Below are 102,812 nucleotides of genomic sequence, written 5' to 3'. Positions count from 1 at the left end.
ACAACTATATCAAGAAAGTGGGAAAGAAATTGAACCTCAGACCGAGAAAGAAACTAAATTTCTCAACCCCGAAAGAAGAATTCTTCAAACAAATCATTAATTTTGCACTTGCCAGTTGAAACTACCCCGATTTATTATACAGTTTTTTTGTATAAATAAAATGTGTCAAAACATTGATTATTTGAAATAATTTTTGTACCTTTGCATGCATTTTGTCGCATAATTTCGACTATTTGCTTATATATCAGGATTTTAGAACGTTTTTTTAAGGCATCAAGAATGAGACAATTAAAAATTCAAAAGAGTATCACAAACCGCTCAAGTGAGGCACTTGACAAATATCTTGTTGAAATAGGACGCGCTCCGTTGATATCCATTGACGAGGAAATAGAGCTTGCCCAGAAAATCAAGAAAGGCGGTCCGGAGGGTGAACGTGCCAAGGACAAGCTTGTCACTGCCAACCTTCGCTTTGTCGTATCTGTTGCCAAACAATATCAACACCAAGGACTTACACTTACAGACCTTATCGACGAGGGAAACATAGGCTTGATAAAGGCTGCACAGAAGTTTGATGAGACACGTGGATTTAAATTCATTTCTTATGCCGTATGGTGGATACGCCAGAGCATATTGCAGGCCATTGCGGAGCAAAGCCGCATTGTCCGTCTGCCGTTAAACCAGGTCGGGTCGCTCAATAAGATTAATCATGAGATAAACAAGTTCGAGCAGGAGAACCAAAGACATCCGTCTGTGTCGGAACTTTCCGAAGCAACCAACCTTGACGAGGAGAAGATCGGACAGTCTTTGGCTGCCGATGGTCATCACGTAAGCATAGATGCACCGTTCCAGGATGGTGAGGATAACTGCATGCTTGATGTGATGCCGAGCGGCGAAGACAGTCGTACCGACCGTGTTGTAGACCACGAATCAATGGCACAAGAACTGAACAGCGTGTTGAGCAAGGTGCTTAAAGAAAGGGAAATAACCATTATCCGCGAATGCTTTGGTATAGGATGTCACGAGAAAGGGCTTGAAGAAATAGGCGATCAGCTTGGTCTTACACGCGAGCGCGTAAGGCAGATACGCGAAAAAAGCATTGCAAAGCTTCGCGACAGCGGTAATGCGAAAATATTGATAAAGTATCTTGGATAAAGATTATTTATGCTAATAAAATCCTCTTCCTGCACATGGAAGAGGATTTTTTTGTACCTTTGTGTTTGTGAAACACTTGTCAGGACTTCTTATATTGTTGTTTTTCGTAGTACAGCCGTTCACTGTAACGAATACAGAGGCAAAGAATCATGACGGTTCTTTAATCCTCGACCGTGTTTTTTCCTATATTAATACACTTGCAGACAAAGACAGCACATCGGTAAATGTGTATGTAAGATATACAATAACTGTCGACAAGCGCAACCCTACCCTGCTTGTCATTCCTACAATGTATGCGGTGGCAAGAGGAAACAAGGAGTATGTCGGGGAGACATACAGCACCATAAAACTCAAGAACGGCAAGGCAACGGAGCCGCAGTTACATGTAAGCGTGGGAACCATTCCTCATCACCGTAAGGCAATGTCAGTAATAAACTCGTTTCAGGTACCTGCTTTGTATAAGCCCACAATGATAGGCAACAACCTGCTGTCGCCTTTCAACCGTATAAACAAGAAATTCTACAAATACAAGGTAACACATCTCACCGAAAACCGTTCGGAAATATTGTTCTTACCCAAGCTGCACAATACGCAGATGATAAGCGGTACAGCCATTATCGACAATTCGACGGGCAGGATAATCAGCATATACTTCTCGGGAGAGCATGACATGATAAACTTCAGGATAAGGGCTGTAATGGGCAGTGAGGGCTTGAAGTCGCTTGTTCCGCGGACATGCGACATCGAAGCATCATTCAAATTCCTTGGAAACAAGATAACAACCAGTCATCATGCCATAGCAACCGCTCCGGTAATGCAGGCGGATACCGTAACCGACTCGCACGACAGGGCGCTTATGGACAGGCTCCGCCCCGAGCCGTTGCCACGGAAAGAGGTGAGTATATACAACAGATTCGATTCCATAAGAAGCATATCGGATACAACAAGGTCATCTGAAGACAGGAAAAAAGACGTTTTATGGGATGTCATCGGTGACAATCTGGTGAACAGAATAAAAGGAAACTTCGGCACATCCGACAGAGGATCGTTCAGAATATCCCCTATTCTCAACCCTTTATACCTCGGATACAGCAACAGCAAGGGCGTTACATATAAGATGAAAGTGCGCGGAAGCTATGTTTTCTCTTCAAACAGCGACATTTCGTTGTATCTTAAGGCGGGTTATTCATTCAAACAACATCAGCTTTACTTTAAACTTCCGCTTACATATACTTTCAACAAAAGGCGCAACGGATATATGGTTGCGGAAATCGGTAATGGAAACAGAATAACAAACTCGAGCATTGTGGACCGGATAAAGCACGAGTCGTTGAGCGATATAGACTGGGATAAGATGAACCTTGACTATTTCAAGGATTTCTATGTAAAGTTCATAACCAACTACGACCTGTCATCGAAGTTCAGTATACAGCCTGGTATGATGTTTCACAGACGGTCTGCCGTTGACAGAAAAGGCTTTGAACTGGCAGGAAAACCTACAACATATCAGTCGTTTTCGCCGACATTGCAGATGCAGATACGCCCGTGGGGTTGGACCGGAGTGTACTTTACCGCCGATTATGAAAGAGGTATCAAGGGGATAGGTCAGTCGGTAATGAACTATGAACGTTTCGAGTTCGATGCCTCATGGATGAAGAAATATCACAGCATAAGGTCGCTTTCGCTTAGGGCGGGGTTCGGTTTCTACACTGCAAAGGACAAAGATTCGTATTTTCTCGATTACACAAATTTCTGCGACGAGAACATTCCCGGAGGCTGGAACGACGACTGGACAGGCGAATTTCAGATACTTAACAGCAACTGGTACAACGCTTCCGAGTATTATGTCCGTACCAACGCTACCTATGAGGCACCCATGATGCTCATTTCCCACCTGCCCCTGATAGGACGAACAATAGAAACCGAAAGGTTTTACATAAACACGCTGTTCGTAAACCACCTTCATCCGTACATAGAATACGGCTACGGATTTACAAACAGACTGTTTTCCATGGGCGTGTTTGCCGCCACACGCAACAACAAGTTTGACGGTATAGGCTGCCGTTTCGGGTTCGAACTGTTCAAAGACTGGTAATAAAACAGATATTTATGAAACCATTAGTCGTTTACAACGCAAGTGCGGGAAGCGGAAAGACCTTTACACTTGCTACGGAATATATAAAACTGCTGATTGAAAATCCACAAAGCTACCGCAACATTCTCGCCGTGACTTTCACGAACAAAGCCACGGAAGAGATGAAAATGCGCATACTCAGCCAGTTGTATGGTATATGGAAACTGTTGCCGGACTCGGAAGGATACATCAATGTTGTCACAGAACAGCTTGGCATATCAAAGGAATATGCAAGCAGACAGGCAGGAAAGGCACTTGGAAACCTCATGCACAACTACAGTTACTTCCATGTGCAGACAATAGATACATTCTTCCAGGGAGTTTTAAGAAACCTTTCGCGTGAGCTTGAGCTGACAACAAACCTCCGTCTGGCGCTTAACGACAATCAGGCGGAGACGTTTGCCGTAGACAGACTGATAGAATCTCTCGACAGTTCAAGCATTGTACTGAAATGGATTATCAGCCTTATATTGGAAAACATTGACGATGACAAAGGCTGGAACATCATTTCCGACATAAAACACTTTGGAAAGAACATATTTAATAATGTATACAGGCAGGAAAGCCCGGTGCTTAACGAAAAGATATCCGAGCGTAATTTCTTTGAAGACTATATAAAAGAACTGAATGGCATAATCTTTAGCGTGAAAAAGCAAATGGAAGACTATGCCGATATGTTTGAAAAGACACTGAGCAATGCCGGTCTTGTTCCCGAAGACCTTAAAAGCGGGGCAAGAGGCATTGCCGGATATTTCAGGAAATTGCGCGGCAATGACTTCAGTGACGGCGTCTTTCTGACCAAAACGCTCGAAAAATGCCTTGCTTCCCCACAGGAATGGGCTTCAAAGACCAGTCCTTACAGAGATGTTATATTGTCACTGGCAGAAACACAACTCATGGGTATTTTGGAAAATGCAGAGAACGACCGTGCAAGACTGTGGAGACTTTGCTCGTCGGCAATGGTAACTCTGCAATATCTCAGTCAGCTCAGACTGTTGAATAACATAGAGAAGAAGATGAGAGAGATAAATGCCGACACCAACCAGTTCCTGCTCAGCGATACGCAACAGTTGCTGCACGGACTGATAAACGGTTCGGACTCTCCCTTTATATTTGAGAAAATAGGAGCGCGACTGGAACATATAATGATTGACGAGTTCCAGGATACGAGTACGATACAATGGAAAAACTTCAAGATATTGCTTGAAGAGTGTATGAGCAACAGCGACGTGAACGGTGACAGCGGGACAGTTGGCAATCTCATAGTCGGCGATGTAAAACAAAGTATATACAGATGGAGGTCGGGAGACTGGCGGCTTCTCAACGGTATAGAGAAACAATTCAGTTCGCCTGCCGAACAACTGTCAATACGTACCCTTAACACCAATTACCGCTCAGAGCGCAATATCGTAGATTTCAACAACGCTTTCTTCAAGATAGCCGTAGACATAGAATACGAAAAGGAAAGGGAAATAAACGAAAGTGAGGCGCATGAACTGAAAGACGCATATGCAGATGTTTGCCAGACTGTGCCTTCAGGGAAAGAAGAGCGTGGATTGGCGGAGATAACGCTGCTTCCGAAATTTGATTATCAGGAGAATACTCTTCTGAATGTAAAGACACGCATAATGGAACTCATCGCTGCCGGGGCGTGTGTTGACGACATTGCCATACTGGTACGTACCAAAAAGCACATACCGGTCATAGCCGAGTATTTCAGCGATACAGACATAAAGATTGTAAGTGACGAGGCTTTCAAGATAGGTTCGTCGGTTGCCGTGAACATCATCATAGGTGCCCTTCGTTATCTCAGTCATCCGGACGATATATTGACCAAGGCGGAACTTATAAAGAACTACCGTAAGTTTGTCATTGATGATGCGTTGACGGACAACGATCTCTTCATAAGCGGCAATAACGACGACAGTTTCCTTCCGGAAGAGTTTGTAAAGAACTTTGAAACACTGCCTGACATGCCGCTGTTCGACCTCATCGAGCATATCTATCACATCTTCTGCCTGGACGCTCTTGACGGACAAAGCGCATTCATCTGCTCTTTCTACGACTGCGTAAACGCATTCATAAACGACAATCCGGCAGATATCGACGGGCTATTGGAAGAGTGGGAAGAGAATATCATGGACAAAACCATACAGAGTGACGATGTAAACGGAATAAGGATAATAAGCATACACAAGAGCAAAGGGCTGGAGTTTGACAATGTCATCATACCTTTCTGTGATTGGGAAATAGAAAAATACCGCTTTTCCGAGACACTATGGTGCCGCCCCTCTGTGGCTCCGTTCAACAAACTGCCTGTGATACCGGTGAGATATGGAAGCAAACTGCTCGATACCATATATGCCGATGATTACAGACATGAGCACATGCAGAACACTGTCGACAATCTGAACCTTCTTTATGTGGCATTTACGCGTGCCGGTAAAAACCTTTTCATCATAGGAAAGCAGGATGCTAAGAACTCACGTTCCACATTGTTGCAGGAATGTCTGCCTAAACTGCACGAAGAACTTCCGCAATCGACATTCAATGAGACAGAAGACGAGGGCGTAACGTTCTCGTATGGCAGACTGTATATAAGTGAAAAGAAAGAGAGAAGAGCCACCGCCAATGTCTTCATGCAGCCACAGACACCGTTGGATATCAAGATAGAGTCGTTCGGCACACCGGTCAAGTTTGTTCAAAGCAACAAAAGCCGTGCCTTTATCAACGACGACGGTGACGAAAGCGACCGGAATGAGTATATAACCATAGGCAATGTGATGCACAACGTATTCTCGCGCATAAGGACAACAGCCGATGTAGACAGCGTTTTGCGGCAACTCGAGTTTGAAGGAGTGCTCGATACCACCGGCTTGTCGGCAGACAAGGTGCGCACAATGCTTGCCAAAAGATTTGCGGACAAGCGTGTTGCCGACTGGTTCTCTCCGCATTGGCAGCTTTTCAACGAGTGTGAGATACTTTCTTTTGATCACGATACGGGAGACGTAATAAGGCGCAGACCCGACAGGGTGATGACAGACGGAGAAAGAATGATTGTCGTTGACTTTAAATTCGGACGTCCTAAAGATGAATATCCCGCACAGGTAAGAGAATATATGGCGCTGCTTGGTTCTATGGGATATACCAATATAAGCGGATATCTGTGGTTCGTTTATACCAACAAGATTGTGGAAGTGAAAAATTAACCGTAACATTTATATGCTTGAATATGAAGACATTCCTTGATTACGTTGCAGAAGACATCATAAAGAAATACGGCTATGACCTGTCGCACATGGCGGTTGTTTTTCCCAACAAGCGTGCATCGTTGTTCCTTAGCGACAGTCTGACAAGGACAGCACGCCGCCCTTTGTGGTCTCCGGCATATCTCACCATCAGCGAAATGTTCAGGCGGCACTCGTCACTTGAGGTCGGCGACCGTATAAAACTTATATGCGACCTGCATAAAAGCTTCATACGATGCACCGGCATAGACGAGACTCTCGACCATTTCTATGGCTGGGGCGAACTGTTGCTTGCCGATTTTGACGACATAGACAAGAACATGGCAGACGCCGGACATGTGTTTTCCAACCTTAAAAACATGCACCGGCTTGACGACATATCATATCTTACGCCCGAGCAGAAGGCTACGTTGCAAAAGTTTTTCAGCAACTTTTCCGAAGATCAGGACACTATATTGAAGCAAAGGTTCATGCAGTTGTGGAGCAACATCGGCAACATATACGACGATTACAGGGAAAGACTCAGAAAGCAGAACATTGCATACGAGGGCATGCTTTACCGTGATGTGGCGTCCGACGACACCATAGAATACAAATATGACACGTATCTGTTTGTAGGATTCAATGTGGTTCAGAAAGTGGAACGGAAGATTTTCGACCGTCTGCAGGAACAGGACAAGGCACGTTTCTATTGGGATTTCGATAAGTATTACATGCCTTCGGGCGGGAAAGACGCCGTAAATGAAGCCGGGCATTACATTTCCGGATATCTGAAGTATTATCCGAACGAACTTGACAGTACAAGCACGGATATATACGACAATATGTCAAAGCGCAAGAACATTGTATATATCAATTCCGGAACGGACAGCATTCAGGCAAGATATATAAGCAGCTGGCTACGTGAAAACGGCAGAACCGGTGCCGGACAGCGCACCGCAGTAGTGTTGTGCAATGAAAACATGTTGCAGACAGTGGTGCACTGTCTGCCCGAAGAAGCCGGAAATGTCAACGTTACGGCAGGCTTTCCGCTGTCGCAGTCGCCTCTGTCATCTCTTGTCTTACGCCTTTCGTCGCTGTATCTCAACGGATACAATGCCGGCAGACGGCAGTTCAAGAGGCGTTATGTCATGCCTGTGATAACCCACCCCTACTCCCGTTTCATCTCCACAAGGTGCAAAGAGCTTAAAGACATGCTCTATGCCGACCGCGGACACAGTCTTGCGGCAGACGAATTGTCGCTCGACAATGGACTGTCGCTTGTATTCGGAATTGAAAAAAACAGTGGTATCGTGAGTTGGCTGACAGACATCGTGGCTGAGATTGCACGCAATGCCAAAGACGGCGACGCGTTTTTCCAGGAGTCGGTATTTTGCATACACACGCTTCTTGTAAGGATCAACGGACTTATATCATCGGGTGACCTGATAGCGGACAACATAACACTGCAGCGACTGATACTGCAACTCATATCCACAACAAGCATTCCGTTCCACGGAGAGCCGGTTGTGAACACCCAGATAATGGGAGTTCTCGAAACAAGAAACCTCGATTTCGACCATATCCTTGTCCTTTCGTGCAACGAGGGGCACATGCCCAAAAGTCTCGGCGACTCGTCTTTCATCCCCTACTCTATCCGCAAGGCATACGGACTTACCACCATAGACAATAAAGTGGCTATATATTCATATTATTTTCACCGGATGCTGCAGCGTGCAAATGACATAACCCTTGTCTACAACAGTTCGACAGACGACGGACAGACCGGAGAGATGAGCCGTTTCATGATGCAACTCATGGTGGAAAGCGGATATGCGATAGAACGCAGGACGCTACATACGGAGAAAGACCGTAATATCATGACTCCCCGGTGCATAGAAAAAACACCAGAAGTTATGGACCGTCTGATGAACATAGGGTATCTCTCGCCAACCGCAATGAACAATTACAGGCGGTGTCCGCTGCGCTTCTATTATAATAATGTGGCAAAGATAAAAGAGCCGGACAACATCGACGACGACATAGACAACAGGATATTCGGCAATATATTCCACCTTGCATCAGAACTGATATACAGACAGATAATGCAACCCGACGGTTTGGTGAAGTCAACGGATATAGAACGGGTGCTTAAAGACCGTAAACTTATAGAGACAACCGTTGATACAGCATTCAGACAAGAGTTCTTCAAGACTTCGGACAGCACTCTGCGGGCGGTGGAATACAACGGACTGCAACTCATAAACAGGGAAGTGATAATACGATATATAAGGCGTCTGCTCGAGATAGACAAAACTCTCGCCCCCTTTACGATAATATGTCTGGAAGGCGATGTGTTTGAAGATGTTGCTTTCGATACGGGTGAAACCCGGCACACCGTAAAGATAGGCGGACGTATAGACCGTCTCGACATGATAACGGACAGTGAAACGGGACAGCAACGTATACGTGTGATAGACTATAAGACGGGAGGAAGCGGCATAACAAGGAAACCTTGCAGCGTGGAAGAGGTGTTCGACCCGTCGCTGTTGAGGGAAAAGCATACCGACTACTACTTTCAGGCGATGCTCTACTCTGCGCTTGTACGCAACAATGTGCATTACAACCATAACGGTCTCGGCGTAAGTCCGGCGCTGCTTTTCATACAACACACCCGGAAAGACGGCTATGACCCTACCCTTCTGTTTGGAAAAGAGAAGATAACGGACATAAAAGAATATGATGACGAGTTCCGCTTCAATCTTATTGCATTGATAAAAGACATATATAATAATGAACACGACTTTGAACCGACAGCCGACAGGAGCAACTGTGACATCTGTCCCTACCGGCAACTGTGTGGCAGTTAGGATGTTACCTTTTGCATTCTGAAAGGTGGCATTTCGCCTTTTAAAACACGGCATATTGAGTTGCAAAACACGACCTTTCGCAAGTCAATATGTCGTGTTTCGTTTTTATATATGCCGAATACAGTGTTAAAAAAGATAAAAACAGTTCTATATACATGTATATCAATGACTTTTTGAACAAAACTTAACGCCGTTAAAATTAAATATTGTATCTTTGCACCCGATTTCGCATTGCTGTGGCATATTGCCATGTATGTAATACAACGGAATATATGCCGGCAGTGCAAGTGTTTATTAACATAAAGTCTAACTTTATTAATTATTAATTTTTTTATTTTATGTCAGATTTTAAAAACGTACAGCCGTTGGCAGACTTCAACTGGGAAGAATTTGAGAACGGAACCCATGTGGATGTCAGCAAAGAAGAACTTCAGAAGGCTTATGACGAGACTCTTAACAAGGTGAGCGAGCACCAGGTTGTAGAGGGAACCGTTATCTCTGTAGACAAGAAAGAGGTAATCGTAAACATCGGTTACAAGAGCGACGGTATCATTTCTGCAAGCGAATTCCGTTACAATCCTGAACTGAAAGTAGGCGACGTTGTTGAAGTTTATGTTGAGAATCAGGAAGATAAGAAAGGACAGCTTCTTCTTTCTCACAAGAAAGCACGTCTCAGCAAGAGCTGGGAGCGTGTCAATGCAGCCCTTGACAACGAAGAGATTATCCAGGGTTACATCAAGTGCCGTACAAAGGGCGGTATGATTGTAGACGTATTCGGCATCGAGGCATTCTTGCCCGGCAGCCAGATAGACGTACATCCTATCCGTGACTACGATGTATTCGTAGGTAAGACAATGGAATTCAAGGTTGTCAAGATCAATCAGGAGTTCCGTAACGTAGTCGTTTCGCACAAGGCTCTTATCGAAGCTGAGCTTGAAGCACAGAAGAAAGAGATTATCAGCAAGCTCGAGAAAGGTCAGATTCTTGAGGGAACTGTTAAGAATATCACATCTTACGGAGTGTTCGTTGACCTTGGCGGTGTAGACGGACTCATCCATATCACCGACCTTTCATGGGGACGTGTAAGCGATCCGCATGAGGTTGTAAACCTTGACGAGAAGATAAACGTTGTAATTCTCGACTTCGATGACGAGAAGAAGCGCATCGCACTCGGTCTCAAGCAGCTCACACCGCACCCATGGGATGCACTCGATGCAGACCTTAAGGTCGGCGACCATGTAAAGGGTAAGGTTGTTGTTATCACTGACTACGGCGCATTCGTAGAGATAGCAACAGGCGTAGAGGGACTTATCCACGTTTCAGAGATGAGCTGGAGCCAGCATCTGCGCAGTGCACAGGAATTTATGCACGTAGGTGACGAGGTTGAAGCAGTTATCCTTACACTCGACCGCGAAGAGCGCAAGATGTCTCTCGGCATCAAACAGCTTAAGGAAGACCCGTGGGAGACAATCGAGGTTAAGTATCCGGTTGGCAGCAAGCACACTGCAAAGGTACGCAACTTCACTAACTTCGGTATCTTCGTTGAGCTTGAAGAGGGCGTAGACGGTCTTATACACATCAGCGACCTGTCTTGGACAAAGAAGGTAAAGCATCCTTCTGAATTTACACAGGTAGGTGCAGAGATCGACGTTGTCGTACTTGAAATAGACAAAGAGAACCGTCGTCTCAGCCTTGGACACAAGCAGCTTGAGGACAACCCATGGGATACATACGAGACACTGTACACACAGGGTTCTGTACACATGGGTAAAATTACCGAGATAATGGACAAGGGCGCTGTTATATCACTGAATGAAGGCGGCGAAGGCTTCGCTACTCCGAAGCACCTTGTTAAAGAAGACGGTTCGCAGGCACAGCTTGGCGAGGAACTCGAGTTCAAGGTAATAGAGTTTGTAAAGGAGACAAAGCGCATCATTCTGTCACACAGCCGTACATTCGAGGATGTGAAGGAAGAGCCGAAGAAAGCTCCTCGCGCAAAGAAAGCCGGTAAGAAAGAAGATGCACCTGTAATCAACAACGTTGCCGCAAGCACAACACTTGGTGACCTGGGTGCTCTTGCCGAACTGAAAGCCAAGATGGAAAAGGGTGAATAATCACCTGTTTCCCATAGGTATACGAAAGAGATACATATAGTAAATCTCATAAGTACCAATCGGGGACAGCATTTTGCTGCCCCCGATTTTTTGTATATTAATGTGAGTTTAATGTCTCTACTCACAATAAATATAGAATTTTGACTCACTCTCTTTGTTGCATCCACGCGGATAAAATAAACAATACAAACGTTTTTATGATACAACTACGCTATCAATATGTAAACCATTTCATCGAAAACAATATCAAATTGTCATCGGAAAAACATCAGATTATTTTGTCAAACGAGATGTTAAAAAGTTCTTAAAGACTACTTTTGTCATTGAAAATGTTGCAGAAAACGTCTGAAATATGCCTTTTTCCATGCAAAAATGGCATACTTTGGGGGATAAAACACATAGCTTTAGCACCCGTAACCCATAGCTTTACGACCCGAAATGGGCAACTTTACATCCGAAACATGCCGATAACAGGATAAAAACATGCCGTTTTATTGCACATAAAACGCAAATTCGACATAAAACATTGATATAAAGCGACTTGCGACAGCACACGCATACGTGCGGATTTTGCGGCAAACAATTCTAAAAATTCAAGAGGCTGCCTTATTCAGGCGTTATGAAAATTCATAAAGAAAGCGAAATGCCGCAAATCATAGCATTATGACTTACGGCATGAAGACAGGGATATGCCGTGGTGTATCACAATAGGATATATCATATATGCGAGTTCGGGATAACGAACATCCGAACATATCCATCATGTAGGGACACATTTTTCACTTCGTTCAACAACACGTCTTGTATCTGTCCGCACGCCTCACCGAGGCGTTCAGACAAGAAACAATTGTTTTTCAATACAAATATTTTGTTGTCTCTTCTCTTTTATCAGTGTGCATGCAGCAAAGAACGCCTCTATGAGGCGTGCGGACAGATACAAGACGTGTTGTTGAACGAAGTGAAAAATGTGTCCCTACCATGAGGAGAACACGACTGAAACTATTGTTTCTTATCCCGAACTTACGTATCATAGTGGAAAGTCGGGAAAGACAAAGAGCAGCGAAAAATACAGTTGGGCACCCAATATGTATATCAGCCACAACGGCAAAGTGTATGAAATGCCGGAGGTAAGCATGCTGAAAACATCCTCCGCCGTCTTCTGCATTCCGCTTATTGTGCCGAAAGTGACCGCAAACAGCGAAAGACAGAATGCCGTTACGGGTATGATACTGTTGCTGAAACTGCTTGGAAACAGGTTTCCCGTAACACTTAGAAGTATGGCATGAGGTATTCCTGCAAGCAGGAACATCACCGCCACACATGCAACAAACTCAAAAAGGACAAGCGACAGTGCAAGCCGTTTGCTGTATGGCAGCCTGTTCTTGCCGAGACACTCGCGCAGGGCATGCGGCATCTTGCTGTCCCGAAGTGCCCCGTAGGCAACGGAACCCACAAGAAGCCACACAAGAACGGGCGTCTGCATGTTGTCCGTAAAGTTGCCGAGAAACCAGCGTATGCCCTCGGAACTCAGAAGAGAGCGCACCGAAAGCTCCGGAAAAGCTGCCGCAAGTATCCACGACAGCAGCACCAGCAAAATCTGCAGTGTGCACAGAAGCAGTGCGCTTCCTACCTTAATATGCCTTAAAACACCGTTGTTTGTCATCAGTCTTCATCGGGATGTAGGTTGTCGATGTCAAGTATATGCAGTTCGATGGCACGCACTACAAGACGCGTTGCATTGATGCCGGCTCCACCTTTGCCGTGTGGAAAGAGTTTCTGGATAAGTTCGTTCTGCCGCTTTTCAAGGCTTTTCACACCGAAAGGCATCCCGCGCAGGTTTGTAATCTGCTCTTTTGTGTATCCGAGAGCCATGTGGCGCAGAAAGCGTTCGTCATATTCGTCTATCTCATAGTCAACGAGAGCCTCCTGCCTTATCAGTGCACTGTCGATGTTCTTTTTAAAGCGTTGCACTATTTTCTCCAATATAGGCTGGTTGAAAACCATTCTCTTGCCGGACATTACACTGGCAACATCCTCGCGTGTGAGCATCTCTCCACTTTTCAGAATGATGCCGTCGCAACCGGCATCGAGCACATCCACCCACAGTTTCTCGTTGAGTATCTCGCCCGTAAATATCAGTATCTTTATGCCTGGATAAAGCTCTTTTGTCTGTCTGCATATCTCTACGCCTATTGTAGTAGAGCCTCCGAGACCGAGGTCGAGCAACACAAGCTCGGGCAACTGCCGTTTCATCGCCGCCCAATATGCCTTTTCGCTGTCGGCAGTGGCTATTATCTCCGCCTCGGGGATGTCGTTGCGCAGAATGCCCTCCGTGCCTTTAAGCTCGAGGGGTACGTCCTCTACAATTATTACTTTAAATGTTTCCATCACTTGTCTTTTTTATTTAAACTCTCTGTTATCGCGTGCCATTACTATTCTCAATACTATACCGCCGCCGGGAGCAGGCTCTGCCACGATACCGCAGCCGCTCAGATTTGTCGTCTCACTGTTGTTGCGCACAATCTGCCGGCATATCAGAAACGGAATGTTGGCTGTCGAAGGCGTGAAAAGCGCCTTACACTGCTCTTCGGTCATATCGTGCGAAGGCAGAAAGACATCAAGTTCAACATATTTGTCGCCCTTTGCCGACGCTGTGATGTCAATTTTCTTGTTCTCTTCCAGCCTGCTCAGTATCTCGAGCATATACTCAAACAGTATCTTGTCACCCTTTATCTTCAGATCGGTGGCGGCATATTCGTCAAGAGAAATGCTATTGCATACGTTCTGTACGTCTCTTATCTGGAGCATTGTCTGTGTACTAAGTATCACATACAGTTCCTTGTAGTATAGCAGCAGTTCGCGTATAGTGTTGAGATTGGCGTCGCGTTCTTCCGTCAACACCTGTATGCGCGCCGGATAATACATCGTCTCGTGTTTGAGAGTGCTCAGACAATTGTCAAGAATGTTGTTGCTTACATAAATCTTGTCATTCTCAAAACAGATTTTTTTAAGGTCGTCCTTTGCCAGTTCTATGTCCGCTTTCTTCCGTTCGCTTTCGTCTATAAATGCCCGGAGTGTCTGTTTTATCTCCCCGACAATGCTGCGAAGCTCGGGCGGATACTTGTCTTCGTCGAGCTGTGACATAAGCTTTTTCTTTTCATCAAGAACAGTATCGGCAATAAGGATGTCGTTTATTCTCCTCACCTTGTCAACACACGAACGTGAATATATTACATTCCGGTAATACATGAAATAATATGCCGTGATGATAATCAGCAACAGGATGATAAGAATTATTATGGCAATATTCTTGTTCGTCTCAGCCCGTTGCATTATACGGCAGTATTCGGCAAGGTTTCTGTCCGTAGAAACTTCTTTGTACAGTTGCGTATACACCTTGTTATTATAGTAATATAGCTGCCAGTCGTGCAGGGCAAGTGCCGCAACGGCACACTCGTCGCGCAGACTCAGTATTATTCCGTAGTCTACATCCACCTTGTCGTGGAACCATTTCAGTTCGCCGGCGTTTGAAGGCACGCCGTCTATGAGCATCATGCGGTGCTTTCCACCGGGATTTACAGTCTCGTAATATCGGTTAAGGCAATATATGGCCGAGTCGGCAAAGGCTATTGTCTTGTGATATCTGCCATGTAGATTGGAACTGTATGCCGAGTCGGCATAAACTTCCGCATGTTTAAGAATACTTGAGCGGGTATCCCGGGAGGCAAACGTATGGCATGGCATGGAAAACAGAAGGGAAATGAGTGCGATAATGCAACGGACAATGCCTTTGGGCAGCCTGAAATAGAAGCGGCTCCCTTTGCCTTGCGTGCTCTCCACATCTATCTTACATACCCTGAATATGCTGCTTGCCTTGCGATACTGTTCTATTATGCCGCGGCAGTTTACCAGTCCGAAACCGTGTCCGTCGGATATTTTACGTGAAAAGATACTGTCGAGCTGTTCTTTCGAAAGCCCTGTCCCCGTGTCTTTTACCGATATTTCTACATAATCATCGTGTGTCTCTGATGCGATGGTTACCTCTCCTCCCGAGGGAGTGAACTTTCTTGCGTTGTCTGCCAGCGTGTTGAGCATGAAGAGTGTAAGCACCCTGTCTGCTTTCACTACATCATCGGTGTCTTCAACGATAAGTCTGATGCCCTTGATGCGGAAAGACATGCTGCCTTTTTTCAATATATCGAACAGGTCACTGACACGGAAACTTTCGACATGCAGGCTTACCTGTCCACGTCTCAACTGTATCCATTCGGTAAGGACATCGTTGTATTCTCCTATTTTTGAAGAAAGTTCCGATACATACTCATACCTTTCGCTGCGTATTGCAGGGTTTTCCGGTTGCGGAGCACACAGTTTCTCCACCTCGTTCACCATGCGGTCTATCAGAGGCATCACGCTGTTGGCAAGAAATATCTTTGCCTGGTTTTCAATGTTGCGTCTCTTGTTGTTTGAAAGACTTGCCTTGCTTACGCCATATTTCTCGTTTATAAGTTCGTACTCTTCATCAAGCCGCTCTATATACATGTCGCTGTTTGTCTTCCACTCGTGCAGTGGTTTCAGAAGTTCGTCAAGAGAAGCGGTTCTCTTCTTGCGTCTGTTGAGATAATAGAATACGGTAATGAGGATAAGAACGGTGACTATCAATATCACTATGCCGCCAATCATGATGTTCAGCACCGACAAATACTTGTCCAACTGTTCTGCACGCGCGTCCAACTGGCGGTCCTGGCGCGTCTGCTCCTGCAGGTCAAGATATATGTTTCTGTTTATGTCGCTGTTGCGTTTGTCGTCCATTGCCGAGTAGACAAGGCTCAGTTGCTCGCAGATACTCGCGACAAGGTCGGGGGCTTGCCGTATCGCCTTGTTGTAGTTCAGAGCGTTGTCGAGGCATATCAGTGACGACTTATAGTCGTTTACCGCCCAATAACATGACGCAAGTGTACGAAACGAACCGGCAGTCTGGTATACATCGCCAAAGGCAATGAACTGTTCCAACGACTTTTGTGCAAGGTAGCCGGCTATAAGACTGTCCGGCATATTGTCCGAATTTATTATGCCAAATGCAATGGCATTGTCTTTCAGCAACTTTTCTCTGCCATCTTCTATTACAAGTTTCTCGCTTATCGCCTGAAGAGAGTTTGCTTCCCAATATTTATAGCCGTATTGCCGGGCGAGAATATAGCATTTTATAAGCTGATCCAGCTCTTTCTGTCTTATTTCAAGATTGTTTTTCCCACTTAAAATACCGCCGCTTCCGATCTGGTACAGATAATTAAGATATTGTGCGGTGTCACGTTGAAGTTCCCAATCGGCGTCTATTCTGTCTATTGCCTTTGCCGACAGTCTGTCCAAACCGACATAATAATAATATGTAGATGCTACAATGGCTAACTCGGACTTTGCATAGACAAGGCGTCTGAGCTGATGTTCGGACAATTGTTCTTTCTCTTCATCTATACGGCGTATCCTGTTGGAAGCATGTTCTTTATAGTCATAGAATTCCTTGTTGCGCGACTCTCTTTGGCAAAGCCGCATGTATTGTACGTCTGCAACAAGCAGTTCTATCTGATTGTCAGAAAACGAAGCAATGCTGTCCAACAGTTTCTTGGCTTCCGAATAGTTCATCTGCACTATATATATATATGCAAGATTGTTGAAAGCCTCTGCCCTGCCGCAACTGTATCCGCCGGAAAGGGCAAGTGCCTTTTCCGCATAAAGCCGCGTACTGTCTATGTTGCGATAATGAAATGAATAGGAAATATCATTCAGCCTGTCCACCTCTCCCCTGTCGGACTGTGAAGAACAAGCCGAAAAAAAAAGGTTCCACAGGATAAGAAATGCTCCCATGAAACCTTTTATTGCATTATTAACCGCGTGCCTTGGCAATATAACCTAATGCTTCAACACACTTGTCTGTAATAGCCTGCCAGTTTTCGGCTGCTATAACATCTTTCGGGAACAGTTTTGAACCCATGCCGACACAATAAACGCCAGCCTTTACCCATGAGGTGAGATTTGCTTCGTCTGGCGAAACACCGCCTGTAACCATCAGTTTTGACCAAGGCATGGGAGCCATAAGACCTTTTACAAGGTTGGGACCGAGAACATCGCCGGGGAAAATCTTGCAAAGATCGCAGCCCGTTTCCTGTGCCGCACCTACTTCCGATATGCTTCCGCAACCAGGAGTGTAGGGAACAAGACGACGATTGCATATCTTTGAAATCTCAGGATTGAAAAGCGGACCTACAACAAAGCATGCACCGAGCTGAATATACAGAGCTGCCGTAGCGGGATCTACAACCGAACCTATGCCAAGTGCCAGTTCAGGACATTCTTTTGCTGCAAACTTTACAACTTCTTCAAATACTTCGTGTGCGAAATCGCCACGGTTTGTAAATTCAAAAGCGCGTACGCCACCGTCATAACAAGCTTTTACGACTTTCTTTGCCACCTCGGCGTCTTTGTGATAGAACACCGGAACCATTCCAGTCTGACCTATTTTAGCCAGAACTGCAACCTTATCAAATTTTGCCATTGTATATTATTATTGTTATATACTGTCATCAGGTTTGCGGATATTATATACTTTTATATCCGCAAACCTGAGAAAACAGAATTAGAATATTATCTCTGAACGCGACCGTTAGCATTTCCGCCTGCCAAAGACTCTACTTCAGCAACGCTTACAAGGTTGTAGTCGCCGTTGATAGTGTGCTTCAAAGCAGAAGCAGCCACTGCAAACTCGAGGGCTTCACCCTGTGTCGGCTTTGTAAGCAGACCGTGTATCAAACCGCCAGAGAACGAGTCACCGCCGCCTACACGGTCGATAATCGGATTGATCTCATAACGCTTGCTCTGGTAGAACTCTTTTCCGTCATAGATAAGAGCCTTCCAGCCGTTGAATGTAGCCGAGAAGCTTTCACGCAAAGTAGAAACAACATACTTGAAACCAAACTCTTCTTTCATCTGCTTGAATATGCCTTCATATCCGGCTGCGTCGGTCTGACCGCCCTCTACGTCTGCATCGGGCTTGAAGCCGAGGCAAAGTTCAGCATCCTCTTCATTGCCTATACAAACATCTACATACTTCATAAGCGGGCGCATGATAGAGATTGCTTTATCCGAAGTCCACAGTTTCTTGCGGAAGTTGAGGTCTACGGAAACAGTAACACCGTGACGCTTTGCAGCTTCGCAAGCAAGTCTGGTCAGTTCTGCAGCCTTGTCCGATACGGCAGGAGTAATTCCTGACCAATGGAACCAGTCTGCACCTTCCATAATGGCATCGAAATCGAAGTCAGAGGGGTCTGCATCTGATATGGAACTGTGGGCACGGTCGTATATAACCTTTGACGGACGCATCGAAGCACCGGTCTCTGCATAGTAAAGACCTACGCGCTCTCCGCCGCGTGCTATGAACTGTGTGTTGACTCCGTAACGGCGCAGTGAATTAACTGCAATCTGTCCGATCTCATGTTCAGGCAGTTTGCTTACGAAATAAGCGTCATGTCCGTAGTTGGCGCAGCTGATAGCCACGTTTGCCTCACCGCCACCGGGGATGATACGGAATGAATCTGTCTGAATGAAACGGTCGTTTCCGTTAGGAGAAAGGCGAAGCATTATTTCGCCTAATGTTACAACTTTTGCCATTGTCTTAATTGTTTTAATTAGAATTATTGATTGTTGTTTGTTTTTTCATTACGTTCACAAAATTAGTATTTTATTTGTAATCAAGCAAATAAATGAATGAAAAAAGGCGGTTTTATTAAAAAACATCTGCCTGTATTCGGGCAAATCAGTTTTTATTACTAATTTTGCATAACCATATATTATATCTTAAAACGTCCGTAACACATATTTTTAAGCGACAATCAAAAACAAATGAGCGGTAAAGTCAGAATAAAAGATATTGCAGAAAAGTCGGGGGTATCGGTCGGAACTGTAGACCGCATACTCCACAATCGCCCCAATGTTTCAAAGACTGCACGTGAGAAAGTAGAAAAAATACTGAAAGAAATTGATTATCAGCCCAACATGTATGCCAGTGCACTGGCTTATAACAAGTCGTATACATTCTATTGTATAATACCAAAGCACGAATCCGAGACATATTGGGAAGAGATTGAAGAAGGCGTTGCCAAAGCCTGTGAGTTGCGTCGCGATTTCCATATCGATGTAAAGATATTGTATTACAAGCGATACGACTACGATTCGTTCAGGAAAACGTTCACAGAGTGTCTGGAATGCAATCCGAACGGGGTGATAGTGGTGCCGAGCGGAACGGATATAACAAAAGAATTTACAGACAAGCTTCATGAACGGGAGATACCGTTCGTACTGCTCGATTCGTATATGGCAGAACTGAAGCCGCTGTCTTTTGTCGGTCAGGACTCTAAGAACAGCGGATATTTTGCTGCAAAAATACTCATGCTAATAGCTTCGCAGGAAAAGGAAATAATGCTGATGAAGCAGATGAAGGACGGCAAACTTGCCAGCAAGCAGCAGGAAAACAGGGAAATAGGTTTCAAAGAATATATGAGAAGCCATTTCCCTCATATCAAGATACTGGAGCTGGACCTGCCTTTGGATGAGGACAAGAATGAATACGACGGGATATTGGAAGAGTTTTTCAAACTGCATCCTGATGTGCACCATTGCATAACTCTGTGCTCAAAAGCACATATCGTAGGGGATTTCTTTCTAAGAAACAACAGTAAAGGCATGCAGATAATGGGATATGACATGGTGGAAAAGAATGCCAGATGCCTGCGGAAAGGCTCCATCTCGTTCCTTATAGCGCAGCATGCTTTCATGCAGGGCTTCTATTGCGTGGACACTTTATTTAAATATATCGTACTGCAGAAAGAGGTCGAGCCGCTTAACTATATGCCGATAGAACTGTTGACTAAAGAGAACGTGGACTTTTACAGAAGAACACAATTATAAATATTAAATGTAAATATCATGAATCAATCATCATTTATCAAAATCAATCCGGCAGACTCGGTTGTTGTCTGCCTGCGCCAACTGAACAAAGGCGAAACCATAAATGTGGACAATAAAGAGGTCTGCGTTCTACAGGACACACCGGCCGGTCACAAGATACTTATCAACGATACGAATAAGGGTGATAACATCATCAAATACGGTTATCCTATCGGTCATGCCATGGAGGATCTGAAAGCCGGAACATGGGTAAACGAAAACAATCTCAAGACAAATCTGTCAGGAACACTTTCGTATGAGTATAAGCCGGTGGATGAAAAACTGAACATAGAGAAGGTGCAGCGCACTTTCAAAGGCTATGTTCGCAAGAACGGCGAAGTGGGTATACGTAACGAAGTGTGGATTGTTCCGACTGTAGGATGCGTTAACGGTATAGCCGAACGCCTTGCCGAGTTGCTGACAAAAGAGACAAATCTGGAAGGAATAGATGCAGTACATGCCTGGCATCATAACTATGGGTGCTCACAGTTGAGCGAGGACCATGAGAATACACGCAAGGTTTTGCGTGACATGGTGCTTCATCCGAATGCTGGTGCAGTGCTTGTGTTGAGTCTCGGATGTGAGAACAACCAGCCGGACCAGTTCGAAAAACTTCTGGGAGACTATGACAAGGACAGAATAAAGTTCCTTATCACGCAGAATGTCAAGGGTGACGAGGTTGAAGAGGGTATGAAAATATTGCGCTCACTGTATGAGATAGCAAAGAAAGACGAGCGTACGGAGTGCCCGCTCAGCGAACTGCGCGTAGGATTGAAGTGTGGCGGTAGCGACGGTTTCAGCGGTATCACGGCAAATCCGCTTGTAGGTGAACTGTCGGACTTCATAGTTGCACAGGGCGGAACATCCATATTGACGGAAGTTCCTGAGATGTTCGGAGCCGAAACAATATTGATGAACCGTTGTGAAACTCCGGAATTGTTTGAGCAGACGGTAAAGCTTGTAAATGATTTCAAGGAATACTTCTTGAGCCATGGTGAGCCTGTAGGTGAAAATCCTTCACCCGGAAACAAGGCAGGCGGCATATCTACGCTTGAAGACAAGGCTCTTGGATGTACGCAGAAGTGCGGACGTGCTCCGGTAAGCGGCGTGCTTGGCTATGGCGACCGCCTGAAGACAAAGGGGCTTAACCTGTTGTCGGCACCGGGAAACGACCTCGTGGCATCAACGGCTCTTGCTTCTGCCGGCTGTCAGATTGTGCTGTTCACGACCGGACGTGGCACGCCTTTCGGCACATTCATACCTACAATGAAGATTTCTACCAATACAAATCTTTACAACAACAAGCCAAACTGGATTGACTTCAATGCAGGCGAACTTATAGAAGGCACCGACATGCCTGCGTTGTTGCAGAAGTTTGTAGACAAGATTATTGCCGTTGCAAACGGTGAAAAAACTTGTAATGAGAAAAACGGATATAGGGAAATATCCATTTTCAAGAACGGTGTGACGCTTTAAAACAGTCGTCCGTTCACTGTTATATTATCATATGCGGGGAGTTGATGCAAGAGTATTCTTCATCAACTCCCTTGCTAAAAGATGAACCGATATCATAATGAACAATAAAGGCATCATATCCTTATCGCCTCTGCTACTCTTTGTAGTGCTCTATCTGTCTGCATCTATCATTGCGGAAGATTTCTATAAAGTGCCTGTAGCAGTAATGTTCATAGCATCATCAGTATATGCCATTGCCCTGTCACGCGACATTCCGCTTAACAAGCGCATTGAAACGTTTTGCCGCGGTGCAGGCAACAAGGACATAATGATGATGATATGTATATTTATCTTTGCCGGAGCATTTGCCAACTCTGCCAAAGAGATGGGATGCATTGATGCCACGGTAAGTCTTGCACTTGATCTGCTTCCCGGCAACATGTTGTTTGCCGGACTGTTTGTCACGGCATGTTTCATATCATTATCAGTAGGAACAAGTGTGGGAACAATAGTTGCGCTCACACCGATAGCGACGGGAATTGCAACATCTACAGGTACGGACGTTGCATTTGTAGTGGCAATTATAGCCGGTGGTGCCTTCTTTGGGGACAACCTTTCGTTTATCTCCGACACAACTATCGTAGCGACAAGCACACAGGGATGCAAAATGAGTGATAAGTTTATAGTAAATTCTCTCATAACCATGCCTGTTGCAGTGGTTGTGCTCTGCATCTACATTGCCGAAGGCTGGGATCTGCAATCGACAATGACGACCGACAGCATACAGTATATAAAAGTTATACCCTATCTTTTTATCCTTGTCACCGCCGTATGCGGCATGAACGTGTTGGCAACGCTTATCATGGGTACGGTTATGACAGGAATTATAGGTCTTTGTTACGGGACATACGACCTGATATCGTGGTTGTCGGCAATAAATACCGGAATATGTGGTATGAGTGAACTTATAATAATAACCATGACAGCGGGCGGACTGCTGGAACTTATACGCAGAAACGGCGGCATTGAATATATAATAAAGGTGGCGACAAGGCGCATACGTCAGAAACGGGGAGCCGAACTTGTGATTGCGGCTCTTGTGAGTATGGTAAACATATGCACGGCAAACAACACCATTGCCATACTTACAGTGGGCGACATTGCAAAGAACATAGGCAACAGCCATGGCGTTGACAAACGCAAGTGTGCCAGTATACTGGACACGTTCTCGTGTTGCACACAAGGACTGCTGCCATACGGTGCGCAACTGTTGCTTGCAGCGACTTTGTCCGGGCTGTCTCCGTTGGCAATACTCGGATATATGTACTATCCGATGGCTTTGTTCGTAGCATCTACGGCTGCCATTCTCTTCAGATATCCACGAAAATACAGTTGACAAAATGGAGGTTATAAATAGAAATTTCTTCAGTCTTCTTTCTTGCGGGGCTTTCGGGTGCGATTGCAAAATCGAACCTATGTCGCAGTTCAAGTGGCAACAGACCATCGCCACAGCATATTTTCTCAGTGTGACTCCGTATCTTGCAAAGGGTATAATTACGCATGAAGAAGATCGCAATATGAATCTTACCGAGGATATGTTGGAATTGATGAGGCGTGAAGCAGACTCGGCAAACAATCGCATAACAATGATTTCGATGCATGTAAGGGACAAATATGTTATGCCACGTCTTGCCAATGCCATGAACAATCTGAAGTTGAAACATATTGTATATGGGGAATACCACAGTATAGATACATCGGTTGCAACATTGAACATGCTGGAGATAATAATAAAGAATATCAATAGCATGACAGGTGTTGGGATTGATATGTACAGTCTGATACAGCTCGGGCTTTTTTTGAGACAACAAGGGCAGAACGTAGACTTTGTCAAACTGGAGACTTGGTTGGGAAGACTTGGTATAAAAAAAATGGTAAACCTCATTGGAAACATGCTGATACTTTTCTTTGGCTTTGATGATGACGAGATACCCTTTGTACATGGTAAAGACAGCAAAGCGGTAATCTTGATGAATAGTTTCATGGATAAAGTGAAAGACACGGTAGGGGCACATCCGGTGGAGAACATGACAGAAATGGATAATGTACCGCGTCTGACGGTCGGGCGCGTATTTTCCGGTATTCGTTATTTCGGATACATGCCTGCGGAAACTGTATGCAGAACTGTGTCAGACTTTACAAAAAGGCTGTCTGAAATAGAAGAATAGTTGAGAAACAGCCGGATTTATTTTGCTGTCACTCTGTTTTATAGTATCTTTGCATTATATGAAAAAATATCACACCTATATATATATACTCCTATCCTTTATATATTATGTTTCCATGCCATGCCATATAGCCGCGCAGACAAATGGAGAAGATAGTTACATACAGTGCGAAGACACATGCAAGCACATACATGGCATTGACTTAAGTCATTATCAAGGCGAAGTGTTCTGGGAAACCGTAGGAGAAAACAGCAAAATGGCTTATGTATACCTTAAAGCCACAGAAGGGGGAACAAATATAGATCGTACATACAAACAGAATATTGAACTGGCACATCGTTACGGATTGAAAGTAGGATCATACCATTTCTTCCGTCCAAAGGCTGAACTCACACAGCAGCTTGAGAACTTTAAATCGCAGTGTCGTCCGGGGGATCAGGACCTTTTACCGATGATAGATATAGAAACAACAGGACGTCTTGGCACAGAAGAGTTCTGTGATTCTCTATTTAAGTTTCTTAAACTGGTGGAAGAGGCATATAAACAGAAGCCTCTTGTCTATACGTATACAAATTTCTACAACAAGCACCTTGCAGGAAAACTTGACGGATACAAACTCATGATTGCACAGTATTCGGCAACGGAACCCAAACTATCTGACAACCGCGATTATACAATGTGGCAGTATACTGCAAAGGGAAAGATAAACGGCATAAATACTTTTGTTGACAAGAGCAGATTTATGGGCAGGCATAGCATGCGGGAAATACGCTTCAGACACCATTGAAAACAGACAATCGACAATGAACAGCCAAGATACAATATGTGCAATAGCCACGGCAACCGGCGGTGCAATAGGTATAATACGAGTATCAGGTCCCGATGCTATAGCCATAACCGAAAGGATCTTTACACCGGCAGGCAATGGTACCCGTCCTCTCTCTGAGAGAAACCCCAATACAGTATGTTTTGGATATATAAAAAGAGAAAACGGTGAAGTGATAGACGAAGTTCTCGTAACCATATTCCGGGCTCCACATTCATACACAGGTGAAGACTCTGTCGAAATATCATGCCACGGGTCATCATATATTCTACAGCAGGTAATGCAAATGCTTATCGGTGCAGGATGTCGTAATGCTACGCCTGGCGAATATACACAACGTGCCTTTCTTAACGGAAAAATGGATCTGTGCCGGGCAGAGGCTGTTGCCGATCTTATCGCATCCACATCGGAAGCCGCACATCGGTTGGCAATGAACCAGATGCGTGGAGCTTTCAGCCGTGAACTTTCCATCCTGCGTGACAGGCTGTTACACCTCACATCACTATTGGAATTAGAGCTGGACTTCTCAGATCATGAAGAACTTGAGTTTGCCGACCGCACGGAACTTGCCGCAATATCATCACAGATAGAACGGTTTATCGCGCGTCTCATAAACTCTTTCAATCTCGGAAATGTTATAAAAAATGGAATACCTGTTGCCATTATCGGTGAAACAAATGCCGGTAAATCAACTCTTCTAAACGCTCTCGTGGGGGACGAACGTGCCATTGTCAGCGACATACACGGCACAACACGCGATGTAATAGAAGATACGGTAAACATAGACGGCATGACTTTTCGCTTCATTGACACTGCAGGCATACGTGATACATCGGATGTAATAGAAAATCTCGGCATAGAGCGCACATACGATAAAATACGCCGTGCAGAAATAGTACTGCTAATGGTGGACGCTACCGAATATGAATCTTCCCTCCGATCGCTTATAGACAAGGTGCATACCGCTTGTGAAAATAAAAAGCTTATAGTCGTATGCAACAAAATAGACTTGCGTCCTGACTTCAAACCTACTTTGCCGACTGCCCTACCCCCATCTTCCACATCACTGATTTCAATCTCTGCAAAGACTGGCACAAATATTGACACCTTGAAAAACCTTCTCATTTCACTTTCGGGCATCACCACTCTTTCCGATAATGATGTTATTGTAACCAATATCCGGCACCTTGAAGCCCTAACAAACGCTCAAACGGCAATACATCGTGTATGCGAAGGAATATCCACCGGTCTTTCTTCCGACCTCATAAGTCAAGACCTACGTCTCTGTCTATTCCATCTGTCTGAAATAACGGGCGGAGAAATCACAACAGATGAAGTTCTCGGAAATATATTTAAGAATTTCTGCGTGGGAAAGTAAGTGGTGATTACCAACGATTAGCATATATCATCAACGATTATTAAGGCGTTCATTTTGAGCGCCTTTCTTTTTAGCCTTATAAGTGATGGTTATCGTTTATAGGGCTTTTTCAGCTCATTTTTGTACCGCATTTGTTGCTCGCTTGTTAAAGCCTTGTTTCTCACCAGCAAGGTAGTAGAGATTTGAGACACAGTGAGACGTGGTGAGACGCACTGAAACAAAATTGGAGAAATAAACGGAGAAAAGAATGAGCAGCAACATCGAAATCAAGAAGAAATGCAAATGGTGTGGCAAATTTTCATAGCTCGCAAAACGACTACGAACTATTGTTCTCATAGGTGCAACAATGCAGCCTATAAAGAACGGATTAGGCAAGAGCGTATAGCGACTTATCAAAAAGAGTTCTCAATAAAGACGGAAAAACCATCTATTGAGGACAAGGAATTCTATACCCCACCTGAAGCAGCAAAACTCTTAAGGATTAGTCGAGCCAGTATTTATCGCTATATGGCAGATAACATCATAAAAGTAGTTCAATTCAAAGGTAAGACATTAGTCAGAAGAAAAGATATAGAGCTTCTGTTTGAAAATGCAGCGGAATACAAAAAGAGAGTACCCATTGAGAAAGCCCCTATCACCGACTTCTACACCACCGCAGAAGTCAAAGAGAAATATCATGTAAACGAGTCATGGATATTTGTGGTAGCCAAGAAGAACAACATCCCCCGAATTTTCAATCGTGGTAAGACCTACTGGAGCAAGAAACATATTGACGCTTACTTTGCCAAGAAAGCCCCGAATCCAGACATTACCGAATGGTACAGCTCCCAAGAAATGCAGGAGAAGTTCGGCATGACCCTATCTGCCATCTATTGTTTCGTTTCCAAGAATGCCATCCCCAAGAAGAAAGAGGGCATCATGGTGTACTATTCCAAGAAGCATGTGGATATAGCCAAAGGAATTGCCATACCAGAAGAACCGCAATATTATACGGTAGCCGAAGCGATGGAGAAGTTCAATCTCACCCGTGACCAACTCTATCATTATGCGAAGTATCATAATGTCCCAAAGGTCAAGAAGGGCAAATACACGCTTATCTCCAAGCCCGAACTAGATAAATTGCTTGAAGCCCCAAAGATTGAATAAGTTATTTATCGGTGAATATTGCCACCATTGAATCACCATATTCCTTTGCACCAAACAAATGTAAAACTCTAAATATTAAACAGTATGACACACACGTGTACAAAAGTAACAGTTCGTCAGAGAGCGATTCGGAACAATCGCATCTCCTTGTATCTGGATTATTATCCGGCAGTCCGTAACCCAGAGACCATGCAGATGAGCCGTCGGGAATACCTCGGCATCTATATCTATGCCCATCCGAAAAACGAAATGGAAAGGGAGTTCAACAACGATATGTTGAACAAGGCAGAAGCTATCCGTTGCATCAGAGTACAATCGCTCATCAATGAAGAGTTCGGTTTCTTGGACAAGACCAAACAGAAAGCCGACTTCCTTGCCTACTTCAAGAAGATGTGCCGAAGCAAAGACCAGAAATGGACGTTTGTCTACCAACATTTCTATAACTTCGTCAAAGGGCAATGTACTTTTGGTGAGGTAAATGTAGACTTGTGTAAGAAGTTCCGTGAATACCTGTTGAACGCCAAGCAACTCAAACATAGCAACCGCCCTATCTCCCTCAATTCGGCATCTGGCTACTACTCCACTTTCAGAGGATTGTTGAAGATTGCCTATCGGGACAAATGGCTTCGAGAAAACATCAATGACTACCTTGACAAGATTGAACCACAAGATGTGAAGAAAGAGTACCTGACACTGGACGAAGTGAAGCAGCTTGCTGCCACTCCTTGCGATATCCCCGTTCTGAAAGCAGCCTCTTTATTTGCTTGCCTGACAAGTTTACGCATCAGTGATATTCTCAATCTTCAATGGGAGGACTTTGCCATCGCTCCCGACCAAGGCTATTGTTTGCGTATCAGAACACAGAAAACCCAAACGGAAGCAACACTCCCCATCAGCTACGAAGCCTACGAACTGTGCGGTACGCCCGACACAGGTAAGGTATTCAAAGGATTGAAGCGAAGCATGATTAACTATCCGCTGAAGAACTGGCTCAAAAAGGCAGGAATAACGAAGCCGATAACATTTCACGGATTTCGGCATTCCTACGCAGTCATCCAAATCTCTTTAGGTACAGATATTTACACAGTCTCAAAGATGCTAACCCACAAAAACGTTTCCACTACTCAAATCTACGCAGATTTGGTAAATGTGAAGAAACGAGAGACAGCTAATAAGATTTCACTGAAATAAATTACAGCTATGAAACGAGGAATCATAACAAACAACGGACAAGGTATCCATATCTCTGATGGCGAAGTATGGATGACCTCTTGGGAGATTGCCGACTTGTTCTATACAACAGTTAGAGTAATCAACTCTCGCATAAAAGCGATATTGAAAGCCAACGTTTTAAAGGGATATGAAGTCTGCCAATGTATAAAGTTGAAGAATGGAAATAGTGCCGATGTGTATAATCTCAATATGATTATAGTCTTATCCTATCAAATAGACAATCCGCAGACCATTACGGTAAGATTTGGGAATACGCCAATATCTTCTTTGACGTTGACGAGGAGGTTATCCAGGAAGTAAGGCATGAAGGAGAGGAAGAGGTTAAGACCTTAACCGGTTGCTTGGTAGCAATTATCGGAATGCTTATAATTTTGCTTGCATTATTTATATTCTAAGGCAATTTTTGGGTAGTTCTGGCATACTGCTAGTGCATTATCTTTATTGCAATAATAAAATACTTATGAAGGAATATGCTACTAAACTAAGCATATTCCTTTTATTTGTGTGAACTATGGGGTTATTAACTATAATCAAAAAATACTTAAGAATTATGGAAGATAATATTAAAGGTTTTCCGGAGTTGTGATAAGATTCAGCTGGGACAATTCAGAATCTGACAGGTAATTTTTTGCGATGATGGTATCAGACTTTTGTACTCTCCCGTCAGGAGCTTTCTTCCATGTGGTAAGCCCCATATAAGGTTGCTCAGAATCAGCTCGTTGATAGATAATCTCCGCAGCCGTATGATGGGTAACGGCAAGGTGCATCATATTCTGTACCATCTTGAAGAATAACTTTGTATCTTCCGATTTCGGGTCGTAATCCGCACTACATTCTGCATAAATGTCAGTTATCTTTTGGTAATATCTGCGCTCTGAGGTGCGTATCTCACGAATACGCTCAAGCAAATCATCAAAATAGTCTTTTCCAAAATGTTTGCCTTGCTTCAGCCTCTCATCATCAAGGGCATATCCTTTAATGATAAACTCTTTCAGCACTGAAGTCGCCCAAATGCGGAATTGAGTAGCTTGATAGCTATTTACCCTATACCCCACTGCAACAATAGCATCGAGGTTGTAAAATAAAGGCATGCGTTCCACTTCTCGGTCTCCTTCTGTTTGAACTATCCCAATTTTTCGGATAGTTGCCTCTTTAGAAAGTTCTCCTGTTTCATAAATTTGTCCGAGATGATAATTTATGGTTCTGACATCAACCCCAAACAAGTCCGCCATTCTTTTTTGTGACATCCAGAATGTTTCGCTGTTGAAAATGACTTCTACTCGTGCCTCTCCTTGTGCCGTTTTATACAACAATATATTAGAACTTAATGAATTATGCATAAGTTCAGCCATTGAGACCGATTGTGAGAAAAAGTCCCGTGCCTGTTGGACGAGCAACTTTTTGCCATCTGCATTTTCCGCAATAATCATACATGCCATACGAGAAAGACGGAATATATTTATCTTGCGGAATGAGCCGTTTCCTATCTTGACCATATCAACCGCTTGGTTGAAATGCTCGTCCACATTCATTCCCCTTTCTCCGGCTACTTTGATGGCTTTATCTATGACTCTTTGGAATTTCCAATAAGCAGAATAACCCATTGCACCACAAAGGTCACGGGAACTCCAGTATTCATTCCCGTTTTCATCCTTGCGGCATATATTCTCAAATGAAGATGTCATCTGAGGTATGTTGTCATTTTCACCCATTGCTATTACTTTTCTGAACTATTCTACCAGCCCCAATTCTTTCAGATACACCTCAATCTCTTTATCGAGTTCAGCACGTTTGGCTTCCAATTCCTTTATTTCTGCCATTACTGCCTTGATGTCAATCGGTTCTTCCTCTTCAAAGGTATCAACGTAACGGGGAATATTCAGATTGTAATCATTCTCGGCTATTTCTTGAAGAGATGCAAGGTGACTGTACTTTTCTATTTCCTTGCGGTCACGATAAGTTTCGACAATCTTCTGGATATGCTGCTCACGGAGCTTGTTCTGGGTCTTTACCTTTTCAAACTCCTTGCTTGCATCAATAAACAGAATATTGTCATCTTCCTTACGACATTTCTTGAAAACAAGAATACAAGTCGGAATACTTGTACCATAGAAAATATTCGCAGGTAATCCTATAATGGCATCCACATAGTTTTTCTTTTCTATAAGGAAACGACGGATAACTCCCTCCGCATTTACTCGGAACAGTACACCATGCGGAGCAACGCAAGCCATTGTACCACCCTCGTTCAGATGATAAATCATGTGCAGAATAAAAGCATAATCGGCAGTCTTACGTGGTGCAAGCCGTCCTGCTTTGCTGAAACGATCATCAGTATTGAATTTGTCGGCAGCACTCCATTCGGCTGAGAACGGAGGATTTGCAACCACTGCATCAAACTGAGTGTCACCAAACGCATCCCATTCAAGCGTATCACCATTCTCAATCTTGAAATTGCTGAATCTGATGCCATGAAGCAACATATTCATTCGGGCAAGGTTATAAGTTGTTGGATTCTTTTCCTGTCCGTAAATATCAACTGCATTTCCGATATTGGCAGCACGAAGAAGCAACGAACCACTACCGCAAGTAGGGTCATAAACATTACGCAAACGCTGGTGTCCAATGGAAACAATTTCTGCCAAGATACGGCTGACTTCCTGCGGAGTATAGAACTCTCCAGCCTTTTTTCCGGCTCCTGCGGCAAATTGCGAAATCATATATTCGTAAGCATCACCCAAAATATCAATCTCTTGCGATGCCTCTACGCCAAAATCTATATCGTCCAATGCAAGAAGTACATTGCTGACGAGTGTATTCTTGTCATCAGCAGTCTTGCCCAATTTAGGTGAAGCTAAGTCGATGTCCGAAAACAATCCGCCAAAATCCTCTTCACTATCCTGTCCCAACGTACTGTCTTCAATACGCTTCAATGAACGTTCAAGCATAGGCAAGATATTTTCTTTACGCTTGATAGCTTCAATTACTGACGAAAACAAGAATTTCGGTTCTATGAAATAGCCGATATTCTCCAAGCATTGGTTCTTTGCTTCCTCTTGAAGTTCCACCGCATCGGCATCATCCATTTCCCACAATTCCTTAAAGGTTATTTCATCATCCACCAAGGCATTGTTGGCATACTTCTCTATTTTCTCCGATAAGTACTTATAGAAGATGAAACCTAATGTAAAATACATAAAGTCGCTTGCCGACATATTGCCACGCAAACGGTTTGCAACCTCCCAAAGTTGGTCACGGAGTTTCTGCTGTAATTCTTCGCTCATAATCTTAGTCTATTAACTTATTGCAAGTTGAATTCTTTAATTTGCTTAATCAGTAAATCTTTACGTTTTTGTATAAATTCCAGAAAATGATTCAAACTATAGTCATTCATTTCTGGAATGTGATGCCGTTCCTTGAAATTTTCATCCCGATCTTTCAACCAGAAATCAAAAGGCTTAGCGTTTTTAGATTTATTTTCAGAATCATCCAACAATTCTAAATTCAAAATTGAATTATAGCAAGCTTGATACTTTTCTATTGTTGCATCATCGTATCCTTTCGCTCGAAGATTTTTGGTTTTAAACTCATTTTGTGGATAGATATGATCTTCATTGTATTTCTTGTCTTTCCAATCTCGTCCAGGGTATAACAATGATAAAATCAGATAACTATACCTAGTTCCATAATTATAGTTCAACAGGTTCTCTATCTCCATATCATTGAACGTCATTTCAATTTTTAATTCTTTGCTAAGTTCAACATAAGGAAAATAATCCGTTATTGCACTAACGACAGGTCTCATAATATTCAATTTATTATCAGTTGCACTTCCTAATACACCTTTAAGCAACATCATGATAATCCATTTCTGGATATTATTTTGATCTGCTACATCTCTCTGATTAGAGGAAGTCAGATAACCATTATGCTTCCCTCGCAAATATTGAGCAACAGGAAGTAGAACCAATCTTGCCACTAGATTTTTATCCGTAAAACCATATCGACTAATCAATTGAACACTATTAGCAATAGCCTCTTTAGTATCATCCCAATGATCTTCGATGCATTCCAAATTTTTCTTTGTAAATGAACTGAGCTTATATTGTATAGGAAGGTTTTCTGTTAAATACATTGCTCCTTTCATTACGAAGTCTTTACCAAAATTATAACCTGTTCCTATTTTATTTATTTCATCGGTAAACTTATTAATTTCTTCTCTAGCATTCAGTGTTCGCCACTTAGCTGTCGCTGTTGACAAAAGAATATCACTATACTCTAATTTTTGCCCACCTGTATTAGTACGAATGAATATCTCTAACACCTTATCATAATCATCCGATTTTTCTTCATAATAGTTAATATTTTGCGACACGTTGACAACGCTAAATAACTTGCTAATCATCTTTCTAGCTTTCTTTTTGGACTCTTCATCAAAACCGTCAAGCTTATTTTCTATAGAATCTTTAGCATCTTCTGCATCATCATAATTTAATATATCGCCAACACGATACCACAATTGTGGGTAGTCGGTTCTAGAAAGAGGCTGTTCATCTTCTTTAAATAAAAATTGATATGTCATTTCCTCTGGATTATCATCACCTTTATCCCAAAGAAGGTTCAAATAAAGCTTTGTTGTTCTCCACTTCCTATAGAAAAAACGGTATGTACCACGTAAGGCTATATTTATAGATGTTATTCTTTGTTGTCCATCCAAAACCAAATAGATGTCTTGATTTACACCATCCAAATTAGCTTCCTTATTATGAGGAGTTTCCTGATCAAAATCTTTTATAAATTCATATGAAGTCCAATCTTTCTTCTTTTCTTCTCTAATTTTCCAAAATAAAAAAGAACTAATAGGATAGCCACACATAATTGAGTCAAAGAGTTTTTCTACTTGCGCAGGATTCCAAACATACTCTCTCTGAATTGCAGGTAAAAATGTATTCCGACCAATTCTCTCGGAAATCAAATCCTTTATGGTAGTGTTAAAATAAGCCATATGTATTATTCTTTATTCTTATTTATTGTTTGACGCAGCAAATTAAAAACATAATCTATTTCAGTATCGTTTTTCAAAGGGAAACGAACCTCGTAAGCTCCATTCCCCCAATGTCCAACTTCCGACACATCACGAGTAATACCTTCCGGGTCTTTGAGTGTTCCTTTCTTAGCATTGAGAAATAGCCTTATGCCCTTGTTTTGCATGATTATATCACAAAAAACCTTTCCTCCAATTTTGAAACCTATCGTTTTCTTCTTGGGGTATATTGTAATATCTTCCCCAAATGACAGTAAAAACTCTTTGATTTCCGCATAGATATTGAGAAAATCGTCTTCTATATTCTCTAAATGGTCTTGTTCACTATATACTTTAATCTCTTCACTTACGGTAGTTATTGTCTCACTATTAGAGACCGTTTTAATACTTTCCTTGCTTGAACGGTTTACTATCTGTTCAAAGGAAAGCGTATCATTTGTAAAACGTTTGATTTCCCATAGTTCTATAGGCAAATCTTTGAAATTAATAGCTTCTTTTTGATATGTTGTAAAATTGGGAGAAACAAACACCACCTTTGACTGAGACCAATCCACATCATTTCGTTTGAGTGTACCCGATTTAGACTCATTGTATTCTAAAATAAATTCAGCTTTATTATTTAACATCAGGGATAGATAAGCATAACCTTGGTCTATTACACTAAAATTCTTATCTCTTTTATATTCTATTATTACAAAGGACTTTTTCTCTGAATCAAAAGCCAAAGAGTCTATACGGAAAGAACCAATAGAAAATTCCGTCTTGATAAAATCAAGTCCAAGCAATGTTTGGAGATTCTTTTCAACGATGTTTTGAATTTCCTTCTCCAACTTAAATGGCTTCTCTTTTATAAGCGTTAGTTGCTCATTATTTATTTTGTATGTTGACATCCTTATTCCCAACTAAAAGTTTTTATAATGCTACGCAATCTTTCCATAATTCTCGTCAAAGCCTTTCGGGTTTTAATAAGACCAAGATGCTTCTCTTTCAGTGCTTTTTGTATAATCTCCGGCTGTTCTTTTTGCAAATAGTCATACTCTTTTATGTATAGATTCAACACTTCGGCAGAAATTTGTTCATCATCAGCCAAATCACTCACAGCCTTATTGCGTTCCGACACAATATATTGGTTCAGACGTTCCTCTAACTCATTTGTTCCATCTGCTCTATTGCGCCCATTCATGAAGTTTTCCTTGTCTTCATCTACATTCTTTTGGATAAAACCGTCAATGAGTTTTGCTTTGCCTCGCATTCCGGCATCCTTAATCATTGTATCAAGGATATGTTTACGTTTTTCTGAATAATCATCGCTATATGGGTCAAGTTCCGCAATGAGTTCAAGAATATACGCCACATTGATAATGTCACTATGCAGAAGTTCAAGACAGAAATCAATGTCTTCCAACCCTTGACTATTTCCGTATGGAACAGGATCTTCAGCAACAGTTGTCGGTGCAGCAGGTGGATCAATAAACCCAACTGTAATATCAAGGTATTTACTCTTATAATCGTTAAACTGCTGTTCGGTTATGCCGAGGTCGTCAGCATCCTCGCTATAATCTTCATATATCTGGATTTCTGCATGTTTACGGATAATGTCACGGAATGCAAGTACAAAATTCTTCTTGTCATTCTCACTTTGCAGAAAGTCTATACTGCTTGGTGTTGGGTATTTTTGAAGAAAATCTGTTGCCAACGTCTTGTACTCCTGTTTTACTTTTTCAAACGAAGGACGTACTATATCTTCAGGATTGTCGGAATTACTGAACAGTTTTATAGACGTATCAACATTGTTTTTCAAGTCACGGAAGCATACGATTTTACCGAATCGTTTCTTCTCGTTCAACACTCGGTTGGTACGACTGAACGCTTGCAATAACCCGTGATATTCCATGTTCTTATCCACATAAAGCGTGTTCAGCTTTTTACTGTCAAAACCAGTAAGGAACATTCCCACGACAAGACAAAGGTCAAGCGGTTTCATATCCGCTTTCTTCTTTTTCATGCGCAGGTTGATGTCATCATAGTAAGCACGGAAGTTCTCTGTAGTAAAAGATGTACCGAAGTTTTCATTATAATCATCCATAATGGATTGCAGTTCATCCGCTTCGCCCACACCTTCACTGACATATTTCCCCGTGCCCATACCGGTCTGTTCATCATCTTGACTATTATTGGCTGTGTATGTAAATACTGCACCTATACGGATTTTAGGATTCAAAGATTTGAAAATCTTGTAATAGCGGATAAGCATAGGAACAGACTGCACAGCAAACAATGCGTCAAACTCTCCATCAAATGTAGATTTATTAAAGTTGTTAAGGATAAATCTTGCAATCTCCTCCATACGAGCTTGGTTATCGTTATCTACAATCTCGTTACCATGATAATACTCCACGAGGAAGCCAAGCACATTTTCATCGGCAATAGCATCTTTGATAAGATATTTATGAAGACAATTGCCGAAAATTTCTTTTGTCGTATGTCCATCCACTGCATTTTCGGTAAAGATAGGTGTTCCCGTAAAGCCAAAAATCTGGGCATTATCAAAGAACTTCATAATCTTTTTATGGCTATCTCCGAAATGACTACGGTGACACTCATCAAAAATCATTACGATGCGTGAATGACGGATATCATCAATCTTGCTGCTATACCACGTCTTACTAACTGCCGCATTAAGTTTTTGAACGGTGGTTATGATAATTTTTGAATTGCTTTGAAGTCGCTTCACGAGTTCATCCGTATTGTCGGTACTATCCACTGCACCCGGTTCAAAAGCCTCGTATTCCGATTGTGTCTGAGTATCGAGGTCATGACGGTCAACAACAAACATCACCTTATCCACATCATCCAATTCTGATACAAGTTGTGCAGCCTTGAATGAGGTCAATGTTTTTCCGGCACCTGTTGTATGCCAGATATAACCATTATCATTGGAGTTTTGTACACGATCCAAAATCTTCTCTACTGCATAGAACTGATAAGGACGAAGTACCATCAAGCACTTGTCGCCCTCATGCAGCACAATATACTTTCCTATGATTTTGCCAAGCGTACATTTTTCCAAGAAGAATACGGCAAACTTGTCCAATTCATTAAACGGATGATTGGCGGCATCTGTCCAGTTGAATGTAAACTTATACCCACTATTTGGATTATTGGCAAAATAGCGAGTATTAACACCATTAGATATGACAAACAGTTGGATATAATCAAACAATCCGTGAAATGAAGTCTTGTGATAACGCTGTATTTGGTTGTATGCCTGTTTAAGCTCCACGCCACGACGTTTCAATTCAATCTGCACAAGCGGCAAACCATTGATTAGAATCGTCACATCATAGCGGCATTTTTTACGTCCTTCCACTGTAATTTGGTTGGAAACCTGAAATTCATTCTGACACCACTGCTGCCTATTTAGAAATTCCACCCATATACGCTGTCCATCAGCCGTATCAAGCGGATATAAGTCACGGAGTTTCTTTGCCTTTTCAAAACGAGTACCACCTTCAAGGTATATGAGAATCTTCTCAAATTCTTCTGTCGTAAATTCACTACGACCATGTTCTTCCAGTCGTTTACGGTTGTGAACCTCCAACTGTCGTTTAAAATTGGCATACATATTATCCTCTTCCACAATTTGGACATATTCATAGTCCATTTGTTGAAGAGTGGCTATCAGTCCGGCTTCCAATGCCGCTTCACTTTGTGTTGACATATCCTTGCCTTATTATGAGTAGTTACTACTTATTTATCTTGTTATTTAGTATTCTGACATTCAGTGTATTTTCAATCTTATATAGATTAAATACATCTAAGACCACCAAAATCGCTTTAAATTCTATTGTAGTCTTTCCTTTTTATCGGTTATCAAATCTTTTAAATCAACCTGTAGAATCTCGGCAATCCGCTGAAGCGTTTCTAAATTAGGTTGAATCCTATTACAAGCATAAGCATTGACCATGCTAAAACTCTTATCTAACTGTTTAGCTAACCACGTTTGAGAAATGCCTTTTTCTAAAAGGACTGCCTTTATTCTATTCAGTTTCATTCTTTGATACGATTTTGTCATGCAAATATAGTGAATTATATTCAATAATCAGAATTGCCTTGCCAATATCGAAACATCTTTTACTTATAGCATTTCTCTAATAAATTCATATAAGAAAGTAGCACTTGCAAAACAACAAGTTTTATGATGTCCGTCAGCTTTCTTTATATCGGCAAAGTCAGATACAGCTTTAATCCAAAGAGCTTTTTTGCCAAGAGTATGAGCTGTTGCATAAAGAGCAAATCCCTCCATATCAAGTGCTTGTAATTTTCGCTCGTCCTCTTGTAAGTCTTTTACGACAGACGAAGAAGCAACAACAAAAGGACCACAGACTGTTTTGGCTATACAAGCAGACACATTTGATTTTTCATCTTTTAGATTAGCATCATGAATGGAGTCATTTATATCTCTTAAATGTACAGGATCTGATATAAACTCAGCCACCAATGCAATCAAACTATGATTTGCAGGTATCTGATTCATTTCTTTCAAGAATTTAATATCGCCAGACACCTGTTCTTTAAGTTTACCCGAAGCATAATCATGTATTGCATCAGCTATAATAATATCATCTAATGCGATATCACCATTATCTATCCCCGCAGTAATACCTGTCATAAAAATTGTACCTACTCCAAAATGATTATACATGGTAGAGGATAGAATTGAAGTTGCACAAATACCTGGTTTATTTGCACATGCTGCTATAATACTATAATCTTTTAAATGGCTACTTGTAATATTGGTCGTCTTAAATACATATGGAAGTCCTTCAACTTGTATAGTTTCCCATTCACACCCAACAAATGCCTTTTGCATCATTATAAATTCCTCATTCAATGCACAAATAATTCCCAAATCATAAATACTATCATTTTTGATAGATGCTTCTAGATCTTTCTTCATTTGTCCTAACTGGCAGACTTTATCTTTGAGTTGAATCTTCCATTCGTTGTTCTTACGTGAATAAAACAACAAATACCACAATTTATCCTTAAATTCCTTCTGTTGTTCAGAAAATTCTTCCTCATATTCTGTCAAGCCAATTATTTGGATTGGTTTCTTTATACTTTGATTAATGTATATTTCCTCCAACAACTCTACGCCACCACGTCTATTCATCTCAATTTCTAAACCCTCCCGATGTTCAGGAAGCACCATGTCAAGAATGAGCATATCATATGCCTTTGTCTGAAGCAATTCTCTACCATCAACCAAACAACTTGCCTCATCAATCACTATTTCACCCTGAGGAAATAAAGGTTGGATAACAGACTTAAGTGAGTTTCTCTTATCTTGACTATCGTCTAATATTAAAATTTGGATCATGCTATAATTTCTTTTATTTGTTTTTTTAATTGATTCTTCCAATCGTTTTTTTGCGAAGAATAGTACACATAAGACTTGTAATTTTGAGGATAGTCTTTCTTAAGATCAATATCAAAAGCCTCCAACTGTTTACGACCAAATACGTTATACATTGTAACAACAATAACAGGGGTCATAATTTGTCGAAGAAACATTCCTTCAAGAATATATTGACCAGCAGAAGGCTCAGGTAATCCACCACTTGCATCTGTAGACAAATCATAGGTTGACATAGACATATCCAACAATATCAGCGAGTAATCACTCCCGTGTTCAAATATTTCTTCTTGCGCAGAATTATACGATGTACATTGTATAACTTTATAATTAGAAAACTCTTGCTTAAGAAAAGCAAGTATATTACTTGCTTTCTCTTCATAATCTTCAACTAATAATATTTTTTTCATCAACTAGCATGTCTTTTATATTAAACAATACATTAACAACACACTTACCTTCAATAGCTTTAATTGTAAAAGTATTATTCGTGTTACCAAAGTCATATTTTACAATAGTCATAGCCTTCACCAAGCCACTGCCACCTTCCTGCTGTAATTTTGCAATATCATTCATTTTCTTTTCAAAAAGATGATTCAATTCATTTTCTTGAATATTACTTTGAAGATCATTTATCAGTGATATTTTTATTATATCATCATTCAGCATTTGAGAATTGATTTGAAAAATTCTCTGATTTGTTTCCTTGCTGTATTTTAACATATTTGTTAGGAAAATAAAAAATAAATCAAACATAGAAGAACTATATTCAGAACGTATTTGAGCAGGCAGAGACACCATTTTTACATTCATTTCAAATTGAACATCTGAGTAATACCTTGCAGCTTGTTCCATAGTCATGCGAATATGATTCTCAATATCAAAATCTTCAAACTTCGTTTCCTGTCTATGAAACCAGTTTTCTACCTTTGTTAACTTATTGGTCAAAGCTGCTCTTGCATTATTAATTGCCGTTTTTAAATCTGCAGTCAAAGTGTTATGACCAGAAAGAGAATCAATGCAAAGTTCTAATGTTTGCAAATATCTAAATATATCTGGCTTTAATTGATCCGTAATTCTCTCTCTAATAATTTCCAATCGTTTTTCTGTTATTTCCCAAAGATAAGTCATCACACTCTTACAAAATGATTCCCGATCTTGAGTCTTAGATTCAATATCCATCAAGCGATCACATAATTCTTTCGTGTTTACAGCATAATTAAATTCTCCCTGCCTTCCATCGTCTTCATCTACACGAATTTGAATAACAGAATCCTTAAACGTAGATATAAGAAAATCAATATTTTGAGAAAATTTCATTTGTGCTTGATACAAGTTTTTACGCATTTCCGAATCTAAAGAATACTCAACGGACCAATAATCTGAAGGCATATATTGTTGGCCCGACTGATTTAATATAAGATTCAATCGTTCAAAATCGGATCTTAATTCCCCTTCAAATACCCCATGCCGAATTCGTGTACTTAAATATGTTCCTAAACCAAATCTACTTTTCAAGAATGCATATCTAATTACATTAAAAATTTGAAGGGCAACTTCTTCAATCGCATTGTTAGAATAAGTAGCAATATCGTCAATTAAGTCTGCTGCATTGTTATGCGAAAAATCACTACCATTAACTAGTACAAAAATTCTATTACTGCGAGCCAAGGCTGCCTGTTTTTTAAATCTGTCATACAAGTCGTCAATCTTACATAGTTCATATTTCATTATCGCATCTTCATTTACAAAAATCTTACTATCATCTAGTTTTTTCATTCCTCTGTATGCAACTATTTCATGCATTAATTCCGTACACATATTGGAATATAGATCATTTGGGAGAAATTCACTTTTCAGATAGCTGACAATCTTTATTTTTTCATCAAGCACATCTAATGTACTTTTTAGCTTATAGTGATGATACAATAAATCATCTGTGACAAGTAAATATAAAAACAGCTCTACTTTCCTATGATCTCTCTTTTTGAGTTTATCCAATAAATCTGACGGATATGTTGCATTTTCATATTTACAATAACTTTCTAATACAAACTGTTTTTGAGGATAGTTCTCTGCATTTAATAAAATAAATATTAGGAAATCAATATCATTTTTTAAACCCTCATATCTTGAATTCTTAATATCCATCATAAATTGTCTTGTATCTACTTTTGACACAAAAGCTTTATTCTCAATATACTTCTCTACATAAAAACGGATAGCTTTTTGTCGATATGCTACCCCCATATTTATGTACGACATAAATGTATATTCAACTGCAGTTTGTACAGTAGGTATATATTCAGTGTTTTTTTCAATTATGGAGTTCCATAACACTATTGCCTTTTCATATTCTTTGTTTTCAAAAGTAATTTTCGCATTATCTACTTCACGTATATAGGCAACAACTTTTGATTCCTCTGTAGTTAATTTCTCTACTCTTCTTTTTTGATATGGAATAACAACTGATCCTTCACCATGTTTTAGCCCCCAATCCAAATAAATCAGCTTTTCTGCATTATCCTCAAAAGTAGTAGTAAAAAGCGGATCAAAACAACTCATAGTTGATAAATGGAGCCACGGATCCTTATTCCACTTTTTCTCTTCTTTTATGTAATAATCTAATCCACATGCAAAACTTAAACCGTACAAGTTTTTGCAACGTTGATACAATAAATCAAGACTCACGGCATTGTCTTGTTCGGTCATAACAGAATAAATCAAACTTGCAATTTCATTCAAAACAGAATCAGTATTATTGGCTATTTGCTTAAAACCATTATTTTTGAACAACAAAGCTCTACAATATAACTTTAGGACATCAAAATGATATGGTTTGTTAGAAATAAATTCTTTACATTCAGAAATCACATCATCATATTCTCCTGTATAATATTTATCAAGTATGGATATAAAATCTTTATCGTAATATTCTTTAGGCAAATTTTCACACTTACTAAGTAAAATATACGGCATCCAACGGCGATCTGAGGTTATGTCATAGAGCATTGTAGCAAAATCACTTACAATACCATCATTGTTTACATTTTTTATTTTATAAGATCGCAGAATATAATCCATCAATATATACCTATCTATCACAGAATTCAAACTTTCCATCATTAATGCGACAGAAAGATCGTCTATGTTATAATTTTGATAATAGTTCAGACGAAATAAATAGTAATTATAGCGATCGTTTTGGAATTCAGTTCTATTTTTCTTATACCGTGAATACAGCTCTGTATCATACTCGTAAGAAGGAACGGAACGTTGACTCCTTGAAAATATATTTGATAATATTATTGGAACAATTCCACGCTTTAAATCTTTATGGATCGTATTAAAATTGCTAATAATTCCAATGGCTTTTGACAGATCATTCTGAAGCCCAGCTATAGTTAGTCGCATCTCATAATACCAAACAGTATATCCTATACTCCTTAAAGATTCTTCTAATAATGATTCCGCTTTCGAATACTCTCCCAAAAGAATGTATTTTTCAATCTTGTCACGTAAAGAAACGAATTGTTTTAAAATGTTTTTATGTTTCTTCAAACACTGTAATACCCAGTTGATTTCAACCTCTACTGATTGAGGTTTATAGAAATAACGATTCCAACCTGTACCAAGTTCTTCTATCCGTTTGGGCACTGTATTTCCCCATATAACACTATTTAAAATAGGGTGTGATTTAAAGAGACTACCCAATGTCAAATTAATCAAAGTATTGTTTCCTGTATACTTCAATGTAAATGCAATCTCTGACCATTTTTTCTTATCACCTTTCATTGAAAGGAAAGCTTCTGTTAGTTGATAATCTTTCCAAGATGACTTAACCTTTGGAGGTAATACTTGAGGAATAAATTGCTTATTTATCATATTACATGTGTAATAATTTACTGTTTAAGTTTCTGCTGTATTATTAGATGCCTATAAAAGTCGTTTAAGCCGTTCCTTCAACAATTCGCCATACTTTTCTTTTAATTCAGCACTTAGGAAAGAGCTTTGAATGACAGTCTCAAACTTGGGCAATAGTTTGACATACTTATTTATCAATCGCTCTACAATCACATTCTCTATACCCAGCGTGGCTGCTGACCTAATAAAATCCTCTCTTTGAAGTTTTTTCTTCCGACCATTCAAGGTCAATGCCAACTCTTCATCATCCTTGGGATTAATGATAGCCACATTTAATAAATCGTAAGCAGGAGTTAAACGTATCATATCCGCCATCTCATACAAAGAGAAGTTTTTCAAGTGCATGTCGTTATTTCCTGTCAACCAAGAGAAAAGCACCAACTCGAAGAAATTGGTAACATCCATTTTGGGTAAAGACGAGTATTTCAAAACAGCCTTGCCGATACGTTCATAACTGCTCTTGTATTTATGCTCTGTTTGCCTTTCCGTCAGTTGGCACATATCCTCCATCGCAATCTTCTCTCCGGCAGAAGTTCTGTCAATCCGACGGGTAAGATAGCATAGCGTGTCATCAGCCATCCGCATCAGCGTATGAGGAACCACCTCAATACGTGCCACCTCTGCAAGATGCATGGTTAAATCCTCAACCTCAGGCATCATTTCATATTGCGAGGTCTGTGGTTTACAAATATAACCGCCCCATAGACCAACAATAGTCAATCGTTTGCTGCCCTCATGCTCTTTCAAATGCAAGGACAACTTCGGCTGAACACCGGTCAAAGAGGTTTGATCTTGAATGATTTGCAGAGCAAGCTGATCAAGTTGTTCTGTCGTATAATCAAGAACAGGCAATGTTGCTGTTCCGAAGAACTTCTTTAAACAAGCCTGATGCATATCCTTTTCCCCCCTCAGGAGCGGACGATAACAATACAGACAATTACACATGGCTTACCTCCTTTTCTTCCATAGGAACAACACTTACCGCTCCGATACAATCCTTACAGCAGGTCAAGAGCAACGACATCCGGTCAAGAATACTTATGTCAGTATTCCGCAGTGCAACATCCAATAACCATCCTTCAGGAATCAAACCGTCGAAAAATGGGAACAACACAGGACTTGTATATGCATCTGCCTGTAAAGGCAATGTCAGGCTGACAGCCTTTGCCGTTTCAAGAGAGATATATTCTGGTAAATAACGGAATTCATATCCAGCATCGTTTTCAGTCAGAATACCAGCCAATTGGTCTTTATAAAATATATGGGCTTGTCTCATTGATTACTGTTTTTTTGAGTGGCAACCATTTCATAATTAAAAAAGTCAAGAAGTTGATTCACCTTGTCGAGACGTAGCGTCTCTTTGCCTTGTTCAAGGTCTCGCACAAAGCGCAACCCCACCCCCGACTTCAACGAGAGTTCTTCTTGCGTCAGATTATATTGCTTTCGCAACATTTTGACCGTAGTAGAAAGATTATTCATAGCATCATACTTTACACCTCTTCGGGTACAAAGTTAGCACAAATATTCGATATTATATCAGTATGGGTATAATTTATTGGTTTACTATAGCAATTATATCAGACAGGGTATAATCTAATGAAGATTGAGACATTAATATTAAGGCTAAAAACAAATATAACGCATATAGTTTTACACTTTTCTAAGCGAATAAAACAGATTTGTTACACTTTTCCAAACGAATATTACCAATTGTTCTACACTTTTTCAAGCGAATCAAATATGTATTCTACAAAAGTTCCCTAGTTCTATGATCAATTCTATTATCAAGTACCCTCTTGGGAAGAAAAACCACACCGCAAACCACAGAAATCCCAAGAAAACCACTACCTTTGCATTCAACAAGCGTTCTGTAACATACCTGCGGAAATGCCCTATCACTCAACACCTTGTATCTGATAGTGGGACATTCCACAAAGGGCTGAAAAGAGGCGGTACAACACGTATATGCAAAGCAATGAAATACAGTGGTTTGCATTTGTCCCTACATTCTATATATTTGTCAAAACAGAGGTTGTACCGATTAAAATGAATGGTCACTGATAATCAGTGATGTGAATATGTTGAACTGGCAAGTAATGTATAGTTTTGCCCAAATTCGACCGATTTTCTCGATTTGACATGAATTAGCCCAAATATATTGTAAGCATCAAAAAACTTTAATTGGCTTTCCATCCGGTCGGTGAACGCTGTTTCTCTATTTTCTAATTTCCCAATTAGAAAATATCAAATGGCAACTATAAATCGCTTTCCTATGTCATTTTGTCATTTCAAAACTATTGTCTGAAAGTCTTGTCCTACGTGTTAATAGATGTAAAAAGCAATCGTGAATGACGAAAAGCCATGTCTTTTATAACAAACGAACGTGCGTTTTTCCGCAAAAGTACGTCCAAAAGAGTGTAAAACACGTGCCTTTGCGGTCTAATATGCCACCTTTTGCAAGGTAAAAGGGCTGCTTTTGAAACGTAATTAGGCAACTTTCGTGTATAAATCAGGCAACTTTCTTATTCCAAACAATGCACACTTTCTTATATATACGTGTAACATTTTGATATTAAACACATTATGTCTACACGCGATTTTTTGCGTTTTTCAGTCCCGATAGCGTCTTTTTCCAAAACATCGCAGTATTTCGGGCTTATAAAAAATCAAAAAGAAAGGAAAAGAAGCGTTTTAATTGACAGTTGATAATTTACAAATGAGAAAGAAAGAGGGAAAAGAAGACAAGAAGATGAAAGACAAACGTATTTCTTAGCCAACAGTTATCAATCGTTTATACGGATACATTACGGAATATTCTCACCCCGTTTTCCTAACTGAAATAGTATTTACTAAAGACAATTCAAGTGTAAAAGAAATATACAATAATACTCCGTCTGCCATATCAACAACACTCATGGTTTGTTTCGCTTTACAGACAGAGCAAGCATACTCAAATCAAAATGATCCGTTCACTCATTATGAATTGTAAAAAAGGGATTTTTCCTCTCTATTTCTCTTAATATAGCATAATATTTTATATCTTTGTATTCATATTGACTATATAAAAAACGGAACAATGGATAAACCCATGAATCGAATAAAAGAGGTGCTTGAAGAAAGAGGTATCAAGCAAACTTGGTTAGCAGAGAAACTTGATAAAAGTTTTTGCATAGTCAATGCGTATGTTTGCAACAGACGACAACCAAGTTTGGAAGTACTGTTTGAAATAGCTAAGATTCTCAATATTGATCCAAAGGATTTGATTGCTAGTAGAACAAAATAAAGACCTCTTTAATATATAATATCATGAGCAGTAACTTTATTACAAACAAAGAAAAATTCTTATCAGACATAATTAATGGCATTCTACCAAAAACAGATGCAGTATACATGTTGATTGGTTATTTCTATTATTCCGGATATATACAATTATCCGAACAACTAAGAGATAAACAAATACAAATCCTTGTGGGATTAGATATTGAATTGCAAATAGCCAAACACATACGTGAAATAGAAACTTTCAGAAACGGATTGATTTCACGAAATGCAGCCAGGGAAGAATACTATACACAGTTCGTTCAAGCTTTTAACAACTCTGATTTTCTGGATACATCAGAGAAGCAAGAGCAGTTCAAAATGTTTTATGGGAAAATCCTCAACGGGACACTTGAAATACGTAAGACGTTAGACCCGTGTCATTCAAAAATGTATCTGTTTGCCTATAACGATATAATGAATGAGAATGGAGAGCTACCCGGTGTTTTAATCACCGGTTCCAGTAATCTTTCTTATCAAGGAATGAAAGGACGCTTGGAACTAAACGCCCGTTTCAATGACAAACGTGATTATGATGAAGGAAAAAAGATATTCGACGAATTGTGGGAGAGTTCTGTGGTTATTGCAAGTAAGGATTGTATTGACGAATGGAACAATAAAGTAATGGCACATATATGGTATGATAAGATTTATTCGCCATATCTGATGTATATTCGTGTCCTTAAAGAGTATTTCAATATTCCCACATCTGACAATATATTAACTCCGCACGATATAACAGATGGTAAATATTCTAATCTAAAATATCAGACCGATGCCGTACAGATGGCTCTGAATGCACTGCGCAACCACAACGGAGCTATTATTGCCGATGTTGTCGGGTTGGGCAAGAGTGTGATAGCTTCAACCGTAGCACGCAATCTTAGATTGCGCACCATTGTTGTGTGCCCGCCACACTTATATAAACAATGGGAAGGCTATCGTTATGAGTTCGGATATACGGCTTCTGTTTTCAGTGCAGGGAAAATAGAGCAAGCTGTATTACATTACCAAGAGTTGGTAAAGGAAGGCGAACAATTCCTGATAATCATAGACGAAGCACATCGTTTCCGTAACGAATATACTCAGGATTATGCCTTACTGCACAATCTTTGTTTAGGAAATAAGGTTTTACTGCTTACTGCCACTCCTTTCAACAATCAACCGGCAGATATTTATGCACTGATAAAACTATTCCAAATACCATCGCGCTCTACACTTAAAACTGTTGAGAACTTAGGAGTTTCATTCAAAGACTTGATAGATAAATATAGAGTTCTGCGTGAAGAGCAACGAAAAGGAGAAGCAACCGATGAAGATATTAAGCACGAAGTAAACGACATAGCCAAGAAGATACGTTCCATTATAAGCCCATTAGTAGTACGCCGTTCACGTTTGGATTTGCAGGATATCCCTGAATATGCAGAAGACTTGAAGCAACAAAATATTCAATTGGTATTACCAAATGATCCGGAAGAATTGGAATATGATTTGAGCGAGTTAAAAGATTTATATCTATCTACTTTAGATAGAATCAGTAAATCGGAAGGTGGCAGTGATGATATATATCGTTTCAAGGCTGCACGCTATTCTCCTGCTTTATATATACACGAATATTTAAAAGAGAAATTAGCCAAAGAACTTGAAGACAAAACAGGAGTGAAATTCAATCTGTTGATTGGACGACAAGCAAACATTTCAAGTTTCATGCGCCACTTGCTGGTAGCACGTTTTGAAAGTTCGGTCGCAGCTTTCCAGTCTTCTTTGGGATATATGATACAGTCATCCGAACATATGCTCAAATGGATTGAAAAGCGAAACAAGATACCCGTATTCAAAAAGGGCAACTTGCCTGACGTGGAAACATTCTATGATTCCGGTAACGACAATATGGATGAAATCAAGGAACTATTTGAAAAATACGAAGCCAAGGGGTTCTTCGAGATAGACATGAAATATGTAAAAGACGAATTCATGTCGGATGTGCAAGCGGATATTCAATTACTGAAAAATCTGTGTGAGCAATGGTTCGGCAAAGAGAACACCATTAAATGTGACCCTAAGCTGAGTTCATTCATTCGGATTATCCGAAAACAAATGAAAGATGAGCCAAGCAGGAAACTGGTTGTGTTTTCAGAATTTGCCGATACCGTGAATTATTTGGGCGATGCCCTTATCAAAGCAGGACTGCCTGTTATGAAATATACATCAGCAGATGCAACTCCGGTAAATAAAGACCGTATACGGGCAAACTTCGATGCAGGTTTAAAGCAGTCGCTACAACAAAATGCTTTTCATATCTTGGTCGCAACCGATGCTATATCCGAAGGATACAACCTACATCGTGCCGGCGCAATTTTCAATTACGACATTCCTTATAATTCGACTCGTGTCATCCAACGTATCGGCCGAATCAATCGTATCAATAAAAAGGTCTTTGACGAGTTGTATATTTACAATTATTTTCCTACGGATGTGGGTGAGACAGAGACTCGGACAAAAGAAATCTCCACACTTAAAATGGCAATGATTCATGCCATTATGGGAGAAGACACCAAAGCGCTTACTAAAGAGGAAGAGGTTAGAGCTTTCTTCAAGGAGCGTTACCGCAAAGAATTTGCACACAACGAGGAGGCATCATGGGATACTCCTTACCGCAAATTATTGAACAGCCTAAAAGGTACGAATATATACGACAAAGCCGTTGAATTGCCACACCGGGCAAGAACAGCCCGTAATGTTGGAAAGCCTAAAAAAGGAGTATTGATGTTTGGGCGAAAAGGCGATGATTTTGTATTCAAGATTAGCGACGCTGCAAATACTCCTGTTATGATTCCCGCCGAAGAAGCCATTGCACTTTTTGAAGCAGGAAAAGAAGAAGTACCGATAGGTTTGAGTAAGAATTTTGACGACATATATCAAAGGGTAAAAGCATCATTGTTTAGCAATGATGTATCTGAGCGAAATGAGAAAGAACTTCTTAATGCATTGGCTAAGATAAAGGTCTTGAAAAAAGAACAACGCTTGTCGAAAGACTATTTGGAGGATTTGCTTCAAGTCATCAAAACCGATGCCCTGTCAGGATATGAGCTACGATACATCAATCAACTGACTCCCAAGGATGCGGAAAAATTACCGTTGAAAATCTCTGCCAGGTATTTGGCTCGTATCATTACCGCTCAGAATAAAGTGGATGATAGTAAAGAGACATTGATTTTAAGTGAAGAACTACAATAAAAGAACAATCAGATATGGAATTCAATAAAGCATACAATCGGCAGGAGTTTGTAAACTTCCTGCAAAACAAATTCTTACCGGAGGATTTTATCCCTACTCTAGAGCCTGTCACCTTTCATACTCAAATGACGTATAGTACGCAAGCTGTCAAATTAGGTTATTCCTCCGAACTTGATTTGGTTGTGTACGAAGTAAAACATACATCAAAAAATGATGCCCGAGTATCACTATCAAAAGAAGCATTCCGTATGCTTGCCGATGAAACGGAAGACCGTGCCTTGGTTGTTTTTGTTCCAGAGGACAATTCTGATAATTATCGCTTTTCTTTTATTGAAATAACACTTGATTCAAAAGAAAATTCGGCACGAACAAAACGGAATTATAGCAACCCTCGCAGGTATAGCTATTTCTTAGGAAAGGGAATCGCATACTATACACCAAATAAGTATCTGAACGAAAAAGGGCGTGTCGTTAGCGCAGATGATTTACGTAACCGCTTCTCTGTAGAAATATTAACTAAGGATTTCTATAATGAACTCAGCGATTGGTATGCTTGGGCTATTAAAATCATACGCTTCCCCAATGACCTTAAAGATAAAACAGATGATGATAAGTATAACAACGAGAGTGCAATCCGTCTGATTACTCGTCTTATTTTTGTTTGGTTTCTGAAACAACGACATCTTATCCCGGACGAATTCTTTGACGAACAATATATAGCGAATAACCTGATAGAAGGATTTAATCCACATGCCATGGTTGATATGTTTTGGAAGTCGGATGAAAGCAAATACTATAAGGCTATCTTACAAAACTTATTCTTTGCTATGCTGAATAGTCCTATTACCCCCGAAGGCAGTAATGAACTCTCGGAACGTCATTTTAGAAAAGGGCGTGGTGATTACGATAATAACAAACTCATGCGTTATGAGTCATATTTCCAAAACCCACAGCTATTTGTCGATTTGGCAAACAGAACCGTACCTTTCTTGAATGGCGGTTTGTTTGATTGCTTGGACGAAAAGGATAATGATTTGTATTATGACGGTTTTAGTGACCGTGAGAGTGTAAAGAAGTATTTGATAGTACCGGATTACCTGTTCTTCGGTGAAGAGGTTGGAAAAAACATTAACCTCTCAAAATGGTACGGTGATAAGAAAAAGAAGAAGGTTTCCGCTCGTGGTATCATCGATATTCTAAAGCGTTATAACTTTACTGTGGAAGAGAATACTCCATTTGACCAAGAAGTTTCACTCGACCCGGAACTGTTGGGCAAGGTATTTGAAAACCTTTTGGCTTCATACAATCCGGAAACACAAACCACCGCCCGCAAGCAGACCGGTTCGTTCTATACTCCCCGTGAGATTGTTCAGTATATGGTAAACGAGAGTTTGGTGGCTCATCTCAAACGGACTGTTGGTGAGGATTTGGAACCTCAGTTCCGCCAATTGATGCAATACACCGATGACACTGTTGAACTTTCCGACAAACAACGTACAAGTATCATGCACTCACTTTACGATTGCAAAATCCTTGACCCGGCATGTGGTTCGGGAGCTTTCCCTATAGGCATATTGCAACAAATGGTACATATTCTCAATCGTATTGACCCGGAAAACAGGCAATGGAAAGAGATGATGCTCAACAAGGCTATTGACGAAACATCAGAAGCCTATCGTAATTCATCCGATGAAGAGCGAAAAGAATTGGTTGCCGACATAGAGCGTAGCTTTAACGAAAATATCAATCGCCCTGACTATGCACGTAAGTTATACTTAATAGAGAACTGCATCTATTGCGTAGATATACAGCCTATAGCAATACAGATAAGCAAGTTGCGTTTCTTCATTTCTCTGGTTGTCGACCAAAAGACCAACAATAATCCTGCCGATAATTTTGGCATCCGTCCGTTGCCTAACTTGGAGGCAAAGTTTGTGGCAGCCAATACGCTTATTGGACTGAATAGCGAGTTTAGCATTACAGATACAGACAAGGTTCGTGAAATAAAAGCTGAATTAAAAACTGCAAATCACAAAATCTTTGGAGCAAAAACTGTAAAGACCAAACGTAAATACAAAGAGAAGATAAAAGAACTCCGCATATCTCTTGCAGAAGAACTAAAAGCATTAGGTTTTGTAAATGAAACCGAAGCACAACAGTTGGCATCATGGGATATGTTTAACCAAAACACATCTTCTCCTTTTTTTGATTCGGAATGGATGTTTGGAGTGAAAGATGGATTTGATGTGGTGATTGGGAATCCGCCATACGGTGTATCAATAAAAGGAGATTATCGTAAAAAAGTAGTGGAACATTTAGGGAATGTTCCTGACTATGAGATATATTATTATTTCATACAAATTGCAGAACTATTTATTGCTAAAAATGGAATATTATCATATATAATTCCAAATACGTATCTTTTTAATACATTCGCAATAAAATATCGTGAAAGCATTTTGAAAACGTGGACAATAATTGAGATTCTTGATTGTACTAAATTTCCAATATTTGAAAAAGCTGTAATTAGAAATACTATTAATATTTGGCAAAATAAAAAAGATGATAATAGCCTTATTGGATATCGAAACACAGCTAATATGTTTTCTTTTAATAAACTTATATCTCAACAAAGAGAATATATATCCAAAGATGATTTGATTGCAATGAACCAGAATTGGGGATTAGCATTTATGCTTTCTAATAATGTTATTGCAATTACAACTAAATTATCATCACTATCTAAACATATAATAGATTATTTCGACGTTACACAAGGATATATACCATATCGTAAATCCGATCTTATTGAAACTTATGGAAAAGAAAAAGGTTCTCAAATAGTAGAACAAAGACTTTGGCATTCACCTGTTCAATTAGATGAATCATATATTAAGGAGATTTACGGTAGAGATATAACTAAATTTGGATACCATTCGACTGGTGAGTATGTTAAATATGGTAAGCATGTTGCATGGTTATGTTAATTTGCGTTTCTTTGACAATGAAAGGGTCTTAGTACGTGAGATTACAAATCCAACCATTGTTGCATGTAAATTAAAAGAACGATTTGTTAATGACCCCCAATTGATATGTATTATTCCAAAGAAAGGTCTATCTTTAGATGTTATTTGGGCTATTCTGAATTCCAAACTGGCAACATTTTATCATTTCAATCATTCGCCCAAAGCAACAAAAGGTGCTTTTCCGAAAATTCTTGTTCAAGATATTAAAAAATTTCCATTGCCTAACATGTCAGATTTGCAAAAACAAACAATTAATAATATTGTAGAAAATATCCTTAATGTCAAAAAAGTTACGCCTTCTGCTGATACCTCAGCCTTAGAGCAACAAATTGACTTGTTAGTCTATCATCTTTATGGTCTTACCTACGATGAAGTCTTAATCGTAGATCCATACACGCAAATAACAAAAGAAGAGTATAATAAAGAATAATTATTATGAATGATAAATTAAGGACAATTTTTAATTATCCAACTGATACTCCACTGAAATTTTGGCTAAAATACTGGGATAGTTGCATAAAAGAATTATGTGATTTAGACAGCTATAGAACTCAATTAGATAATCCTCATTTTCTTCTTAATGATATTATTGCTGAAATAGAATATAACACATTTAAGAATAGTGAAAATAGGAAGTTGTTTAAGGATATGCTTAGCAAGAGCTCTAAATCAGATAAAGTATTCGCAAACTTATATCATACACAATGTGCTCTTGCTTTAAAAAACTGGGATAATTCCCCATTGTATGTCAATTCAATATGCAAGAATATTCTACAATCAATGGAGAATTATGATTATCTTAATGCCATATCTGAAAAGTTAGTACAAGTTATCAAGAAAGAGGATAGGTTATTAGATAACATCAAACAAGAAATCTGTTTATATACAAAATCATTAATAACTGAATTTTTATGTCTTGGCATAGACATTCATGACATAAATAGTTTTCTAGACGAAGATGGTATTCTCGTTACAGTGTCTGGACAAGTTATATTTGCAAAAGAAACTTATTATGATCTCAATCAAAATGATTTCTGTTCTGAAGAAGCATACCATGAAGCTATAAGTGAACGATTGAAAAAACGTAGCATTGAAGATTATATTAATAATATAATGAGGCATTTTCACAAGCAACCTCAAGACGGACATGTCATTTTGAGATTATCAGGTCTTAAGGGAAGTATTAATTCATACATACAAGGTATTCATATTTATTCTGTAAACAATGCTACTTATTTGAAAGAACCGCATTTTAGTAAAATTGAAGAACCTGACAAATCTTTTCAATTCGTAAATATTGCGATCCCAATTAAACATCGTTTTTTACACACATCAATAAATACTGCGAAATCTAAGGCTAACAGCATTATTGATTTCATATCACTTAATATTGGCATGGAGAAAGAACTTTCAATAAGTGAACAATTTGCTGTAATAGAAATTGACGGAAAAGAATGCGGCTCTATGGATTCTATTAAAGATGACATTGAACGAGCTCGTTTTTACAGAGATATAGAATCTTATAATATATCAAACATTGCTGACAGATTACCAGGTTATCTTCAAGAGTTTGATAATTCTAAAAATATAGATAGTAAAACATTTAAAAGAATTGCTAATGCATTACACTGGCATAAAAAAGCAATGTACTCAGAAAGACATGAAGACAAACTTCTTTATAATTGGATTGCGATAGAAAGCATTCTAAAAGTAAGTGAAGACCTAAAAAAGAACATAATAGTCCTAGAGAAAGAACGTAATATTCTGAATTTGGCAAAGATATTATGTTCATGCATTTTATCTCGCAATTTCTTTTATTCATATGCACGAGGGATATATATTCATTTAATACAATGTACACAAAATCATGATAATTACTATGACTTGTCCCCTACATTGATTGAGGATGCAAAACTCAATTTAAAAGAGGGACAACAAATTGAATTATCACATTTTCTAAATAACATTTCTTCCATAATAAAAGAAATGAACGATGAGGTTTATAAACTTGATTTAAAAAAACTTCAGACTTTCTATAATGACAAAAATGGTATTGCAGATTTTAAAAATGCTGTGTCTTCTGATATAACGCTTATTTACAGACTTAGAAACTTAATAGCTCACAACGCTGTTTTCTCTCAATATCAAACAAAATTATACGCACATAAAGCCCAATTTATATGTGGTAGTTTAATTCAAGCTGTCAGACATTATTGTAATAAATATGAGCTTGACATCGAAAGTTCATTATTACGTATATATACTGATTGCTCATTATTCGAGTCTAACATTGATAGTAAAATTAAATCAATAAAAGGATTATGCTAAGACATTGAATTTTATAAATCGATAAAACTTTCCAAAGAAAGCAATCAAAAAATCAACAAATAAAATGGCATTTGTATGTCAATTCAAATAATATTAAAACATTAGCCCATGAATAAAGAAATAATAAAGAATGCGGCTGACATATGCAATAATGTCGCCAACGCAATTAGAGTAAACCAAACAAGAGGAATACAGTGTAATTCAATATGTCCAGGAAGAGACACTCTAATAAATGTTGTAAACCAACTAATAGTAGAGATAAAAGATACTGAGCCCGAATGCTTCCAACGTTTAATTATTGAGTTGCAGAATATTAAAAATCCATATAGTCAATGTGTGCTGCCACATCAATTTGGTGCAATATGTGCAATAATAGACATATTAAAGAATAAATATATTGACGCAAAAGAAATAAAAGAAAAATATTTATCAGCCATTCTCATTTAGACGAAACTATCGTCAAGGGATTTGTGAAAGAGATATTGAAAGCTGGTTGTGGATTTAAGGACAATGATATATTTTGCACTTTAGATTCTTCCTCGATCAGGACTGGAGATGATTTTCGTGAAAAGATCGTAGAAAACATGAGAGATTGTGATTTTATTCTTCTTTTCATTTCAGATAATTATAACCAAAGCGAAGTTTGCAAAAATGAGATTGGAGCCGCTTGGGCTTTGGAAAACAAGAGGGTTTTACCCTTTACTCTTCCCAAAATTTCTTTTGAGCAAATGGGATTCCTAAATGTAGTTAAACAGGGAGCATCTATCACCGATGGAAATAAATTAGATGAATTGTATCAAGAATTATGTGAATTTTATGAGTTAGAATCTGATTGGCGTAATCTCAATAAAGCCAAAAGTGATTTTATGGATTTAGTAACAAAAAATGTAACATGTCACGACTAAGTAAATTATATGAAGCTATGGAAACTCTCCGCAAAGAAGGGCTTCCTGTTGATGAGGATCTTGAAAAGAAAGCTAATGAACTGGAAGAAGATATCATCAAGAAAGAGATTCTTCCTGTATTGAGCAAGACCATTGAACCCGCTTTACAACCAGTGAAGCGAGAACTTGTTTTGGTAGTGGATTATGTTCCGGGGCAACCTTTGAGTGTTCACCTTAGCCGTAAACGTAATTTCGCAGTCGAACTGACTGATGCCAAAGAAATGATACTAGCTCCGGAAGTAACACATCGTAAACAAACATCTCGTTCAAACGAGAATATAGAAAGAGGTCCAATCAAAGCCTTGTCTGTAACTTTTCCTGACGGAACTATTATTGCAGAAAAAAACGCCGTTGATACTTTTGTTAAAGTTGTCAAGAGAATTGGTGTCGCAGAAGTACGTAGAGTAGTAGAATTGCATAATCTGAAATTCTGCAAAGTACCCGTTCTATCTAATCGGAAAGATGCAAAATATGGTAAAAGCCAAAAAGATTTAGGTAACGGTTGGTTTCTGATTACTCACAGTAACAATCAAATGAAAGGAAAATTCATCAATAGAATTTCTAAAGAATTAGATTTAAATCTAATAGTAAACTTAGACGAATAAATTTTTGATTAATCAAACAATTTGAAATGATTAACTTCGACGAATACATCCAACAAGGCGAGCCGCAAAAGCGTGAAAAAGGCTATGCGTGGCAAACGGCAATAGGACTTCAGGCGGTAGATGGCTTGAAGCCCTCCGAATATCTTATTGAAACTGCTCGCAAGCATATTGAAGGTGATATAACTATTTGATGAAGTACAACAACTTATCAAGAGTTATTATGACTCAAAAGATATTCGTACTGAAAAGGACAACGAAACAGAAGAAGCAGATAAAGTTTCTGCCAATATAACCAAACTATTGAATGAGCGTTCATTTGCTTTCACTGTAGCCGGATTGACTGCTATTCATCGGCGGATATTTGATGGAGTATTCCAGTTTGCCGGACAAATCAGAGATTACAATATCACCAAAAAAGAATGGGTGCTTCGTGGCGATACCGTATTTTATGTATCTGCTCCCGACATTCGTAGAGCTATAGAGTATGATCTTGAACAAGAAAAGGCGTTTGATTATACAGGATTGGATATAAACCAAATAGTAAGTCATATTACTCAGTTCGTATCCGGGTTGTGGCAGATTCATCCGTTTGGAGAAGGCTATACCCGAACAACAGCAGTGTTCATTATCCAATATTTACGCTCAATGGGATTCTATGTTGAGAATGACCTTTTCGCCAATCATTCTTGGTATTTCCGTAATGCTTTGGTTAGAGCCAATTATCAAAACATACAAAAAGGGATCAAAAGAGATTCTGTATATTTGGAACGATTCTTTCATAACCTCTTGTTGGGAGAAAACAATGAGTTGAGAAATCGCTTCATGATAGTTGATGCACATGAAAACATTGTCACTACCCCGACAAGTACCCCGACAAGCTCAGATAATCCATTGCTGATAGATAATAAGAATATCATCCGCTTAATAAAGACTATTGCTAACAACAGATTATCTGTCAAAGAGATGATGGTAGCTGTAGGATTAAAGAACCGTGAAAATTTTATGGAATACTCACTTAATCCAGCCATTAAAGAGGGATTTGTTTCTATGCTCTACCCGGACAAGCCTCGCCATCCTCATCAGAAATATAAGCTGACGATTAAAGGATTGGCTATGTATAACTCTAACAATATGGTATAATAGCAAACAATTATATGTTCTGACATGATAATAAAATCAAGATTTGGAAATGTAAGGGATTGTTTAAATCGGAATACAAACATATAATCAATATTTCATCAATTATGTAGAAAGCAAAACTAAAGAAACACCTGTTATCACTTTCTAAAGAACAGATAACCGACATCGTTCTTGATCTATACGATGCGCGTAAAGAGGCAAGAGATTATTTGGAATTTTATTTTGCTCCCGATTGCAATGCTGAATTGGAAAAGTGTAAGAAAATAATCCGAAACGAGTTCTTCCCAACTCATGGATTTTCCGAAAAACCATCGTTTGCCCAATGCAGAAAAGTCATTTCCGATTTTCAAAAACTAAAAACGGAGCCGACCTTTGTTGCCGATTTAATGTTGTTCTATATCGAACAAGGATGCGAATACACACTTGAATTTGGTGACATGTGGAAACAGTTCTATACAACATTGGAGGGAATTTTCGACAAGGCTATGCGCTTTATCTTTCTCAACGGACTATTATCCGTTTATTACGAACGTATAGAAAAACTTATTGATAGCGTATCGGGGTTCGGTTGGGGATTTTATGATACGTTACAAGATATTTATTCGAAATATCGATAGCAAGCTCCAATCATTTAATAAATGATAAACTCTACTCACATTACGAATGTCAGGACTGTTTCTAAGTTTTAATTTATAAATTACAATATATATAACTTTCTTGGTCATAACCTTTTAGCTCATGATTAATGTGAGCATTCGTGGAATACACGTTAAAGTATGTACGCCTTTGCTGCGCAAAGGCGTACATACCTACAACTGTTTTTATATCATGACCAAAGAAGATTTTGATGCATTGCATTTGGACTTGCATCAGAGTGGTTTATCGAATTCTTATTCCTTCTTTGGGCAATGTTTTTGAATGTCTTGTGGTATCCAATAGTTCCTTACCAGTCATCATCTTCTTCATCTTCCTCATCATCAAAAGGTGTATGAAACCTGCTTAATTGCGTGCCATTTCCAACTTCATCATTGGGAGTTATCAAGTCGCTTGGCTCTGTTGCAGAAGAGCCGGACATGAAGTTTAACTCAGAATCCAGTACAATAATATGAATGGATGGTGCAATATATTTGTTTCTCATTTGTCGTTTCATATAAATTGTACTTCTATTTAATAACAAACTTCTTACCATTACGGATATATATGCCTTTATTGGTAGGACATGATATTTTATTACCTTGAATTGTGTAGTAGTATGTATCAGTGACATCGTTGGCTATCGGACGGGAGATAGCTGTGGTTTCTGTTTCTATATCGCTAAATAAGAATGATGATTTTGCCTGCAATGTATCAGATTTCGGTATTTTCAGATAAGCCTTGTGAGCATTATTTGTAAACGGTCTGCCTTCTTCTGTTCCCCAATAAAAGCCTACGGAATTTAAATCGTTTGACGAATTAAGGGAAAGCATATAATAAAGGTAGTTATCATTATTATCATCAGATATGATTTCGTTGTTGTCGGTCCCATTCAATACATTATCAGGGTCTGTAACACCTGTAGCAACAGTTTCAAGAAAATCGTAACTTCCTTGTCCGTGTAGTACAACTGCCGTTCCTTTGGGAATTATATCCATAGCCTTGTACGTCTTGCCTATCTGCAAACCTTCATTATTGCAATTGAATGTATATGCTTCTACTTCATCAGGAACAACAAGGTTCTTGTCACTATAATATAATGTGGAATATTTGGCTGCGCCTATTTGCAATTTTATTGGATTATCGACAGATATTTTACGGAATAATTGTATGTTAGCATTAGTAGAACTACTCATAGCTCTGAAAGATTGTGTTGAGTAATTTATAATGCGCTTTGTTGATTTATTTGAGATTCTAACAAATCTGTTATCTGTTTTTCCAATTTCGATACTCCACTTATATTTATTTGCTTTATTATATTCCGTGGAATACTCAATGTCTGTACTTGTTTCTGAATCTGAATACAAATATCCTTGTATTGTTTTGATATAAAATAGTTCTACATTTTCCATGTCTTTTATTATTTCAATTTCAAATGGAGAATCGTCTGTATTTACCTTTTCAAGGGAAAGCAAATTCATATTTTTTACGTTTATTTTAATACCTTTGCCAACGCTTACTTTATTAATTGGCTCAATCTTTCCCATTGATACATTGTCATCAATTCTAACAATAATAAAAATTCCACCTTCACCAATTTGTTCATCAGAAGTCACTTTCTCATATACCCCTTGAGCATATATAGACTTTAAGCAAAATATTTGTAGAAACAATACAATTAAAAATGTGATAGTTTTCATAACATTAGATTGTTTTCCTTTTATCAGGCAATATGTACTATTTATCTATGATATTAATCATTAACGTGAATTCAAAGAATGTGGTTTCTTGTTTTTACGCATTGTATTTGGACTCACATATTACTAATTAGAATAAAAAGCCATGCTCCGGATATCGAAAGACATGAACTACGATATCTGAAGCATGGCTTTTTTATATCTGAACACTTATGCCATGCTTGCCCAAGCATGACACCGGCGATTACTGATGCTGTTCACGAAGAAGGTCGTTAACGGTCTTTACAGGATTAAAAGTGGAAAGAGGCACTTCAACAAACACCGTATTCCAATTGCTCATGGCACCGTTCCACAGTCCGGGAAGTTCGAGGGCTTTCAATTCCTTGCCGTTTTTGCTTTTTGAACTTATAAAGCCTGTTGTCTTGTCTACAAAGTCGGGAAGGTTAAAGGCATTGCCCTTATAGTCTTTGACAGCGCAAACAAGGTCTACGGGATTGAAGTGTGTACCCTCTGTAAACATCTTCATATACTCTGTATTGCTCTTGTCTATCTGACTGCTTTCAAGTATTTGCAGACTTACAGTTCCGTCCTGATTGTAAGTAAGGAACGGACCACCACCCGGTTCACCAACATTCTTCACAACGCCACATACACGCATCGGACGGTTAAGCTTCTGTTTGAGATAGATAACAAGCTCTGCATCTTCCAGTTCCTTTATGTCGTGCTTGCGGCAACACAGGTCGCGCTGTACAAAACGTATAATGTTTTCCAGCTGTTCATGACTGTATGAGCCTGTTTCCAGCAGATTCAGATATTCAAATGCCTGCTTCTGCAGTGTTACAAGTACACCTGCTATAAGCTGCTTGTATGTTACGGTGTCTTCCTTAAGGCTGTCAGGCACTACATTGTCAATGTTCTTTATAAATACGACATCTGCATCTATATCGTTTAAGTTCTGTATCAGCGCTCCATGTCCGCCGGGACGGAATAGTAAAGAGCCGTCTTCGTTACGGAAAGGTGTGTTGTCAGGATTGGCAGCAACGGTATCCGTACTCGGCTTCTGTTCTGAGAAAGATACGTCGTAGCTGATGCCATACTTCTTTTCATATACAGATTTCTTCTCCGACACTTTCTTTTCAAACAGTTCCCTGTGCTCCGGACTTACGGTAAAGTGCATGTTTGCCATTCCCTTGCTGTCTGCATACAACGCTCCTTCTACCAGATGTTCCTCAATGGGAGTGCGTGCACCATCCTTATAACTGTGGAAAAGAAGCAGTCCCTTCGGCAACTGTCCATAGTTAAGTCCGTTGTTTCCAAGCATATTTGCCACAACAGCATTGTAGTTACCTTCTCCTATTAGGGCTTTAATGTCTTTTCCGTTATTGGAAATGCACTTATCGTTCAAGGCGTCGTAAAATGCAAACTTCTCAATATTGTCGAAATACTTTTTCTCAAAGTCCGTTTGCGGTTCGTTATATGGAGCATCAAGAAATGCGAACATGTCCTTGAACATGCGGCTTGCCGCACCACTTGCCGGCACAAACTTTACAATTTTGTGTCCGTCTGCTTTATATTGTTTCCAAGCATCTATGAAAGCGTTGCGCCCGTTGTCGTCGGGAGAGATGATACCCTGCCCTATTCCTGCTGCTGCCTCAAGTTTTAAAAACGGAAAACCGGTCTTGAATTCTTCCAATTGTGTGTTGATTTGCTCCTCTGTTATTCCCTTTTGAGCAATTTGGGATAAATCTTTTGGTGATAACATAAGTATTATAGTATAAAAAGGTTTGTTTAAATCTGTTACAAATATAGCTGTTTTTATTAAAACAAACATCTTTTAGTAAAAAAAATCATACCTTTGTTGCATAAAATCAATTAAATAACGGCTATATGGCAGGCAATTTGTTGTTTACAAAGGAAGAAAGAACCGAACTCATAAACTTATTGAAGACATTGCGTGGTGCAATAATACCAACTGTAACACACGAAGAGGAAAAGAAGATATATAACTGTCTGAAAGCCGCTGCCGACAATAAGGAAATCGTGCGCGACGTTTTCGGAATGAACCCCATACTGTCGAGTTTCAGAACTGCACTCATTGCACACGAAGAGATCGGGCTTAAGCACGACGGCATCATCGCCATCCTTCTTTACACCGGTGTCAGGGACAATATTTCCGCCATAGAGAGAATAAAAGAAGAGTTTGGCGAGAATGTGTCACGCATAATAAAGGGACTTGTAAAGATACAAGAGCTGTATAAGAAAAATCCTGTTATCGAGAGCGAGAATTTCAGGAACCTGCTGCTTTCCTTTGCAGAAGACATGCGCGTTATTCTTATAATGATTGCAGATCGTGTAAATCTTATGAGACAGATACGCGACACCGAGAACCTTGATGCAAAATTCAAGGTCAGCGAGGAAGCAAGTTATTTGTATGCACCCTTAGCACATAAGCTTGGACTATATAAACTTAAGAGCGAGCTTGAAGACCTTAGCCTTAAGTATCTGGAGCATGACGCTTATTATATGATAAAAAACAAGTTGAATGAAACAAAGAAAAGCCGCGACCAATACATACAGAAGTTCATTGCTCCGATTGAGAAAAAACTTACCGACGCAGGACTTAAGTTCCACATGAAGGGCAGGACGAAGAGTATACACAGTATATGGCAGAAGATGAAAAAACAGAAATGCAACTTTGAAGGCATTTTCGACCTCTTCGCCATACGTATAATACTGGATGCTCCGCTCGAACAGGAGAAGATGCAGTGTTGGCAAGTCTTTGCCTTGATAACCAACATGTATGTGCCCAATCATAAACGTATGCGCGACTGGCTTACTGTTCCGAAGTCCAATGGCTACGAGAGTCTGCACATTACCGTCAACGGTCCTGAAGGAAAATGGGTGGAAGTGCAGATCAGAACGGAGCGTATGGACGACGTGGCAGAACGCGGACTGGCGGCACACTGGCGTTATAAAGGGATTAAAGGTGATGCCGGACAGGATGACTGGCTTAACAGCATAAGGTTGGCTTTGGAGAGTAAGGACGACATGCAGGTCATGGACAGGTTTAAAATGGATCTTTATGAGGACGAGATATTTGTATTCACCCCTAAGGGAGATCTCATAAGATTTCCCAAAGGAGCAACTGTTCTCGACTTTGCCTATCACATTCACTCCAATGTAGGGAACTGTTGTGTAGGGGCAAAGATTAACGGTAAAATAGTAACCCTCAGATATGTCCTTAAGAGTGGCGACCAAATAGACATCATAACAGCAAACAACCAGACTCCAAAACAAGACTGGATAAACATAGTAAAGACAAGCCGTGCAAAAGCAAAGATAAGACAGGCATTGAAAGAGACACAGATAAAAGACGGTCTTTATGCAAAAGAGATGCTTGAGAGAAGAATGAAAAACCGTAAGATCGAACTCTCTGAAGCAACAATGTCTCATCTTATAAAAAAACTCGGCTTCAAAGAAACAAAAGATTTCTACAAACAGATTGCAGATGAGACACTGGACATGAATCATGTCATAGACACTTATCTGAAAATACAAAGCAATGACAGCGGTACGCAGGCACAGAATGTGCGCAGTGCAGAAAGTTTCAGTTACGAGGCTCCGATTTCAGACAAGGCTGGCGGACATGAGGATGTACTGATGATAGACCGTAACATGAAGGGATTGGAATATTCTTTGGCAAAATGTTGTCATCCCGTATATGGTGATGATATATTCGGTTTTGTCACCGTAAACGGTGGTATAAAGATACACAAGGTTTCTTGTCCCAATTCACACGAACTTCACAAGCGTTTCGGATATCGTATAGTCAAGGCACGCTGGAGCGGAAAGGGTGTTTCACAATATACTACGATATTGAAAGTTGTCGGTAACGACAACATAGGCATACTTAACAATATCACGAGCATCATATCAAAGGAGGAGAAGATCATGATACGCAGCATCAACGTCGACAGTTCGGACGGCTTGTTCAGCGGTAACATTGTGATAAGCGTGGAAGATATAAACCGACTTGAAAAGCTTATAAAGAAACTGAATACAATCAAGGGCGTAAAACAAATAAGGAGACTGTAAACAGTCTCCTTATTTGTCTTTATAACTATTACCGGCAGATGCACTTCATTTTATAATCTGATTTATAAGAAACTATGCCGTTCAATCCATTTCGGTTATTCCAGTATTGTGGTGGCACGCACACGACTCAGCGTCTCGGGGGTCATTTGCAGATAGCTTGCAATATATACCAACGGTGCACGTAATATCAGTTTGGGAGACATTTTGTACAGACGCAGATACCGGTCTTTTGCCGTTTCAAATCGCACCATGTCTGCATGTATCTGTGATTGTATGAGAGACTCTTCCAAAATCTTTCTGTAAAGAATTTGGATATTCACATTGTGAAGCGCCACTTGTTCAAGCTTAGCCTTCGGCAGGGCGTAGACAATTGCCGGCTCTATTGCTTTTATCTGCAACAGTGTTGGTTCCTCTTTGAACAGGCTTTCTATGCACATCACAATGCTTCCCTCAACAGCCATATGTTCCGTGATGTCCTTGTCTTTCTTGAAGTAGAACTGCCGCACAAGTCCTTTTTCAATATAATATATGTTGCGGCATACTTCCCCCTCACGAAGTATCATCTCTCCTTTGGCAAACCTCATCGGAACAAGAACGCTTTCCAGTATGTCAAGCTCTTCATGGGTCATCGTACTGAATCTGCGTGCAAGCTCACGGGCAATGTCACGTGTAGTGCTAACCGGTTCTTTCATTTCACTTTCCTCCTTTAATATTGTCTGTTTTAATCTAGTTTAAGTACTGCAAGGAAAGCTTTCTGTGGAACTTCAACATTTCCAATCTGTTTCATTCTTTTCTTTCCTTTCTTTTGCTTTTCCAAAAGCTTACGCTTACGGCTTACATCACCGCCATAACACTTTGCCGTGACATCTTTTCTTACACATTTCACTGTCTCACGAGCTACAATCTTAGCCCCTATAGCTGCCTGTATGGCTATATCAAACTGCTGACGCGGTATCAGTTCCTTCAGTTTTTCACACATCCTTCTGCCAAAAGCAACGGCATTGTCCTGATGCGTAAGTGTAGACAACGCATCCACAGGCTCACCGTTCAACAATATGTCGAGCTTTGCAAGTTTTGACGGCTGATAGCTGTCTATATGATAGTCGAACGATGCATATCCTTTGGAGATACTCTTAAGCTTGTCGTAAAAGTCTATTACGATTTCGCCAAGGGGTATCATGAAGTGCAGTTCAACACGGTTGCCGCTGATGTATTCCTGTTTTATCAGCTCGCCACGCTTGTCAAGACACAGTTTCATTATCGGACCTATAAAGTTCGAATCTGTGATAATCGACGCTTTTATATACGGCTCTTCGATGTGGTCTATCATCGTCGTATCCGGCAATCCCGACGGATTATGTACTTCTTTTACACCTCCCTGCTTGTCATATACCATATATGATACATTGGGAACGGTCGTTATTACATCCATATTGAACTCACGGTCAAGACGCTCCTGTACTATCTCCATGTGCAGAAGCCCCAGGAAACCACACCGGAAGCCAAATCCCAATGCAACAGACGACTCCGGTGAGAATGTAAGTGCGGCATCATTGAGCTGTAGTTTCTCCAACGAGGCTCTCAAATTCTCATAATCGGAAGGATCAATGGGATAAACACCGGCAAAGACCATGGGCTTTACCTCTTGAAATCCGGAAATAGCCCTTTCGCAAGGACGTGATATATGTGTGATTGTATCTCCAACTTTCACGTCTTTGCTGTCTTTTATTCCACTGATGATATATCCTACATCTCCGGTCCGCAGCTCATTCCGTGCAATCATATCCATTTTAAGAACTCCAACTTCATCGGCTGTATATTCCATACCCGTATTGAAGAACTTCACTTTGTCCCCTTTTCGTATTGTTCCATTTTCAATCTTGAAATAGGCAATGATGCCACGGAACGGATTGAAGACCGAATCGAAAATCAGAGCCTGTAACGGTGCATCAGGATTTCCTTGCGGATGCGGCACGCGTTCAACCACTGCACGCAGTATATCCTCTACACCTTCACCTGTCTTTCCCGAAGCCCGAAGTATGTCATTGCGGTTACAACCGATAAGTTCCACTATCTCATCTTCCACCTCATCCGGCATGGCAGAAGGCATATCTATCTTGTTTATCACAGGAATTATTTCCAGATCCTGCTCTATTGCCATATACAGGTTGCTGATGGTCTGTGCCTGTACTCCCTGTGTAGCATCCACTACCAGTATGGCACCTTCGCATGCAGCAATGCTTCTCGATACTTCGTATGAAAAATCCACATGCCCCGGAGTATCAATGAGGTTAAGTATATAGTGCTCACCGTCCAGTTCATATTCCATTTGTATGGCATGACTCTTTATTGTTATGCCACGTTCACGTTCGAGATCCATATCATCAAGCATCTGTCCCTCTACTATCTTTATCGTCTTTGTATATTCAAGAAGACGGTCTGCTATAGTAGATTTTCCATGATCTATATGGGCTATTATACAAAAGTTCCTTATATGGTTCATTAGAAATAAAGCTTTTGATTTGCAAATATACGAATAATATTCGATAAAACAAAATAGCGAAGGTCTGACTTTAGTCCGGTTCGTGATGGCAAAGCCGATTTTGTGAGTCACAATATACAAAAAATATGCCATTTTCTCATATTGTGCATTGGCTTTTTAATGGAACATTTCAAAAAAACGGGCTTTTTATTTTGTTTTATACATAGATTGATTAATTTTGCAGGACTGATTTTATGGTTATGAAAAATCTTTATATCATTGTTCTGTCACTCTTTGCACTATGCTCATGTCATGAAAGCATTGAGGAAAGAGCTGCAAGAGAGACATCAGAATTTACAAGAAAGAACTGTCCCGCACCTGTTTCCGAAGGTGTAATAAATGACAGTGTTGTATTTGAAAAGTCCACACAGACAGTGAGTTACTTCTATTCGTTAACTGGGAAGTTGGATACTACTGTAATTAACACATACCAAATGCACGGAGAACTGAAAAAGGCAGTACAGGATTCGCCCTCATTGAGGGCATACAAAGACGCCGGATTTAATTTTTCGTATATATATCATTCAACCAAAAACAAGGGAAAGGTTCTTGCAGAGATAACAATAAGACCGGAAGATTATAAAAAGAAGTGATATTGAGAAATATAAAAACTGATATATGGGAATAAATAAGGCATACTTTTCTGACCTTATATTCTCATATATCTATATTCTTAACACCGTATACACCACTTGGTCAGTCTGTTGTCTACAAACCTTTCTGCTCCAAAGCACGGCACAACTGGTCCGGGCAGCTTGTCCCTTTTGAACCGCACAATATGCCGTCAAGACGTTTTTTCACATCCTCCGGCTTCATTCCGCGTACCAAAGAACATATTCCTTTAAGATTTCCATTGCATCCACCGACGAAACTTACATCATGTATAATTCCGTTTTCATCGATGTCTATGTCTATCCTCTTGCTGCAAGTACCTACAGGTATATACGTTATGTGCTTCACTTTTTTTAATTGATAATTAATAATTTATAATTTATAATTGATGGTGGGATAATATTTATCAAGTAGTTAAACGTTGACAAATCGTTATAAACGACAATAATCAATAATTGATAATTTACAATTGATAATGGTAATCATGCCAAGATTTCGTACATCGACAGATCATAAATTATGAATTATCAATTATCAATTATAAATTATCAATTACCTCCTTGGGTTATTCCTCCGGCTTCATGTTTGTATATACGTTCTGCACGTCGTCGAACTCCTCAAGGCGCTCAACCATTTTGTCTATCACGGCACGAACCTCTGCATCAACATCCTTCAAGTCATTGGGAATATATGTAAATTCACCGCCTATATCCTCAAATCCCTGCTCTTCGAGAAAATGTTGTATCTGCGAATAACTCTTCGGATCGCCGTAAATGGTTATCGTTCCCTCTTCAGTGTCCTCGTCAAACTCATCCTCTACGTTAAGGTCGATAAGCTCCAGCACAAGGTCATCCATGTCGGTTCCGTCCTTTTTCTTAAATGTGAAAACACATTTATGGTCAAAAAGATAGGCCAATGAACCTGTTGTTCCAAGCGTACCGTTAAACTTGTTGAATACTGAACGGACATCTCCCACCGTACGTGTCGTGTTGTCGGTCAGCGTGTCTACAAACACTGCAATGCCATGAGATCCGTATCCTTCGTAGGTAACTTCCTTATAATCGCTCTGATCTTTGCCCATGGCGTTCTTTATTGCACGCTCGATGTTATCCTTCGGCATGTTTTCACGCTTACAAGTTGCTATGACAGAACGCAGCGCCGGATTGTTCTCGGGTTCCGGACCGCCGGCTTTTACAGCTATGGCAATCTGCTTGCCAAGGCGTGTAAACGTCTTTGCCATGTGTCCCCATCTCTTTAGTTTGGATGCTTTACGATACTCAAATGCTCTTCCCATTGAAGTAAAATTTTTTATTATTGTTTTATCATGTTAAATATCAGAAATCTCAGACTGTAATTCATGTAAACCGGACACCGTACCGTTATGCTCCTTACATTCGGCTCCTAAGGCACGGCATCCTCTGTAATACACGTTTTATCTAAGTTCTGCACCAAGCTTACCCTTGATATTATTGATAAGCTTATTCATTACTGTGTCTATTTGTTTGTCGTTAAGTGTCTTTCCCTCATCCTGAAGTATGAAGTTGACAGCATAACTCTTCTTCCCCTCGGGCAGGTTCTTGCCTTCATAGACATCAAACAGCTCGACACACTTCAAGAGCTTTTTCTCTGTCTGATATGCAATCTGTTCTATCTGTGCAAAATCCACGCTCTTGTCTATAAGCAAAGCCAAGTCACGGCTTACAGGAGGATATTTGCTTATTTCCTTATAGCCAACCTTGTTCTTCCTTACAGCCTTGGCAAGTGCAGTCCAGTTCAGGTCTGCGTAATACACGGAACCGTCTATTCCCGAAGCTTTTAGCAAGTTTTTGCTTATCACACCCATCTCAACAAGTAGCTTTCCGCCTCTGTTCTCTATGGCAATACCTTTCGAGAAGATGTTATTGTCGCTGTTGTGCATCAATACGGTGCCGCTGTTCAGTCCTATACGGCGCAGTATATTCTCCACGTATGCCTTGAGTTCATAGAACGAAGAGTCCTCATCGGGGTGTGCCCAGCTGCCTTTGACACGCTTTCCCGTAACCCACAATCCGAGGTGGCATTCCTCTTTATATGCGGACATGGGTGCGTCGGCATTATGTTTTTCCTTTGAAAAGTGGTATACATTTCCAAACTCGAAGAAACGAAGGTCTGGGTTCTTACGGTTGGCATTGTGTGCAATGCTCTCCAAACCGCCGAAGAGCAATGACTGACGCATGACATTAAGATCCGAACTCAGAGGGTTCATTATCCTTACACAGTTCTCCGCTGCATAACTGTCAAGCCCTTCGTAGTAGGCAGATTTGGTAAGAGAGTTGTTTAATATCTCGTTGAAGCCGCAGCCTACAAGCTGTTCACTTACAATCTCTTCCAACTTGTGTTTTTTGTCCTCATCTCCTTTTACGACAAGAGAACTTTTAAGCTGTGTCGGAATTTCAACATTGTTATATCCATACACACGGAGAATATCTTCAACAACGTCGCAAGGTCTCTGTACATCCACACGGTAGGGAGGGACACTGAGGCTCAATCCTGCCTCGCTTTCCGCATCTATCTTCATTTCCAGACTCTGTACTATGCTCTTTACTGTATCTGCAGGTATGTTCTTGCCTGTCAAGCGGTTTACATAGTCATACTCCAGCTCTACTTTAAAGTCGCATATCGGCTCCGGATATACATCCTTTATCTCCATGGATATCTTGCCGCCGGCAAGTTCCTTGCATAGAAGAGCAGCCTGTTTCAACGCATAAATAACTCCGTTAGGGTCTATTCCACGCTCAAAACGGAACGAAGCGTCTGTGCTCAGTCCGTGACGGCGTGCACTCTTGCGTATCCATGTGGGATGGAAATAGGCACTCTCCAATACCACGTTGCATGTGGTGTCGTATGTGCCGCTGCCCTTTCCGCCGAACACACCGGCAATACACATCGGTTCATCAGTGTTGCAAATGGCAAGATCTCGTTCGCTCAACTTATGTTCTTCACCGTCAAGCGTAACAAAAGGCGTACCTTCAGGCATTGTCTTCACGATGATATGATGCCCCTTGACCATGTCTGCATCGAAGCAGTGCAACGGCTGTCCGTATGCCATCATTACATAGTTTGTGATGTCCACTATGTTGTTTATCGGGCGCAATCCTATCACACGCAATTTGTTCTGCAACCATTCCGGACTCTCTTTCACGTCACATCCCGACACACTGACGCAGGCATAGCGACGGCAAGCCTCCGTGTTCTCTATCGTAACGTCTATGGGCATGTCCGTGTTGTCGGCGGCAAAAGCCTCGTCAGACGGGCGGTGCAGCGATGTCTTGTAGCCGTTCTGTAAAAGCCAGGCATACAAATCACGTGCGACACCCCAATGTGAGAGGGCGTCGGCACGGTTTGCCGTGATGTCTACTTCTATTAGCCAGTCGCTTTCAAGATTATAGTATTCGGCGGCAGGCTGACCTACCGGTGCGTCTTCCGGCAGAACAATTATACCTTCATGACTGTTGCCCACTCCTATTTCATCCTCCGCACAAATCATGCCGTAGCTTTCCACGCCGCGGAGTTTTGACTTCTTGATTACAAATTCCTTGTCGCCGTCATACAGCACACAGCCTATGTCTGCCACAATGACTTTCTGTCCGGCAGCCACATTGGGTGCTCCGCAGACAATCTGCGACGGGGTTTCACGTCCGAGATCCACCGTTGTAACATGCAGGTGATCCGAGTCGGGATGTACTTCGCACGTAAGCACTTTGCCTACATAAAGTCCCTTAAGTCCGCCCTTGATACTTTGGACTTCTTCAAGTGCATCGACTTCCAGTCCTTCCGAGGTGAGAGCATCGCACACTTCCTGCGGAGTAAGCTCAAAATCGACATACTCTTTTAACCATTTATAAGATATATTCATTGCAATGAACTTTTATACAATTTTTAATTCGGACGCAAAAGTACTAATTTTTGGTCATTTGAACAAACGTTTACTGTAAAAATATAAGGGCGCATACACCTTATTATATAGGATGAAAAACACCATATAGAGTGCACGTATCACCACCCTTCCGCCCCTGTTGAGTACGGTCTTTGACTAACACAAAAAGACATGATAATGAAAGATGTGACCTTTTGCCTTCAAAAAGCTATGCTTTAAGGGTGCTAAAGCTATGCTTTTCGAGTGCTAAAGCATAGCTTTTTGAAGGCAAAAGGTATTCGTTTGATTATCAACAAGTTACAAGAGCCTATTTTATACGCCCGATATACAGTGCCGCAGCCTCTGCACAACGCTCTCCGTCCACGCCTGCCGAGACTATTCCACCGGCATATCCGGCACCTTCGCCGCAAGGAAAAAGCCCGCCTATGCGCACATGTTGCAGGGTGTCATTGTCGCGAAGAATACGCACGGGCGATGATGTGCGTGTCTCCACGGCTATGAGTACGGCATCGTTTGTGAGAAATCCGTGGCTCATGGAGCCGAACTTCTTGAAACCTTGCTGCAGTCTTTTCGACACGGAGGGCGGAAGCCAGAAGTGCAGCGGACTGGAAATAAGTCCCGGTGCATACGAGCTTTTAGGCAGGTCGTAGCTCAGACGGCCGTTTACAAAGTCTGCCATACGCTGCGCCGGTGCAGTCTGTTTCATATTGCCCTGCTGCCAACAGTCGTTCTCAAGACGCTCCTGAAAGTCAAGCATCCGCAACACGTCATCTCCCGGAACGTCCTCGGGGCGCATCTCTACAACCATGCCGCTGTTGGACCACTGCGTGCCTCTGTTACTCGGACTCATTCCGTTGACGACTATCTGTCGCGGACCTGTGGCGGCAGGAATGACAAATCCGCCGGGACACATGCAGAACGAATACACTCCACGACCGTCCGCCTGTGTCACAAAACTGTATTCTGCCGCAGGCAACCAGCGCCCCCTGCCCTCCTTGTTGTGATACTGTATGCTGTCTATCAGCTTTGCCGGATGCTCAAGACGCACGCCTACGGCAATGCCCTTTGCCTCCATTTCAACATCCGAACCGTGCAGATAGCGGTAGACATCGCGCGCCGAGTGACCGGTGGCAAGTATCACCGGACCACGGAATACAATGTTTTCTCCGGTCTTTACATCCGATGCTTCCACGCCAACGACACTGTCTCCGTCGAACACAAGGGCTGTCATTTTAGTCATGAAATGCACCTCTCCGCCACATTTCAGTATGGTGTTGCGCATGTTTTCTATCACTCCGGGTAACTTGTCCGTTCCTATATGCGGGTGGGCATCGGACAAAATAGATACCGATGCCCCGTGCAGACAGAACACATTAAGTATCTTTTCTATGCTTCCGCGCTTTTTCGAACGTGTGTAGAGCTTGCCATCCGAATAGGCACCGGCGCCACCCTCGCCAAAACAATAGTTGCTCTCGGCGTCGACACGCTGTGTCTTCGTTATGGCGGAAAGGTCTCTCTTGCGCTCGTGCACATTCTTTCCACGTTCAAGGACAATGGGACGCAGACCAAGTTCGATGAGTTTGAGGGATGCAAAAAGCCCGCCAGGGCCGGCGCCGACGACAACCACGGACGGAGCAGCCGACACGTCGCCATATTTCACATGGGTGTATTCTTCATCCTGCGGCTCTTCGTTTACATACACTCTCACCTTAAGATTGATATATATGGTGCGCTGTCTGGCATCTATACTGCGCCTGAGCACACGGACATGCTTTATGGTACGGGCATCTATGCCTTTTTCTCTTGCTATAAACTCACGCATGGAAGCCTCGTTAGCTGCCTGCTGCGGAAGCATGCGCATCTGATATTCGTTGATCATTTTACTATTCTATTGTTTGCTCTTTTCAATTATATTCTATGTCCGGAAAATCAGTTAGGTCGGTAATGACAGTTCATTTCAGGTGCTTGTCAAAAAAGTCCAACACCGAATCCTGCACTTTCGGAGGGCACTCATGCGTCATGTCCCATATCTCGGTTGTCAGGTTCTCGTCCGCTCCCCGGCTTTTCCATACGTCGTGCATTATGTCAAACGCTTTCTTTACTCCCGGCACGGGGAAAAGCTTGTCCTTGTCTCCGTTGATGAAAAGCATAGGTTTCGGACATGCCATACTTGCAATGTGAGGATAGTCAAGATACTGTCTCAATCCCGGAATGCAGTTGGCAAACCCACCGTTCTCCTTGCGTCCGTACTTCCATGTCATCTGTACGTTTGTCGTTATCATCCAGCATACCGATGCTCCAGCCTTGATTTTGTCGGACAAGGCAGACAACATCCATGAGCGGTATGCCCCCATGGAACATCCGGCACATCCTATACGGTCGCCGTCAACGAAAGGAAGCGTGGCGAGAAAGTCGGTTCCGGCAATGTCGTCGTATGTCATAAAGGCACTGAGATTGCGTCCCAACATCATCATGTTGCCGGCGATGATGTCGTATTTCTTGCGGTCCACACCCTCGGCACGCCCTCGTTCTCCCCACAAGGGAGCGTCCGCAGAGAACACCACATAGCCGTGACGGGCAAGGAAGTCGCCCATATACCTGCCGCCGTAGACAACATCCTGCCACTTGTCGGCATCGGCTATCACTACGGAATCTTCGTCGAATGGCTTTATCATCTTCTCCTTTCCTATGAACAGATGCGCCCCGTGGTCGTGAAGAAGGTTAATGGCTGGGAACGGTCCTTTGCCGTCAGGCACGAGAATATATGCACGGACATTGTACCAGGCGGACAACGGGAATTCTACTTTCAATGCCTTGTATCCGTCGCGTTGTTCCTCTGCAATGACCTTATAGCTGTATGAAGAAGCGGCACGCGGCGGTGTCATCATACATTCAAAAACCTTTTTGCGGGCAGATGCGCGCCATTTGTCAAAGTCGGTCTCACTACTGTTGCCCCATGCCATGGGATATGTCAGTTCATCATGTATACTGTCCACATATACGGGAATATCCTTGTAATACTCGTAACGGGGGCGTTTTTGCGAGAAAACAGCTGTTGCAGATATGTACAGGCAGGCTGTAAGCAACAGATTTCGTAGTGTTCTATTCATAATAAAAACGGTGATTTTAATTACATTTTGCTGCAAAATTAGCAAATAATCGTATAACATTGTTTGTCGGAAGGATTTTTCTTGCTATTTTTGCACAATATAAATACAAGGACACACATCCCTGTTTGTTTCGGGGAGTCCGCAAATTTACGTACATAATGAAAGTTTTAAAGTTTGGCGGAACATCCGTAGGTTCCGTAAAAAGCATCAGATGCTTAAAGAAAATTGTAGAAAAAGAGGCTAAACACCAGCCTGTAGTGGTGGTTGTAAGTGCACTTGGAGGCATAACCGACAAACTTATCGAGACATCAAGGCTTGCACGCCGTGGAGACGGACGTTACAGAAGCGAGTTCGATGCAATGGTTATGCGTCACCACAGGATGATAGACACGATCATCACCGACCCAAAAAAGCGTGAAGACTTATTCAGAACCGTAGACTCGCTCTTCGAACAATTGAAGAGCATATACTTTGGTGTGTATCTTATTCGCGACCTGAGCGAGAAGACACAGGATGCCATATTGAGCTATGGAGAACGCCTCAGTTCAAGCATAGTGGCGGAACTGATAAAGAACGCTAAGCTGTTCGATGCAATGTCGTTCATAAAGACAACACGCAAGAACGGCAGTCACGTGCTTGACAGTGAGCTTACAGGGCGTCTTGTGCGTGAGGCTTTTGAGGAAATGCCACGCATATCGGTGGTTCCGGGATTTATCGGCAGAGACAATGTGACTGATGAAATAACCAATTTGGGGCGCGGTGGAAGCGATTATACGGCGGCTATAATTGCGGCAGCACTTGATGCGGAGGTATTGGAGATATGGACGGATGTCGACGGATTTATGACTGCGGACCCGCGTGTGATACCTTCGGCATACACTATAAACGAGCTTAGCTATATAGAGGCGATGGAGCTTTGCAACTTCGGAGCCAAGGTGATATATCCTCCTACCATATATCCCGTCTGTGTGAAGAATATCCCTATAAGGGTAAAGAACACGTTCAATTCTTATCACAGCGGAACCATAATAAAGAAAAGCGTTGAAAACGACAGCAAGCCCATTAAGGGTATATCGAGCATAAACGATACAACGCTGATAACAGTGACGGGACTTTCCATGGTGGGAGTTATCGGTGTGAACAGACGAATATTCACAGCACTGGCGGAAAACGGAATATCTGTTTTCATGGTGAGCCAGGCTTCGTCAGAGAACTCTACGTCTATCGGAGTGAAAGACTCTGATGCCGATGCGGCGGTGAACGTGCTGAACAATGAGTTCTGCAAGGAAATAGAAACGGGAGCCATGTTTCCCATGCATGCGGAAAGCGGTCTGGCGACAATTGCCATTGTGGGCGAGAACATGAAACACACACCGGGCATAGCCGGAAAACTGTTCGGAACGCTCGGAAGAAGCGGCATAAGCGTCATTGCATGTGCGCAAGGTGCATCGGAAACGAACATTTCGTTTGTGGTGGAAAAAGAGTTTCTGCGCAAATCGCTTAATGTGCTTCACGACTCATTCTTCCTTTCAGAGTATAATGTCCTTAACCTTTTTATCTGCGGAGTGGGTACTGTCGGCAGCAAACTGATAGAACAGATAAAGGCACAGCATGACGAACTGAAGCAGAACAGGCGTCTGAAACTGAACGTTGTGGGAATTGCAAGCAGTCATAATGCCATATTCAACCGCGACGGAATAGACCTTGACAACTACAGGAAACAACTGAAAGAGTCTGAAACAAGCAACCTTGCAATGCTGCGAAACGAAATTCTCGGCATGAACATATTCAACAGCGTATTTGTGGATTGCACTGCAAGCAAGGATGTTGCATCGCTGTACAAAGTCTTTATAGAAAATAACATTTCTGTAATTGCAGCCAACAAGATAGCGGCATCGTCGGATTATAACAGTTATATTTCACTGAAACAGACGGCACTTGCACGCGGCGTGAAATTCAGATTTGAGACAAACGTAGGTGCAGGTCTGCCTATCATCGGGACAATAAACGACCTTCGTAACTCAGGGGACAAAATATTGAAGATTGAAGCCGTACTGAGCGGTACGCTTAACTTCATATTCAACGAACTGTCGGATGATGTGCCGTTCTCCGAAACCGTAAGGCGTGCGAAGGAACAGGGATACAGCGAGCCGGATCCGAGGATAGATTTGAGCGGTACGGACGTTGTGCGGAAACTTGTGATACTTACACGCGAGGCGGGCTACAAGATAGAAAAGGAGGATGTGGAAAAGCGTCTTTTCGTTCCTGAAGAGTATTTCAACGGCAGTATTAACGACTTTTGGGAACGTCTGCCTTTGCTTGACAGCGATTTTGAAAGACGCCGCAAAGAGCTTGAAAATGAAGGTAAACGCTGGCGGTTTGTTGCAAGAATGGAAAACGGAAAGACTGATGTTTCGCTACAGGCAGTAGGCAAGGAGCATCCATTCTACAATCTTGAAGGCTCGAACAACATTGTAATGCTTACAACAGAACGATATAAAGAATATCCCATGCTTATACAGGGCTATGGAGCCGGTGCAAGTGTCACGGCGGCAGGAGTGTTTGCCAATATAATGTCTGTTGCGAATATTTAAAGGGAGAGGCACATGAAGCACATTATTATATTAGGAGACGGTATGGCAGATCACCATGTCGGACGGCTTGGTGGAAAGACTTTGCTGCAACATGTTGAAACTCCTTACATGGATACATTGGCACGTGAGGGAAGAACAGGGAAGCTTGTAACCATTCCGGACAACTTTCATCCCGGGTCGGAAGTGGCAAATACCGCTATCTTGGGATATGACCTTAACAAGGTTTATGAAGGGCGCGGACCTCTCGAGGCTGTTTCCATAGGGTATGAAATGCAAGAAGAGGACTTGGCATTGAGATGTAATATCATCACTCTTGCCGACGGTAAGATCATCAATCATCACGGTGGACATCTGAAAACGGAAGAAGGCGACATACTGATACATTATCTTGACAATCGTCTTGGAAATGAGAAGATACGTTTTATAACAGGAACACAATACAGGCATCTGCTGATAGTAAAAGGGGGAAGCAAGCATATAGAGTGTGCCCCACCCCATGATCATCCGGAAGAGCAATGGAAAGGTTTGCTGGTAAAACCGGAAAAGGGTTGGGAAGACCGTTGTGAGGAAGGGCGCATGAGCGCATCGGAAACGGCGGAACTGCTTAATGAACTTATATTTAAATCGCAAGAGCTGTTGGCACAGCATCCTTTTAATATTGAAAGAAAGGCTGAAGGAAAGGATATGGCAAACAGTATATGGCCCTGGGGTGGCGGATATCGTCCGCAAATGGAGCCTATAGCAGACAAATATACAAAGGTAAAGACTGGGTCGGTGATATCGGCAGTGGATCTGATACGTGGTATCGGGCACTATGCGGGATTAAAGATTATCAAGGTAGACGGGGCAACCGGACTTGCAAATACCAACTATGAAGGAAAGGCGGAAGCTGCGATTGAGGCTCTGAAGTCTGATGATTTCGTGTTTCTTCACATAGAGGCAAGTGATGAAGCCGGGCATGACGGTGACCTTGAACTTAAAATGCAGACAATAAGAAACCTTGACAGCAAGATTGTGGGTTCTATATATAATAAGGTGAAAACATGGGATGAGCCGGTGTGCATCGCCCTCCTGCCCGACCATCCCACACCCGTTGAAATACGTACGCACGTCAAGGAGCCGGTTCCGTTTGCAATATGGCATCCGAATATAGAGCCGGACGGTGTATGTATTTTTGATGAGGAGAGTTGCGAGAAGGGTTCATACGGAATGCTTTATATGGAACAATTCATGAACGAATTTATGAAGTTTTGAATGCTTCCGCTTATTTTTCAATTATAAAAAACAAATCAAATGAGATATTATAGCACAAACAACCGAGCTTCTTCCGTATCTTTGCATGAAGCTGTTGTAAAAGGGCTGGCATCGGACAGAGGACTGTTCATGCCGGAAAAGATAAAGACATTGCCGAAAGAGTTTTTTGACAACATCGACAAGATGTCATTTCATGAAATTGCATGTACCGTGGCTGACGCTTTCTTTGGTGAAGATGTGGAGGAAGAGGCTCTGAAAGACATTGTATGTGATACGCTTTCGTTCGACTGTCCGGTGATGAAAGTTACGGACAGCATATATTCTCTCGAGCTTTTTCATGGACCTACATTGGCTTTCAAAGATGTTGGGGCACGGTTTATGGCACGCCTTCTCGGTTATTTCATAGAAAGTGAACGTAAAGAGACGGTAAACGTTCTTGTTGCAACAAGCGGTGACACCGGCTCGGCCGTAGCAAACGGTTTCCTCGGTGTGGAGGGAATACATGTGTATGTGCTGTATCCGAAGGGAAAAGTAAGCAGAATACAGGAAAGTCAGTTTACTACTCTCGGACAGAACATAACGGCTGTCGAGATAGACGGTGTGTTTGATGATTGCCAGGCACTGGTTAAAAACGCATTTATGGATGAAGAATTGAACAGGCACATGAAACTTACGTCTGCCAACTCCATAAATGTCGCGCGTTTCCTTCCACAAGCGTTCTATTACTTCAATGCCTACGCACGCATGAAGGAAAGAAATGCGGCAGACAACATGGTGGTATGCGTTCCGAGCGGTAACTTCGGCAACATCACAGCGGCTTTGTTCGGACAGGAAATGGGCTTGCCGATAAAACGTTTCATTGCGGCAAACAATGCCAATGACATATTCTACAAGTACCTGCAGACAGGCAACTATGAACCAAAACCAAGTGTTCAGACCATTGCAAATGCCATGGATGTGGGCGATCCAAGTAATTTTGCGCGCATAATGGATTTGTACAGCAACGATTACGATACGATAAAAGGGCGCATCAACGGTGCTTCGTTCTCTGATGATGAAATAAAAGAGACAATGAAACAGTGCTTCGATGATAATAAATACATTCTCGATCCGCACGGAGCATGTGGATATCTGGCACTAAAGAATGAGTTGAAAGCCGGAGAAACAGGCGTCTTCTGCGAAACGGCACATCCTGCAAAGTTCAAAGAGACAGTGGAAGAAGCCATAAACAGTCATGTTGAAATACCGGAACGCCTTGCCGAGTTTATGAAAGGAACCAAACAAAGTGTGGGACTCTATAAGGAATTCAAATCATTCAAGGCATTTTTAATGTCACGGTAGCCAAAGTCAGAAGAAGCAATCATCCGCGTTGTAGGAACTTTACCTTTGCGTATAAAAGTAAAGGTAAAGTCCCTACAACGCGAATTATAGCTTATTTTGATACACCATCGGCATCCCCCATTTTAGTATAGCGATTCAAAAGCATACACTTCATTTTAGCTTCTGCCAACCTGTTTTCTCCCTTACGTGCGGACATAAATTACTATCGTTGCAACAAGTCACTGTGAACAATGCTTCTATTGTCGGTATTTTGTTTTTTCTTGCCTTATATTTATGTTTTCATTGAGACATTAATAATTGAAGTCATCTCATTGTCATTTTGAGCCATATTTATTTCCTAAGTAAAAACATATAGCCAATATGATGATAAGTCCTATTAAAAACACCGGACCGGAAACAGAAACCGCTATAAATAAACAAAATAAGAAGAAAATGATCAATGCTGCTATCATAATGTATTGAATTAGAGTTGAATTTGTTAATGAAGTGATTTAAACTAATTTCAGACTGTTAAAATATCCTTTTTGTACAATGCTGTCCGCATTATAAAAACATTCCGGAAACAGCCACTATCTTGTCTGTATCTGCTGATACCCCACAAGACGGTCGGTACGCTCACCTGTTCCTCTGAAATATACAAGCGCCTGATACTTGTTCTCCGTCTGATAGAAGTTGCCCTCCTCAGGCATTACACGCGCAACCCCGTCGCTTCCCACAAGAAGATACTGATAAGAATAATATCCCTGTTTCTGCATGACCACGGCTTTATAGCACTGTTCCGCGTCGTCATACTCCATTTTGTATTCCGGTATGAAACGGTTGTTTGTCCATACGCCGCTAATGTACACATCACCGTCATAACGTTTCGGACATTTCAGAATATAATGTACGAAAACATATTCGGACGTGCGGTTGTTCTCCACATTATCGCTGTTTCTTATATAAAAGGCTCCGTCTGCATCCTCATCATAAACATAATTGGGACGCGGCTCATCGGCGAACGGATACACGTGATAGTTCCTGCCGTCCCAGCGTATGAAGTCTATGCCCATTGTCGGATGCGACACGTCCAGTATCTCATATTTATGATACTCGTTGCCAGCCTCAAAGATAAGATCCCTGTTGTGCTGCCACCTCAGTCCCTTTGCCATTATATACTGCGGCTGTGTGTTTATCCGGGCATTATCCCACCTGAAGTTCTGCATCACCACTGTCTTTATCTGCGTGGCGGGATTTGTAACATTTATACCGTGATAGTCAGCCTGCATAGACACCTGCTGATGAGACTTGTTAACATCCACATCCGTGTTCGACGATACACTCATGCTTACGCCCACCAACGGTTCCACCACCATAAAACATGCAGAAAACATCGGGCGGTTTGCATCGTTCTCATTGTATACGGTCAGCCTGTAATTGCCGCTCATCTTCAGACGACATCTTTCATTGGGAATCTGCAGCGAATAATGCGTGTACAACACATTGGTATTTACGGACTCTTCACTGTCGTCTATAGTATTTCCTTCATAAAAGCCCGATATATAATCGGCGGGAAACAGGGCATCAGAGACAGACCAGTCTGCCTCGCAGTGCTCTATGGCGTAGGTATATCTGTGATACGTATGTGTAAGGTCATCAAAACTGATGTTTATCACGTCCTTAGGATTATTACTGCCAAGCCTCACCACCGGCAGTGACAGCCGGTCGACGCCCGCCACGACTTGAAGCGACGCTATACGACTGTCATAAATCTCATTACGCTGTGCATATCCGCTCACAGCATATATATATATTAATAAGGTGAAAAGCTTTCTCATATATACATAACGCAGGAAGGATTGATAAATTGTAAAAACATGCGGGGCAAAAGATTGGCATGGGAGCTGTTGAAACAAGAATTGATATCAGATAAAGTGAGACAAAGATATTTTCTGTTTTTATTTTGGCTATATAAAAATAAATACTTAATTTTGTGTCTATAAAATCCAGTTAGCCTTGAAATAGGGCATGTGGGTTTATAACAATGTCCAATATTACAGGCATTGTTTACAAGGAACTTTAAGTTCCAATACATCGATGGTTCTGATGACAACGCAAACATCTCGTGAAGATGTATCCGGCAGCATCAGAGGAATGGCGTTACGAACGTCTTATCTTCAGGTTTCGGAAATCTGGTAAATTAACGAATACTGCTTGAAGAAGATGCAATCGGACGTCTGCGTGGGTGATTTTCACTGATCACGAATATTATCAATAGCATATCCGGATTTTTGTCTGGAATGAAGATTGTGGTATGTCGTTGTTCCATGTATTAATCTCCCGGCGTGGGCTAACTGGTTGCTTATCTCTGCAGTATAGGTTTACCAGAGCCTCGGAACCGGGATAAGCAGGAGTACAGAATACCCGCGCCGTTTCTTTTTTTATAAATCCTATATAAAAAACAAAAAGTCAAATCTCGGGTGTTCTATAGACTGTAAATACAGTAATGCTGACCCATTATAAAATATATAACGTATGCATTAAAACCTTTAGCAATATATTAAACTTGTTAAAGAAACGTCAGTCGTGGACAAGATATCATTTTATAAATGACAAGACAAAAGATTTCATTCTATTACGTAACGACAATAAGACTATATTAGAAGCGTCAAAAATAAACAAGACACAACCCGCATATTGGTTTCATGCCTCATCTTTAGGAGAATATGCCGTAATACGTCCATTGATACAGGACATTAAGAAAACACGGAATTGCAAGATAGTGGTAACCTTCTTCTCCACAACAGGATATAAATACATGAAACACAATCGGCAAGACAAGGATTTTATAGACAAAATATTACTTTTACCTATTGATACAGAGAGAAATGCCAGTAATTTTATAAAAGCCTTTCACCCTAAGGCTGCTATATTTGCCGTGTCTGAAATATGGGTTAACTACATAAACAAACTGTCACAGACAAAGACACCTACATTTCTCATTTCTGCCTTAATACAAGATAGTTCCATCTATTTAAAGCCGTATGGAAAAATGCACCGACATACATTGAAATTATTCACAAATGTCTTTGTTACAGACAACAAATCTTTAAACAATCTTACAAGGATAGGCATAAACAATGGAATAAAAGCCGGAAATATTTTATTTAACAATGCAATATCGATAGCAGAAACGCCTTACGAAAATGCGATAATCGAACGATTTTGCCAAGAGACAGAAGGGGTATTCATTGCAGGAAGCATAAGTGACAAAAAAGATCTGAACATAATGTCATATCTTGCCAACCGCAACAAAGATACAAAGTTCATCTTTGTTCCACATGAAATAAGTGAAGAAGGATTGAACGAAATAAGATTTCATCTTGACGGATACTCTATATTATACTCTGAATGTACAACTGAAACAGACTTCACAAGATATCAAACACTTATAATTGACTTTATCGGCTCACTTGCAAAGATATACAGATATTGTAAATGGGCTTACGTTGGTGGTGGGTTCACTAAATACCTGCATAGCGTCGTTGAGCCAGCTGCCTATGGTATTCCTGTTGCCTATGGTCCATGCACGCAAAGACAACCTACAGCCAAACTACTAAAAGAACAAGGAATAGGCATGATTATAAGAAACAAACATGAGCTAAACAAATGGTTCAGGCATCTCAAGGCAAACAGCAGCATATATGAAGAACTGAAACAGGAAACTAAAAAATACACATACGAGAACAGAGTACCAATTAACCAGATTATAAGCATAATAGATACACATGATAAATAGAATATCATACATACTGACATACGCCATGCTATATATAGTAGCATTAATACCTTTAAACATTCTATATATCATCAGCAGTGGTGCACACTTCTTCGTGTGCCATATACTGCGCTATCGTAAAACAACCATTCGTAAAAATCTTACCTATGCTTTTCCTGACAAAACAAAAAAAGAAATAAGAAAAATAGAAAAGAAATTCTATTTGCATATATGCGACCTGTTCGTGGAAACAGTAAAATTGTTGCACATAAGCAATAAAGAAATGAGGAAAAGAGTAAATATATATGGATGTGATATTGTAGAAGACCTTGCAAAACAAGATATACCGATATTCGTATATCTGTCACATTACGGTAATTGGGAATGGGCACAAGAAGTAAAAAAATGTTATATCCGTCCTAAAATAACAGCAGAGATATACCACCATATTGCCAATCCTGTAATAAACCGCATTATGCTGAAGATACGAAGCCGGTGGAACGGCATGCTTTTCTCGCAAAATGAAGCAGTAAGGAATATATTAACGCTGAGAAAGACAGGAAAGTCTTTCCTTATCGGGTTTATTTCAGATCAACGTCCTCACCATGCAGAAGACAACCAATGGATAACATTTCTAAACCAACCAACAGACATGGTCTGTGGGGCAGAAATATTAGGAAAACGATGTAACGCTGCTTTCCTCTATCTTGACATAAATAAAGTGAAAAGAGGACACTATCATATGACTTTTATGCATCTACAGCCTTCGGATGAATGTCGAACACCATATCCTTACACTGAAACATACATGCATAAATTGGAACAGACCGTAAAAGAATGTCCGGAATACTGGTTGTGGTCACATAAACGGTGGGCACATGCAGACAGTATACAAAGAATTATAAAACAATAATAAATATATAAACAACATGAAAGTAATTTGTGTAATACCTGCCCGCGCAGAATCGTCACGTTTTTTTGAAAAGCCATTGTCTTTTATATGCGGAAAACCAATGTTGCAATGGGTGTATGAACATTGTAAGGCATGTACAGAGTTTGAAGAAGTATATGTGGCGACCGATTCTGATAAAATAAAGAAACTTGCAGAAACGTTCGGCGCAAAGGTTGTAATGACAGCCACAAGTCATGAAACCGCCACAGAACGTTTATACGAGGTACATACCAAAGTGGATGCAGACCTTTATGTTATGGTGAACGGTGACGAACCTTTACTAAACCATGATGCCATTATTCAATGTATACCCGATGCCATAGATACTAATAATATATATGTATCTAATCTTATGACAGACTTTGACGATCCTGTAGAGGTTGTAGATGCTACAAATCTAAAAATAGTAACAGCAGAAGACAACCGATGTCTTTTCATATCCCGCAGTCCCATACCATATCCCAAAGGAAACATGGACTACGTGTATCATAAGTTTGTGGGTGTCGGTGCTTTTACAAGAAAAGCCCTTCAGTTTTATCATAATACCCAACGCGGTCCTATCGAAAAGATTGAAGAAAACGACTCCTTCCGTTTCATCGAGAATAATATTCCTATATACTATTACAATTGCCATTGCAAATCATTATCTGTTGATACGCGCAAAGACATCGAGGGAGTGGAAAAATACATGAGAAAAAACGGATTTGTATAACTTGTTTATGAAAATAGGATTTGAAGCAAAGAAAGTCTTTACAAACTCCACAGGTATAGGAAACTATAGCAGACGTTGTATCAACGCCTTGGACATGTATGAAAAGAATATTGAAAGCGTACTTTTTGTTCCCGGACAAGTCAAGTCCGGAATATATCATGATATAAACAAAAACATCAAAATTGTCACACCGGATAAATGGATTAGCCGCAACAGTCTTTTGCGCGAAATCTGGCGATGTTTCTTTTCATGGCATTCAGTACGCTGTGAAAATATAGACATATATCATGGATTAAGCAATGAATTACCTTTTCTTATCAATCATTCAAAATGCAAGACAATTGTCACCATACACGATCTAATATTCATACGTCATCCCGAAACTTACAGCTGGCTATCACGCATGATACTAAATGTAAAAACATATTATGCCTGCAACATATCCGACCATATTATAGCTGTAAGTGATACAACAAAACGGGACATAATAAACTTTTACGGTATCGATGAAAAGAAGATATCCGTTGTATATCAAAGTATATCAGATGTTTTCAGAAAATCTATACAGGAAAGCGAAATCACACGATGCCGTAAGAAGTTTAATTTGCCTGAAAAATACATATTATGCGTCGGAACAATACAAACACGCAAAAACCAAAAAACAATAGTAAAGGCACTGACATTTATTCCGAAGAAAATACACGTCGTATTGGTTGGTAAGCGCACTGAATATCAGAATGAAATTGTCAGCATGGCAAAATCATACCGCATAAGCAACAGACTACATATTATCAATGATTTACCCAACGAATATCTTCCTGCTATATATAGGGCTGCCATTGTTTTTGTGTTGCCGTCAATATTCGAAGGATTTGGCATTCCCGTTACAGAAGCATTAGCATCCGGAACTCCTGTCATAGCAGCCAAGGGTTCATGTCTCGAAGAAGCAGGCGGTCCAAATTCAATATATATTGAACCAAACGATGCTAAAGGTATGGCTGATGCAATACATCAGATATGCAATGACAAAATAAAACGTGATACAATGGTAAGAAAAGGCAAGCAATATTCAATGCGTTTTACAGACAAAACATTAGCTGGTGAATTATGCCGTGTTTACAATAATATAATAAATCATAAACATCAATAACAATAATAATAAAGTCATCATGACTAATATTCATAAAAAAGAGAAGCCTTTATTCTCCATACTTATTCCAAGTTGGAATAATCTGGAATTCCTAAAACTATGCCTTAAAAGCATTGAACGGAATTCATCTTATACACATGAAATACTGATACATGTGAATGACGGCAACGATGGAACACTGGAATGGGTTCGATATAAAGGATATAAGCATACTCATTCAAAAGAGAACATAGGAGTATGCTGGGCTTTAAACGGACTGCGTTCCTTGGTAACCACTGAATATATTGTATATATGAACGATGATATGTATGTTTTGCCAGAATGGGACAACATACTGCTAAAGACGATACAAAATATCGGACATAAATATTTTTATGTCTCAGCATCAATGATTCAACCGAAAGCACACCAGAATCGCAAAATAAGTGTGGGTGTTGCAGATTATGGTCTTACACCAGAAACATTCAGAGAAGAGGACTTGTTGAAACATTATAACGAGGTTTGCATTCCAAACTGGAAAGGCAGTACATCGCCTCCATGTATCGTACATCGTGATATATGGGACATTGTGGGAGGATATAGTGTGGAATTCTCACCTGGAATGGGGTCCGATCCGGACTTTTCCGCAAAATTATGGTTAGCAGGAATACGTGAGTTCAAAGGAATAGGAGCAAGCATGGTTTACCATTTCATGAGCCGCTCTGTAGGCAGAGTAAACAAGAATTGGGGATCACTGCAATTTCTGCGCAAATACGGAATTACCATACGCACCTTTCAAGATGACATTTTGAATATTGATGAGCCAGAAGAATCATCAAAAAGCAAAAGAAACAGGTTGTATATAGACCGATTACGTAGTCGTATCAAATTGTTATACACATATTTCCGTAATGACAAAACAACAAAACTATGGGAACAACTTTAAATTTTAATATTCCCAAGACCATACATTTATGCTGGTTCAGCGATGAGGAATATCCTGAAAAAATACAATTATGTATAAATAGCTGGCAACATATATTGCCCGATTTCCATATACGTCACTGGACAAGAAAAGACGCAATGTCCATAGAATGTCCTTTTGTAGATGAAGCCTTGTCACTAAACAAATGGGCTTTTGCCGCAGATGTGATACGCCTGTACGCCTTATATGAGGAAGGTGGAGTATATCTTGACTCTGACATTCTTATCAAACGACGTTTTGACGAGTTCATCAAAACACCGACAGTATTGTTTCAAGAATACCACGATAATGATGTCAAAAGAAATCCTAAAGGTATGATATCACTAAACGGAACAAACAATATGCCGGGAAAAACAGTTTCAGGAATTGGCATACAGGCAGCTTTTATTATATCTGCTCCACATCAGCCTTTAATAAAAGAATTACTGGACATATACAAACAAAGACATTTCAAGCTGTCAGACGGAAGATTACAACAAGAGCCAATAGCACCTTCTTTGTATGCAATGGCTTTAGAAAAACACGGCTACCGCTACTTGGACAAGAAACAAAATGTGTTAGGAGCAGATATATATCCATCCTGTTTTGTTGCCGGACACAAAAGTGAAGACACAAGAAATGCCTTCGCCATACACCTCGTTGCACACAGTTGGAAAAAGCGTAACTGGTTTTGGCGTATGTTGCATAAATAGACCTCTAAAGATTATTTTCATGAAGAATATTATAATAAATCCACAATATACACATCTTGAACGCTTCATAACAACACTACCCGATATATTTGAAAGACAAGGTGATACAATACAAAACGGGCGTAACCTTATTAAGGTCATAGATGCACCGGACAATACAAGAATAAATATCAAACGCTATCACAAACCGCATGGAATAAATGCCATTGTATATTCTGCAGGCTTACGAAAACCAAAAGGTCTGAGAGCTTACCTGCATGCAAAAATAATCAGAAATCGTGGATTTGAAACTCCTACTGAAATAGCCTATATAGAGGAACGTTCTTTAACCGGTATCATTGGATATACATATTTCGTCAGTCTACAAAGCAAATACCGTCATAAGATGTATGAATGGGGAAACGCGACCAAGGGTACATACGAAGACTTTGCACGTGCCTTCGGTTTATATACGGCACAACTTCATAATGCAAAGATATTGCACCATGACTATACACCGGGCAATATATTATGGGATAAAGACAATAACGGAGAATATCACTTTGCACTTGTCGACACCAACCAAATGAAATTCGGAGATGTAAGATTTTCATGCGGATGTAATAACATCTGCAAATTTTGGGGACCACGACGCTTTATGGAAATTATTGCAGAAGAATATGCACGAGGAAGGAAATTTCCCATAGACAAATGTATTCACAAAGTGATGAACGCACGTACAAAGTTTTGGAAGCGATATAAAAAGAAAAAGTCTGAGAAAATAACATTCAACTTGGATTTTTAAGTATTATACACTTTAAAAGGAAGTCATGAAAAACAAAAATAAAACAATACTCATAATACGCATATCTGCCCTTGGCGACGTAGCAATGACAATACCGGCAATATACAGCCTGGCATTGAACAATCCCGAGATACACATAAAAGTACTGACACGTCCTTTCTTTTCGAAGATTTTCATTAATCGCCCGAAAAATATTTCTTTCATTTTACTCCAAGAAAAGCATAAAGGACTGACCGGAATAACAAGACTTATCAGAGAGCTTCATAAAGAAGATATATCTTATGTGGCAGATTTCCATAATATCCTACTGTCATGGATTATAGATATATCATTCATTCTTAGAGGTATAAAAGTTGCCATTGTCAACAAAAAAAGATTTGAACGATTGTTAATTATAAATAATAAAAACATTAAATCAAGTTCATTTATACAGCGATATGCTGAAACATTATTTAAACTTGATTTAAATGTATTGCCTATAATAGACCGCATTCCAACAAATGGGAACAATCCGAAGCCCCAATGTCTATATTACAAGAATAACGAAAAATGGATAGGCATTGCACCTATGGCAAGATATAAAAACAAAATATATCCTTTAGATTATATGAAAAAAGTAATCCATGAATTGTCTTGTATAAAAGAATTCAAAATATTCTTATTCGGTTCAAAAGAAGACATATTATTACTTACATCATTAAAAAGCAACAAGACAATATGTATAGCCGGAACAATGACTATAGAAGAGGAATTGTCGCTTATGTCACAACTTGACATAATGATATCTATGGATTCTGCCAATATGCATCTTGCATCGCTTGTCGGTACCAAAGTAATATCCATATGGGGAAGCACAACACCCGCATGTGGCTTCTTAGGGTGGCAACAGTCATCTGATAATGCAATATACTCTAATCTTAAATGCCAGCCATGCAGCATTGCCGGAAATGACAATTGCCGTTTTAAAGACTATAGGTGTCTGAATATAAATCCATTAATAATAACAAACTTAATAACACGACTGTTATCAAAAACCTAACACTTATCTGTCTTTTCAAATTCCATTATCTCTTACCACCCACCGATAAAGATTACATCCGACAAAATTACCTATGACCTCAGACACATAAACAACAAGAAGAGACAGGCTGAAAAGCATATCTGACGGAACAAGCATAAAATAAAAAGCATCTGCTATGCTATGAGTAAAGCCACAGAGAATGAAGACCGGAACTCCCAGCAACAAGGGCAACATTTTTCCACTACGCGCAAAATGTACTGCCGTGGTCATGATGAAACCGCATCCTATCGCAAGCAGGAAACAAGGAACGGCACCCTTTTCAAGGCGTGATGATGTAATAGCCATGGCAGGTTCAAGACAATCGGGTTGTGCATAACGTATTACAGATGCAGAAACAAGGCATCCTAAAATATTACCAAGCAGCACAGTAGCAAGCATGCCCCAGTCGCCATGACGGCGTATAAATCCGGCAGTACCTGTATACAGTTTCAGTCCGTAATAGACCACGGTTATAAGACCAAATGCAAACAACACGGCACCGGCAACACCTCCGGTGCGCAGATTGACAACACAACCGATAGATATGCAGATACCTGCCAGAATGGATTTTGGGAAACAATCTTTAAACATCAACTTAATATTTGTATGTTAACTGAAAATCAATGATAAACTGACAATAAAAAAATAAAGGCGCTGCAAGATCTTCAAGCTGCAACGCCTTTTATTCATATTTTCTACGAGTTCATTGTTATAAGAAACTCCTCATTACTGCGTGTCTTCATCATCCTGTCGTGAATGGTATTCATCGCCTCAACAGGATTCATGTCTGCAATATACTTGCGGAGTATCCACATGCGATCGAGAGTTGTCTTATCCTGCAACAGGTCATCGCGACGAGTACTTGAAGCAACAAGATTAACTGCCGGGAATATTCGCTTGTTACTAAGGCTGCGGTCAAGCTGAAGCTCCATGTTACCCGTACCCTTGAACTCCTCAAAGATAACCTCGTCCATCTTACTGCCGGTATCAATCAATGCCGTTGCCACGATTGTCAGCGAGCCTCCGCCTTCAATGTTTCGTGCCGCACCGAAGAAACGTTTTGGCTTTTGCAGCGCATTGGCATCCACACCACCGGTAAGCACCTTGCCGCTTGCAGGCGATACGGTGTTATAGGCACGTGCCAGACGTGTTATGGAATCAAGGAAAATAACTACGTCATGTCCGCACTCTACCATACGCTTGGCTTTTTCAAGTACAATTCCGGCAATCTTCACATGGCGCTCTGCAGGCTCGTCAAACGTTGACGCTATAACCTCGGCATTAACAGTGCGTGCCATATCCGTGACTTCCTCAGGACGTTCGTCTATAAGAAGCATCATGAGATAAGCCTCCGGGTGGTTTGCCGCAATGGCATTTGCTATATCTTTCATCAGCAACGTCTTACCTGTCTTCGGCTGAGCAACAATGAGTGCACGCTGTCCCTTACCTATCGGTGAAAACAAATCGACAACCCTTGTACACATATTCGTTGTAGCAGGATCTCCGCACAGCATGAATTTCTCATCGGGGAACAAAGGTATAAGATGTTCAAAAGGTATGCGGTCACGGACTTCCGAAGGATTGCGACCGTTTATCTTATTAATGCTTGTAAGAGGGAAATATTTCTCTCCGTCATGAGGAGGACGTACCTGGCAACTCACCACGTCGCCGGTCTTCAATCCGTAATGCTTTATCTGTGCAACAGAAACATATACATCGTCCGGAGAAGAAAGATAGTTGTAATCGCTTGAACGTAAAAAGCCGTAACCGTCCGGCATTACCTCGAGTACTCCGTTTGCAGTAATGATGTCTGAGAAATCATACAGAGACGTGTCATTGGCAGGCACGGGCTGTCTGAAAGACATGTTCTGCGGAACGACCGGAGCTGTAGGATTGTCGAATATATCATAGTTGGGCAATGCGGAATGGTCTTCTATCGGAAGGTCTACCACCGGAATAAAATCTGTTCCATCACACGGGTCACCTTCCCACACACTGTCTATTGCAACCTCTCTGCTCTCTTCCTGATTTTCATTGTGTGCATTTACTTTTGCCTGCAGCTGTTCAAGCAAGTCTTTATGTTCATCATTCACATTGCCTGTATTGTTTGCAAACTCGGCTTCGGGTATAACATCTTCAGAAGAAAGTGTATTTTCATTGACGTCAGATGTAGTTACAGGCATTTCCTCAAGCTGCTTCTGCGCCGCTTCTTCTGCCGCTTTCTGAGCAGCAGCCAGCCTTTCGAGAGCAGCCAATTCTGCCTTGGACTTGCGTCCGCGATGCTTTGGGAATACGGGTATGTCTTCCGGTTGCTTCACCTCTTCGGCAATTACATTCTTTTCCTCTACTACATTATCCGCACTTTCTTCTTCCATATCCTTGAACAGTTGTACCGTATCGGCAGAGACTTTGTTCTTTTTAAGGTCAAAGTTCTCTCCATCCTTTCCATTAACAGAATATACACGGTCCGTATCTTTCTTTACAATTCTTGTACGACGACGCTTTGCTGAAAGCGGATTTTTGTTGCTTTCAACTTCAGCCTGCTTGTCTAAGATTGAGTAAATAATGTCTTCCTGATTATCTTTTGAACTGACTTTAATACCAAGTTCAACCGCAATATCTTCCAATGCGGCAATATCTTTTGATAGTAATTCGTCTTTGCTATACATATAGTGTATGAAATTGTTTTTGATTAGAACTATGTTTCGGATGAAACATATATAAATTGGGTTTCTTAAAAATCGTGTGCAAAGATAAGGAAATCTATTTATATATGCGGCTATCAGACCTGAAAACCGCATATACTTTAACTTCTTTTTACATTTTCAATTCAGATAGTTCGAGCCAGCGCATTGTTTTCTCGTCGAGTTCGTCCTTAAGCACCGGAAGGCGTTTGCTCTTTTCTGTAAGTTCTTCAACCGACAGAGTTCCACTGCATAAGTCTTCTTCAAGTTTTCTCTGCTCTTCTTCAAGCATCATTATATCTTTCTCAAGCTGCACAAACTCGTATTTCTCCTTAAACGTCATACGTTGTCTGGATGTATTGCCGCTTTTCTCCTTCTTCTTTTCATCCTTTACCTTTGGCGCGGTAGTAACCGAAGATTCCATACTGCTCCACTCTCTGTATTGCGTATAGTTGCCGGGAAAGTCCTTTATTTCTCCCCCACCCTTGAATACAAGAAGATGATCAACTACCTTGTCCATGAAATAGCGGTCGTGACTTACTATTATCACACAACCCGGAAAGTCGGAAAGATACTCTTCAAGTATCTGTAACGTCTGTATATCCAAATCGTTTGTCGGCTCATCAAGTACAAGGAAGTTGGGGTCTTTCATCAAAACCGTACAAAGATACAGTTTTCTCTTTTCGCCACCGCTGAGTTTATACACATAATTATGCTGCTGCTCGGGTGTAAACAGGAAATACTGCAAGAACTGAGATGCCGACAAGTGTTTCCCTTTACCTATATTAATATACTCGGCTATATCGGTTATCACATCTATCACTTTCTGCTGCTCGTCAAACTTCAGTCCTTCTTGTGAGAAATAGCCAAAACGTACGGTATCGCCTATATCAAACTTTCCGCTGTCAGGATGTTCCAATCCGAGCAACAGTTTTATGAACGTGGACTTGCCGGTACCGTTATTGCCAACGATGCCCATTTTCTCATAACGCGCAAAATTGTAATAAAAGTCCTTTAGAATAACATTGTCCGGTGTCCATGCCTTTGTAACATACTGGCACTCGAATATCTTACTTCCTATATATACATTATTGGACTTCAGCCTTACCTGCCTCTCTTCGATACGGCGCTTCGCAACCTTTTCCAATTCATAAAAGGCATCTTCCCTATAACGTGCCTTATGACCTCGTGCCTGAGGCATGCGCCTCATCCAGTCGAGTTCTTTCCTATATAGGTTGTTTGCACGCTGTATCTCGGCACGCGTGTTATTGATGCGTTCCTGACGCTTTTCCAAATAATAAGCATAATTGCCGCGATAGGTATATATGGACTTATCATCAAGTTCCAATATGACACTGCATATCCTGTCAAGAAAGAAACGATCGTGCGTAACCATTAACAATGTCTTGTTACCACGGTTAAGATATCCTTCCAACCACTCTATCATGTCAAGGTCAAGGTGGTTTGTAGGCTCATCGAGTATAAGCAAGTCCGGTTCTGTCAGCAACACATTAGCCAAAGCCACACGCTTAAGCTGTCCTCCGCTTAGTTCACCTATTGTCTGGTTCAGATCACGTATCTTCAACCGTGTCAATATCTGCTTGGCACGCAACAGTGCTTCGTCCGAGCCTTTATGGTTAAAGCAGGCATCAAGAACGGTGTCGTTTTCGTTAAACACAGGCGACTGTTCCAAGAATCCGACTTTAAGGTCGCGGCGGTATATAATATTGCCGGAGTCATATGCTTCCTTTCCTGTTAAAATAGAAAGAAGTGTTGACTTGCCTGTACCGTTCTTTGCAATAAGCCCCACCTTCTGCCCTTCGGCAATGCTGAACGAGATATTGTCAAACAACACCTGTGCACCGAAAGACTTTGTCAAGCATTGGACGTCTAAGTATGGAATCTGACCGGACATTATATATAATGTTTTATAGTTTCTTGTTTATCTGCTCTATATAATCAAGTATCTCGTCGCGCCCTATACACTTTTCGCTGCTCGTAACAAAATAAGGCGGAAGTTCTTCCCACGTCTCTTTCAACTTCTCAAGGTATGAATTTACATTGGAACTTATCTTTGAAGCTGTAAGTTTGTCTGCCTTTGTAAACACTATTGAAAAAGGTATGTTGCTTTGTCCGAGCCAGTCGATAAATTCAACGTCTATCTTCTGAGGCTCATGGCGTATGTCTATAAGCACGAAAACATTTATCAGCTGTTCCCTTTGAAGTATATACGACATTATCATCTGCTGAAGTTTCTGCTGTACAGACTTTGAGCGACGGGCATATCCATAACCGGGAAGGTCTACAAGATACCACTCCTTATTTATTATAAAATGATTTATAAGCAATGTTTTGCCAGGAGTAGCGGATGTCTTTGCCAACCCCTTATGATTGCAAAGCATATTTATAAGACTTGATTTACCAACATTGCTTCTTCCGATAAAAGCATATTCTGGTTTATTATCATCAGGACATTTGCTGACAACGGGGCTGCTGACAACAAATTCAGAATTCTTTATTTCCATAAAATAATACCGTATTTTTGCTACAAAAGTAGCGAATTTATCTGAAAAACATGTACCTTTGCCGAACAAAAAGAGCCTTATGAACCTTCAATATCCGTCCCGATTATTAGAAAAAGCCGTAAACGAATTCTCAAAGTTGCCCGGCATAGGCAGCAAAACATCGCTCAGGCTGATGCTTCATCTGCTGCGTCAGGACATGAACAGCGTGGAACAGCTCTCGCAGGCAATATACAATCTGAGGCACGACATAAAATATTGCAACACATGTCACAACATAAGCGATACGGACATCTGCCCTATCTGCTCCGACATACGCCGCGACAGAACCGTAATATGCGTCGTTGAGAACATACAGGATATCATGGCGATAGAAAACACGCGGCAATACAACGGGCTTTATCATGTGCTTGGCGGCATTATATCGCCCATGGACGGAATAGGACCAAGCGACATAGAGATTGAATCACTGACCGAAAGGGTCGGAAACGACAGCGAAATAAAAGAAATAATATTGGCTCTAAGCCCTACGATGGAAGGTGACACCACCGGCTTCTATATTTCAAGAAAACTGTCACAGTTTAATGTCCGGCTAAGCGTCATAGCAAGGGGAATATCTATAGGCAACGAACTTGAATATACAGACGAGGTTACACTCGGACGATCTATAATAAACAGAACTCCTTTTGAGCATAAGCAATAGCACACAGCATTTAAGAAATATGGACAATAATATCATAAGTACAAGAAAAATCCTCTTCACTGAATTTCTTTTTTTTATATCCGCTTCAATCATAATGATTGTATTATACGAAAGTGATATCATACTGAGCGGTGCGTTGTCGGTCAATAAAAGTTCCGAGTTTGTGATCCTGACAACAATGGAGTTGCTTACACTACTCCTAATCCCACTGTCACTCAAGCTCCTGAAGATTAAGTTCGTGAAGAAAAGCATTGCAAACCGCCCGCAAACCAACCTTCTAAAATGGAGTATGCTGCGACTTTTTCTCATAGGCTTACCAATGACCGTAAACGTATTATTATATTATTCATATATGAATGTGGCGTTCGGATATATGGCGATAATCGGACTTTTAAGCATGTTCTTCATATATCCGAGTAAGGAAAGATTTACCAACGAAAGTACGGAGGGGAAATGAAACTCACGGTAATAATTGTCAGCTACAACGTAAAGCATTATATCGAACAGTGTCTTGACAGTCTCTATCGCGCTCTTCAAGGCATTGAAGCTGAAATATATGTTGTGGACAACTATTCCAAAGACAATTCTGTGGAATATCTGCAACAACGGTTTACCGACGTAAAGTTCATTGCATGCAACCACAATCTGGGATTTGCACGTGCCAACAACCTTGCCATAAACCGCACGGAAAGCGACTACATACTGTTGTTAAATCCGGATACAATTGTTGGAGAAAACGTTATAAAAGACTCACTGGCATTTATGGACAGCCATGATGAGGCCGGCGGACTTGGAGTACAGATGCTCAAATGCAACGGAGAAAAAGCATTGGAAAGCAGAAGAGGGCTTCCCACACCTCTCACCGCATTCTACAAGATGTGCGGACTGTGTGCAAAATATCCCAAAAACAAAAAGTTCGGAAAGTATTACATGGGCTATTTGCCGTGGGACGAGCAGGGACAAATAGAAGTGATAAGCGGAGCTTATTGTTTCTTAAGACGTGAAGCCGTCAAACAGGCGGGAGCACTCGACGAAGATTTCTTCATGTATGGAGAAGACATCGATTTGTCATACAGAATATTGAAAAAAGGATATACCAACTGGTATCTGCCGATAAAGATACTACATTATAAAGGTGAGAGCACCCAAAAGTCATCTTTCAGATATGTACATGTCTTCTATGATGCCATGCTCATTTTCTTTAAGAAACACTATGGAAATGTAGCCTCATGGATAAGCGTTCCGATAAAGCTGGCTATCTATTTCAAGGCGGCATGCGCATTGCTGGGAATGATATTCGGTCGCATACACAAAGTTCTCGGATTTTCACACAATGACAACAAGGATATCGAATATTTATTCCTGGTATCAGAAAAATCAAAGGAACTGTGTTGCAATCTGGCACACAAAAAGGGATTGAATTTCAAGATCAAGGAATGCGACGAGATGTCAAATCCCAAAGGACATCTTACATTAATGCACAAAATAAACAAAAAGGTATGCACATACGTTGTATATGATGTAAACGCTTTCAGATATGAGACAATTCTGAATATATTCTCCCAATGTCCCCAACAGAACATACTGATGGGAACATTCAACGCAAACAGCCGCACGATAATAACCAATCAGGAAATATTAAAATGAGCAGCAATGACATATTGCCCGACATCAGACTTCGGGCTATAGAACCTGAAGATCTCGACCTTCTGTATAAAATAGAAAACGACGAGATGCTGTGGGATGTGGGAGTAAACAATATATACTATTCACGCTACATTCTCCATGAATACATTGCAAATGCAAAAGGCGACATATATACAGACAGACAAGCAAGACTGATCATTGAAAACGACAGTCATGACGTTGTAGGCATTGTTGATATTGTAGATTTCGACCCACGACACCTGCGGGCAGAAATAGGTATTGTGATACAAAACAGATACAGGCACATGGGATATGCCAAAGCCGCAATACAGCACATCATCAAATATACAAAGAATATATTACACCTTCATCAGCTCTATGCTTACATAAATTCCGACAATACCAACTCTATCAAGATGTTCAATAATGCCGGATTTACACAATCTGCCGAACTCAAAGACTGGTTATACGACGGTTCAAAGCACCATAATGCGGTCATAATGCAATATTTTATCAAAAAAAACAAGATATAGTTTGTACAATACAAAAAATATTCATACCTTTGCAACCGCAAATGAGGCACAAGAGTTAAGAAGGTGTGTTAGTTCAGCTGGTTAGAATGCCTGCCTGTCACGCAGGAGGTCACGGGTTCGAGTCCCGTACATACCGCAGAAAAGCCTCAAAGGTGCGTTAGTTCAGCTGGTTAGAATGCCTGCCTGTCACGCAGGAGGTCACGGGTTCGAGTCCCGTACGCACCGCGGAAATTTGTGAAAGTCCTGAAGTTTTATACTTTAGGACTTTTCCTTTTTCTATAGCAATTGTGATAAACAACAGCCAGAAAGAACGTGCAAGATAATGATAAAGTAAATAATAGCATCTACAGATTAATATATACGTTTAATTTTGAACATCTACTTAATGATAAAATTACGCATAATGGGAATTATCACTATGTTGTGCAGCCTGCTTGGGTGTACCGCACAGACAAAAGGTTTTGAAAGTATCGGGGCTGAAAAGTTTGAACAGATAATCGCCGATACGGCAAAAGTTATAAGACTTGATGTACGTACAGCAGAAGAATATGCCGAAGGACACATCGACGGAGCTATGAATATCGATGTCCTAAAGGACGACTTTAAGGACAATGCTATTACAAGACTGCCTAAAGACAAGACAATAGCCGTATATTGCCGCAGTGGGAAACGCAGCAAGAAAGCCGCCGGCATTCTTGCAAAGCAGGGGTTCAACGTCATTGAACTTGACTGCGGATACATTGGATGGACAAAGGCAGACAAGCCCGTGACAAGATAACGCAGGCTTTTCTTAAAAATATTTACAACATGCAGATATTACTTGCCAATGCAAAAATAATGTTTGACAAGTCTGCAACAATGCCGAAGACTGTCCCTATATTTCAGAAAACGGCAGAGTTGCTGGCACACGAAATGTCATTGATGGACATTGATTATGCCGCACAACAGCTTGGATGTAACAGAAAGCTGGCAGCAAAGAACATTTTGCGCTATCACAACTTTCTCTCGGCGTGCCGCATGCCGGCAATAATGGCATACAACGGACAGGCATACAAACACCTGAAAGCAGAGACTTTAAATAAAGACTCTTTGGATTTTGCCAGGAATCACCTTTGGATAACGTGTTTTCTATACGGCATTCTGCGCCCTTTGGACGGCATCGTGCCGTACAGAATGGAACATAACGTAAGGCTCGACATTACAGGCAATAAGCCCATATACCAATATTGGAAAGACAAACTGACAGACATACTCATAGACAGCGTGAAGACAGACGACAACACACTGCTGCATCTATCAACGGCAGAATACGAACATCTTTTCGACTGGCAACGCGTATGCCGCGAAGTAAATGTCATCCAGCCGATGTTCTACATACGAAAGGGCAACGAATTAAAGGTGCAGGCTGTATGGTCCAAAACCTGCCGTGGAGCAATGACGCGCTTCATACTTGAAAATAAAATCACAGATGCCGACAGTCTGTATGCTTTCTCATACAAAGGATTTGAGTACGATCCGCATATTGGCGAGCCCGCTTTTCCGCATTTCATACGAAATGATGAAATGTAGCACACACTATATCGTCAAATAAAAAGTGCAACGCTTTCAACGTTGCACTTTATTTTTTGTTGCGTCGGGGCGACAGGATTCGAACCTGCGACCACCTGGTCCCAAACCAGGCGCGCTACCGGACTGCGCTACACCCCGCTGCAAACCCATTTTCGATTTGCGAGTGCAAAGGTAACATGTTTTTTTTACACCTGCAAATTTTAAATATACTATTTTATTATGCCTTGCTCTACAAAGACTTTCTTCAAAGCCTGCACTCCACGCTCAACCTGCTCCTCAGTATGTGTTGCCATAAGCGCAAACCTCACCAGTGTGTCCTGAGGCGCACACGCAGGAGGTATCACCGGATTAATGAACACGCCTGCATCGAAAGCCATCTTTGTCACGACAAATGTCTTGTCTACATCACGTACATAAAGAGGGATTATCGGGCTTTCCGTCTCACCTATTTCAAAACCTTCCTCACGGAAACGCGTCAAGGCATAATTTGTCACACGCCACAGTTTCTCCATTCTCTCAGGTTCACGGCGTATGATATGCAGCGCCTCCATGGCTGCGGCAGTGGCTGCCGGTGTATTTGAAGCACTGAATATATATGTACGGCACGTATGTCGCAGATAGTTTATCGTATCCTTGTCGCCGGCTATAAAGCCTCCGATACTTGCGAGACTCTTTGAAAATGTTCCCATAATAAGGTCTACATCATCCGTAACTCCGAAATGATCGCAAACGCCACGTCCCTCTTTTCCGAAGACTCCCAGTCCGTGAGCCTCGTCAACCAATATGGAAGCGTTGTATTTCTTTTTAAGACGCACGATTTCAGGCAGATTTGCGAGATCGCCTTCCATTGAGAACACACCGTCTACAACAATAAGCTTTATTGCCTCCGGACGGCATTTCTTAAGCTGCTCCTCCAGATCAGCCATATCATTATGCTTATATTTCAAGCATGTTGCAAATGAAAGACGGCGTCCGTCCACGATACTTGCATGGTCGCGGTCATCGCAAATGATATAGTCTGCACGACCACAGACAACGGATATGACGCCGGAGTTTACAGTAAAACCTGTTGAAAAGCACAGTGCATCGTCCTTATGCTCAAACTCGGCAAGTTCCTTTTCCAACTTGACATGTATGTCGAGCGTTCCATTAAGGAAGCGGCTTCCGGCACATCCCGTACCATATTGGTCTATGGCTTTCTTTGCTGCCGCCTCCACACGCGGATCTCCTGTCAATCCAGTATATGCATTAGAGCCGAACATAAGAACCTTACGTCCGTCCATCAGAACCTCTGTTCCCTGTTTTCCGGTTATCTCACGGAAATAACAATACACGCCAGCATCCATGAATTTCTGTGGCTCACGGTATTTCTTGTATCTTTCTTGTAATAGTCCCATTATATATAATTGATATATATTATAACCTTTATAAATGTTATGAGTTGCAAAAATACGAAAAATGTATAAAACTATGTATATTTTTTATAGAAAAGTGTATCCTGTACAAAATTATTACCCTTGTCATGTGGTTTTATTAGCCATATTTAGTACTTTTGCACGTAATCATTTTATGAAGAAGAACATCCTTTTTATAATGAATCCAATCTCGGGAACGGCAAGAAAAGCCGGCATTCCCGGATTGATAGAAGAGCGTCTGGATAAAGAGAAATTCGATTATTCGGTCGTCAATACGATGTATGCCGGTCATGCAACGGAAATAGCAAAGGAAGCAAAAGAAAAAGGTACGGACATTGTAGTGGCTGTCGGGGGCGATGGAACAGTGAACGAGGTTGCACGGTCTATTGTCCAGTCGGGCACCGCGCTTGGCATAATACCATGCGGTTCGGGCAACGGACTGGCACGCCACCTTATGCTGCCTATGGATATAGGAAAAGCAATAAACTTGATTAACCGTTGCGAAATACACAGTCTCGACTACGGAATAATTAACGACAATCCGTTTTTCTGTACATGCGGAATGGGATTCGATGCTTTTATAAGCATGAAGTTTTCCGAAGCCGGCAAGCGGGGTCCCGTTACATATATAGAAAACGTTCTTCGCGAGGGGCTTAAATACCGTCCTGAGACATACGAAGTGCACGACGAGAACGGCACACACATACACAAGGCATTCCTTATATCGTGCGCCAATGCCTCACAATATGGGAACAATGCCTATATTGCACCGCAAGCGTCCATGAGCGACGGACTTCTTGATGTGATAATCATGGAACCGTTCGACGTACTCGATGCTCCGCAGATAAGCATCGACATATTCAACAAAACGCTTGACAAGAACTCGAAAATAAAGACATTCCGGACAAAGAAGCTGCACATACGGCGCGACAGACCGGGACTTATACATTACGACGGCGACCCGACTATGACAGGTGAAGATGTCGACATATCGCTTATCGGAAAAGGTATTAAAGTGATTGTAAATCCGTGTGCCGACAAGACAAAAAGACAACCCAACATGATGCAGAATGCTTTCAGCGACCTTTTCAACGACCTGCATTCCATACGCATGAACCTTACGAAACAGAGCAGGCACATACAGGCACTTAACCAGTATCTGCTCAACAAGATAAAATAGGTTTCACAATAACGGCACAGAGAGATTTGTCAAGCCAAAGTATGCCACTTTGGCTTGCAAAGTGCGTAACATCACGCTGCAAAGTGCGTAGGTTTACAGGGCAAAATGCGTAGGTTTACGATGTTAAGTGGCGCACTTTATAAGGCAAGAGGGCGGTTTGTAATACAAATCATCTACCTGATTTCAATTCAACTCGTAGGGCTGTACCCCGGTGCAGCCGCCCAATAACATGCCTACAAACGGAATTTCGGCTGCACCATGGTACAGCCCTACTCTCAACAGGCGTCTGCATCACCAAATTTTTATTGGCTTTCCCTATTATGAATTATAAATTATCAATTGTAAATTATAAATTGAATTCTCCTTTCTTTTTGCTTTTTCACAACCCCTAAATACTGCGATGTTCCGGAAAAAGAAAGCATCTAAAGCTAAAAAACGCCAAAAATCGTGTGCAGACATAACATATTTGATATCAATATATTACATCCAAAAGAAAGAAAGTGTGCATCGTTTGGAATTATAAAGTTGCCTGATTACTATGCGAAAGTTGCCTAATTACGTTCCAAAAGCAGCCCTTTTACCCTGCTAAATGCGGCATTTATGACCCTAAAAGCACGCATTTTACTCTCTTTTGCACGTGATATTGGGGAGAAAAGCACGTCTGTTTGTCACAAGAAGCATGTCTTTTCATCATCCGCGATTGCTCTTAACAACTTTTAATACGTAGAACACAACATTCTGACGACAGTTTTGAAATGACAAAATGACAGGCAAATGCGATTTTTAATTGACAAGTAATAATTTATAAACTACAATGTATCACTAGTGTCCCATTAAAATTGGGACGTTGTTAAAAATCAAATAAACTTGGTCCATCAGGTCCAAATCGTTCTTTGTCATTTTGAAATTTAGTTTTGTCAAAGAGGTCTCGAAGAGGCGTTTTATC

General features: G+C 40.8%; 72 protein-coding genes, 3 tRNA genes and 7 pseudogenes. 47 read left to right on the top strand and 35 right to left on the bottom strand.

The window, feature by feature from the left end; genetic code table 11:
- From HPS54_RS13085 to rpsA, 6 genes and pseudogenes are all read left to right on the top strand, one after another.
- Positions 1-119 (top strand): annotated as a pseudogene (locus tag HPS54_RS13085) (IS30 family transposase); the annotation flags it as partial.
- Positions 120-279: 160 nt separating this feature from the next.
- Positions 280-1,152, top strand: coding sequence for a sigma-70 family RNA polymerase sigma factor (locus HPS54_RS07140; protein ID WP_172344769.1), 873 nt, complete (start codon positions 280-282; stop codon positions 1,150-1,152).
- A gap of 67 nt (positions 1,153-1,219) precedes the next feature.
- A complete protein-coding gene (locus HPS54_RS07135; protein ID WP_172344768.1) occupies positions 1,220-3,247 on the top strand; it encodes a DUF5686 family protein in 2,028 nt (675 codons plus the stop codon).
- 14 nt (positions 3,248-3,261) lie between these two features.
- Complete coding sequence (locus HPS54_RS07130) at positions 3,262-6,495, top strand: UvrD-helicase domain-containing protein (protein ID WP_216653053.1); 3,234 nt, start codon at positions 3,262-3,264, stop codon at positions 6,493-6,495.
- Positions 6,496-6,518: 23 nt separating this feature from the next.
- Positions 6,519-9,383: a PD-(D/E)XK nuclease family protein gene (locus HPS54_RS07125; protein ID WP_172344767.1), complete on the top strand. Its 2,865-nt coding sequence runs from the start codon at positions 6,519-6,521 to the stop codon at positions 9,381-9,383.
- Between the two features lie 338 nt (positions 9,384-9,721).
- Positions 9,722-11,497, top strand: a complete 1,776-nt coding sequence (rpsA, locus tag HPS54_RS07120; RefSeq protein WP_172344766.1) for a 30S ribosomal protein S1 — start codon at positions 9,722-9,724, stop codon at positions 11,495-11,497.
- A gap of 1,027 nt (positions 11,498-12,524) precedes the next feature.
- Here the strand turns inward: rpsA and HPS54_RS07115 are convergent.
- The 5 genes from HPS54_RS07115 to HPS54_RS07095 form a co-directional block, all read right to left on the bottom strand.
- Positions 12,525-13,160, bottom strand: a complete 636-nt coding sequence (locus tag HPS54_RS07115; protein WP_172344765.1) for an ABC transporter substrate-binding protein — start codon at positions 13,158-13,160, stop codon at positions 12,525-12,527.
- Positions 13,160-13,885: a DUF5932 domain-containing protein gene (locus HPS54_RS07110; RefSeq protein WP_172344764.1), complete on the bottom strand. Its 726-nt coding sequence runs from the start codon at positions 13,883-13,885 to the stop codon at positions 13,160-13,162. The genes HPS54_RS07115 and HPS54_RS07110 overlap by 1 nt, the downstream gene beginning before the upstream one ends.
- Positions 13,886-13,897: 12 nt before the next feature.
- Positions 13,898-17,362, bottom strand: a complete 3,465-nt coding sequence (locus HPS54_RS07105) for an ATP-binding protein (RefSeq protein WP_172344763.1) — start codon at positions 17,360-17,362, stop codon at positions 13,898-13,900.
- A gap of 19 nt (positions 17,363-17,381) precedes the next feature.
- On the bottom strand, positions 17,382-18,050 hold the full coding sequence (locus HPS54_RS07100) for a bifunctional 4-hydroxy-2-oxoglutarate aldolase/2-dehydro-3-deoxy-phosphogluconate aldolase (protein WP_172344762.1): 669 nt from the start codon (positions 18,048-18,050) through the stop codon (positions 17,382-17,384).
- Positions 18,051-18,139: 89 nt separating this feature from the next.
- Positions 18,140-19,162, bottom strand: a complete 1,023-nt coding sequence (locus tag HPS54_RS07095) for a sugar kinase (protein ID WP_172344761.1) — start codon at positions 19,160-19,162, stop codon at positions 18,140-18,142.
- A 231-nt stretch (positions 19,163-19,393) separates the two neighbouring features.
- Here HPS54_RS07095 and HPS54_RS07090 point away from each other — a divergent pair, with 231 nt between their 5' ends.
- From HPS54_RS07090 to HPS54_RS12920, 9 genes and pseudogenes are all read left to right on the top strand, one after another.
- Positions 19,394-20,458, top strand: a complete 1,065-nt coding sequence (locus HPS54_RS07090; RefSeq protein ID WP_172344760.1) for a LacI family DNA-binding transcriptional regulator — start codon at positions 19,394-19,396, stop codon at positions 20,456-20,458.
- An 18-nt stretch (positions 20,459-20,476) separates the two neighbouring features.
- Positions 20,477-21,973, top strand: coding sequence for a UxaA family hydrolase (locus tag HPS54_RS07085; protein WP_172344759.1), 1,497 nt, complete (start codon positions 20,477-20,479; stop codon positions 21,971-21,973).
- A 91-nt stretch (positions 21,974-22,064) separates the two neighbouring features.
- Positions 22,065-23,348 (top strand): Na+/H+ antiporter NhaC family protein, encoded by a 1,284-nt coding sequence (locus HPS54_RS07080; protein ID WP_172344771.1) that lies wholly within the window; start codon positions 22,065-22,067, stop codon positions 23,346-23,348.
- 4 nt (positions 23,349-23,352) lie between these two features.
- Complete coding sequence (locus HPS54_RS07075; RefSeq protein ID WP_172344758.1) at positions 23,353-24,180, top strand: hypothetical protein; 828 nt, start codon at positions 23,353-23,355, stop codon at positions 24,178-24,180.
- 115 nt (positions 24,181-24,295) lie between these two features.
- Positions 24,296-24,967 carry a glycoside hydrolase family 25 protein gene (locus HPS54_RS07070; RefSeq protein WP_253951961.1) on the top strand — a complete coding sequence of 224 codons (672 nt, stop codon included), beginning with the start codon at positions 24,296-24,298 and terminating at the stop codon, positions 24,965-24,967.
- Between the two features lie 16 nt (positions 24,968-24,983).
- On the top strand, positions 24,984-26,384 hold the full coding sequence (gene mnmE, locus HPS54_RS07065; RefSeq protein ID WP_172344756.1) for a tRNA uridine-5-carboxymethylaminomethyl(34) synthesis GTPase MnmE: 1,401 nt from the start codon (positions 24,984-24,986) through the stop codon (positions 26,382-26,384).
- Positions 26,385-26,631: 247 nt separating this feature from the next.
- Positions 26,632-27,530 (top strand): annotated as a pseudogene (locus HPS54_RS07060) (helix-turn-helix domain-containing protein).
- 84 nt (positions 27,531-27,614) lie between these two features.
- A complete protein-coding gene (locus HPS54_RS07055) occupies positions 27,615-28,721 on the top strand; it encodes a site-specific integrase (protein WP_172344755.1) in 1,107 nt (368 codons plus the stop codon).
- A 9-nt stretch (positions 28,722-28,730) separates the two neighbouring features.
- Positions 28,731-29,006 (top strand): annotated as a pseudogene (locus HPS54_RS12920) (virulence RhuM family protein); the annotation flags it as partial.
- A gap of 335 nt (positions 29,007-29,341) precedes the next feature.
- Here the strand turns inward: HPS54_RS12920 and rhuM are convergent.
- The 12 genes and pseudogenes from rhuM to HPS54_RS06995 form a co-directional block, all read right to left on the bottom strand.
- Positions 29,342-30,475: pseudogene (gene rhuM / locus HPS54_RS07050) on the bottom strand (RhuM family protein); the annotation flags it as partial.
- Positions 30,476-30,493: 18 nt separating this feature from the next.
- Positions 30,494-32,047: a type I restriction-modification system subunit M gene (locus HPS54_RS07045; RefSeq protein WP_172344754.1), complete on the bottom strand. Its 1,554-nt coding sequence runs from the start codon at positions 32,045-32,047 to the stop codon at positions 30,494-30,496.
- A 17-nt stretch (positions 32,048-32,064) separates the two neighbouring features.
- The gene (locus HPS54_RS07040) at positions 32,065-33,768 is read right to left on the bottom strand and encodes a DUF262 domain-containing protein (protein ID WP_172344753.1); all 1,704 of its coding nucleotides are present in this window, start codon (positions 33,766-33,768) and stop codon (positions 32,065-32,067) included.
- A gap of 5 nt (positions 33,769-33,773) precedes the next feature.
- Complete coding sequence (locus HPS54_RS07035) at positions 33,774-34,697, bottom strand: DUF5655 domain-containing protein (RefSeq protein WP_172344752.1); 924 nt, start codon at positions 34,695-34,697, stop codon at positions 33,774-33,776.
- Between the two features lie 2 nt (positions 34,698-34,699).
- Complete coding sequence (locus HPS54_RS07030; RefSeq protein WP_172344751.1) at positions 34,700-37,528, bottom strand: type I restriction endonuclease subunit R; 2,829 nt, start codon at positions 37,526-37,528, stop codon at positions 34,700-34,702.
- A gap of 123 nt (positions 37,529-37,651) precedes the next feature.
- Complete coding sequence (locus tag HPS54_RS07025) at positions 37,652-37,861, bottom strand: helix-turn-helix domain-containing protein (RefSeq protein WP_025068811.1); 210 nt, start codon at positions 37,859-37,861, stop codon at positions 37,652-37,654.
- Positions 37,862-37,945: 84 nt separating this feature from the next.
- On the bottom strand, positions 37,946-39,232 hold the full coding sequence (locus HPS54_RS07020) for a phosphorylase family protein (RefSeq protein ID WP_229127995.1): 1,287 nt from the start codon (positions 39,230-39,232) through the stop codon (positions 37,946-37,948).
- A complete protein-coding gene (locus tag HPS54_RS07015; RefSeq protein WP_018666070.1) occupies positions 39,187-39,636 on the bottom strand; it encodes a response regulator transcription factor in 450 nt (149 codons plus the stop codon). The genes HPS54_RS07020 and HPS54_RS07015 overlap by 46 nt, the downstream gene beginning before the upstream one ends.
- On the bottom strand, positions 39,614-43,111 hold the full coding sequence (locus HPS54_RS07010; RefSeq protein ID WP_172344750.1) for a hypothetical protein: 3,498 nt from the start codon (positions 43,109-43,111) through the stop codon (positions 39,614-39,616). Before HPS54_RS07010 ends, HPS54_RS07015 begins: the two co-directional genes overlap by 23 nt.
- A gap of 51 nt (positions 43,112-43,162) precedes the next feature.
- Positions 43,163-44,095, bottom strand: coding sequence for a HipA domain-containing protein (locus HPS54_RS07005; RefSeq protein WP_172344749.1), 933 nt, complete (start codon positions 44,093-44,095; stop codon positions 43,163-43,165).
- The gene (locus HPS54_RS07000; RefSeq protein ID WP_117959070.1) at positions 44,088-44,426 is read right to left on the bottom strand and encodes a HipA N-terminal domain-containing protein; all 339 of its coding nucleotides are present in this window, start codon (positions 44,424-44,426) and stop codon (positions 44,088-44,090) included. Before HPS54_RS07000 ends, HPS54_RS07005 begins: the two co-directional genes overlap by 8 nt.
- A complete protein-coding gene (locus tag HPS54_RS06995; protein ID WP_018666066.1) occupies positions 44,423-44,629 on the bottom strand; it encodes a helix-turn-helix transcriptional regulator in 207 nt (68 codons plus the stop codon). Before HPS54_RS06995 ends, HPS54_RS07000 begins: the two co-directional genes overlap by 4 nt.
- Before the next feature lie 1,597 nt (positions 44,630-46,226).
- Between HPS54_RS06995 and HPS54_RS06990 the strand changes: the two genes are divergently transcribed.
- From HPS54_RS06990 to HPS54_RS06945, 10 genes and pseudogenes are all read left to right on the top strand, one after another.
- Complete coding sequence (locus tag HPS54_RS06990) at positions 46,227-46,433, top strand: helix-turn-helix domain-containing protein (RefSeq protein WP_172344748.1); 207 nt, start codon at positions 46,227-46,229, stop codon at positions 46,431-46,433.
- Between the two features lie 23 nt (positions 46,434-46,456).
- Positions 46,457-49,705 carry an SNF2-related protein gene (locus HPS54_RS06985; RefSeq protein ID WP_172344747.1) on the top strand — a complete coding sequence of 1,083 codons (3,249 nt, stop codon included), beginning with the start codon at positions 46,457-46,459 and terminating at the stop codon, positions 49,703-49,705.
- Between the two features lie 14 nt (positions 49,706-49,719).
- Positions 49,720-52,692: an Eco57I restriction-modification methylase domain-containing protein gene (locus HPS54_RS06980; RefSeq protein WP_172344746.1), complete on the top strand. Its 2,973-nt coding sequence runs from the start codon at positions 49,720-49,722 to the stop codon at positions 52,690-52,692.
- Positions 52,655-53,161, top strand: a complete 507-nt coding sequence (locus tag HPS54_RS06975) for a TaqI-like C-terminal specificity domain-containing protein (protein WP_172344745.1) — start codon at positions 52,655-52,657, stop codon at positions 53,159-53,161. The genes HPS54_RS06980 and HPS54_RS06975 overlap by 38 nt, the downstream gene beginning before the upstream one ends.
- A gap of 5 nt (positions 53,162-53,166) precedes the next feature.
- On the top strand, positions 53,167-55,059 hold the full coding sequence (locus tag HPS54_RS06970; protein WP_172344744.1) for a hypothetical protein: 1,893 nt from the start codon (positions 53,167-53,169) through the stop codon (positions 55,057-55,059).
- A gap of 108 nt (positions 55,060-55,167) precedes the next feature.
- The gene (locus HPS54_RS06965) at positions 55,168-55,506 is read left to right on the top strand and encodes a hypothetical protein (RefSeq protein WP_172344743.1); all 339 of its coding nucleotides are present in this window, start codon (positions 55,168-55,170) and stop codon (positions 55,504-55,506) included.
- A gap of 23 nt (positions 55,507-55,529) precedes the next feature.
- Positions 55,530-55,964, top strand: coding sequence for a toll/interleukin-1 receptor domain-containing protein (locus HPS54_RS06960; protein ID WP_287228896.1), 435 nt, complete (start codon positions 55,530-55,532; stop codon positions 55,962-55,964).
- Positions 55,952-56,608 carry a hypothetical protein gene (locus tag HPS54_RS06955; protein ID WP_172344742.1) on the top strand — a complete coding sequence of 219 codons (657 nt, stop codon included), beginning with the start codon at positions 55,952-55,954 and terminating at the stop codon, positions 56,606-56,608. The genes HPS54_RS06960 and HPS54_RS06955 overlap by 13 nt, the downstream gene beginning before the upstream one ends.
- Before the next feature lie 26 nt (positions 56,609-56,634).
- Positions 56,635-57,748, top strand: a pseudogene (locus HPS54_RS06950) (Fic family protein).
- A gap of 110 nt (positions 57,749-57,858) precedes the next feature.
- Positions 57,859-58,365 (top strand): annotated as a pseudogene (locus tag HPS54_RS06945) (DUF6155 family protein); the annotation flags it as partial.
- A 326-nt stretch (positions 58,366-58,691) separates the two neighbouring features.
- On the opposite strand, the gene HPS54_RS06940 reads toward HPS54_RS06945, so the two are convergent.
- The 3 genes from HPS54_RS06940 to HPS54_RS06930 form a co-directional block, all read right to left on the bottom strand.
- On the bottom strand, positions 58,692-58,886 hold the full coding sequence (locus HPS54_RS06940; protein WP_172344741.1) for a hypothetical protein: 195 nt from the start codon (positions 58,884-58,886) through the stop codon (positions 58,692-58,694).
- Between the two features lie 25 nt (positions 58,887-58,911).
- Positions 58,912-60,081: a hypothetical protein gene (locus HPS54_RS06935; protein ID WP_172344740.1), complete on the bottom strand. Its 1,170-nt coding sequence runs from the start codon at positions 60,079-60,081 to the stop codon at positions 58,912-58,914.
- Positions 60,082-60,322: 241 nt separating this feature from the next.
- Positions 60,323-61,840, bottom strand: coding sequence for a DUF4301 family protein (locus tag HPS54_RS06930; protein ID WP_172344739.1), 1,518 nt, complete (start codon positions 61,838-61,840; stop codon positions 60,323-60,325).
- A gap of 125 nt (positions 61,841-61,965) precedes the next feature.
- Between HPS54_RS06930 and HPS54_RS06925 the strand changes: the two genes are divergently transcribed.
- Positions 61,966-64,173, top strand: coding sequence for a RelA/SpoT family protein (locus HPS54_RS06925; RefSeq protein WP_172344738.1), 2,208 nt, complete (start codon positions 61,966-61,968; stop codon positions 64,171-64,173).
- Positions 64,174-64,268: 95 nt separating this feature from the next.
- Here HPS54_RS06925 and HPS54_RS06920 read toward each other — a convergent pair whose 3' ends face one another.
- Positions 64,269-64,865, bottom strand: coding sequence for a Crp/Fnr family transcriptional regulator (locus HPS54_RS06920; protein WP_172344737.1), 597 nt, complete (start codon positions 64,863-64,865; stop codon positions 64,269-64,271).
- A 29-nt stretch (positions 64,866-64,894) separates the two neighbouring features.
- Complete coding sequence (gene lepA, locus HPS54_RS06915) at positions 64,895-66,676, bottom strand: translation elongation factor 4 (protein WP_172344736.1); 1,782 nt, start codon at positions 66,674-66,676, stop codon at positions 64,895-64,897.
- Between the two features lie 239 nt (positions 66,677-66,915).
- Here lepA and HPS54_RS06910 point away from each other — a divergent pair, with 239 nt between their 5' ends.
- Entirely contained in the window at positions 66,916-67,308 is a 393-nt protein-coding gene (locus HPS54_RS06910) for a hypothetical protein (RefSeq protein ID WP_172344735.1), read from the top strand.
- Positions 67,309-67,423: 115 nt separating this feature from the next.
- Here the strand turns inward: HPS54_RS06910 and HPS54_RS06905 are convergent, their stop codons facing one another.
- The 5 genes from HPS54_RS06905 to HPS54_RS06885 form a co-directional block, all read right to left on the bottom strand.
- Positions 67,424-67,675: a TIGR03905 family TSCPD domain-containing protein gene (locus HPS54_RS06905; RefSeq protein WP_172344734.1), complete on the bottom strand. Its 252-nt coding sequence runs from the start codon at positions 67,673-67,675 to the stop codon at positions 67,424-67,426.
- Between the two features lie 217 nt (positions 67,676-67,892).
- Complete coding sequence (locus tag HPS54_RS06900; RefSeq protein ID WP_172344733.1) at positions 67,893-68,621, bottom strand: YebC/PmpR family DNA-binding transcriptional regulator; 729 nt, start codon at positions 68,619-68,621, stop codon at positions 67,893-67,895.
- 138 nt (positions 68,622-68,759) lie between these two features.
- Entirely contained in the window at positions 68,760-71,222 is a 2,463-nt protein-coding gene (gene pheT, locus HPS54_RS06895) for a phenylalanine--tRNA ligase subunit beta (protein WP_172344732.1), read from the bottom strand.
- 328 nt (positions 71,223-71,550) lie between these two features.
- Positions 71,551-73,122 (bottom strand): NAD(P)/FAD-dependent oxidoreductase, encoded by a 1,572-nt coding sequence (locus HPS54_RS06890; protein WP_172344731.1) that lies wholly within the window; start codon positions 73,120-73,122, stop codon positions 71,551-71,553.
- 73 nt (positions 73,123-73,195) lie between these two features.
- Positions 73,196-74,353, bottom strand: coding sequence for an alpha/beta hydrolase family protein (locus HPS54_RS06885; protein ID WP_172344730.1), 1,158 nt, complete (start codon positions 74,351-74,353; stop codon positions 73,196-73,198).
- 158 nt (positions 74,354-74,511) lie between these two features.
- Here HPS54_RS06885 and thrA point away from each other — a divergent pair, with 158 nt between their 5' ends.
- The 3 genes from thrA to thrC are packed head-to-tail and all read left to right on the top strand — an operon-like array spanning position 74,512 to position 79,542.
- Complete coding sequence (thrA, locus tag HPS54_RS06880) at positions 74,512-76,947, top strand: bifunctional aspartate kinase/homoserine dehydrogenase I (protein WP_172344729.1); 2,436 nt, start codon at positions 74,512-74,514, stop codon at positions 76,945-76,947.
- A gap of 12 nt (positions 76,948-76,959) precedes the next feature.
- Positions 76,960-78,201: a cofactor-independent phosphoglycerate mutase gene (locus HPS54_RS06875; protein ID WP_172344728.1), complete on the top strand. Its 1,242-nt coding sequence runs from the start codon at positions 76,960-76,962 to the stop codon at positions 78,199-78,201.
- A 39-nt stretch (positions 78,202-78,240) separates the two neighbouring features.
- Positions 78,241-79,542: a threonine synthase gene (gene thrC / locus HPS54_RS06870; RefSeq protein ID WP_172344727.1), complete on the top strand. Its 1,302-nt coding sequence runs from the start codon at positions 78,241-78,243 to the stop codon at positions 79,540-79,542.
- Between the two features lie 569 nt (positions 79,543-80,111).
- On the opposite strand, the gene HPS54_RS06865 is transcribed toward thrC, so the two are convergent.
- Positions 80,112-81,359, bottom strand: coding sequence for a type IX secretion system plug protein (locus tag HPS54_RS06865; protein WP_172344726.1), 1,248 nt, complete (start codon positions 81,357-81,359; stop codon positions 80,112-80,114).
- Between the two features lie 668 nt (positions 81,360-82,027).
- Between HPS54_RS06865 and HPS54_RS06860 the strand changes: the two genes are divergently transcribed.
- The 8 genes from HPS54_RS06860 to HPS54_RS06825 are packed head-to-tail and all read left to right on the top strand — an operon-like array spanning position 82,028 to position 89,592.
- Positions 82,028-83,320: a 3-deoxy-D-manno-octulosonic acid transferase gene (locus HPS54_RS06860; RefSeq protein WP_172344725.1), complete on the top strand. Its 1,293-nt coding sequence runs from the start codon at positions 82,028-82,030 to the stop codon at positions 83,318-83,320.
- Positions 83,310-84,212 (top strand): lysophospholipid acyltransferase family protein, encoded by a 903-nt coding sequence (locus HPS54_RS06855; RefSeq protein ID WP_172344724.1) that lies wholly within the window; start codon positions 83,310-83,312, stop codon positions 84,210-84,212. Before HPS54_RS06860 ends, HPS54_RS06855 begins: the two co-directional genes overlap by 11 nt.
- A 16-nt stretch (positions 84,213-84,228) precedes the next feature.
- A complete protein-coding gene (locus HPS54_RS06850) occupies positions 84,229-84,963 on the top strand; it encodes a 3-deoxy-manno-octulosonate cytidylyltransferase (RefSeq protein ID WP_172344723.1) in 735 nt (244 codons plus the stop codon).
- A 7-nt stretch (positions 84,964-84,970) separates the two neighbouring features.
- Entirely contained in the window at positions 84,971-86,113 is a 1,143-nt protein-coding gene (locus HPS54_RS06845; RefSeq protein WP_256378095.1) for a glycosyltransferase family 4 protein, read from the top strand.
- Positions 86,114-86,132: 19 nt separating this feature from the next.
- Positions 86,133-87,038 (top strand): glycosyltransferase family 2 protein, encoded by a 906-nt coding sequence (locus HPS54_RS06840; RefSeq protein ID WP_172344721.1) that lies wholly within the window; start codon positions 86,133-86,135, stop codon positions 87,036-87,038.
- A complete protein-coding gene (locus HPS54_RS06835) occupies positions 87,023-87,769 on the top strand; it encodes a glycosyltransferase family 32 protein (RefSeq protein WP_172344720.1) in 747 nt (248 codons plus the stop codon). Before HPS54_RS06840 ends, HPS54_RS06835 begins: the two co-directional genes overlap by 16 nt.
- Before the next feature lie 19 nt (positions 87,770-87,788).
- Entirely contained in the window at positions 87,789-88,553 is a 765-nt protein-coding gene (locus tag HPS54_RS06830) for a protein kinase family protein (RefSeq protein WP_172344719.1), read from the top strand.
- Positions 88,554-88,578: 25 nt separating this feature from the next.
- Positions 88,579-89,592, top strand: a complete 1,014-nt coding sequence (locus HPS54_RS06825; RefSeq protein WP_172344718.1) for a glycosyltransferase family 9 protein — start codon at positions 88,579-88,581, stop codon at positions 89,590-89,592.
- Positions 89,593-89,607: 15 nt separating this feature from the next.
- Here the strand turns inward: HPS54_RS06825 and HPS54_RS06820 are convergent, their stop codons facing one another.
- From HPS54_RS06820 to yihA, 4 genes are all read right to left on the bottom strand, one after another.
- Positions 89,608-90,204 carry a formate/nitrite transporter family protein gene (locus HPS54_RS06820; RefSeq protein WP_172344717.1) on the bottom strand — a complete coding sequence of 199 codons (597 nt, stop codon included), beginning with the start codon at positions 90,202-90,204 and terminating at the stop codon, positions 89,608-89,610.
- Between the two features lie 104 nt (positions 90,205-90,308).
- Positions 90,309-92,282, bottom strand: coding sequence for a transcription termination factor Rho (gene rho / locus HPS54_RS06815; RefSeq protein ID WP_172344716.1), 1,974 nt, complete (start codon positions 92,280-92,282; stop codon positions 90,309-90,311).
- Positions 92,283-92,430: 148 nt separating this feature from the next.
- On the bottom strand, positions 92,431-94,212 hold the full coding sequence (locus HPS54_RS06810; protein WP_172344715.1) for an ABC-F family ATP-binding cassette domain-containing protein: 1,782 nt from the start codon (positions 94,210-94,212) through the stop codon (positions 92,431-92,433).
- A gap of 13 nt (positions 94,213-94,225) precedes the next feature.
- Complete coding sequence (gene yihA / locus HPS54_RS06805) at positions 94,226-94,822, bottom strand: ribosome biogenesis GTP-binding protein YihA/YsxC (protein WP_172344714.1); 597 nt, start codon at positions 94,820-94,822, stop codon at positions 94,226-94,228.
- Between the two features lie 79 nt (positions 94,823-94,901).
- Between yihA and recR the strand changes: the two genes are divergently transcribed.
- From recR to HPS54_RS06765, 8 genes are all read left to right on the top strand, one after another.
- On the top strand, positions 94,902-95,522 hold the full coding sequence (recR, locus tag HPS54_RS06800) for a recombination mediator RecR (protein ID WP_172344713.1): 621 nt from the start codon (positions 94,902-94,904) through the stop codon (positions 95,520-95,522).
- Between the two features lie 94 nt (positions 95,523-95,616).
- Positions 95,617-95,979 carry a hypothetical protein gene (locus HPS54_RS06795; RefSeq protein ID WP_172344712.1) on the top strand — a complete coding sequence of 121 codons (363 nt, stop codon included), beginning with the start codon at positions 95,617-95,619 and terminating at the stop codon, positions 95,977-95,979.
- On the top strand, positions 95,976-97,169 hold the full coding sequence (locus HPS54_RS06790) for a glycosyltransferase family 2 protein (RefSeq protein WP_172344711.1): 1,194 nt from the start codon (positions 95,976-95,978) through the stop codon (positions 97,167-97,169). The genes HPS54_RS06795 and HPS54_RS06790 overlap by 4 nt, the downstream gene beginning before the upstream one ends.
- On the top strand, positions 97,166-97,702 hold the full coding sequence (locus HPS54_RS06785; protein WP_172344710.1) for a GNAT family N-acetyltransferase: 537 nt from the start codon (positions 97,166-97,168) through the stop codon (positions 97,700-97,702). Before HPS54_RS06790 ends, HPS54_RS06785 begins: the two co-directional genes overlap by 4 nt.
- 62 nt (positions 97,703-97,764) lie before the next feature.
- Positions 97,765-97,838 (top strand) — tRNA-Asp (locus HPS54_RS06780).
- Positions 97,839-97,853: 15 nt separating this feature from the next.
- Positions 97,854-97,927: transfer RNA gene (locus tag HPS54_RS06775), tRNA-Asp, on the top strand.
- Between the two features lie 178 nt (positions 97,928-98,105).
- A complete protein-coding gene (locus HPS54_RS06770; protein ID WP_253951959.1) occupies positions 98,106-98,480 on the top strand; it encodes a rhodanese-like domain-containing protein in 375 nt (124 codons plus the stop codon).
- Positions 98,481-98,509: 29 nt separating this feature from the next.
- Positions 98,510-99,271 carry a YaaA family protein gene (locus HPS54_RS06765; protein WP_172344708.1) on the top strand — a complete coding sequence of 254 codons (762 nt, stop codon included), beginning with the start codon at positions 98,510-98,512 and terminating at the stop codon, positions 99,269-99,271.
- 64 nt (positions 99,272-99,335) lie between these two features.
- Here the strand turns inward: HPS54_RS06765 and HPS54_RS06760 are convergent.
- Together HPS54_RS06760 and spt are read right to left on the bottom strand one after the other, a co-directional pair.
- Positions 99,336-99,409: transfer RNA gene (locus HPS54_RS06760), tRNA-Pro, on the bottom strand.
- A gap of 71 nt (positions 99,410-99,480) precedes the next feature.
- The gene (gene spt, locus HPS54_RS06755; protein WP_172344707.1) at positions 99,481-100,668 is read right to left on the bottom strand and encodes a serine palmitoyltransferase; all 1,188 of its coding nucleotides are present in this window, start codon (positions 100,666-100,668) and stop codon (positions 99,481-99,483) included.
- Between the two features lie 172 nt (positions 100,669-100,840).
- Here spt and HPS54_RS06750 point away from each other — a divergent pair, with 172 nt between their 5' ends.
- Positions 100,841-101,866 (top strand): diacylglycerol/lipid kinase family protein, encoded by a 1,026-nt coding sequence (locus HPS54_RS06750; protein WP_172344706.1) that lies wholly within the window; start codon positions 100,841-100,843, stop codon positions 101,864-101,866.
- A gap of 850 nt (positions 101,867-102,716) precedes the next feature.
- On the opposite strand, the pseudogene HPS54_RS06745 reads toward HPS54_RS06750, so the two are convergent.
- Positions 102,717-102,812, bottom strand: a pseudogene (locus HPS54_RS06745) (IS4 family transposase); the annotation flags it as partial.

The organism is Xylanibacter caecicola (assembly GCF_013166515.1).
Classification (GTDB): domain Bacteria; phylum Bacteroidota; class Bacteroidia; order Bacteroidales; family Bacteroidaceae; genus Prevotella; species Prevotella caecicola.
The sequence above is the reverse complement of the archived record's forward strand: the minus strand, read 5'-3'. Positions and strand labels throughout refer to the sequence as shown.

Bases quoted from the DNA above. Each gene is read 5' to 3' on its own strand.
- HPS54_RS06810 (WP_172344715.1), bottom strand. From the start codon at position 94,212: ATGTCCGGTCAGATTCCATACTTAGACGTCCAATGCTTGACAAAGTCT.
- pheT (WP_172344732.1), bottom strand. From the start codon at position 71,222: ATGAATATATCTTATAAATGGTTAAAAGAGTATGTCGATTTTGAGCTT.
- HPS54_RS07005 (WP_172344749.1), bottom strand. From the start codon at position 44,095: ATGTGTAATTGTCTGTATTGTTATCGTCCGCTCCTGAGGGGGGAAAAG.
- HPS54_RS07025 (WP_025068811.1), bottom strand. From the start codon at position 37,861: ATGAAACTGAATAGAATAAAGGCAGTCCTTTTAGAAAAAGGCATTTCT.
- rpsA (WP_172344766.1), top strand. From the start codon at position 9,722: ATGTCAGATTTTAAAAACGTACAGCCGTTGGCAGACTTCAACTGGGAA.
- HPS54_RS06955 (WP_172344742.1), top strand. From the start codon at position 55,952: ATGTCACGACTAAGTAAATTATATGAAGCTATGGAAACTCTCCGCAAA.
- HPS54_RS07095 (WP_172344761.1), bottom strand. From the start codon at position 19,162: ATGGCAAAAGTTGTAACATTAGGCGAAATAATGCTTCGCCTTTCTCCT.
- mnmE (WP_172344756.1), top strand. From the start codon at position 24,984: ATGAACAGCCAAGATACAATATGTGCAATAGCCACGGCAACCGGCGGT.
- HPS54_RS06865 (WP_172344726.1), bottom strand. From the start codon at position 81,359: ATGAGAAAGCTTTTCACCTTATTAATATATATATATGCTGTGAGCGGA.
- HPS54_RS07085 (WP_172344759.1), top strand. From the start codon at position 20,477: ATGAATCAATCATCATTTATCAAAATCAATCCGGCAGACTCGGTTGTT.
- recR (WP_172344713.1), top strand. From the start codon at position 94,902: ATGAACCTTCAATATCCGTCCCGATTATTAGAAAAAGCCGTAAACGAA.
- yihA (WP_172344714.1), bottom strand. From the start codon at position 94,822: ATGGAAATAAAGAATTCTGAATTTGTTGTCAGCAGCCCCGTTGTCAGC.
- HPS54_RS07140 (WP_172344769.1), top strand. From the start codon at position 280: ATGAGACAATTAAAAATTCAAAAGAGTATCACAAACCGCTCAAGTGAG.
- HPS54_RS06790 (WP_172344711.1), top strand. From the start codon at position 95,976: ATGAAACTCACGGTAATAATTGTCAGCTACAACGTAAAGCATTATATC.
- lepA (WP_172344736.1), bottom strand. From the start codon at position 66,676: ATGAACCATATAAGGAACTTTTGTATAATAGCCCATATAGATCATGGA.
- HPS54_RS06845 (WP_256378095.1), top strand. From the start codon at position 84,971: ATGAAAATAGGATTTGAAGCAAAGAAAGTCTTTACAAACTCCACAGGT.
- HPS54_RS07035 (WP_172344752.1), bottom strand. From the start codon at position 34,697: ATGTCAACATACAAAATAAATAATGAGCAACTAACGCTTATAAAAGAG.
- HPS54_RS06855 (WP_172344724.1), top strand. From the start codon at position 83,310: ATGATAAATAGAATATCATACATACTGACATACGCCATGCTATATATA.
- HPS54_RS06935 (WP_172344740.1), bottom strand. From the start codon at position 60,081: ATGAAAACTATCACATTTTTAATTGTATTGTTTCTACAAATATTTTGC.
- HPS54_RS06930 (WP_172344739.1), bottom strand. From the start codon at position 61,840: ATGTTATCACCAAAAGATTTATCCCAAATTGCTCAAAAGGGAATAACA.
- HPS54_RS06970 (WP_172344744.1), top strand. From the start codon at position 53,167: ATGAATGATAAATTAAGGACAATTTTTAATTATCCAACTGATACTCCA.
- HPS54_RS06785 (WP_172344710.1), top strand. From the start codon at position 97,166: ATGAGCAGCAATGACATATTGCCCGACATCAGACTTCGGGCTATAGAA.
- HPS54_RS06840 (WP_172344721.1), top strand. From the start codon at position 86,133: ATGACTAATATTCATAAAAAAGAGAAGCCTTTATTCTCCATACTTATT.
- HPS54_RS06765 (WP_172344708.1), top strand. From the start codon at position 98,510: ATGCAGATATTACTTGCCAATGCAAAAATAATGTTTGACAAGTCTGCA.
- HPS54_RS07100 (WP_172344762.1), bottom strand. From the start codon at position 18,050: ATGGCAAAATTTGATAAGGTTGCAGTTCTGGCTAAAATAGGTCAGACT.
- HPS54_RS06925 (WP_172344738.1), top strand. From the start codon at position 61,966: ATGGCAGGCAATTTGTTGTTTACAAAGGAAGAAAGAACCGAACTCATA.
- HPS54_RS07090 (WP_172344760.1), top strand. From the start codon at position 19,394: ATGAGCGGTAAAGTCAGAATAAAAGATATTGCAGAAAAGTCGGGGGTA.
- HPS54_RS06990 (WP_172344748.1), top strand. From the start codon at position 46,227: ATGGATAAACCCATGAATCGAATAAAAGAGGTGCTTGAAGAAAGAGGT.
- HPS54_RS07055 (WP_172344755.1), top strand. From the start codon at position 27,615: ATGACACACACGTGTACAAAAGTAACAGTTCGTCAGAGAGCGATTCGG.
- HPS54_RS06750 (WP_172344706.1), top strand. From the start codon at position 100,841: ATGAAGAAGAACATCCTTTTTATAATGAATCCAATCTCGGGAACGGCA.
- HPS54_RS06900 (WP_172344733.1), bottom strand. From the start codon at position 68,621: ATGGGAAGAGCATTTGAGTATCGTAAAGCATCCAAACTAAAGAGATGG.
- thrA (WP_172344729.1), top strand. From the start codon at position 74,512: ATGAAAGTTTTAAAGTTTGGCGGAACATCCGTAGGTTCCGTAAAAAGC.
- HPS54_RS07070 (WP_253951961.1), top strand. From the start codon at position 24,296: ATGCCATGCCATATAGCCGCGCAGACAAATGGAGAAGATAGTTACATA.
- HPS54_RS06995 (WP_018666066.1), bottom strand. From the start codon at position 44,629: ATGAATAATCTTTCTACTACGGTCAAAATGTTGCGAAAGCAATATAAT.
- HPS54_RS07045 (WP_172344754.1), bottom strand. From the start codon at position 32,047: ATGAGCGAAGAATTACAGCAGAAACTCCGTGACCAACTTTGGGAGGTT.
- HPS54_RS06940 (WP_172344741.1), bottom strand. From the start codon at position 58,886: ATGAGAAACAAATATATTGCACCATCCATTCATATTATTGTACTGGAT.
- spt (WP_172344707.1), bottom strand. From the start codon at position 100,668: ATGGGACTATTACAAGAAAGATACAAGAAATACCGTGAGCCACAGAAA.
- HPS54_RS06875 (WP_172344728.1), top strand. From the start codon at position 76,960: ATGAAGCACATTATTATATTAGGAGACGGTATGGCAGATCACCATGTC.
- thrC (WP_172344727.1), top strand. From the start codon at position 78,241: ATGAGATATTATAGCACAAACAACCGAGCTTCTTCCGTATCTTTGCAT.
- HPS54_RS06910 (WP_172344735.1), top strand. From the start codon at position 66,916: ATGAAAAATCTTTATATCATTGTTCTGTCACTCTTTGCACTATGCTCA.
- HPS54_RS06920 (WP_172344737.1), bottom strand. From the start codon at position 64,865: ATGAAAGAACCGGTTAGCACTACACGTGACATTGCCCGTGAGCTTGCA.
- HPS54_RS06890 (WP_172344731.1), bottom strand. From the start codon at position 73,122: ATGATCAACGAATATCAGATGCGCATGCTTCCGCAGCAGGCAGCTAAC.
- HPS54_RS06985 (WP_172344747.1), top strand. From the start codon at position 46,457: ATGAGCAGTAACTTTATTACAAACAAAGAAAAATTCTTATCAGACATA.
- HPS54_RS06980 (WP_172344746.1), top strand. From the start codon at position 49,720: ATGGAATTCAATAAAGCATACAATCGGCAGGAGTTTGTAAACTTCCTG.
- HPS54_RS07130 (WP_216653053.1), top strand. From the start codon at position 3,262: ATGAAACCATTAGTCGTTTACAACGCAAGTGCGGGAAGCGGAAAGACC.
- HPS54_RS07075 (WP_172344758.1), top strand. From the start codon at position 23,353: ATGGAGGTTATAAATAGAAATTTCTTCAGTCTTCTTTCTTGCGGGGCT.
- HPS54_RS06975 (WP_172344745.1), top strand. From the start codon at position 52,655: ATGTTAAATATGGTAAGCATGTTGCATGGTTATGTTAATTTGCGTTTC.
- HPS54_RS06830 (WP_172344719.1), top strand. From the start codon at position 87,789: ATGAAGAATATTATAATAAATCCACAATATACACATCTTGAACGCTTC.
- HPS54_RS07105 (WP_172344763.1), bottom strand. From the start codon at position 17,362: ATGGGAGCATTTCTTATCCTGTGGAACCTTTTTTTTTCGGCTTGTTCT.
- HPS54_RS06820 (WP_172344717.1), bottom strand. From the start codon at position 90,204: ATGTTTAAAGATTGTTTCCCAAAATCCATTCTGGCAGGTATCTGCATA.
- HPS54_RS06885 (WP_172344730.1), bottom strand. From the start codon at position 74,353: ATGAATAGAACACTACGAAATCTGTTGCTTACAGCCTGCCTGTACATA.
- HPS54_RS06795 (WP_172344712.1), top strand. From the start codon at position 95,617: ATGATTGTATTATACGAAAGTGATATCATACTGAGCGGTGCGTTGTCG.
- HPS54_RS07110 (WP_172344764.1), bottom strand. From the start codon at position 13,885: ATGGAAACATTTAAAGTAATAATTGTAGAGGACGTACCCCTCGAGCTT.
- HPS54_RS07000 (WP_117959070.1), bottom strand. From the start codon at position 44,426: ATGAGACAAGCCCATATATTTTATAAAGACCAATTGGCTGGTATTCTG.
- HPS54_RS07030 (WP_172344751.1), bottom strand. From the start codon at position 37,528: ATGTCAACACAAAGTGAAGCGGCATTGGAAGCCGGACTGATAGCCACT.
- HPS54_RS06835 (WP_172344720.1), top strand. From the start codon at position 87,023: ATGGGAACAACTTTAAATTTTAATATTCCCAAGACCATACATTTATGC.
- HPS54_RS07125 (WP_172344767.1), top strand. From the start codon at position 6,519: ATGAAGACATTCCTTGATTACGTTGCAGAAGACATCATAAAGAAATAC.
- HPS54_RS06825 (WP_172344718.1), top strand. From the start codon at position 88,579: ATGAAAAACAAAAATAAAACAATACTCATAATACGCATATCTGCCCTT.
- HPS54_RS06965 (WP_172344743.1), top strand. From the start codon at position 55,168: ATGAATAAAGAAATAATAAAGAATGCGGCTGACATATGCAATAATGTC.
- HPS54_RS06860 (WP_172344725.1), top strand. From the start codon at position 82,028: ATGCTGACCCATTATAAAATATATAACGTATGCATTAAAACCTTTAGC.
- rho (WP_172344716.1), bottom strand. From the start codon at position 92,282: ATGTATAGCAAAGACGAATTACTATCAAAAGATATTGCCGCATTGGAA.
- HPS54_RS07040 (WP_172344753.1), bottom strand. From the start codon at position 33,768: ATGGCTTATTTTAACACTACCATAAAGGATTTGATTTCCGAGAGAATT.
- HPS54_RS07015 (WP_018666070.1), bottom strand. From the start codon at position 39,636: ATGAAAAAAATATTATTAGTTGAAGATTATGAAGAGAAAGCAAGTAAT.
- HPS54_RS06770 (WP_253951959.1), top strand. From the start codon at position 98,106: ATGGGAATTATCACTATGTTGTGCAGCCTGCTTGGGTGTACCGCACAG.
- HPS54_RS06850 (WP_172344723.1), top strand. From the start codon at position 84,229: ATGAAAGTAATTTGTGTAATACCTGCCCGCGCAGAATCGTCACGTTTT.
- HPS54_RS07010 (WP_172344750.1), bottom strand. From the start codon at position 43,111: ATGATAAATAAGCAATTTATTCCTCAAGTATTACCTCCAAAGGTTAAG.
- HPS54_RS07115 (WP_172344765.1), bottom strand. From the start codon at position 13,160: ATGACAAACAACGGTGTTTTAAGGCATATTAAGGTAGGAAGCGCACTG.